The following is a 113069-nucleotide window of genomic DNA, read 5'->3' on the forward strand; positions in this document are numbered from 1 at the left end:
CTGTGCGCCGGCGCGTGGTGGCTGGACTGGCCGGCGCATCCTTCGGCGCTGATGTGGATCGTCGTGGGCGCCGCCTGGGTGCTCGCCGGCGCCGCGCTGGTGAAGCACGGGGTGGAGGGCTGGCCCGGGATCCCGCGCGGCGTGCGCGTGGTGAGCGGCACGCTGGCGCTGGTGCTCGCCTGGCTGGCGATGGCGCAGGCGCGGGAGATCGGCGTCAATTTCCTGCTCTCGATCTTCGTGCTGGTGTGGGTCGCGGACGTCACCGCGTACTTCGCGGGCCGCGCCTTCGGCGGCCGCTTCACGCAGCGCAAGCTGGCTCCCGTGATCAGTCCCAAGAAAAGCTGGGAAGGCGTCTGGGGCGGCATGGCCGGCGTGGTGGTGCTCGCGGTGGTGTGGACCTTCGCCGACCGCGCCACCGAGGCCGCGGTGCCCAGCCTTTATTCCCGGCTCGCCGCTATGAACTGGCTGGTGCTGGTGCTGGGCGCGCTCTTTCTCGCCGCCATGAGCGTGGTCGGCGACCTCACGGAATCGCTGGTCAAGCGCAGCGCCGGCATGAAGGATTCCAGCCAGCTGCTGCCCGGACACGGCGGCGTGCTCGATCGGGTCGATGCCCTGCTGCCCACCCTGCCGCTCGCGATGATGCTGGCCACGCTGGCCGCTTTGGCCTCACGATGAAACAACGCATCGCCGTCCTCGGCTCCACCGGATCCGTCGGCGCGAATACGCTCGATGTGATCGCCCGCCATCCGGACCGCTTCGAGGTGTTCGCGCTCAGCGCCGCCTCGCAGGTGGACCTGATGCTGCAGCAATGCCTGCAGTTCCGCCCCGCGTTCGCGGTCATGGCGCAGGAAGAGGCCGGCCGCGCGCTGGCCGCGCGCATGGAGTCCAGCGGCCTCGCCACGCGCGTGCTGTGGGGCACGGCCGCCCTCGACACGATCGCCAGCCACGAACAGGTGGACACCGTGATGGCCTCCATCGTGGGCGCCGCCGGACTGGCCTCGTGCATCGCGGCGGCGCGCGCGGGCAAGAAGCTGCTGCTGGCGAACAAGGAAGCGCTCGTCGTCGGCGGCGAGCTGTTCATGTCGGCGGTGCAGCAGGGCGGCGCGAAGCTGCTGCCGATCGACAGCGAGCACTCCGCCATCTTCCAGTCGCTGCCGGAAGACCACTCCACCTGGGACGCGCGCGTCGAGAAGATCATCCTCACCGCCTCGGGCGGCCCGTTCCGCACGCGCGAGCCGGCCAGCCTGCGCTCCGTCACGCCGGAGGAGGCCTGCGCGCACCCGAACTGGGTGATGGGCCGCAAGATCTCGGTCGACTCCGCGACGATGATGAACAAGGCGCTGGAGGTGATCGAGGCCCGCTACCTGTTCGGCCTGGCGCCCGGGCGGCTGCAGGTCGTGATCCATCCGCAAAGCGTGATCCACTCGATGGTGCAGTATCGCGACACCTCGGTGGTCGCGCAGCTGGGCACGCCCGACATGCGCGTTCCCATTGCCTACGGGCTGGCCTGGCCCGAACGCGTGAGCTCGGGAGCGCAGCCGCTCGACTTCGGCGCGCTGGCCGACATGAGCTTCGAGTCCCTGGACAGCCGCGGCCACCGCGAGCGCTTCCCGGGCCTGCAACTGGCGTGGGACGCGCTGGCCGCGGCGCCTGGCACTACGGCGGTATTGAACGCCGCCAACGAGATGGCGGTGGCGGCGTTCCTGGAGCGGCGCATCCGCTTCGACCAGATCCACACGGTAAATCTCGCAACTTTGGCGGCCCTCGCGCCGTCCAAGCCGCACACCCTGCAGGACCTGCTGGCGCTCGACGCCGAGGCCCGCCGCACCGCCGGGGTTGCGATTCGCAGCCTCGACGCCTGAGGAGCCGCAAGCATGCTGATGACCGTCGTCGCCTTTCTCGTCGCCCTGGGCGTGCTGATTGCCGTGCACGAGTACGGCCACTACCGCGTGGCCGTCGCCTGCAAGGTGAAGGTGCTGCGCTTTTCGATCGGCTTCGGCACCGCGCTCTATCGCTGGAAGCCGCGCAAGCAGCGCCCCGGCCAGGACACCGAGTTCGTCATCGGCGCATTCCCCCTGGGCGGCTACGTGAAGATGCTGGACGAGCGCGAGGGCGACGTAGCCCCCGCCGAGCGCCACCGCGCCTTCAACACGCAGCCCCTGCGCTCCCGCGCGCTGATCGTGGCGGCGGGTCCGGTCGCGAACCTGCTGCTCGCCATCCTGCTGTACGCCACGGTCAACTGGATGGGCGTGCAGGAGCCGCAGCCGGTGCTCGCAAGCCCGGTGCCCGGCTCCATCGCCGCGCAGGCCGGACTGCACGGCGGCGAGCGTGTGCAGTCCGCCGCGCTCGATGGCGACACGCTGCAGCCCGTGCGCTCGTTCGAGGACCTGCGCTGGCTGCTCACGCGCGGCGCGCTGGACGGCCACGATTTGCGCCTGGTGCTCGCGCGCGACGGCGGCCAGCCCGCCGGCGAAGTGCTGCTGCCGCTGTCTCGCCTGGATGCGCGCGAAGCCGATGCGCAGTTGATGCGCAAGGTGGGCCTGGTGGCGCCCTGGAGCCCGCCGGTCCTGGGCGACGTGATGGCCGGCGGCGCCGCCGAACGCGCGGGCCTGCGCAAGGGCGACTTCGTGCTGCGCCTCGGCAACCAGGCCGTCGGCGACGCACAGAACCTGCGCGACCTGATTCGCGCGCAGGTGCGCAACGGCCAGGGCGTCCCGTCCACCTGGGAGATCGAGCGCGGCGGCCGCCGCATTCAGGTGCTCGTGACGCCCGACGTCGTCACCGCCGACGGCCAGCCGGCGGTGGGCCGCATCTCCGCCTACGTGGGCGCGCCGCCGGCGATGCTCACGGTGCGCTACGGGCCGGTGGACGGACTGTGGAAGGGCGCGGAGCGTACCTGGGAGGTCTCGGCCCTGTCGCTGCGCATGATGGGGCGCATGGTGATCGGCGAAGCCTCGGTGAAGAACCTGAGCGGACCCCTCACGATCGCCGATTACGCGGGCAAGTCCGCGAGCCTCGGGCTCACGCAATACCTGCTGTTCCTCGCCTTGATCAGCGTCAGTCTCGGCGTGCTGAACCTGCTGCCGCTGCCCGTCTTGGACGGTGGGCACCTGATGTATTATCTTTGGGAGGCCGTGACGGGCAGGAGCATCTCCGAAGCCTGGATGGAGCGCCTGCAGCGCGGTGGCGTGGCGGTGCTGCTGGTCATGATGTCGATCGCCCTGTTCAACGACGTCGCCCGGCTCTTTGGATAGAAGAAAACCTTGCAGCTGCCGCCGCGGCGGGTTCGCCCAGTCCCCGCCGGCGCCTCTCCAGAATCAATGAAGAAACAATTCAAGCGCTTGCGCGTGCGTACCGTCTCGGCTGTCGCGGCCCTTGTCTTCGCCGCGAACACCTGGGCCGTGGAGCCCTTCACCGTGCGCGACATCCGCGTGGAAGGCCTGCAGCGCGTCGAGCCGGGCACCGTGTTCGCTTCGCTGCCCTTCCGGGTCGGCGACCAGTACAACGACGAAAAGGGCTCCGCCGCGATCCGCGCGCTGTTCGCACTGGGCCTGTTCAAGGACGTGCGCCTCGAGACGCAGGGCGACGTGCTGATCGTGGTCGTCGAGGAACGCCCCACGGTGGCCGACGTCGACTTCGTCGGCACGCGCGAGTTCGACAAGGACACCTTGAAGAAGGCGCTGCGCGACATCGGCCTCACGGAAGGCCGCCCGTACGACCAGGCGCTGGCCGACCGCGCCGAGCAGGAACTGAAGCGGCAGTACATCAACCGCAGCCTGTACGCCGCGGACGTGGTGACCACCGTGACGCCGATCGAGCGCAACCGCGTGAACCTCACCTTCACGGTGACCGAGGGCGACCCCACCAAGATCCGCGAACTGCACATCGTCGGCAACAAGAGCTTCAGCGAGTCGACGCTGCGCGGGCAGATGGAGCTGAACACCGGCAGCTGGCTTTCCTGGTACACCAAGTCCGACCGCTACTCGCGCACCAAGCTCAATGCGGACCTGGAGGCGCTGCGCTCCTACTACCTGCAGCGCGGCTTCCTCGAGTTCCGCATCGACTCCACCCAGGTGGCGATCTCGCCGGACAAGCAGGACATCAGCATCACGATCAACATCACCGAGGGTGAGCGTTACGTGGTGTCGGGCGTGCGGCTCGAAGGCGACTTCCTCGGCCGCGAGGAGGAGTTCAAGTCGCTGGTGAAGATCAAGCCGGGCGAGCCGTACAACGCCGACCAGGTGGCCGAGACCACCAAGGCCTTCACCGACTACTTCGGCAACTTCGGCTACGCGTTCGCGCAGGTCGAGGCGCGGCCGGAGATCGACCACGCCAACAACCGCGTGTCCTTCGTGCTGGCGGCGGAGCCGTCGCGCCGCGCCTACGTGCGCCGCATCAACATCTCGGGCAACAACCGCACGCGCGACGAAGTGATCCGCCGCGAGTTCCGCCAGTTCGAGTCGAGCTGGTACGACGCCGAGAAGATCAAGCTGTCGCGCGACCGCGTCGACCGCCTGGGCTTCTTCAAGGACGTGAACGTCGAGACCAGCGACGTGCCGGGCGCACCGGACCAGGTGGACCTGAACATCGCCGTCACCGAGCGCCCCACCGGCAGCCTGCAGATAGGCGCGGGCTTCTCCAGCGCGGAAAAGCTGGGCCTGTCCTTCGCGATCAAGCAGGAGAACGCGTTCGGCACCGGCAACTACCTGGCCGTCGAAGTCAACACGAGCAAGTACAACAAGACGATCGCGTTCAACTCGACCGATCCGTACTTCACGCCCGACGGCATCTCGCGCACCTTCGACATCTACTACCGGGCTTCGAAGCCGTACGAACAGCAGGGCGGCGACTACCGGCTCAACACCGCCGGCACCAGCCTGCGCTTCGGCGTGCCGTTCTCGGAAGTGGACACGGTGTTCTTCGGGGCGGGCCTGGAGCGCACCGAGATCGTGGCCGGCACGAACATCCCGGCCGCCTACCTGGCCTACGCGGAGCAGTTCGGCACCACCAGCAACACGCTGCCGCTGACCCTGGGGTGGTCGCGCGACGACCGCGACAGCTCGCTGGCGCCCACCACGGGCCGCTACCAGCGCCTCGGGGCGGAGTGGGGCGTCGCCGGCGACGCCCGCTACATCCGTGGCAACTACCAGTACCAGCAGTTCCTGCCGCTCAGCAAGGCCTACACCTTCGCCTTCAACGGCGAAGTGGGCTATGGCACGGGACTCAACGGGCAGCCGTACCCGGTGTTCAAGAACTTCTACTCCGGCGGCCTCGGCTCCGTGCGCGGCTTCCAGCAGGGCACGCTGGGTCCGCGGGACATCACCGGTTCGTCCATCGGCGGCCCCAAGAAGGTCACCTTCAACTTCGAGCTGGCCACGCCGTTCCCGGGCGCCGGCAACGACCGCACCCTGCGCCTGTTCGGCTTCGTGGACACCGGCAACGTCTTCGCCGAGGACCAGAAGGTCAGCTTTGCCGACTTCCGGGCCTCCGCCGGCCTGGGGGTGTCCTGGCTGTCGCCGGTCGGTCCGCTGCGCATCGCGTTTGCCCAGCCCATCCGCACGAAGCCTGGCGATAGAATCCAGAAAATCCAATTCCAGATCGGGACCTCGTTCTGATGAAGCTACTGACCCGTCCTTGGCTCGTGGTCCTGCTGGCCAGCCTGGCGTTCGGTGCGCAGGCGCAGGCGGACGACTTCCGCGTCGGCTTCGTCAACACCGACCGGATCTTCCGCGAGGCGAACACGGCCAAGGCGGCCCAGTCCAAGCTGGAGCAGGAGTTCTCCAGGCGCGAAAAGGACCTGAACGACCTCGGCGCGTCGCTCAAGACGGCCTCCGAGAAGTTCGAGCGCGAGGCGCCCACCCTGTCGGAGCAGCAGCGCGCCCAGCGCCAGAAGGCGCTGATCGACCAGGACCGCGAGTTCCAGCGCAAGCGCCGCGAGTTCCAGGAAGACCTGAACGCGCGCAAGAACGAGGAACTGCAGCAGGTGCTCGATCGCGCCAACCGCGTGGTCAAGCAGGTCGCCGAGCAGGAGAAGTTCGACCTGATCCTGCAGGAAGCGGTCTACATCAATCCCAAGTACGACATCACCGACAAGGTGATCAAGGCGCTCAACGCCTCCACGGCGAAGTGACGGGGCGCGCGTGAGCCCGTGGCCCTGACCCTCGGCGAGATCGTCGCCGCCATCCCGGGCGAACTGCACGGCGATCCCGCGGTGGCCATCGAAGGCCTCGCCCCGCTGGAGTCCGCCGGACCCGGCCAGCTCGCCTTCCTCAGCAACCCCAGGTACCGTCCCCAGCTCGCCGCTTCGCGCGCCGCCTGCGTGATCGTCGGGCCCGCCGTGCGCGACGCCGCCGTGGCTCGCGGCGCCTGCATCGTGGCCGAGGACCCCTACGCCTACTTCGCGCGTGTCACGCAGCTGTGGAAGCGCACGCAGGGCCGTCCCGCGCCCGGGGGGATCCACCCGAGCGCCGTCATCGATCCCGAGGCGGTGCTGGGCGAGGGCGTCGCCATCGGCCCGCACTGCGTCGTCGAACGCGGCGCGCGCATCGGCGCCGGCACGGTGCTGAAGGCGCGCGTGCACGTCGCGGAGGATTGCAGCATCGGCGCGCGCTGCATCCTGCACCCCGGCGTGGTGATCGGCGCCGACGGCTTCGGCTTCGCGCCCACCGCCGAGGGCATGGTGAAGATCGAGCAGCTGGGCGCGGTGCGCATCGGCGACGACGTGGAGATCGGCGCCAACTCCTGCATCGACCGCGGCGCGCTGGCCGACACGGTCATCGAGGACGGCGTGAAGATCGACAACCTCGTGCAGATCGGCCACAACTGCCGCGTGGGCAGGCACACCGTGATCTCCGGCTGCACGGGGGTGGCCGGCAGCGCCACCATCGGCGCGCACTGCATGATCGGCGGCGCCGCGATGATCCTCGGCCACATCACCATCGGCGACCGGGTGCACATCTCCGGCGGCACCTTCGTATCGAAGTCCATCAGCAAGCCGGGCCTGTACACCGCCATCTTTCCCATCGACGACAATGCGAGCTGGGAAAAGAACGCCGCGACGCTGCGCCAGCTGCACACGCTGCGCGAGCGCATCAAGGCGCTGGAAAAGAAACTCTGAACGCCTCCATGGACATCCACCAGATCCTCAAGAAACTGCCGCACCGCTACCCGTTCCTGCTGGTGGACCGGGTGCTGGGCGTCGAGCCGGGCAAGTCCATCCGGGCCTTGAAGAACGTCACGATCAACGAGCCCTTCTTCGTCGGCCACTTCCCCCATCGCCCGGTGATGCCGGGCGTGCTGATCCTCGAGGCGATGGCGCAGACCGCCGGGCTGCTGGCCTTCTCGGACGCCGCCAAGGCCGCCGACACCAACTCGGTCATCTACTTCGCGGGCATCGACGGCGCCCGCTTCAAGCGCCCCGTGGAACCCGGCGACCAGCTGGTCATGGACGTGGAGATCCTGCGGCACAAGGCCGGCATCTACAAGTTCAAGGGCACGGCGCGCGTGGGCGAGGAGATCGCCTGCGAGGCCGAGCTGATGTGCACCATGCGCACGGTCGCCTGAGCCACCGGCGGACATGGCGAACATCCATCCCACCGCGCTCGTCGATCCCCAGGCGCAGCTGGACGCGACCGTCCAGGTCGGTCCCTACACCGTCATCGGCCCGCACGTGAAGATCGGCGCCGGCACCACGGTCGCCGCGCACGTCGTGATCGAAGGGCACACCACCATCGGGCGCGACAACCGCATCTTCCAGTTCGGCTCGATCGGCGCGGCGAACCAGGACAAGAAGTACCAGGGCGAGCCCACCGAGCTGGTGATCGGCGACCGCAACACCATGCGCGAGTTCGTGACGCTGCACGTCGGCACGGTGCAGGACAAGGCGGTCACGCGCATCGGCAACGACAACTGGATCATGGCGTACAGCCACATCGCGCACGACTGCGTGGTGGGCAACGGCACGACCCTCGCCAACAACAGCACGCTGGGCGGCCACGTGGAGCTGGGCGACTGCGTGACCATCGGCGGGCTGGCGGGCATCCACCAGTTCGTGAAGATCGGCGCGCATGCGATGGTGGGCTTCCAGAGCGCCGTGTCGCAGGACGTCCCGCCCTTCATGCTGGTGGACGGCAATCCGCTGGCGGTGCGCGGCGTCAACGTGGTCGGCCTGCGCCGGCGCGACTTCAGCGCAGCGCGCATCGCCGCGGTGAAGCAGATGCACAAGCTGCTGTACCGCGAAGGCCGCACGCTGGAAGACGCGCGCAGCGCCATCGCTGCGCTGGCGCAATCCACGCCCGAGGCCGCCGAGGACGTCGCGCTGATGGAGCGCTTCCTCGCCGCCTCCACCCGCGGCATCGCGCGCTGACGGCATGACCGGCACGCCGCGCGCCGCGCTGGTCGCGGGCGAAGCTTCGGGCGACCTGCTGGGCGGGCTGTTCCTGGAAGGCATGCGCCAGCGCTGGCCGCAGCTGCAGTCCTTCGGCATCGGTGGCGAGCAGATGATGCGCCACGGGTTCGAACCCTGGTGGCCTTACGAGAAGCTCGCTGTGCGCGGCTACGCCGAGGTGCTGCGGCACTACCGCGAGATCGTGGGGATCCGCAACCGCCTGCGCGAGCGCCTGCAGCAGGAGCGGCCGGACGTCTTCATCGGCGTGGATGCGCCGGACTTCAACCTCGGGCTGGAGGAAGACCTGCGCCGCGGCGGCATCAAGACCGTGCATTTCGTGTGTCCCTCGATCTGGGCCTGGCGGATGAACCGCGTGCACAAGCTGCAGCGCGCCTGCGACCACGTGCTGTGCATCTTCCCCTTCGAGCCCGAGTTGCTGGCCAAGCACGGCGTGGCGGCCACCTATGTCGGTCACCCGCTCGCCAACGTGATCCCGATGGACGCCGACCGGGCGGCCGCGCGCCGCCTGCTGGGCGTGCCGATGGAGGGCGAGGTGATCGCGCTGCTGCCCGGAAGCCGAGCCTCCGAGATCGAGGCGATGACGCCGCGCTTCCTGGCCGCCGCGGCCCTGCTGCAGAAGTCGCGCCCGAACGCCTGGTTCGTGTTGCCCGCCATGCCGGCGCTGCAGTCGCGCATCAGCCAGCTCGCCCGCTCGGGCCCGTCGCCGCGCCACCTGAACATCGTCACGGCCCAGTCGCACGCGGCGCTCGCGGCCTGCGACGTGACCCTGGTGGCCAGCGGCACGGCCACGCTGGAAGCGGCGCTGTTCAAGCGCCCCATGGTCATCTCCTATCACACGCACTGGGTGACTTACGCGCTGATGAAGCCGCGCCACCTGCAGCCCTGGGTGGGCCTGCCGAACATCCTGTGCGGTGAATTCATCGTGCCCGAGTTGCTGCAGGCCAACGCAAAACCCGACTTGCTCTGCGGGGCGCTCACGGAATGGCTGGACAGCCCTGACAGAATGCTCTCCGTGCAGCAGCGATTCCGCGACCTGCACCAGCTCCTGAAGCGCGACACTGCCCGACTCGCCACCGATGCCATCCAACAAGTCCTCGCCAGCTGAGCCGCAGCAGCGCATCCGGACCACCACGATCCGGACCAGGGCGGCCAAGCCGCGGCAGGTCCCGCTGGTCTTTCCCGAGCCCATGGGCCTGTGGGCCGGGGTGGACGAAGCCGGCCGCGGCCCGCTCGCGGGGCCCGTGGTCGCGGCAGCGGTGATCCTCGACGACCAGAAGCGCATCCTCGGCCTGGCGGACTCCAAGGTGCTCACGCCCCTGCAGCGCGACAAGCTGTACGACAAGATCCGCGAGAAGGCCTTGTGCTGCTCGGTCGGCATGGCCAGCGTGGCGGAGATCGACGAACTGAACATCTTCCACGCGACGATGCTGGCGATGAAGCGCGCGGTCGAAGGCCTGCGCCTCAAGCCGGTGAAGGTGCTCGTGGACGGCAACCGCCTGCCCAAGCTGGACGTCCTGTCCGAAGCGATCGTCGATGGCGACGCCAAGGTGAAGTCCATCTCGGCCGCGTCCATCATCGCCAAGGTCACGCGCGACCGCATGCTGGTCGAACTGCACGAGGTGTTCCCGCAGTACGGCTTTGCCGCGCACAAGGGCTACAGCACGCCGGAGCACCTGGAGGCGTTGCGCGTGCACGGGCCCTGCGTCCACCACCGCAAGCACTTCGCCCCGGTGGCGGCGCAGTTCGCGGCCGAACAGCGCATCGCGGTTTCCGTGCAGGTCCAGTGACGGACGCGGCCAGTTACGTCACGTCGCGCGACAACGCGCTGCTGAAGGACCTGCGCAAGCTGGCGCAGGACAGCCACGCCTACCGCCGGCAGGGCCGGATCTGGCTGGAGGGCGACCATCTGTGCCGCGCCGCGCTGCAGCGCGGCCAACGGCCCAGCCATGCGGTGTTCCAGTCGTCCTGGTTCGACCGCGTGGGCCACCAGTGGCTGGACACCGGCGGCAAGGTGGTGGTGATCGACGATGCGCTTTTCGACAGCATCAGCGCGCTGGAGTCGCCCGGCCGCATGGGCTTCGTGCTGCCGCTGCCTGCCGCGCCGCAACTGCAGGCGGATGCGCCCACCGTGATCCTCGACGGCCTGCAGGATGCGGGCAACGTCGGCACCATCCTGCGCAGCGCGGGCGCCTTCGGGTTCCGCCAGGTGCTCGCGATGAAGGGGACGGCTGCCCTCTGGAGCCCCAAGGTGCTGCGCGCCGGCATGGGCGCGCATTTCGGCCTGCACCTGCTCGAGTCGCTGGAAGCGGCGCAGCTCGACGCGCTCAAGGTTCCGCTGCTGGCCACCAGTTCGCACCAGGGCGAGTTCCTGCACCGCGCCATGCTGCCCTGGCCCTGCGCCTGGGTCCTGGGCCACGAAGGGCAGGGGGTCAGCGCCGCGCTCGTGGATCGCGCGGCGCAGTTCGTGCGCATCGTGCAGCCCGGAGGCGAAGAGTCCCTGAACGTCGGCGCGGCGGCGGCGATCTGCCTGCACGCGAGCGCAGCGGCGCAGGCGCGCTGAAGCCTCACGGCCCTGAGGGAAAACCCCTCCTCGGGCTATAATGAGCGGCTTTCCCCCAACCAGTACGCCCGAAGCGCAAGCAGCCACTCCCCCGACAAAAGCAACATCGAGAGTCCGCTCTTGGTCGCGTTTCTGGGCGTACCGTCCTATCCGGAGAACCCAGTGCTTTCGTCGCTTCAGGGATCCTTCCCGCCCGCCATCCTGGCGCTCGCAGACGGCACGGTCTTTATCGGCAACTCGATCGGTGCCAGCGGCACCACCACCGGCGAAGTCGTGTTCAACACGGCGCTCACCGGCTACCAGGAAATCCTGACCGATCCGAGCTACGCCCACCAGATCGTCACGCTCACCTATCCGCACATCGGCAACTACGGCGTCAACGCCGAAGACGTCGAAGCCACCAGGGTGTTCGCCGCCGGGCTGATCATCCGCGACCTGCCGCTGATCGCCTCCAGCTTCCGCGCCGACATGAGCCTGCAGCAATACCTGCAGCGCGAGAACACCGTCGCCATCGCGAACATCGACACGCGCAAGCTCACCCGCATGCTGCGCACCAAGGGCGCGCAGAACGGCTGCATCCTCGGCCTCAAGCAGGGCGAGGACGTCACGCCCGCGCTGGTGGAGCAGGCGGTCGCGAAGGCGCGCGCCGAGAGGTCGATGGCCGGCCTCGACCTCGCGAAGGAAGTGACTGTCACCAAGCCCTACGACTGGGGAGAGACCGAGTGGCAACTCGGCTCCGGCTACGGCCACCTGGAGAACGCGAAGTACCACGTGGTCGCCTTCGACTACGGCGTGAAGCAGAACATCCTGCGCATGCTCGCCGAGCGCGGTTGCAAGGTCACTGTCGTGCCGGCGAAGACGCCGGCGGCCGAAGTGAAGAAGCTCCAGCCCGACGGCGTGTTCCTCTCCAACGGCCCCGGCGACCCGGAGCCCTGCGAGTACGCGATCGAAGCCACGCGCGAGCTGATCGAAGAGGGCTACCCCACCTTCGGCATCTGCCTGGGCCACCAGATCATGGCGCTCGCCTCGGGCGCGAAGACCTTCAAGATGAAGTTCGGCCACCACGGCGCGAACCACCCGGTGAAGGACCTCGACTCCGGCCGCGTGAGCATCACCAGCCAGAACCACGGCTTCGCGGTGGACGAGAGGACGCTGCCGAAGAACCTGCGCGCCACGCATGTGTCGCTGTTCGACGGGACGCTGCAAGGCCTCGCCCGCACCGATAAGCCCGCGTTCTGCTTCCAGGGCCACCCCGAGGCCTCGCCGGGTCCGCACGACATCGGCTATCTCTTCGACCGGTTCACCGGGCTGATGGACCAGAACAAGAAGTAAAGACATGCCGAAGCGTCAAGACATCAAGAGCATCCTCATCATCGGCGCCGGCCCGATCATCATCGGCCAGGCCTGCGAGTTCGACTACTCCGGCGTGCAGGCCTGCAAGGCGCTGCGCGAGGAGGGCTACAAGGTCATCCTGATCAACTCCAACCCGGCGACGATCATGACGGACCCGGCCACGGCCGACGTCACCTACATCGAGCCGATCACCTGGCAGACGGTGGAGAAGATCATCGCCAAGGAGCGGCCCGACGCCATCCTGCCCACCATGGGCGGGCAGACCGCGCTGAACTGCGCGCTGGACCTCTGGCGCAACGGCGTGCTGCACAAGTACAAGTGCGAGCTGATCGGCGCCACGCCCGAGGCGATCGACAAGGCCGAGGACCGGCTGAAGTTCAAGGATGCGATGACGCGCATCGGCCTGGGCTCCGCGCGCTCGGGCATCGCGCACTCGATGGACGAGGCCTGGGACGTGCAGAAGAGCGTGGGCTTCCCGACGGTGATCCGCCCGAGCTTCACGCTGGGCGGGACCGGTGGGGGCATCGCGTACAACCCGGAAGAATTCGAGACCATCTGCAAGCGGGGCCTGGAAGCTTCTCCGACCAACGAGCTGCTGATCGAGGAGTCGCTGCTCGGGTGGAAGGAGTACGAGATGGAAGTGGTCCGCGACAAGAAGGACAACTGCATCATCGTCTGCTCCATCGAGAACCTCGACCCGATGGGCGTGCACACCGGCGACTCGATCACCGTCGCGCCGGCGCAGACGCTGACGGACAAGGAATACCAGATCATGCGCGACGCGTCGCTCGCGGTGCTGCGCGAGATCGGCGTGGACACGGGTGGCTCGAACGTGCAGTTCTCGATCAACCCGAAGGACGGTCGCATGATCGTCATCGAGATGAACCCGCGCGTGTCGCGCTCCTCGGCGCTCGCCTCCAAGGCCACCGGCTTCCCGATCGCCAAGGTCGCGGCCAAGCTCGCCGTGGGCTACACGCTGGACGAACTGCGCAACGAGATCACGGGCGGCGCGACGCCGGCATCGTTCGAGCCGTCGATCGACTACGTCGTCACGAAGATCCCGCGCTTCGCCTTCGAGAAATTCAAGGACGCGAACGACCGACTCACCACGCAGATGAAGTCCGTGGGTGAGGTGATGGCCATGGGCCGCACCTTCCAGGAGTCCTTCCAGAAGGCGCTGCGCGGCCTGGAGGTCGGTGTCGACGGGCTCAACCAGAAGACCACCGACCGCGAGGTGCTGGAAAAGGAACTGGGCGAGCCCGGTCCCGAGCGCATCTGGTACGTCGGCGATGCCTTCGGCATGGGCCTGAGCGTGCAGGAGGTCCACGACCTCACCAAGATCGATCCGTGGTTCCTGGTGCAGATCGAGGAGATCGTGAAGATCGAGCTCGACCTGGACAAGCTGGTGGAAGGCAAGGGGGCCGCGGCGCTGGAAGCGATCGACGCGCCCACGCTGCGCGCGCTCAAGCGCAAGGGCTTCTCCGACCGGCGCCTGGCCAAGCTGCTCAAGACCACGGAGAAGGCCGTGCGCGAGCGCCGCAAGGCACTGAACGTGCGCCCCGTGTACAAGCGCGTGGACACCTGCGCCGCCGAATTCGCGACCAACACGGCCTACATGTACTCGACCTACGAGGACGAGTGCGAAGCCGAGCCGACCGACAGGAAGAAGATCATCGTGCTGGGCGGCGGTCCCAACCGCATCGGCCAGGGCATCGAGTTCGACTACTGCTGCGTGCACGCGGCGCTGGCGCTGCGCGAGGACGGCTACGAGACCATCATGGTCAACTGCAATCCCGAGACGGTCTCGACCGACTACGACACCTCCGACCGCCTGTACTTCGAGCCGCTGACGCTGGAAGACGTGCTCGAGATCGTCGACAAGGAAAAGCCCACCGGCGTGATCGTGCAGTACGGCGGCCAGACGCCGCTGAAGCTGGCGCTGGGCCTGGAGAAGGAAGGCGTGCCCATCATCGGCACCTCGCCGGACATGATCGACGCCGCGGAAGACCGCGAGCGCTTCCAGCAACTGCTGGTGCAGTTGAAGCTGCGCCAGCCGCCCAACGCCACCGCGCGCACCGAACCCGAGGCGCTGGAGAAGGCGCAGGCACTGGGCTATCCGCTGGTGGTGCGTCCTTCCTACGTGCTGGGCGGCCGGGCCATGGAGATCGTGCACGAGCAGCGCGACCTGGAGCGCTACATGCGCGAGGCCGTGAAGGTGTCCAACGATTCGCCCGTGCTGCTGGACCGATTCCTCAACGACGCCATCGAGTGCGACGTCGACTGCATCGCCGACGGCACCGGTGCCGTGTTCATCGGCGGCGTGATGGAGCACATCGAGCAGGCCGGCGTCCACTCGGGCGACTCCGCCTGCTCGCTGCCGCCGTACTCGCTGTCGCAGGCCACCGTCGACGAGCTGAAGCGGCAGACCGCCGCGATGGCCAAGGCGCTGAACGTGGTCGGACTGATGAACGTGCAGTTCGCCATCCAGGAGAAGGACGGCCAGGACGTCATCTTCGTGCTGGAGGTGAACCCGCGTGCCTCGCGCACCGTGCCGTACGTGTCCAAGGCGACCGGCATCCAGCTGGCCAAGGTGGCGGCACGCTGCATGGTGGGCCAGACGCTGCAGCAGCAGGGCGTCGTGCACGAAGTGACGCCGCCTTACTTCAGCGTGAAGGAAGCCGTGTTCCCCTTCGTCAAGTTCCCCGGCGTGGACACCATCCTCGGTCCCGAGATGAAGTCCACGGGCGAGGTGATGGGCGTGGGCAAGACCTTCGGCGAGGCGTTCGTGAAGAGCCAGATGGGCGCGGGCACCCGGCTGCCGCGGCCGACCGACGCGGACGGCAAGCCCACGGGCAAGGTCTTCCTCACCGTGAAGAACAGCGACAAGCCGCGCGCCGTGGAAGTGGCGCGCCAGCTGCATGCGATGGGCTTCCCCATCATCGCGACCAAGGGCACGTCCGCGGCCATCAACGCCGCGGGCATTCCCTGCGAGACGGTGAACAAGGTGACCGAGGGCCGCCCGCACGTGGTCGACATGATCAAGAACAACGAGATCGTGATGGTGGTGAACACGGTGGAGGAGCGCCGCAACGCCATCGCCGATTCGCGCGCCATCCGCACCTCCTCGCTGCTCGCGCGCGTGACGACCTTCACCACCATCGCCGGCGCCGAAGCCGCGGTGGAGGGCCTGAAGTACATGGACGACCTGGACGTGATCTCCGTGCAGGAAATGCACGCGCAGCTCGCCGCCGCTTAAGGCCACCATGGACAACCCGATCCGCACGATGGAGCTCGCGGACTGGTCTGCGGCGGTCGACCGGCCGGAATGGGCGGCCGCGCTGGAAGCGGGGGAGGTGCTGTACTTCCCGCGGCTGGCGTTCTCGCTGTCGGGCGAGGAACAGGCCCTGCTGCAGCCGAGCCTGCTGGCCGAAGGCGTGCGCAACATCAGCCTGGATGCGCAGGGGCGGCTCAAGGGCGTCGCCGGCGGACCGGAGGTGCAGGCCCAGGTCTCCGCGCTGATCGCGCGCTTCGGCGTGCAGGCGCGGGCTCTTTGCCGCGGCCTCTTTCCTGCCTACGACGCGCACCTGCGCGCCGCGCCCACCAGCCTGCGGCCGACAGAGGTGTCCACGCGCAAGCAGTCGGTTCGTGCCGACGACCGGCGCCTGCACGTCGACGCGTTTCCCACGCGCCCCAACTACGGCGAGCGCATCCTGCGGGTGTTCACCAACGTGAACCCGCACGGCGAGCCGCGGGTGTGGCGGGTGGGCGAGCCCTTCGAGGCGGTGGCCCGGCGCTACCTGCCGCAGGCGCGGCCCTATGTGCAGTGGCAGGCGAAGCTGCTGCAGGCATTGAAGATCACGAAGAGTTTCCGCAGCGAGTACGACCACCTCATGCTGCAGCTGCACGACCGGATGAAGGCCGACGAGGCCTACCAGCGCGATTGCGAGCAGGTGACGATGCCGTTCCCCACGGGCAGCACCTGGGTCTGCTTCTCCGACCAGACCGTGCACGCGGCGATGTCGGGCCAGTACATGCTCGAGCAGACCTTCCACCTGCCGGTCGCGCGCCAGTACGACGTGCAGGCGAGTCCGCTCGCGATCCTGACGCGGCTGGCGGGCCATCCGCTGGCCGGCGCGCCGCTGCCTCGCTGACCCTCTGGCGCCCGGCCTGCGGCGGGCCTATGCTGCACGCGGGCACGCGTCCGGTCGTGCCCTCCACCCGAGGAGACCCCATGGCCAAGGACACCTATGTTCTCGTGCACGGCGCGTGGCACACGGGCGAATTGCTCGAGCCCGTCGCCACCCACCTGCGCCAGCGCGGCCACGTCGTGCACTGCCCGACGCTTGCCGGCAACCGTCCCGGCGACGACCGCAGCAAGACAGGACTCGCGGACGCGGCACGCTCGCTCACCGAATTCATCACCGCGCATGGTCTCACCGACGTGCGCCTCATGGGCCACAGCTACGGCGGCATGGTCATCAGCCAGGCCGCGGAGGCGCTCGGTGGGCGCTTGCGGCGCCTGGTCTACTGGAACGCGTTCGTGCCCCTGAACGGGCAGTGCCTCAACGACATGGTGCCTCCGGTCTACGTCGGGCTGTTCGACCAGATCGCCGCGGCGAACGACGGGGCCGTCACCCTGCCGTACCCGATCTGGCGCGAAGCCTTCATCAACGACGCGGACGCGGAACTGGCCGAGCGCGCCTTCGCCCAGCTGAACCCGCATCCGTACCGGACCTTCACGGACCGCGTGCAGCTGGCGACGGAGCTGGCCGCGCTGCAGGTGGGCAAGAGCTACATCAACTGCCGCCAGGACACCGCGCTGCCGCACAGCATGCCGTGGCATCCGCGCCTGTCGGAGCGGCTCGGGTTGTTCCGGCTGGTCGAGTGCGAAGGCAGCCATGAGCTGTGCTTCACGAATCCGGCCCTGCTGGCGCAGAAGATCGAGGAAGCCGGGCGCGACTAGGATTCCCCGCTAAAATACGGCCATTCCACCGCCGAGCGGCAACGCCCGGCGGTTTTCATTTGTTTCGGAGAAAACCGAATGGCCACCATCCCCATCACCACCCGCGGCGCGGAAAAACTGAAGGCCGAATTGCATCGGCTGAAGACGGTCGATCGCCCTGGCGTGATCCAGGCCATTGCCGAAGCGCGCGCGCAGGGCGACCTGTCGGAGAACGCGGAGTACGACGCCGCCAAGGACCGCCAGGGCTTCATCGAAGGACGCATCCGCGAACTGGAAGGCAAGCTGGCGGCGGCGCAGGTCATCGACCCGTCCTCGCTGGACGCCGGCGGCCGCGTGGTGTTCGGCTGCACCGTGGAGCTGGAAGAGGAAGACAGCGGCGAGAAGGTGCGCTACCAGATCGTCGGCGAGGACGAGGCCGACCTGAAGCAGGGGCTGATCAACGTGTCCAGCCCGATCGGCCGCGCGCTGATCGGCAAGGAAGAGGGCGACACCGCCGTGGTGCAGGCGCCCGGCGGCACCAAGCGCTACGAGATCGTGGCGGTCCACTACATCTAGGGGCCGGTGCGGGCATGAGCTGGAAGGCGCGGCTGGCCCTGCTGGCGGCTGCCCTGTGGTGGGGCAGCCTGGGCGCGATCGGCTTTCTCGCGGTGCCGCTGCTGTTCGCGAACGCCTCGTCGCCTGCCGTCGCCGGCAATCTCGCCGGTCACCTGTTCAGCGGACAGGCATGGCTGAGCCTGGGCTGCGGCGTCGTGCTGTTGCTGTCGGCACGCGATGCCGAGGGCCGCGCGACCCTCGCGTGGGGCCGTGGCGCCACCGGGTTCGTGCTCGCGGGCCTGCTCGCCGCGCTGCTGCAGGAGTTCGCGATCGCCCCGCGCATCCTCGCGCGGGAGAACCTGGCGTTCTGGCATGCGGCCGGCACGGCTGCTTATGGGCTGCAGTGGGTTTGCGCGCTGGTCGTGCTGTGGAAGCTCGCCGCGTGGAGGGAACAGACGTAGGCTGGCGGCGAGCGAAGGCGAACGTAGGCTGGCGGTGAGCGAGGGCGAACGTAGGCTGGCGGTGAGCGAAGGCGAACCCCAGCGGATGGGGCGAGCGCAGCCAGCTGGGGTTCGCCTGCGGCTCACCGCCAGCCTACCAACCGGCAGGCTTCAATCCGCCCGCGTCTTCTTCACCGACTTCTGCTTGGGCTTGGCCTTCTTCACCATCCCGCCCGTCGTCAGCCGCTGGTTGCCCAGCACCCGCACCCGCTTCACCTCCGGCCTCTGGCCGCCGCGGCTGGAGTTCTTGATGACCTTGAATTCGCGCGGGCCCGGCTTGCGGTCCTCGTCTTCGGCCTTGGCCTTCTTCGGCTTGGGCCGCCACAGGACCAGCAGCTTGCCGATGTGCTGGATGGGCGCGGCGCCGAGGGTGTCGCACAGCTCCTGGTACATGGCTTCCCGCTGCTCGCGGTCGTCGCCAAGCACGCGGACCTTGATCAGGCCGTGCGCGTTGAGGGCGGCGTCGGTTTCCTTCTTGACGGCGGGCGTGAGGCCGTCGTTGCCGATCATCACCACCGGGTCCAGGTGGTGGGCTTCGGCGCGGTGCGCCTTGCGCTCGGCGACGCTCAGTTGAATTGCAGGCATCCGTCTATTATCGACTTCAGATGAAAGTCCGCACCCAAAGCAAGAAGGTCAGCAAGTCCTGGCTGAACGACCACGTCAACGACCCGTACGTGAAGCTCGCCCAGAAGGAGGGCTATCGCGCCCGCGCGGCGTACAAGCTCAAGGAGATCGACGAGACCCTGCACCTGATCAAGCCGGGGCAGCTGGTGGTGGACCTGGGTTCGGCGCCGGGCGCCTGGAGCCAGTACGTGCGCCGCAGGCTCGCCCCCGAGGGTGCCGCCGTCGGCATGCTGGACGGGCAGATTCTGGCGCTGGACATCCTGCCGATGGAGCCGATCGAGGGCGTCACCTTCCTGCAGGGCGACTTCCGCGAGCCCGAAGGCGCGCAGCAGCTCGAGGCCGCCCTGGCCGGCCGCAAGGCCGACGTGGTGGTCTCGGACATGGCGCCCAACCTGTCCGGGGTCGCGTCCTCGGACTCGGCCCGCATCGCGCACCTGGTGGAGCTGGCGGTGGAATTCGCCCGCCTCCACATGAAGCCGGAAGGGGCGCTGGTCTGCAAGGTCTTCCACGGCAGCGGCTACAGCCAACTCGCGAAGATGTTCAAGGAACAATTCCGCATCGTGAAGCCTCTCAAACCCAAGGCCTCTCGCGACAAGTCGGCGGAAACCTTCCTCGTCGGCATCGGCCTCAAGCCGCCCCGATAAGTGGGGTCTTGTCCTGCACGAACGGCGCGTGCGCTCCTATGGAGCGCGTAGCAAAAATAGATCGTTCGCCAGCTTGAAACCCCTAGAATGGGCAGCAATTGGCTCAGGTGATGGGCCATATGGGCGAAACTGTCCCGGAGATTCCTTTTGAATAATCAGTGGTTTTCCAAGATCGCCGTCTGGCTGGTGATCGCACTGGTGCTTTTCACCGTGTTCAAGCAGTTCGACACGCGTGGCGCCGCCGGCGCATCGATGGTCGGCTACTCGGACTTCCTGGAGCAGGTGCGCAATCACCAGATCAAGAGCGCGGTGATCCAGGAAGGCCAGGGCGGCACCGAGATCGTGGCCGTCACCAACGACGACCGCAAGGTGCGCACCACTGCCACCTACCTCGATCGCGGGCTGGTGGGCGACCTGATCAACAACGGCGTGAAGTTCGACGTCAAGCCGCGCGAAGAGGGCTCCCTTCTCATGACGCTGCTGGTGAGTTGGGGGCCGATGCTCCTGCTCATCGGGGTCTGGATCTACTTCATGCGGCAGATGCAGGGAGGCGGCAAGGGCGGCGCCTTCAGCTTCGGCAAGAGCAAGGCGCGCATGCTGGACGAGAGCAGCAACCAGATCACCTTCGCCGACGTCGCCGGGTGCGACGAAGCCAAGGAAGAAGTCAAGGAAGTCGTCGACTTCCTGAAAGACCCGCAGAAATTCCAGAAGCTGGGCGGCCGCATCCCGCGCGGCCTGCTGCTGGTCGGCCCCCCGGGCACCGGCAAGACGCTGCTGGCCAAGGGCATTGCCGGCGAGGCGAAGGTGCCGTTCTTCTCCATCTCCGGTTCCGACTTCGTCGAGATGTTCGTCGGCGTGGGCGCGGCCCGCGTTCGCGACATGTTCGAGAACGCCAAGAAGAACGCGCCCTGCATCATCTTCATCGATGAAATCGACGCGGTCGGCCGCCAGCGCGGCGCGGGCCTCGGCGGCGGCAACGACGAACGCGAGCAGACCTTGAACCAGATGCTGGTCGAGATGGACGGCTTCGAAACCAACCTGGGCGTCATCGTGGTCGCCGCGACCAACCGTCCGGACATCCTGGATGCCGCGCTGCTGCGCCCGGGCCGCTTCGACCGCCAGGTCTACGTGACGCTGCCCGACATCCGCGGCCGCGAGCAGATCCTGAACGTCCACATGCGCAAAATCCCGATCGGCCAGGACGTGAAGGCCGAGATCATCGCGCGCGGCACCCCGGGCATGTCCGGCGCCGACCTCGCGAACCTGTGCAACGAGGCCGCCCTGATGGCCGCCCGGCGCAATGCGCGCGTGGTGGAGATGCAGGACTTCGAGAAGGCCAAGGACAAGATCATCATGGGCCCGGAACGCAAGTCCATGGTGATGCCGGAGGAGGAGCGCCGGAACACGGCGTACCACGAGTCCGGCCACGCCATCATCGGCAAGCTGCTGCCCAAGTGCGACCCCGTGCACAAGGTGACGATCATCCCGCGCGGCCGCGCGCTGGGCGTGACCATGTCGCTGCCGGAGAAGGACCGCTACAGCTACGACCGCGAGTACATGCTCAACCAGATCAGCATGCTGTTCGGCGGCCGCATCGCGGAAGAAGTGTTCATGAACCAGATGACGACGGGCGCCTCGAACGACTTCGAGCGCGCGACGCACCTGGCGCGCGACATGGTCATGCGCTACGGCATGTCCGACGCGCTGGGCCCGATGGTCTACGCCGAGAACGAGGGCGAGGTCTTCCTCGGCCGTTCCGTCACGAAGACGACCAACATCTCCGAGCAGACCATGCAGAAGGTCGACCTCGAGGTGCGCCGCATCATCGACGAACAGTACTCGCTGGCGCGCAAGCTCATCGAGGACAACAGCGACAAGATGCACGTGATGGCGCGGTCGCTGCTCGAGTGGGAAACCATCGACGCCGAGCAGATCGACGACATCATGGCCGGCCGCGAGCCGCGCCCGCCCAAGGACTTCACGCCGCGCTCGCCCAGCTCGGGCGGCACCGGCGGCCCCACGGTGGGCGCCGATCCGGCACCGAACGCCGCGTAAAAGTCCGGCGGATCGCATGGAAGGGGCCTCGCGGCCCCTTTTTCACGCCTGCGCTGAGGGAGAATCCCGCCATGCACATGCATTGGCAGACGACCCGGTTCGCGATCGCGCTCGAGCGGCCGCGCGTCATGGGCATCGTCAACGTCACGCCCGACTCGTTTTCGGACGGCGGCCGCTTCGTCAGCACGCGCACGGCCCTGGCGCATTGCGAGCAGCTGATCGCTGAAGGCGCGGACATCCTGGACCTGGGCGGCGAATCCAGCCGCCCCGGCATCCCTCCCGTGGGCGTGGACGAGGAGCGGGCCCGGGTGATGCCGGTGCTGCGGGAGGCCGTCAAGTTCGGCGTGCCGATCTCGGTGGACACGTACAAGCCCGAGATCATGCGCGAGGCGCTGGACCTGGGCGCCGACATCGTCAACGACATCTGGGCGCTGCGCCAGCCCGGCGCGCTGGACGTCGTGGCCGCGCATGCGGCGTGCGGCGTCTGCCTGATGCACATGCACGGGGAGCCCATGACCATGCAGCGCTCGCCCATGCAGGGGGACGCCGTGCCGCAGGTGCGGGAGTTCCTGCGCGAACGCAGCGACGCGCTGCGCGCACGGGGCGTGTCGGTCGCGCGGATCGCCTGGGACCCGGGCATCGGCTTCGGCAAGACGGTCGAACAGAATTTCGCTCTGCTGGCGCGCCAGCGCGAGCTGCTGCCGGAGGGCTACCCGCTACTGGCGGGCTGGTCGCGCAAGTCCTCGCTGGGGCACGTCACCGGCGCGCCGGTGCAGCAGCGCATGGTGCCCAGCGTCGCGGCAGCGCTGCTGGCGGTGGACAAGGGAGCGGCGATCGTGCGCGTGCACGACGTCCGCGAAACGGTGGCGGCGCTCCAGGTCTGGAGCGCCACCCAGGCGGCCCTGGGTGGCCAGGCAGGAAGCATCACATGAGCAGGACTTATTTCGGCACCGACGGCATCCGCGGCACGGTGGGGCAGCCCCCCATCACCCCCGACTTCGTGCTGCGCCTCGCGCACGCCGTCGGGCGCGTGCTCAGGCGCACCGAGGACCGGCCGACGGTGCTGATCGGCAAGGACACGCGCATCTCCGGCTACATGCTTGAAAGCGCGCTGGAGTCCGGCTTCAACTCCGCGGGCGTCGACGTCGTGCTGCTGGGGCCGCTGCCCACCCCGGGCGTCGCCTACCTCACGAGGGCGCAGCGCGCGAGCCTGGGGGTGGTGATCAGCGCGAGCCACAACCCGTTCCAGGACAACGGCATCAAGTTCTTCAGCGCGCAGGGCACGAAGCTGCCGGACCAATGGGAGATCGACGTCGAGGCGGCGCTGCAGCAGCTGCCGCAGTGGGCCGACTCCGCCACCCTGGGCAAGGCGCGTCGGCTGGACGACGCTGCCGGGCGCTACATCGAGTTCTGCAAGAGCACCTTCGCGCAGGACCTGACGCTCAAGGGCATGAAGATCGCCGTGGACGCGGCGCACGGCGCGGCCTACCACATCGCCCCCAAGGTGTTCCACGAGCTGGGCGCCGAAGTGTTCTGCATGGGCTGCTCGCCCGATGGCCTGAACATCAACGACCACGTCGGCGCCATGCATCCCGAAGCGCTCGTGAACTCGGTGCGTGCGAACCAGGCGGACTTCGGCATCGCGCTCGATGGCGATGCCGACCGGCTGCAGGTGGTGGACGCGGACGGCCGCCTGTTCAACGGCGACGAACTGCTGTACGTGATGGTGATGGACCGCATGGCGCAGGGCCAGCGCGTGCCGGGCGCCGTGGGCACGCTCATGACCAACATGGCCGTGGAGCTCGCGCTGAAGGCCAGGGACGTCGAGTTCGTGCGCGCGAAGGTCGGCGACCGCTACGTGCTGGAAGAACTGGAGCAGCGCGGCTGGCTGCTCGGAGGCGAGGGATCGGGCCACCTGCTGTGCCTGGACAAGCACACGACCGGCGACGGCCTGATCAGCGCCTTGCAGGTGCTGAACGCCTGCGTTCGCAGCGGCAAGTCGCTCGCGCAGCTGCTCGATGGCGTGCGCCTGTTCCCGCAGACCCTGATCAACGTGCGGCTCGCGCCGGGGCAGGACTGGAAGAAGAACGCGAAGCTTTCGTCCGAATGCGAACGCCTGCAGGCGCAGCTCGATGGCACCGGCCGGCTCCTGATTCGCGCGAGCGGCACCGAGCCCGTGCTGCGCGTGATGGTCGAAGCCAGCGACGCGCAGGTCGCGCGCGAAGGCGCGGAGCGCCTGGCGCAAGCCGCCCGCGCGGGCTGAACGCACGCGCTCGCGCGGCGCACCCGCCGGACGGCGATGCCGGCGCTCCGGCCGGCCAACGCCTGCCCATTCCGCGCCCTGCGCGGCGATCTGCATGGATGGACGGCGGCGCGTTGTCGCCTTGCGCAGACAACGCCCCGGGACGGTGCGCAGACGTGGGCGCACGCTCGTCGCCCCGCCGCGACACGGGAATTTCTTCTATGTGCAGGACGCGTGCGCAAGGTCTACATTGATCTCATGCGTCGCCTGTCCTGCTTTTCCTGCATCGCCCTTGGCCTGTCCGCGGGCCTGCTGCTGGCCGTGCTGGCGGCGCCCGCGCAAGCGCAGCTGGTGATCCCCGAGTACCAGCTCACGGCGCCGGCGTGGCTGCAGCCCGCGCCCGCATGGACGGACCCGGAGCTCTCGCCGAGACTGGAACTGCTTTCGATCGGGCCAATGCGCCTCGCGGCGGCCAGCTCCAGTTCCGGCAACGGGCTGTCGCTCGAGGCCGGCGAGAAGTGGTTCGCGCTGGCGCGCATCGGCCGCAGCCTGGAGTCCGACATGATGAGCGTCGGGGCCGGCTACCGCTTCGCCGGCGGGGATGCCTTGTCGATGCAGGTCACGCGCCAGCTCGGACAGGAGCGCCTGGGCCTGGCGCTGCGCTACGACCTGCGCAGGTCCTACCTGCGGCTTGGCTACGAGCAGCAACCGCATTCGCCCGGCCCGGCGGATCGCGTGCGCTTCTCGGCCGGCCTGCGCTTCTGATCAGGTCCAGAAGGGCTGGACGTCCCCGGACGTCTTGCGGCAGGCGCGTTCGCAGTCTGCAGCGAGCTCTTCCTCGCGCGCGGTGAGCCAGCCCGCGGCGAACCAGGCTCGCCCGTCCTCGGTGGCGTGTTGCGCGAACATCTGCCGCCCGGCAGCGGCGTCCTGGTAGGCGCCGAGCGCATCCTGCAACTGCTTGAGCGAAGCGACATAGCGGTCGACCGCCTTGCCGTCGAACAGCGGCCGCACGAGTTCGCTCAGGTAGCGCAGCCGCTTCAGGCGCTTGCGCACCTGGTGGCGCTGCGGCGCGGCGAGCGCGCGGAATTTGCGGCCGTCGCGCAGGGTCTTGCGGTGCAGCTTGTGCAGCCGCGCACGCGCGTCCTTGCGCGCGCCCTTGAGCCCGCCGCTCGCGCCGGCGTGCAGTTCCTGCACCAGCGCCACCAGCCGCAGCAGCGGCAGCTGGAAGTCGGTGGAACGAACGACGGCGGCGACGTCCGGCAGTGGCGCGTCCCATCCGGCCAGCGGCGCGCCGACGGCCTCGAGTTCCGCGCGCAGCTTCGGCAGCAGCGTCGATCGATCGCGATGCTCGCCCAGCACACCGAACACCTCGTGCAGCGCGTCGCCCAGGTCCTGCGCGATGGCCCCGGGCGGCGCCCACGCGCCCAGCTCGCGCAAGGCCGTGCGCACGCGCCGCAGCCCGACGCGCAATTGATGCACGTGCTCGTCGCCGCCGTTGCCCGCCGCGAGCTCGCGTGCGTTGCCGAGCACCTGCGCGAGACCTGCATCCAGGATCGCGGCGAGCAGGGCCTGCGCGCTGTCCTGCGGCTGCACGGCCTCCGCCTGCACGGCGGGCGCTTGCTGCACGCCGTCGGCGAGGCGCCACGCGGCGGCGGACTTGCTCAGGGGATCCAGCCAGAGACCGTGCTGCTCGCACCAGCGCTGCGCGAGTTCCACCAGGGTCGCGGGATTGCCTTCCTTCAGCTCGAATTCCAGCTCCAGCACCGGCAGGCTGGCGTCGCCGGCCCGGATGCGGCCCTGGTCCAGCGCGATCTCCACCGAGGTGCCCGCCGCCTTCAGCACGCGCGAATGCCGCACGATGTCCGTCTCGAACACCGGCTGCAGCGGCGACGAGGCCTCGTCCAGTGCGCGGCGCAGGAGCTTGCCCACCGGGTGGTCGGCATGCAGCGAGATGTCGGGCGTATCGGCATGCTGCGCCAACGGCATTTCGTGTTCCAGCCGGTCGAAGCCGCGGCCGCCCGGCCCCTTGGCTGCCTGAACCAGGTGGCGTCCTTCCTGGCGCAGGCGCAGCACGAGGCAGTGCCGCGCGAGCGCAGCGTCAGCGGTGTCGAAGTAGCGCGCCCGCAGGCGCGTACGCTCGACCGCGCCGCGCTGCAAGGCGGCTTCGACCGAGGCCGCGCGTTCGCGCGGCACCTGGAACTTGAGCTCGAATTCGGTCACGGCGCGAGCGTCAGTACCGCTGCGGGACGAACATGTGGGGCGGCACGGGGTGGCGCTCGTAATCCTCCTGGCGCTGGCGCTGCGGCAGCACCACCGTCGGGTGCGGCACCTCGGTATAAGGAACTTGCGACAAGAGGTGCGCGATGCAGTTCAGGCGCGCCTTCTTCTTGTCGTCGGCGTGCACCAGCCACCAGGGCGCCTCGGAGATGTGGGTGCGCTCCAGCATCACTTCCTTCGCCCGCGTGTAGCTCTCCCACAGGCGGCGCGACTCCAGGTCCATGGGGCTCAGCTTCCACTGCTTGAGCGGGTCGTGGATGCGGCTGAGGAAGCGCACGTGCTGCTCCTCGTCCGAGATGGAGAACCAGTACTTCAGCAGGTGGATCCCGGAGCGGGTGAGCATTTTCTCGAACTCCGGGACGCTGCGGAAGAACTCCTCGTACTGTTCGTCCGTGCAGAAGCCCATCACCCGCTCGACGCCCGCGCGGTTGTACCAGCTGCGGTCGAACAGCACGATCTCGCCGGCCGCCGGCAGGTGCGCGACGTAGCGCTGGAAGTACCACTGGGTCCGCTCGCGGTCGTTCGGCGCGGGCAGGGCGGCCACGCGGCATACGCGCGGATTGAGGCGCTGCGTGATGCGCTTGATGACGCCGCCCTTGCCGGCCGCGTCGCGGCCCTCGAACAGGATGACGAGATTGTGCCCCGTCGCCACCACCCAGTCCTGCAGCTTGACGAGCTCACCCTGCAAGCGGAGCAGCTCGCGGAAGTACAGCCGCCTCTGCTCCTTCTCCTCGCTGGTGAGGGGAATGGCCACGCCTTCGGCCGAAAAGGGGCGGTCGTCCAGCTCGAGCTCCAGCTCCTCGTCGTAACCGTCGGCCACGTCGGCCTGCAGCCGGCGCACGAATTCGTCGCTATCCATGGGTTCCTCTGGCCGGACCGCCCGGCGGCGCGCGCGAGGCACTGCCCTCGGCTGCGTGCGCTGGCCGTCTCCGGCTGACCCAGCCATCCTAGCAGCGGCCCCTGCGGCGCGGGGCCGGGAAAAGGGCAGCGTGGCGCGCAGGACAGCCCCGATGCCGGATGCGCGGGAACACGGCATGCTGCTGGCAGCGGCCGGCCGGGCCTATGAGCCCGGCCGTTGTCATCCCGCGGTCATCCAAAGGGCCCACACTGTCATCTTTCCGTCATCCAGCGAGCCCCATGAGCGACGCCGCCCCGTCGGTGCTTCCCTTCCTCGACCGCGACCACAGCATCCTCGCCTTCAACGAGCGTGTGCTGGACTGGGCGCAGAGGCCGGGCGTCCCGCTGCTGGAGCGGCTGCGCTTCCTCACCATCGTGTCGTCCAACCTGGACGAATGGTTCGAGGTGCGGGCGGCGGACCACCTGTCGGCCGCGCAGGCGGGCGAGTCCAAGGGCCCGTACACGCTGCGCAGCTACGAGCGTCTCTCGGCGTACGCACACAAGCTCGTCGAGCGCCAGTACAGCCTCTACAACGACGAGCTCACGCCGGCCTTCTCGCGCGAGGGCATCGCCATCGTCTCGCACGGCGACCGCAACTCGGCGCAGCGTGCCTGGGTGCGCGAGTACTTCGAGGAGGAGGTGCGGCCGCTGCTGATCCCGGTCGGCCTCGACCCGGCGCATCCGTTCCCGCAGGTGGCGAACAAGTCGCTCAATTTCATCGTCCGCCTCTCGGGCAAGGACGCGTTCGGGCGCGAGAACGAGATCGCGATCGTGAAGGTGCCGCGCGTGTTGCCGCGCGTGATCCGCATGCCGGCCAAGGTCTCGGGCAAGCGTCAACTGCTGGTCTCGTTGTCCAGCGTGATCCGCGCGCACCTCGACCTGCTGTTTGCGGGCCGCGAGGTGGGCCAGTTCTCGCAGTTCCGGCTCACGCGTCATTCGGAACTCGCCGTGGGCGAGGAAGAAGTGCGCAACCTGCGCACCGCGCTGCGCCTGGGCCTGCAGCAGCGCCACTACGGCCAGGCCGTGCGGCTCGAGGTGGCGGCCGGTTGCTCCGAGTTCCTCTCCGACGTCCTGCTCAAGCAGTTCGGCTTGCCGGCGGCGGCGCTCTACCGGGTGCACGGACCGGTGAACCTGGTGCGCCTGCAGCAGGTCATCGACCTCGTGGATGCGCCCAAGCTCCTGTTCCGGCCCTACGTGCCCAGCTGGCCGCGCGGACTGGAGCCCGGCCGGCCGATCTTCGACCAGCTGAAGAAGCGCGACGTGCTGATCCACCAGCCGTACGAAAGCTTCGATGGCGTGCTGGCCTTCCTGCGCGAGGCCGTCCACGACCCGCAGGTGCTCGCGATCAAGCAGACCATCTACCGCACCGGCAACGACCTGCAGATGATGGAACTGCTGCGGGAAGCTGTGCGCGTGGGCAAGGAAGTGACAGCGGTGGTGGAGCTGATGGCGCGCTTCGACGAAGAAGCCAACATCAACTGGGCGGAAGCGCTGGAAGCCGTCGGCGCCCAGGTGGTCTATGGCGTCGTGGGCCTCAAGACGCACGCGAAGATGCTGTTGATCACGCGCCGGGAGGGCAAGGCGCTGGTGCGCTACGCCCATCTCTCCACGGGCAACTACAACCCGCGCACCGCGCGGATCTATACGGACCTGAGCCACCTCACGGCGGACCCGCAGCTCACCTCGGACGTCGAGCAGGTGTTCGTGCACCTCGCCAGCCAGAGCCGGCTGCCCCGGCTGCACCATGTCTGGATCGCACCCTTCCAGCTGCAGCGCAAGCTGATCGAACAGATCGACCTGGTGGGCATGGCGGCCGCGAACCGCCTGGACAGCCGGATCGTGCTGAAGATGAACGCGCTCACCGACGAACCGCTGATGGAGGCACTGGTGAAGGCCGGCCGGCGCGGCACCCGCATCGACCTGATCGTGCGCGGCGCCTGCATGCTGCCCGCGGGCGTTCCCGGCCTGAGCGAGAACATCCGCGTGCGCTCGGTGATCGGCCGCTTCCTGGAGCACTCGCGCGTGTTCTATTTCCGCGCCGGGCAGGAGGAGCACCTCTATCTCTCCAGTGCCGACCTGATGAACCGCAACATGCTGCGGCGGGTCGAACTCGCCTGGCCGGTGCTGGACCCGCAGCTGCGGCAACGCGTGATCGACGAGTGCCTACAGGCCTGCCTGCACGACCAACGCGACGCCTGGGACCTGCAGCCCGATGGCAGCTACAAGCGCGTCAAGGGCGCCGAGGACCCCAGGGCGCACGGTGCGCAGGCGGCCCTGATGCAACGTTATGCCGCCCTTCCGGGCGAGGAGGAGGTGCGGACATGGACCTGATCATCTGGCGCCACGCCGAAGCCGTCGACCCAGGCGAACAGCTGGCGGACATCGACCGTCCGCTCACACCGAAAGGGGAAAAGCAGGCCGCGCGGGTGGGCGCCTGGCTGGACCGGCACCTGCCCGAGGGCACCCGGGTGTTGTGCAGCCCGGCGTTGCGCTGCCAGCAGACCGCGCTGGCGCTGGGCCGCAAGTTCAAGGTGCGCGACGAGCTTGCGCCGGGCGCGAGCGCGCAGGACCTGCTGGCCGCGGCGCAGTGGCCGCATGCACGCCACCCCGTGCTGATCGTGGGCCACCAGCCCGTGCTGGGCGAGGTGCTCGCGCAGCTGCTGCGCATCGCGGGCGGCCAGTGCGGGGTGCGCAAGGGCGCGGTGTGGTGGCTGCGCGGCCGCGAACGCGACGGCGACGAGCAGGCCGGGGTCTGGGCCGTCCAGTCGCCCGAGACGGTCTAGCCGCTGCGCTCGCGGGTCAGGCCGCGTCCTTGGCGGGCCGCCCGGTCTTGATCGCGGGCACGCCGGTGACACTGGCGAGGAAGGCCGCGTCGCCCATGGCCGCAAGCGCCATCACTCCCGCGCGCAGCACCTCGCTCTTCTTCGCCGGCCTTCCCAGGTTGGCCGCGCGCAGCTTGAGCGCTTCGAGCACGGTGTATTCGGACTTGGGGATGGTGAAGCTGTCGCGCACGAGCTTGGGCTTGCGCGCCTTGTCGGCCTTGTCGCCCTTGTCTGCCTTGGTCGTGGCCGGCAGCGCGGCCTTCGCCGGCGCGGCTTTCGCCGCCGGCTTGCGGCTGGCGGATTGGCGGGCCGCGGGTTTCTTCGCGGCGGTCTTGCGGGCGGTCTTCCTGGCTGTGGCCATGGGGCGAGTCCTTTGCTGCGATCAGGAAAAAACAGTATATACAGTAATACTGTTTCGCTCCCGCGCCGCTGGCGGCGCTCACCACCCCGCGGTGCGGCGCGCTCAGGCCAGCACGAAGGTCCAGGGCGTCTTCTGCCAGGCGGCGGTTTCCTCGCGCAGCAGGTGGGCCGATTGCGGCCAGGCCGCTGCCCAGGCGGCGGGGACTTCCAGGCGGAAGCTGGCGCCGCCGGTGGTCAGGCGCAGCCCGCGCAGGTCGGGGTCGCGGCGCGCATGGCACAGGAGCACGGCCAGCCGCAGGCACACCAGTTGCTGCACGAACATCGCGTCGGTGAAGTCGGCTTCCAGCTTGCGCAGCTTGCCGCGGTGTCCCAGCACCAGCAGGCCCAGGCGGTGCAGTTCATGTTGCGAGAAGCCGGACGCATCGGTGTTGTCCAGGATGTAGGCACCGTGCTTGTGATAGTCGCTGTGCGAGACCAGGCTGCCGATCTCGTGCAGGCGGGCGGCCCACTCCAGCTTGCGGAGATCGTGCTCCAGCTCCGCACGCGGCAGCTCGGGATGCAGCTGGGCGAGGAAATGGCACGCCACCTTGCGCACGCGCTCCGCCTGCGCCGGGTCGACCGCGAACTGGGCCGCCAGCCGCTGCACGGTGCGCGTGCGGATATCGGTCGCGGCATCGGCCCGGTCCAGCATGTCGTAGAGCACGCCGTGGCGCAACGCGCCCTGCGCGGCCTGCATGCGATCGATCTGCAGCAGCGAGAAGACCGCGCGCAGCACGCTGACGCCGCCGCCGATCACGGGCCGGCGGTCTTCCTTGAGCGCGGGCAGGCGCACGCGCTCCGAGTTGCGGGCCTGCAGCAGCTGCTGCACCAGCCAGTCGAGACCTTCGCGGCTGACCTCGCCCGCGGGAGCGCCCGAGGCCGCCAGCACGTCCGCCACCGCACCGATGGTGCCGGACGAGCCGTAGGCCATGTCCCAGCTGCCGCGGGGATAGCTGCTCAGCGCTTCGTCGAGAACGGCCTGCGCGGCGATCTCCGCCCGCTCGAACGCCGCGGCCGTGAAGTTCCCCTCGGGGAAGTAGCGCATGGACCAGGCGACGCTGCCGACGCGGTAGCTCTCCATCACCTCGGGCTGCGTGTGCCGGCCCAGGATCAGCTCGGTGGAGCGGCCGCCGATGTCCACCACCAGCCGGCGCTCGTCTGAGTCCGGCAGCAGGTGCGCGACGCCCTGGTAGATCAGGCGCGCTTCCTCGCGGCCGGACACCACGTCGATGGGAAAGCCCAGGATCTCGTGGGCGCGCGCGAGGAACACGTCGCGGTTGCGCGCTTCGCGCAGCGTCTGCGTGGCGACGGCGCGCACCTGGCGCTGCTGGAAGCCCGCCAGCCGCTCGGCGAAACGGGCGAGGCAGGCCCAGCCGCGCTCCATCGCGTCGCGCGTGAGGTTGCGCGCATCGTCCAGGCCATTGCCCTGGCGCACGGTTTCCTTGAGGTACTCGACGCGCTGGATCTGGCCGTGGTCGAGACGGCCGATCTCCAGGCGATAGCTGTTGGAGCCGAGGTCGACGGCGGCGAGCAGGGATCCGGTGGGCATGCGAGGGCGAGGCGAGGCGGGGGCCAGCATAGCACCCGCGCCGCGCACGCGTGGCCCGGGAGGGCAAGGTGACGCAAGCGTGACGCTTCCATGTCGGTTGCATGACGGGATGCCCGCGTTGCCTCGGCAGCGCAAGGACTTCCCCCTGTCATGGGGGTGTCACAAACGGCGCCTAAAGTCCGCAGCGTCGATTGACCAACCCCGAGAGGTGAAGAATGAACATCCGCATCCACGTGGCTTCCATGGCCCTCGCAGGCGTCGCATTTGCCGGCGCGGCGGCCGCGCAGGACGTGACGGGAGCCGGCTCCAGCTTCGTGGCGCCCGTGCTCGCCAAGTGGGCCGCCGACTACAACAAGCAGACCGGCGTCAAGATCAACTACCAGTCCGTGGGCTCCGGCGCCGGCATCAAGCAGATCGATGCGAAGACGGTGGACTTCGGCGCGTCCGACATGCCGTTGAAGGACGAGGAGCTGGCCCAGAAGGGCCTCATCCAGTTCCCGGTCGTGATCGGCGGCGTGATCCCGGTGGTGAACATCAAGGGCGTGGCGCCCGGCCAGCTGCACCTGAACGGCCCGGTGCTGGCGGAGATCTACCTCGGCAAGATCACCAAGTGGAGCGACCCCGCCATCAAGGCGCTGAATCCCGGCGTGACCCTGCCCGATGCGCCGATCGCCAGCGTGCATCGCGCCGACGGCTCCGGCACCAGCTTCATCTTCACGAACTACCTGTCCAAGGTCAGCCCCGACTGGAAGGCCAAGGTCGGTGAAGGCACCAGCGTGAACTGGCCCTCCGGCACGGGCGGCAAGGGCAACGAGGGCGTCGCCGCCTTCGTGAGCCGGCTGCCGAACTCCATCGGCTATGTCGAGTACGCGTACGTGAAGCAGAACAAGATGACGTACGCGCTGATGCAGAACGCCGCGGGCAAGATGGTGACGCCCGACGACACTGCGTTCAAGGCGGCTGCCACGAACGCCGACTGGAAGAAGAGCTTCTACCAGATCCTGACCAACCAGCCAGGCGACAAGTCGTGGCCGATCACCGGCACCACCTACGTGCTGATGCACAAGGCACAGGACAAGCCGGCGGTGGCCGCTGCCGCCCTCAAGTTCTTCGAGTGGGGCTTCAAGCAGGGCGACAAGATCGCCGAAGAGCTCGACTACGTGCCCATGCCCGACACGGTGAAGGCGCAGATCGAGAAGCTGTGGGCCACCGAGATCAAGGACGCCTCGGGCAAGAACGTCGCGTTCAAGTAGCGCGCGGGACGGTGATGGCTGCCGGGGCGCTCCGATGGGCGCTCCGGCCTTTTCCATGCAGCGAGAGACTTTCCTTGTCCTCTACACTCCCGGCCCATGAGGCTTCCCTCGACTACCGTGCGCGGCCCGCGCGGCGCGCGGAAATGAGTTCGCCCCCTTCGACGGGCCGGGTCCGCACCGGCGCCGTCGTGGACCGTGTCTTCGCCTGGGCCGCGCGTGGCGCGGCGCTGCTGACGTTGTCGCTGTTGCTCGGGATCCTGGTGTCGCTCGCGATCGGCGCCTGGCCCGCGATCCAGAAGTACGGACTGGGCTTCTTCACGTCCACCGTGTGGGATCCGCCGAGCCTGGAGTTCGGCGGCCTCGTGATGATCTACGGGACGCTCGCGACGTCCTTCATCGCGCTCGTCATCGCGGTTCCGGTGAGCTTCGGCATCGCGTTGTTCCTCACCGAACTGTCGCCGGCGTGGCTCAAGCGGCCGCTCGGCACCGCCATCGAGCTGCTCGCCGCCGTCCCCTCCATCGTCTACGGCATGTGGGGCCTGCTGGTGTTCAGCCCGCTGCTGGCGACCTACGTGCAGCAGCCGCTGCAGGCGTGGTTCGGCACGGTGCCGGTGCTCGGCGCGCTGTTCTCCGGTCCGCCGGTGGGCATGGGCATCCTCGCCGCGGGGATCATCCTCGCGATCATGATCATTCCCTTCATCGCCGCCGTGATGCGCGACGTGTTCGACGTCACGCCGCCGATGCTGAAGGAGTCTGCGTACGCGCTGGGCTCGACCACCTGGGAAGTCATGTTCCGGGTGGTGCTGCCCTACACCAAGGGCGGCGTGATCGGCGGGATCATGCTGGGCCTCGGGCGCGCGCTCGGCGAGACGATGGCCGTCACCTTCGTGATCGGCAACTTCAACCAGCTCGACTCGATCAGCCTGTTCGCCCCCGCCAACAGCATCACCTCCGCCCTGGCCAACGAGTTCGCGGAGGCCGCGAGCGGCATGCACCAGGCGGCGCTCATGTACCTCGGCCTGGTGCTGTTCTTCATCACCTTCGTCGTGCTGACCCTGTCCAAGCTGCTGCTGGCGCGCCTGCGCCGCAACGAAGGTGCGCGCGCATGAACTCGCCCTCCACGTCCACCGCCGACAAGCTGATCCGGGCCGCCGATTCGGCGCAGCAGCGCGAGCGCAAGTACCTGGCGCGCAAGCGCGTCAACCGCACCGCGCTGGCGCTGTCGCTGCTGGCCATGGCCTTCGGGGTGTTCTGGCTGGTCTGGATCCTCTGGTCGACGGTGCTCCTGGGCGTCGGCGGCCTGAACTGGGCCGCCCTGAGCCAGAGCACGCCGGCCCCGAATGACGCGGGCGGACTGCTCAACGCGCTATGGGGCTCCTTCCTCATGGTGGTGCTGGCCACCTTCGTCGGCACGCCGATCGGCATCCTGGCCGGCATCTACCTCGCGGAGTACGACCCCAACGGCTGGCTGGGCAGCGTCACGCGCTTCGTCAACGACATCCTGCTGTCCGCGCCTTCGATCGTGATCGGCCTGTTCGTGTACGCGCTGGTGGTGGCGCACTACAAGCAGTTCTCCGGCTGGGCCGGCAGCGTGGCGCTGGCGCTGATCGTCATCCCGGTGGTGATCCGCACGACCGAGAACATGCTGCTGCTGGTGCCGCCCGCGCTGCGCGAGGCGGCCTATGCGCTGGGCGCGCCGAAGTGGAAGGTGATCGTCAAGATCACGCTGCGCGCGGCCCGGGCCGGCGTGGTCACGGGCGTGCTGCTGGCCGTGGCGCGCATCTCCGGTGAAACGGCCCCGCTGCTGTTCACGGCGCTGAACAACCAGTTCTTCAGTTCGGACCTTTCGCAGCCGATGGCGAGCCTGCCCGTCACGATCTTCAAGTTCGCCATGAGCCCGTACGAGAACTGGCAGCAACTCGCCTGGGCCGGCGTCTTCATCATCACCCTGGCCGTTCTCGGCCTGAACATCCTGGCGCGCGTGCTCACGCGCAACCGGACCTGAATCCATGGACGCCACCCTCGCCCCCGAGCGCGTGCAGGCCAAGCTGGCCGTGCGCAACCTGAACTTCTTCTACGGCAAGTACCACGCGCTGAAGAACATCAACCTGGACATCGCCGAGAAGAAGGTCACCGCCTTCATCGGCCCGTCCGGCTGCGGCAAGTCCACGCTGCTGCGCACCTTCAACCGGATGTACGAGCTCTATCCCGACCAGCGCGCGGAAGGCGAGATCGTGCTGGACGGCGAGAACCTGCTGAAGTCGAAGAAGGACGTGGCGCTGCTGCGCGCCAAGGTCGGCATGGTCTTCCAGAAGCCGACGCCGTTCCCGATGTCCATCTATGACAACATCGCCTTCGGCGTGCGCCTGTTCGAGAACCTCGGCGAGACCGACATGGACGAGCGGGTCGAATGGGCGCTGCGCAAGGCGGCGCTGTGGACCGAGGTGAAGGACAAGCTGAACCAGAGCGGCTCCGGCCTCTCCGGCGGCCAGCAGCAGCGCCTGTGCATCGCCCGCGGCATCGCAATCAAGCCGGACGTGCTGCTGCTGGACGAACCGTGTTCGGCGCTGGACCCGATCTCCACCGGCAAGATCGAGGAGCTGATCGTGGAACTGAAGCACGACTACACCGTCGTCATCGTGACGCACAACATGCAGCAGGCCGCGCGCGTGTCGGACTACACGGCCTACATGTACCTGGGCGACCTGGTGGAGGTGGGCGAGACCGAGCAGATCTTCTTCAAGCCCAAGCGCCAGGAGACCGAGGACTACATCACCGGCCGCTTCGGATAAGGAGAGAACATGAGCCCCCACGTTCACATTCGTTCACTGCCCCCCGAGGGGGCGCAGGCCTCCCTTGGGGCGGCCCGGCGGGAGGCCTGACATGGCAGACAAGCACCTCTCCACCCAGTTCGACAGCGAACTCAACACGCTGTCCTCGCACGTCATGGAGCTCGGCGGCCTGGTCGAGTCGCAGATCCGGCAGGCGATCTACGCGCTCGGCAACTTCAACGAGGAGGCCGCGCGCCAGGTGATCGACACCGAGACGCGCGTCAACCAGATGGAAGTGGAGATCGACCGCGACCTGTCGTCGGTGATCGCCCGGCGCCAGCCGACGGCGCGCGACCTGCGCCTGCTGATGGCGATCTCCAAGACCACGGCCAACCTCGAGCGCGTGGGCGACGAGGCCGAGCGCATCGCGCGCATGGTGCAGTCGATCATGGCCAAGAGCAGCGGCGCGATGCGCACGCTGCCGGCGGGCGAACTGCGCATCGCGGCCGACCTGGCGTCGTCGCAGTTGCGCAAGGCGCTGGATGCCTTCGCGCGGCTGGACTGTGCCGCAGCCGTCGCGATCATGAAGGGCGACGACGTGCTGGACCAGGAGTTCAACGGCTTCGTGCGCAAGCTGATCACCTACATGATGGAAGACCCTCGCACGATCTCCAGCAGCCTGGACCTGCTGTTCGTGGCCAAGGCGATCGAGCGCATCGGCGACCACGCGAAGAACATCGCCGAGTTCATCATCTACGTGGTCAAGGGCGCCGACGTGCGCCACAGCTCGATCGAGCACATCGAATCCACCGTGAAGTAGGCACGCGGATGAAGCACCAGCCCCGGATCCTGATCGTCGAGGACGAACCCTCCATCGCGGAGCTGATCGCCGTGAACCTGCGGCACAACGGGCTGTCGCCGGTGTGGGCCGAGGACGGCGAGTCGGCGCAGCGGGAGATCGACGCCGTGCTGCCCGATGCGATCCTGCTGGACTGGATGCTGCCGGGCCAGAGCGGCGTCGCGCTGGCACGGCGCTGGCGCGCCGACGCTCGGACCAAGGCCGTCCCCATCCTCATGCTCACCGCGCGCGGCGACGAGGCCGACAAGGTGTCCGGGCTCGATGCGGGCGCCGACGACTACATCACCAAGCCTTTTTCCACCCAGGAGCTGCTCGCGCGCATCCGCGCCGTGCTGCGCCGGCGCGCGCCGGAGAAGGGCGACGAGACGGTGACCCTGGGCGGCATCGCGCTCGACGCCGCGGCGCACCGGGTCAGCTGGAACGGCCGGCCGGTGAAGGTCGGCCCCACCGAATTCAAGCTGCTGCATTTCCTCATGCAGCATCCCGAGCGCGTGCACAGCCGGCAGACGCTGCTGGACCGCGTGTGGGGCGACCACGTGTTCATCGAGGAGCGGACCGTGGACGTGCACGTGAAGCGCCTGCGCGAAGCGCTCGGCGCCGGCGGCGCGCTGGTGGAAACGGTGCGCGGCGCCGGCTACCGCATCACCGGCCAGCCGGTGCCCGGGTCGCGCGAGCCCGCCTGAGCCACCGATGCTGAACCGGCTGCTGTTGTTCGTGCTGTGCCTCGCGGCCGGCGGGGCACTCGGCCTCGCTCTCGCCGGCGAACGCGGCGCGGAGCTGGGCGTGGCGGCGGGCGCCATCGCGTGCTTCCTGCTCGAGACGCTGCGCGCTGCGCGCGTGCTGCGCTGGCTGCGCAATCCCGAGCCCCAGGAGGTGCCGCGCACGGGCGGACTGTGGGGCGAGGCACTGGAGCGCACCCGGCGCGCGCTGCGTGCGCGCGAGCAGCGCACGCTGGAGGCCGAGCAGCGCCTGGACGACTTCCTCGACGCGATCCGCGCCTCCCCCAACGGTGTGGTGCTGCTCGATCCGCGCGGCCGCATCGAATGGATCAACGAGACGGCGGCGCAGCACTTCGGGATGGATCCCGAGCGCGATCTGCACCAGCAGATCACCAACCTGCTGCGCGATCCGGCCTTCCATGCCTTCTACCAGGGCCGCAACTACCAGCACGACGTGGTCATCGCCGCGCCCGGCAGTTCGGCGAGCCGCCCGGTCAAGCTGTCGCTGCGGCTGCATCCCTATGGCGAAGGCCGGCTGCTGATCCTGTCGCGCGACGTGACCTCGGTGGAGCAGGCCGAGACGATGCGGCGCGACTTCGTCGCCAACGTGTCGCACGAGATCCGCACGCCGCTGACCGTGCTGGCCGGTTTCGTCGAGACGCTGCAGAACCTGGACCTCCCGCGCGAGGAGCGCAACCGCTACCTGGGCATGATGGGCGTGCAGGCCCAGCGCATGCAGACGCTGGTGAGCGACCTGCTGACCCTGTCGCGCCTGGAGGGCAGTCCCCTGCCGGACGCGACGGAGTGGACTCCGGCGGCGGCCTTCCTCACCCAGTGCCAGCAGGAGTCCGCCGCGCTCGTGCAGGCCCTGGGCAAGAAGATGGAGCTGCGCTTCGGCGAGGCGCCCGCCCTCGCACTCGGCGGGGCCGCCAGCGAGCTGCAGAGCGCGTTCTCCAACCTGGTGAGCAACGCGGTGCGCTACACGCCTTCCGGCGGCGTGGTGGACGTGCAGGCCCGTGAGGCGGCGGGCGGTCGCTTCGAGCTGGCGGTGCGCGACACGGGCCCCGGCATCGCCGCGGAACATCTGCCGCGCGTGACGGAGCGCTTCTACCGCGTGGACCGCAGCCGCTCGCGTGAAACCGGTGGCACCGGGCTGGGGCTGGCCATCGTCAAGCACGTGGTGCAGCGCCACGGCGGCGAGCTGAAGATAGCAAGCACCCTGGGTAAGGGGTCCACCTTCACCATCCTGCTGCCGGCCACGCGCGTGCGGCCGCTCCCGCTCAAGCCGTCCGAAAGCGCCGCACAGCCCGCCACAGAATCAACGGCAGGATGAGCGCGAGCAGGCCCAGCGCGAAGCTGCTGGCCGTCCAGAAGGCTGCCGGCGTGTGCTGCGCAGCGATCGGCCCCAGGCCGCGATAGGCGAGCCGGTAGCCGCCCACCACGCCGACGCCCCACAGCAGCACGCAGTACGCCACCAGCGGCGCCACCGTCACGCGGTAGGACCGCAGCACGAACACGCACAGTGCCTGCGTCGCGTCACCGAGGTGGAAGGCGGCCACGAGCGCCAGCAGGCCCGCGGCCACGGCGGCGACGCGCGGGTCCGCCGAGTACAGCGAGGCGATGACATGGCGGGACGCGAGCACGGTCGCCGCCAGCACGATGGCCAGCGACCAGCCGATGCGAAAGCCGGTGCGGACGATCGCGCGCGCCTTCTTCGCGTCGCCCGCGCCCAGCCAGTAACTCACGCGCGCACTGGTGGCGATGGCGACCGACAGCGGCACCATGTACAGCACGGCCGCCATGTTGGACGCGATCTGGTGCGCGGCCGCCGACAGTGTTCCCTGGCGCGCGATGAACAGCGACATCAGCGTGAACGAGGTGACCTCCACCATGATGGCCAGGCCGGCCGGCACGCCGAGGCGCGCGAACTGGCGGATGGTGCGCCAGTCGGGCGCCTCCAGCGGCCGCCAGATCGCGTAGGGCCGGTACAGGTCGTCGGTGCGCACGAGCCAGATCGCCAGCCCGAGGAAGACGTAGTTCGCCACGACGGTGGCCCAGGCGCAGCCCACGGCGCCCATCGCGGGCAGCCCGGCGCCCCCGAACGCGAACCAGATGGTCAGCGGGATCTTCAGCAGTAGCGAGGCGAGTTGCAGCCAGGTCACGAGCTGCGGCTTGCCCAGGCTCTGGTTCAGCGTGCTGTACATGCGGAACAGCAGGGCCGCGGGCAGGGCCAGCGCCAGCACGCCGAGGTAGTGGCGCACGTCCTGCTGCAGCACAGGCGGCACCTCGGTGCCCTGCAGCAGCGCGTTCGGGAACAGCAGCCAGAACACGCCGATCACGGAGGCCAGCGCGGCGAGGTACAAGGCCTGGCGCACCGAGCGGCCGAGGTCCTGCTTGCGGTCCGCCCCATGCAGCTCCGCCCAGATCGGCAGCAGCGACTGCTGCACCCCCATGAGAGCGACGAACACGGTGATGTACACGGCGGAGCCGACGGACAGCGCCGCCAGCGCCTGCTGCGCATAGCGGCCGGCCACCACGGTGTCGGTGATGCCGAAGGCCATGGTGGCCAGCTGGCCGGCGAGCACGGTGCCCGCATGACGCGCGATGATCCCCCGTTCCCGCACGCCGCTACTTTTTCTTGTACAGGAGGATCGTTTCGCGGGCGTCGGTGGGCCTCGGGATGCGCGCGACCAGCGTCCAGTGGTGCTTGCCGAACGCCGTCGGGACGGACGCCTCCAGGTCGCCGGCGGCGACCAGCCACGGACACGGGCTGTCGGTGCTGGCTGCACGCAGGTCCATGTGGCCGTGGTACATCAGCGCGGCGATCTGCGGGCGCGTGAGGCCGAAGGCCTGCACGCAGCCGGGGCCGTCCACGTGCGCCGCCAGGCGCAGCACCGGCGCCGAGTAGCTGCGCGCGTAGTTCAGGACCGGCAGCCACAAGGTCATGACCAGCAGCCAGGCGAGCGCCGTGCCGCCCGCGGGCAGCACCAGGCTCTTCCACATCGCCTGCGGGTTGCGCTTGGTGCGCCAGCGCACGAGCCCCAGCCACGCCCCGGTGGCGGCGACGGCGAGCAGGAAGGACAGCAGGCCGAAGGAGGGCTGGAAGCCGGGCGCGAGCCGCGCGACGTTCTGCGCGGGCTTGGCGGGCACGCCGGTCTGCAGCGAGATCCAGATCACCCAGATCACGAGCGCGCTCGTGCTGAAGAACAGCAGCGTGAACCAGTCGATCAGCGCGGAGACGCTGCGCTCGAAGGTGGGCAGCGCGAAGGCGGCCAGCGTCGCCAGCGCCGGCAGCGCGAGCAGCAGGGCGCGGTCGGGATTGGGCGACAGCACGGCCGAGAGCACGCCCACGAGCGCGAACCACAAGGGCAGCGCCACGTGGCGATGCCCCAGCTGGCGCCGCCAGCGCCACACGGTCCACACGGCCAGCGGCCACGCCGGCCACGTGAACCAGGCGAGCAGCTTCGCGAAGCCCGTCCACTGGTGCAGCGTGAACTGGCCGGGCGGCTGCAGCCGCCATTCCCACATGCCCAGGCTGGCCGCCGCGGCGGCGGCGGCGAGCGCGGCCAGCACGATCACGGCGGCCCCCTGCCACCGGTTCGCCCCATGCGCGTCCTGGTCCGGCGTCTCGGCGAAGTGCAGCAGCGTGCCGCCGGCGGCAAAGAGCGCCGCCATCGCCGGCGCGCCGCTCAGGCCCAGTCCGACCAGGCCGGTCGCCAGCGACAGCACGGGAACGGCGATGCGATAGGGCAGCGCCGCGAAGCCGTAGAAGGTGAGGGCGGTGAACCCGAGTTGTGCCAGCGCCGGCGTGGTCTCGTGCGACAGCTGCATCAACCCCAGGCACGCGATCAGCGCGAGCAGCCCGCCGTCGGCCATGGCGCGCGCGTAGTCGGTCGGCCGCGCTTCGCCGCCGAACGCGAACGGCACGGGCTGCGCCGCAGGCGTGCGTGCCAGGTAGTACACGCCGTACCACGTGGCCAGCAGGCTGAGCACCAGCAGGGCGATGAAGGGCAGGCGTGCGGCGACATCGGCCGACAGCCAGGACGGTGCGAGCTGGATCGCCCAGGCGCCGAGCCAGTACGGCAGCAGGGCCTCGAACTCCGGCGGCAGTCCCAGCAACTGCGGGTGCAGCCACGGCGCGTGGCCCCGGGCGAGCTCCAGCATGTAGCCGAAGGCCATGATGTCCGCGTTCTTCCAGGGGTCGCGGCCGATGAACCCGGACAGCACGTAGGCCGCGCAGAACAGCAGCAGTGCCAGCCGCGGCAGGCGGCGCACGGCGCTCTGGGCGACGATGGCGGGGGTCGGCTGGTTCACGCGCGGGAGTGTGTCACACGCTCCGGTCCAACAAAAAAGGCAGCCTGAAGCTGCCTTTCCTGGAGCGAGCGGTTCTTACTTGCCGGCGGTCTTGCCGAACTTCTTGAAGAACTTGTCGACGCGGCCGCCCATGTCGTTGACCGACTTCTGGGTGCCCGTGTAGAACGGGTGCGATTCGCTGGAGGTGTCCAGCTTGAACAGCGGCAGCTCGCGACCGTCGTCCATCTTCGTGGTCTCGCGCGTGGACACGCAGGAGCGCGTCACGAACTTGAAGCCATTGGACAGGTCCACGAAACAAACGTCGCGGTAATTGGGGTGGATGCCTTCTTTCATGGGGGTCCCTCGTCGAGTGTCGGGAGCCGCGCCGGACCATTCCGACGTACTTTCCGCAGTGAAGCCCGCAATTATAGCGTCCCGCGTGCGCCCTGCCTCAGCCGCCCTCGAGCTCCAGCGCAAGAGGCTGGTGGTCCGACGCCCGGGTGGCGCCGTCCACGTCCAGCCTGCGCACCCGGTCCTGCAGCCCGTCGGTGACATAGACGAAGTCGAAGGCGACCGGCTCGGGCAGGTACTTCTGCTCGTGGACGCAGAAGGTGGGCGGATGCGGCTGGTCCGGATGTGCCAGGGTCCAGGCATCCCAGAAGGTGCTGAGTTCGGATGTCTCGCTGAGCACCGCATGTTCCTCGGTGCCCGGATGCGAGTTGAAGTCGCCGCACAGGATCGCTTCCGCCGTGAGTTGCGTGGCACCCCGGGGCGGTGACTGGGCCTGCTCGAAATACTCGAGGTGCAGCGCCCGCACGGCGCGCGCCTGCGCCAGGCGCTGGATCTTCGAATAGAACTCCAGGTGGGTGGTCATGATGCGCACCGGTCCCAGTTGTGGGTCGCGCACCGTGACGACGGTGCACATGCGTGGCGTCGACCCGATGCCCGGATCGGCAGGAAACGGCAGCGGATGGTGCTGCACCTGCGCGACGGGCAGCCGGGTGGCGACGAGATTGCCGAAGCGCTTGCGCTGTCCGTCCTCGAAGAGGTCCTGCGCCGCGCCGAAGAAGACCTGGAAGCCGGGCAGCAGCTTGCCGATTTCCACGCTCTGGTACGCGTCGGGATCGTTGTCCGAGATCTCCTGCAGGCACAGCACGTCGAAGTCCGCCAGCGCACGGGCCGTCTCGACGATGCGGCTGCAGCTCACCTGTCCGGCCAGGCCTTTGCATTCCTGGGTGTTCCAGGTCACGAGCTTCATGCCCGCATGATGCTACTGGCGACTCCGACAAAAAAGCCCGGCATCGCCGGGCTTCTGTTCTGCTGTGCGCCGGAATACTCAGCCGCCGCGCCGCATCATGTCGAAGAACTCGACGTTGGTCTTGGTCGCCTTCATGGACTTCAGCACCATTTCCATCGCCTCGATCTCGTCCATGTTGTACATGAACTGGCGCAGGATGCGGGTCTTCTGCAGGATCTCGGGGGCCAGCAGCAGTTCCTCGCGGCGCGTGCCGGAGCGATTGAGCTGGATCGAGGGGAACACGCGCTTCTCGTAGAGGCGGCGGTCCAGGTGCAGTTCGCAGTTGCCCGTGCCCTTGAACTCTTCGAAGATGACTTCGTCCATGCGCGAGCCGGTGTCGATCAGCGCGGTGGCGATGATGGTCAGCGAGCCGCCTTCCTCCACGTTGCGCGCCGCGCCGAGGAAGCGCTTGGGGCGCTGCAGCGCGTTCGCATCCACGCCGCCGGTCAGCACCTTGCCGGACGAGGGCACGACGTTGTTGTAGGCGCGGGCGAGGCGGGTGATCGAGTCCAGCAGGATCACCACGTCCTTCTTCAGTTCGACCAGGCGCTTGGCGCGCTCGATCACCATCTCGGCGACGTGCACGTGGCGGGCGGCGGGCTCGTCGAAGGTGGACGCGATCACTTCGGCCTTGACCGAGCGCTGCATGTCCGTCACTTCTTCCGGGCGCTCGTCCACCAGCAGCACCATCATGTAGCTGTCGGGGTAGTTGGCGGCGATGGCGTGCGCCATGTGCTGCATCATCACCGTCTTGCCGCTCTTGGGCGGCGCGACGATCAGGGCGCGCTGGCCCTTGCCGATGGGGGCGATGATGTCGATCACGCGGCCCGTGATGTTCTCTTCGCTCTTCAGGCCGTCACGTTCGAGGCGCATCTGTTCCCGGGGGAACAGGGGCGTCAGGTTCTCGAACATGATCTTGTGCTTGTTGTCCTCCGGCAGCCCGCCGTTGACCTTGTCCAGCTTGGTCAGCGCGAAGTAGCGCTCGCCATCCTTCGGCGTCCGCACTTCCCCTTCGATCATGTCGCCGGTGTGCAGGTTGAAGCGGCGCACCTGCGAGGGCGAGATGTAGATGTCGTCGGTCGAAGCGGTGTAGCTCGTGTCCGGGCTGCGCAGGAAGCCGAAGCCGTCGGGCAGGATTTCGAGCACGCCATCGGCGAAGACCTGCTCGCCGGCGCGGGCGCGCTTCTTGATGATCGCGAACATCAGCTCCTGCTTGCGCATCCGGCCGGTGTTCTCGATCTCGAGCTCTTCGGCCTGCTTGAGGACTTCCGAGACGTGCAGCGCCTTGAGTTCGTTCAGGTGCATGGAGTGACCCCTTTGGGGGAATGTTCTTGAAGGTCGGGGGGAGGTTCTCTGCGGGGCGAGAGATGCCCTGCGAACCGTATCGGACTGCCCGCCTGCTTTGGCGGATCAGCGATGAGGCGGATTATGCAGGAAAAAAAGGGGCTGGGGGCGAGAGGCTGGAGGCTGGGGGATGCAGAAAAGACAAGGGGCCGGGGATTTTCCGTCCCTAGCCCCTGGCTACTGGCTCCTGGCCCCTGGATTCAAGCGAGCTGTTGATCCAGGAACGCCGTCAGTTGCGCCTTGCTCATGGCGCCGACCTTGGTGGCGGCGAGCTGGCCGCCCTTGAACAGCATCAGCGTGGGGATGCCACGGATGCCGAACTTCGCGGGCACTTCGCGGTTCTCGTCGACGTTCATCTTGGCCACCTGCAGCTTGTCCTTGTAGCTCTCGGAGACCTCGTCGAGGATGGGCGCGATCATCTTGCAGGGGCCGCACCATTCCGCCCAGTAATCGACCAGCACCGGCTTGTCGGCCTGCAGGACGTCGTTTTCGAAGGATGCGTCGGAGATGTGCTTGATCAGGTCGCTGGCCATGGATTCCTCTCGGGGTGCGGGGACCTCCCCCGCTACAGCTACAGTCAGGGCATTGTGACAGAAACCAAGACCTCTCGCCGGCGCGCGCCGGCCGGGCCTTTGCTATGGTTGGGATAGCAGAAAACCATCGTGCGGCGCGGCTGTGGCGCGACGTCATCGAGAGACTGCGGGACGCGATGGCGGCCCGCGCGGCGCATCCGGCACGCACCGTCGTGCTCGTGCCCTACGCGCAACTGATGTCCCTGGCGCGGCAGTTCTGGGCCGCGCAGGTGCCCGACGGCTTCGCGCCGCGCTTCGAGACGACCATGAACTGGGCGCGCCAGCGGCCCTGGTCGCCCGGCGCGACGGACCTCTCGTTCGAGATCGGCCGCGACCTGCTGGCCGCGCGCGGCTGGCTCGAGCAAGGCGGCTTGCGGGCGCAGGCGGATGCGCTCGCGAGCGTGCTGGTCGACGTGACATGGCAGGCTGCGGAAGCCGCGCGCGCCGTGCCGCCGGCGCAGCGCAGTGCCTGGGCTGCGCGCCTGCGCCCGCAACTGCTGCAAGGCATGGAGGCGCCGGCGCTCGCCGTCGAGGCGGCGATCGCGCGCATCGCGTTCGAGTGGGCCGCCGCGTCGGCTTATGCGACCGATGCCTTGCTCGATGGCACGCTCACGTCGGGCGTGGACCTGCTGGTGCTGCTGCAAGGCTTCCAGGCCGAAGCCGTCCCGCACGCGCTCGCGCAGCAACTGGGCGAACGCGCGCTCGTGTGGCCGGTGCCGGTCGATGCGCCAGCCGGCTCGATCGCGCTGCATGCGGCGGCCGACGCGACCGAGGAAGCCGAGCGTGCTGCGGCGTGCGTGCTGGATCACCTCGCGCAGGGCCGCGTACCCGTGGCGCTTGCCGCGAACGACCGCGTGCTCACGCGCCGCATCGGCGCGCTGCTGTTCACGCGCGGCGTGCCGGTGCACGACGAGACGGGCTGGAAGCTCTCCACCACGCGCGCCGCCGCCAACCTGATGGCCGCCCTGCGCGCGTGCGCCTGGGATGCGCCGGCCGATGCGGTGCTGGACTGGTTGAAGAACGTGCCGCAGCTCGGATCGGGACTCGTGCAGGCGCTGGAGCGCCGCGTGCGGCGCGCGGGACAGCGCGAATGGCGGGCGCTGCGCGCTTCCGACTGGGGCGACTCGGAAGCGGTGCAGGCCGTCGCGCAGCGCATCGCCGACTGGCGCGAGGGCCTGCAGGCCACGCGCAGCCTGCCCGAGTGGCTCGCGGCCACGCGCGCGCTGCTGCGCGACTGCGGGCAGTGGGAGCCGCTGCATGCGGATGCCGCCGGACTGAAGGCGCTGGAAGCCTTGCGCCTGCAGGAGGGCGCCGGCGACGAGGCGGCGGCCTGGCCGCAGGCGCAACGGCGCATCAACGCGCGCGAGTTCACGGCCTGGGCCAACGAGGTGCTGGAAAGCGTGAGCTTCGTGCCGCCGCATTCGGGCGAGGAGCAGGTCGTGGTGCTGCCCTTGAGCCAGTTGCTGGGGCATCCGTTTGCAGCCGTCGTCGTTCCCGGGTGCGACGAGCGAAGCCTGCCGGCATCGCCCGAACCGCCCACGGGTTGGTCGATGGCGCAGCGGCGCCTGCTGGGACTGGCCTCGCGCGAGGCGCTGGAAGGCGTGCAGCGCGCATCGTGGCGCCAGGCCTTGCAGGCGCCGCACTGCGACGTGCTCTGGCGCAAGTCCGACGACACCGGCGAACGCACGCTGGCCAGTCCGCTCGTGCAGGCCTTGCTGCTGCAGGGCGACGGCGCGCCCGCCGGCGATCCGCGCCGACTGCGCGAATGCAGCGCGCAGCCCGTTGGCGCGCCCTCGGCGCACGCGCCGCAACTGGTGCCGGCGCAGGTCTCGGCCAGCAGCTACGAGGATCTGCGGCGCTGCCCGTATCGCTTCTTCGCGTTGCGCATGCTGGGCCTGCGCGAGGCCGACGAGATCGAGGCCGAGGTCGACAAGCGCGACTTCGGCACCTGGCTGCACCGCGTGCTCGGTGTGTTCCACGAGCGGCTGCAGGAACGCGCAAGCCTGGCGCGCGCGGAACGCGCCGCCCTGCTGGATGCGATCGCGCACGAGGAGATGGCCGGCCAGCGCCTGGGCGAGGGCGAGTTCCTGCCGTTCGCGGCCGCCTGGCCGGCAGTGCGCGAGGGTTACCTGGACTGGCTGCAGCGGCACGAGGCGGACGGCACCGTGTTCGAAGCCGCGGAGACGAAGCACACCGAGCAGCTCGGCGAGTGGACGCTGGAAGGACGCATCGACCGCATCGACCGCCGCGCCAGTGGCACTGCGCTGGTGATGGACTACAAGACCGAGGGCCTGCAGGCCACGCGCGACCGCATGAAGACGCCGCTGGAGGACACGCAGCTCGCGTTCTACGCACTGCTGCTGCCCGATCGCGAGGTCGAAGCGGCCTATCTGAACGTGGGCGAGCGCGGCGAGATGAAGGCGGTGCCGCACGAGGCGCTCGCCGAAGCGACCCACCTGCTGCGCGAAGCGATCCCCGCGGAACTGCGCCGCATCGCGCAGGGCGCGCCGCTGCCTGCGCTGGGCGAGGGGCGCGCGTGCGAGTTCTGCTCGGCGCGCGGGCTGTGCCGGAGGGATTCCTGGAGTGAGTAGCGAGCGGGGGGCGCCGGCCGGGCCGGCGTACGAACACAACGGGCAGCCGGTCGGCCGCGAGCTGTTCTACGCGATCGCCTGCGATCCGCGGCGGCACGTGGCGGTGGAGGCCTGCGCGGGCGCCGGCAAGACCTGGATGCTGGTCTCCCGCATCCTGCGGGCGCTGCTCGCAGGCGCGGCGCCGCACGAGATCCTCGCCATCACCTTCACGCGCAAGGCCGCGGGCGAGATGCGGCAGCGCCTGGACGAGTGGCTCACCGCCTGGAGCACGGCCTCCGACGAGGAGCTCGCGAAGCAGTTGCGCATGCGTGGCCTGCTGCATGCCGATGCGCAACTGTGCGCGGACCTGCGCGGACTGCGCGCGCGCTTGCTGGAAGCGGGCCGGCCGGTGCAGATCCGCACCTTCCACAGCTGGTTCGCGGCGCTGCTGCGCGGCGCGCCGGTCTCCGTGCTGCAAGGGCTGGGGCTGCCGACCCGCTTCGAGCTGCTCGAGGACGACCAGGAAGCGGTCGCGCGCGTGTGGCGGCGCTTCCATGCCGCCGTGGAGCGCGATGCCGTCCTGCGCGCGGACTACGAAGCCTCGGTCGCGACCTACGGCCGCTTCAACACCGCGAAGGCGCTGGACTCCGCGCTTTCCAAGCGCGTGGAGTTCGCCATGGCCGATGCGGTGGGCGTGGTCGAGGATTCGGTGCGCCCGTTCGGCGAAGTGTTCCCCGAGTTCGAGGGCGCCGCTGCGCCGGCGGACGTGCTGCAATGGCCCGGCGTGCGCGAGCCGCTGTTCGCGGCCGCGCGCACGCTGGGCCGCGCCTCCGCGCCGACCTTCGCCGCGAAGGGCGGCGAGCTGGAACAGGCGCTCACGGCCGGTGACCTGCAGGGGGTGTTCGACGCCTTGCTGACGCAGGCGCAGGAGATCCGCAAGTTCAGCGAGAAGCTGCAGGGGCTGGACACCGTGCGGCACGCGCAGGCGCTCGCGCAACGGCTCTGTGCGGCGCGCCTGCAGCATGAAGCGTGGCAGCACCAGCAGCGGCTCGCACGCCTGACGCGGCTGCTGCTGGAATGCTATGCCGCGCTCAAGCGCGAGCAGGGCTGGGTGGACATGAGCGACGTCGAGCGCACGGCGCACGCGCTGCTGTCCGATCCGGTGCTGGCCGGCTGGGTGCAGGAGCGCCTCGACCAGCGCGTGAGCCACCTGCTGATCGACGAGTTCCAGGACACCAACGCCATGCAGTGGCAGGCGCTGCACGCCTGGCTTTCCAGCTATGCGGGCGCGGGCGGCGACGGGCCCAGCGTGTTCATCGTGGGCGATCCCAAGCAGAGCATCTACCGGTTCCGGCGCGCGGAGCCGCAGGTGTTCCGCGCCGCCCAGGTCTTCATCGGGCGCGAGCTGGGCGGCGACCGCCTCAGCTGCGACCACACGCACCGCAACGCGCCCGCCGTGCTGGCGGTCGTCAACGCGGTGATGGGGCAGGCGCAGGACGAGCAGCTGTACCTGGACTTCCGTCCGCACACGACGGAGTCCCTGGAGCCCGGCGCCGTGCTGGCGCTGCCGCCGGTGCCGCGTCCCGACAAGCCGGACCAGCCCGACGAGGGCTTCGCCTGGCGCGATAGCCTCACCGTGCGGCGCGAGCTGCCGGAAGAACGCCTGGTCACGCTGGAATGCCGGCAGGCGGCCGCGTGGATCGCGCAGCAATTGCAGGCCGGCCTGGCTGCGGGCGACGTGATGGTGCTGGCGCGCCGGCGCGAGCGGCTGTCGGCGCTGGAAGACGAACTGCGCGCGCTGCACATCGCGGCGCAGCAACCGGAGAAGACCGACCTGTGCGAGGCGCCCGAGGTGCAGGACCTCACGGCCTTGCTGGACCTGCTGGTCTCGCCGGGGCACGACCTGTCGCTGGCGCGTGCGCTCAAGTCGCCGCTGTTCGGCTGCGGCGACGAGGAGCTCGTGGCGCTCGGCGAGCGCGCGCGCGCCGCGTCCGCCGCGGGCGCGCCGCGGGGCTGGTTCGAGCTGCTCCTCGCTGGCGACGACGGGCCGCAGACGCTGCGCGAAGCGGCGGCGCAACTGCGACGCTGGCAGCGCTGGGTGCAGGCGCTGCCGCCGCACGACGCGCTGCAGGCGATCTACGACGACGGCGACGTGCTGGCGCGCTTCGCGCGGTGCGCGCCGGCGCCGCTGCGCGCGACGGTGCTGGCCAACCTGCAGGCGCTGCTCGGCGCCGCGTTGCAGGTCGGCGGCGGGCGCTACCTTACGCCCTATGCCTTCGTGCGCGCCCTCAAGGCGGGCGGCATCCGCGGGCCCGCGGTGGCGGCCGAAGGCGTGGTGCGCTTGCTGACCGTGCATGGCGCCAAGGGCCTGGAGGCGCCCGTGGTCCTGCTGCTGGACACCGACAACGCACCGGCGCGGCCGGAGACCATGGGCGTGCTGTGCGAGTGGCCCGGCGAGGCGCCCGCGCCCTGGCGCTTCGCCTTCCTCGCCAGCGAGACGCGGCCGCCCGCCTGCAGCGCCGAGGCGCTGGCCGTGGAGCAGGCCGCGCGGGCGCGCGAGGAACTCAATGCCTTGTACGTCGCGATGACGCGCGCGGGCCGGCAGCTGGTGATCTCCTCGGTGGTGCCCGCAACGACGCCCGCCGTCCCGACCTGGTGGCAGCGCTTGCTGCCGCACGCGGCGCTGCTGGCGCCACCGCAAACCGCGGAGCCGCTCAGCGCCGCTGCGCGCTCGTCCACCTTCGCGCTGCGCGAGGTGCCCGGTGTCAGCGCGCCGCTCACGATGGAGTGGCTGCGTCCGCAGGCGCCGCCCGGCAGTCCCGCGTCGCGGCTCGGTGAGGCCATGCACCGCCTGCTGGAAACCTGGGAGCCGCGAACCGGCATCGCAGCCGCGCAGCTTGCCGAAGTGCAGCGCCTGTTCGCGCTCGACGAGGCGGCGGCACGGGAGGCCGCGGCCATGGCCTTGCGCATCGTGCAGGGCGAGGGCGCGTGGGCCTGGGACCCGGCGCAGGTCGACTGGCAAGGCAACGAGATCGAACTGCATGCCGGTGGCGAGCTCCTGCGGCTCGACCGGCTGGTGCGGCGCCGGGACACGGGGGAGTGGTGGGTCCTCGACTACAAGTCGGCCGCCGCACCGGAGCGGCAGCCGGAGCTGCGCGCGCAGATGCAGCGCTACCGCGAAGCCGTGGCGGTGGCGCAGGGCGGTGCGGCCGTCCGCTGCGCCTTCCTCACCGCACAGGGAAGGCTGGTCGCAGCATGAGCCGCAGGGCCGCCCCAAGGCGAATCCCCCAGCGCGCAGCGCGGAGGGTGGTCCGGTGAGCGCGTACAAGCGCGTGTCACTCGGCGCGTGGCTCGCGACGGCGTTCTCCGCGCTCTCGATCCTGCTCACCGTGGTCATGGCGCTGGTGATCGAGCGCAAGGCGGGCGAGGACGTCGCCGCGGGCATCGGCAGCAACATGAAGGTGCTGGCGCATCAGATGACCAACCGGCTGGACCGCGGCATGTTCGAGCGCTATCGCGAGGTGCAGCTCATGGCGGCTCGCCTCGATCGCCTGCCCGCGGACCTGCCGGTGCAGCTGGAGCTGGACGCCGCCAAGAACAGTTATCGCTATTACCTGTGGCTGGGCGTTGCCGGCCCGGACGGCACCGTGCTCGCGGCGAGCAACGGTGCGCTCGTCGGCGACAACGTCAGCAACCAGCCGTGGTTTCGCGACGCACTGCAGGGCGTTCACCTGGGGCACGTGCAGGAATCGTCCGTGCTGCCGGCGTTGCTCACCGCCGGCGATGCGCCGCAGCGCTTCTACGACGTGGCCTTTCCCGTGCAAGGCCGGGGCGGCCAGCGCGTGCTCGGGGCCTACGTGTCGTGGGCCTGGGCGCGCGACGTGCGCGACGCGGTGTTCGGCTCCGATCCCAGCCGCGCCGAGCCGCTGATCGTGGCCGCGGACGGCCGGGTGCTGCTGGGGCCCGCGGACCTGGAAGGCCGGCAGCTGCGCGTGCCCAGCCTGGCGCTCGCCCGGGCGGGCAAGGAGGGCCACACGACCGAGCGCTGGCCGGATGGCCGCACCTACGTGGTCGGCTACGACGCGTCGGAAGGCTTCCAGTCCTCGCCCGGGGCGGGCTGGACCATCCTGGTGCGCCAGGACACCGACGCAGCGTACGCGCCGGTGCGGGCCTTGCAGCGGCGCGTAGCCCTGGGCGGGGGGGCCCTGGCGCTGCTGTTCTCGCTGATCGGCTGGCTGGCGGCGCGCAAGATCGCGCAGCCGGTGCTGGGACTCGCCGCCGCCGCGCGCCGCATGGAAGAGGCCCAAGTCGCGGAGGTGGAGACCTCCAGCGCCTACCGCGAAGTCGAGGTCCTGGGAACGGCGCTCAACTCGCTGCTGGGCAAGCTCGCGCAGAAGACCGGCGAGCTGCATGCGCTCAACGCGGAACTCGAGCAGCGCGTGGAACAGCGCACGGCCGAACTGCGCGACGCCTTCGACCGCGTGCGCGCGAACGAGCAGCGCATCCAGACCATCATCGAAGCGGCGCAGGACCCCTTCATCGCCTTCGACCTGCGGGGCCGGATCACCGACTGGAGCACGCAGGCCGAAGTGGTGTTCGGCTGGGGGCGCGAGGAGGTGCTGGGCCGGCGTGCGGGTGAACTGTTGCTGCCCAAGCGCTCGGCCGCGGACCTGGACCTGGCGCTCGCGACGTATGCGCGCACCGGCCGTTCGCAGTTCCTGCACCGCGCGGTCGAGCGCGTGCTGGTCACGCGCGACGGCCGCGAGATTCCCGTCGAAGTGAAGATCGGGCTGGTGTCCACGGGCCGCGAGCGCTTCTTCAGCGCCTTCCTGCACGACATCTCGCAGCGCAAGGAAGTGGAGCGGCTGAAGGACGAATTCATCTCCACGGTGTCGCACGAACTGCGCACGCCGCTCACCGCGATCTACGGTTCCCTGAACCTGATGCACTCCGGCCTGGCGGGCGAGCTGCCGCCCGACGCCAGGGAGCTGCTGTCCATCTCCCACGACTCGACCGAGCGCCTGATCCGGTTGATCAACGATCTGCTGGACCTGGAGAAGATCGCATCCGGCAAGATCGAATACCGCGTGCAGGTGCAGCCGCTCGCGCCGCTGGTGCAGCAGGCGCTGCGCGATACGCAGCCCTACTCCGACGGGGTGCGGGTGGAGCTGGCGCTGCAGGCGGATGCCGATCCGCTGGTGGGCGCCGACGCCGACCGCATCGTGCAGGTCTGCGTCAACCTGCTGTCCAACGCAGTCAAGTTCTCGCAGCCGGGAGCGCGGGTCGAAGTGCGGGTGACGCAGCGCGAGGGCTGGGCCCGGGTGAGCGTCACCGACCAGGGCAGCGGCGTGCCGGCCGAGTTCAGGGACCGCGTGTTCGAGCGCTTCGCGCAGGCGGACTCGTCGGCGCGGCGCGCCAAGGGAGGCACGGGGCTGGGACTGGCCATCTGCCGCAGCATCGTGGAGGCGCACGGCGGGCGCATCGGGTTCACGAGCGAACCGGGCGTGCGGACCGAGTTCTTCTTCGAGCTGCCCGTGGCCGTGGGCTGAACTTCAGAAGCTCGTGCGGTAGTACACCATCGGGCGGCCGTCCTTGCGCTTGACCGTGATGCGCGCGCCGCTTTCCATCTGGAAGCCGACGAAGCCGAGATCCATCGCGAGCCCGGAGCGCTGCCCGCCAGCGAGGTTCATCTCGACGCGGGCGCCGTACACGGGCTCGCGCATCAGGATCTGCGTGTAGGCGTCGTCGGCGGCGTTCATGCGGCGCCACGCTGTGATGTCGATGCGCTGGGCCTGCAGCAGCTGGCTCCAGCGCAGGCCGACGTCGACGCCCGTGCGCGGCTGCAGGCCGGGCCCGGCCGAGGGACTGGCCAACCCGAACACCGCACCGAGGCCGTTGCCGTGGCGGTCGAAGGGCGTGATGGACAGATCCACGCGTGGCGACTGGAAACCGGCGTCCTGGGCATCGAAGCGCGGCAGGCTGCTGGCCTGCACCTGCACCCGCAAGCCCTGGTCGCCGGCGGCGGAGCCGGGCAGGCTGGTCTTGTCCTGCGCCTGCGCATGCGTCGCGCAGCAAAGGGACACGAAGGCGATCGCAACGCCCTGCGCGAACTCCCGACGGAACCCGGCACCTGCGCCGGCAGCGGCCTTCTCCATGGCTCACCTCCCAGTGATGCGAAGAAGTCTAGGCTGGTCCGTTCGGACTGGTTTGTGAGAAATCAAATGCCGATGCTGTCGGACGCGCGAAGTCGCCGACAGTCGCGGCGCGGACGAGGCAGGTAGGACGCGTGGCTGTGCCGTGCAGGACGCCGCCTCACTCGCCCATGTGGTGCCAGCGTTCTTCCGGCAGCTTGCGCAAGGCCTGGTACACCTGGGGCAGCACGCCTTGGGCGGCGGCCCACTCGACGTGCTCGCGCAGGCGCGCGCGCTTCTCCAGCGACGGCACCTGCTCCCATTCGGCCGGGCTGGCCGGCACCTTCGCCAGGTGCGGGCCGGTGTTCGGCAGGTAGGCGTACAGGCGTTGCCAGATCGCGGGCAGCGGGCACACGCGGTTGTTGCGGCGGATTTCCACCAGGACATCGTCCACCGTGACATCCTCCTGCGCCTTGGCCTCGGCCACCGCGGCGAGCTTGGTGGGACGGGTCCGCACGAACCCGCGCTCCGATTGGCCCTGCAACGCCTGGAACATCGCCCAGGACGTGTCGCTGCTCTTCTCGACGACTTCGACTTCCGCCTGCGCGCCCGGCAATGCTGCCGGCGCGTGGCCTGCCTTTGCTTTGCTCACGGCGCCCCTTAACCTGTAATGGTTACAAAATGTAGAAGCTCGGCGGAGAGGTGGGAAGCCCCTGTGGAGGCGGCATTGCCAAATCCGCACGGATTCGCGCTGCGTGAGGCTGCGGCGGTGGGGCTGCGTGACGTATGCGCGACGTTCGCTGGAACGAGATGCGTGCGTGGGGCGAGTCGCGGCGCGGTCCGCGCGACGTCGTCGCGATGACGCGAGCCATGCGCAGCCAAGTGGTGCTCGATGCACCATCTCCGCGAAAAAAAAGTTGACGAGCCTTACCCCCGGCACTGGCTCCACAGTTAGGGCTGCTTGGTTCCCCACCTGACCCGGTTGGCCGCTTCACCATGCGGGGAGGCCCGTCACCTCGTATTGTAGGCGAGCGGCAAGGCCGGGTTGGGCGGGAGGGCCCCTTTAGAATCGAAAGAATGTCGTATCTCGTGCTCGCCCGGAAGTACCGGCCCAAGACCTTCCTCGAGATGGTGGGACAGGAGCACGTGGTGCAGGCCCTCACGAATGCGCTGGAGCAGCAGCGGCTGCACCACGCGTACCTGTTCACCGGCACGCGCGGCGTCGGCAAGACCACCGTGTCGCGCATCCTCGCCAAGTCGCTGAACTGCCAGGGACCGGACGGAACGGGCGGCATCACCGCCGCGCCTTGCGGCGTGTGCCAGGCCTGCGTGGACATCGACGCGGGCCGCTTCGTCGACTACACCGAGCTCGATGCGGCCTCCAATCGCGGCGTCGACGAGGTGCAATCCCTGCTGGAGCAGGCGGTCTACAAGCCGGTGCAGGGCCGCTTCAAGGTCTTCATGATCGACGAAGTGCACATGCTCACGGGGCACGCGTTCAACGCCATGCTCAAGACGCTGGAAGAGCCGCCCGAGTACCTCAAGTTCGTGCTGGCCACGACCGATCCGCAGAAGGTGCCGGTCACGGTGCTCTCGCGCTGCCTGCAGTTCAACCTGCGGCCGATGGCGCCCGAGACCGTGCAGGAGCACCTCGCGCGCGTGCTGGAGCAGGAAGCCGTTCCCGCCGACGCGCAGGCTCTTCGGCTGCTCTCGCGCGCCGCGCGCGGCTCGATGCGCGATGCGCTTTCGCTGACCGACCAGGCGATCGCCTTCGGTGCCGGCCAGTTGCGCGAAGCGCCAGTGCGCCAGATGCTGGGCAGCGTCGATCGCAGCCACGTGTTCCGGCTGATCGAGGCGCTCGCTGAAGGCGATGGCAAGTCGGTTGTCGAGATCTCCGAGGCCTTGCGCCTGCACGGCCTCTCCGCCGCCGCAGCGCTGGAAGAGATGAGCCTGGTGCTGCAACGCATGGCGGTGCTGCAGGCGGTGCCGCAGGCCGCGGATGCCACCGATGACGAATCGGCGGCGATCGCGCGGCTGGCTGCGCTGATGCCGGCCGACGAGACGCAGCTGCTGTACTCGATGTGCCTGCACGGGCGCGCGGAGCTGGGCCTCGCACCCGACGAATACGCGGCGCTCACGATGGTGCTGCTGCGGCTGCTGGCGTTCAAGCCCGGCGCGGCGGAAAAAAAAACTCTGAAGCGGCCGGCTGACGCCGGCATCGCTGGGGTTCCTGCGTCACCCCAGCCTGCGAAGAGTCCCGAACGCGCGCAGAGCCCGGGATCCGCAACAACAACGGAACCTGCCTCTGCCGGTAGGCTGGCGGTGAGCGCAGCGAACCCCAGCGTTCCTGCGTCGACCCAGCCCGCGAAATCCCCGGAAGCCGCATCCGCAGGCCGCGCCCCCGCCGCGCCCCCCGGCCACGTCCTCCCCGTCGTCGACCCGCGCCAGGCCCCGCCGCGCGCGACGCCGCCAGCGCGCCCGAACAACGATGTGCTCGGCGTGCCCGTGCGCGTGCAACCGGAGCCGCTGCGCGAAGCACCTGCGGGCGTGCCCACCGTCGTCCCCACGCCGGAAGGTGACTTCTGGCAGGCGACCGTGCAGGACCTCGTGCAGCGCGAGGCGATCGCCGCGCTCGTGAGAGAGCTCGCGCTGCAGGCTCAGCTGGTGGCGCGCGACGAGGGCCACTGGATGCTGCGCGTCGAGCGCGAATCGCTGAACCAGCCCGCGAGCCGCGAACGCCTGCGCACGGCCCTGCAGGGCGCCGGCCATGCCGTGGAGATCTCCGTGGAAGTCGGCCCCGTCACGGACAGCCCCGCGCGCCGCGCCGCAGTCGCCGCGGCCCAGCGGCAGCGTGCGGCGGAGCAGATCATCCTGAACGATCCCTTCGTGCAGCAGATGCAGCGGGACTTTGGGGCGAAAATCGTCCCTGGCAGCATCAAACCGATCGAGAAACACTAGAGAGACCCACCATGTTCAACAAGGGACAGCTGGCCGGCCTGATGAAGCAGGCGCAGCAGATGCAGGACAACCTGAAGAAGGCGCAGGACGAACTGGCCACCATCGAGGTGAGCGGCGAGTCGGGCGCGGGGCTGGTCAAGGTCGTCATGACCTGCAAGCACGACGTCAAGCGCGTCACCATCGACCCGAGCCTGCTCGGCGACGACAAGGACATGCTCGAGGACCTGGTGGCCGCCGCCTTCAACGCCGCCGTGCGCAAGGCCGAAGAGACCACGCAGGAGAAGATGGGCAAGCTCACCGCGGGCCTGCCGCCAGGCATGAAGCTGCCCTTCTAAACATTGGCAGAACCCTCCCTCCAGGCCCTGATCGAGGCGCTGCGGCGCCTGCCCGGCGTCGGCGTGAAGTCCGCATCGCGCATGGCCTTCCACCTGCTGCAGCACGACCGCGAGGGCGCGCACGTGCTCGCGCGGGCGCTGGAGCAGGCCACCACGCGCGTGCGCCACTGCAGCGAGTGCCACACCTTCACGGAGGACGAGGTCTGCGCCACCTGCCGCAGCCCGCAGCGGGACCGCAGCAAGCTGTGCGTGGTGGAGACGCCGGCCGACCAGGCGGCGCTGGAGCGCACGCAGGCCTACAACGGGCTGTACTTCGTTCTCATGGGCAAGCTCAGTCCCCTGGACGGCATCGGCCCGCGCGACATCGGCCTGGCCAAGCTGTTCGCGCGCGCCACCAACGGCGCGGTGCAGGAGGTGATCCTCGCCACCAATTTCACCGCGGAGGGCGAGGCGACGGCGCACGTCATCGCGGAAGCATTGAAGCAAAGAGGCCTGAAGGTCACGCGGCTCGCGCGCGGCGTGCCGGCGGGCAGCGAACTCGAATACGTGGACTTGGGGACCATCGCGCACGCGCTGGTGGACAGGAGGACCCGCTGACATGACGACGACGATCTACGCGCGCTTCACCGTCGCCTACTGGTGCGTGCTGCTCGCGGTGCTGCTGCCGTACGCCTGCTCGTACCTGGCGAAGTTCCGCGACTTCGGCAAGCCGCGCAGCCAGGGCGGCTACGACAACAACGATCCGCGTGCGTGGATGGCGCGCCTGGACGGATGGCGCGCCCGCGCCGTGTCCGCGGAGGCCAACAGCTTCGAGGCGCTGCCCTTCTTCATCGGCGCGGTGATCATCGCCCACCAGTTGGGTGCGCCGCAGACGCGCGTCGACATCCTCGCGCTGCTGTTCGTCACGCTGCGCATCATCTACATCGCGATGTACGTGGCCGGGCTGCCGACGACGCGCTCGGCGATCTGGGCCCTCGCGTTCTTCGCGAACGTCGCGATCTTCCTCTCCGGCTGGCACTGAGCAGGGGCGCGCGCGAACGTCTGCACTGAGGCGGTTTGCGTTACGTGAAAACCCGCACGGGATCGACCCGATGCGGCATCGCAGCATGGCTCTTAAGCTCGCGTGATCCCAAAGAACAATGACGAGAGGCTCCGCATGCGACCCACGATCACCCGCCGCAACTTCACGCTGATGGCGGCCGCCGCCGTCGCGGCTCCCACGCTGCGCGCGCAGGGCAAGCTGGAGAAGTCCAAGCTGGCCATCGCCGTCGGCGGCAAGTCCGCTTTCTACTACCTGCCGCTGACCATCTCCGAGCAGCTGGGTTACTTCAAGTCCGAAGGGCTCGACGTCGAGATCTCCGACTTCGCGGGCGGCGCCAAGGCGCTGCAGGCGCTGATGGGCAATTCCGCCGACGTGGTGGCGGGCGCCTACGAGCACACCATCAACATGCAGGCGCGCAACCAGGCGATCCAGGAGTTCGTGCTGATGGGCCGCGCGCCGCAGATCGCGCTGGGCGTGTCGACCAAGACGCTGCCCCACTACAAGGGCCTGGCCGACCTGCGCGGCAAGAAGATCGGTGTGTCGGCGCCGGGCTCCTCCACCAACATGGTGGCCAACCTCGTGCTCTCGCGCGCCGGCATCAAGGCCAGCGACGTGAGCTACGTGGGGGTGGGCACCGGCGCCGGGGCGCTGACCGCGATCCGCTCCGGGCAGATCGACGCCATGTGCAACACCGACCCGGTGATGACGATGCTGGAGCAGAAGGGCGACGTGCGCATCATCAGCGACACGCGCACGCTCAAGGGCACGCAGGAGGTGTTCGGCGGCCCGATGCCTGCCGCCTGCTTCTACGCGCACACCGACTTCATCAAGAACAACCCCAACACCTGCCAGGCCCTGGCCAATGCCATCGTGCACGGCCTGAAATGGCTGCAGACCGCGGGACCGAGCGACATCATCAAGACCGTCCCCGAGAGCTACCTGCTCGGCGACCGCGCGCTGTACCTTGCCTCGTTCAACAAGGTGCGCGAGGCGATCGGGCTCGACGGCATGATGCCGGAAGACGGGCCGAAGACGGCGCTGAAGGCGCTGGCCAGCTTCGAACCGTCCGTGAAGCCCGACCGCATCGACCTCGCCAAGACCTACACCAACGAATTCGCGCGCCGGGCCAAGGAGAAGTTCAAGGCCTGATGACAGAATGACGCCGGCCGCGCGCCGGGCATGACAGGATGACCGCGCCCGCGCGGTCATTTTTCATGAACCCAAAGAGGTCTTCTTGTCCCTAGCCCTGGAACTGAACGAGATCACGGTCACCTTTCGCTCGGGGGACGAGCGCGAGTCCCGCTATACCGCCGTCGCGCAGACGACGTTGCGGATCGCCGCCGGCGAATTCGTCTCCGTGGTCGGCCCCACGGGATGCGGCAAATCCACGCTGCTGAACATCGCCGCCGGCCTGCTGGAGCCCTCCTCGGGCGACGTGCGCGTGTTCGGCGAGCCGCTGCAAGGCATCAACCGCCGTGCGGGCTACATGTTCCAGGCCGAAGCGCTGATGCCCTGGCGCAGCGCCCTCGACAACGTGATGGTGGGCCTGCAGTACCGCGGCGTCACCGAGGCGGAGGCGCGCACGCAGGCCGAGGCCTGGCTGGCGCGCGTGGGCCTGGCCGGCTTCGGCGATCGCTATCCCCACGAGCTCTCGGGCGGCATGCGCAAGCGCACGGCGCTTGCGCAGACGCTCGCACTGGACCCCGACATCATCCTCATGGACGAACCCTTCAGCGCCCTGGACATCCAGACACGCCAGCTGATGGAAAACGAGGTGCTGGACCTGTGGGCGGCCCGCAAGAAGGCCGTCCTCTTCATCACCCACGACCTCGATGAAGCGATCGCCATGAGCGACCGCGTCGTCGTGCTCTCTGCCGGTCCGGGGACGCACCCGATCGGCGAGTTCGCGATCGACCTGCCGCGTCCGCGCGACGTCGCCGAGGTCCGCGTCGACCCGCGCTTCGTCGAACTGCACACCAACATCTGGTCGGTGCTGCGCGACGAGGTGCTCAAGGGCTACGCGCAACAGCTGAAGAAGGCCGCATGAAGAACGCCGGCATGCCTTCCGTGCGCCAGCTGCGCACCTTCCAGCTGCTCGTGCTGGTGGCGGCGCTGCTCGCGTGGCACCTGCTGTCGCGCAACGAGCAGATGGCCTTCTTCTTCGGCGACCCGGTGGCCGTCGCGGGGCGCATCTGGAGCTGGTTCCTGCCCATCGGCCTGCCGCCCAACTCCGCCTTCCCGGACGGCGTGCCCGGCAACGCCGACATCTACGTGCACCTGGGGGTGACGCTCATCGAGACGGTGCTGGCCTTCGCCATCGGCACCGTGCTCGGACTCGTCATGGGCCTGTGGCTCGCGCTGGCGCCGGTGGCGAGCGCGGTGCTGGATCCCTACATCAAGGCGGCCAACTCCATGCCGCGCGTGATCCTGGCGCCCATCTTCGCGCTGTGGTTCGGCCTGGGCATCTGGAGCAAGGTGGCGCTCGCGGTCACGCTGGTGTTCTTCATCGTCTTCTTCAACGTGTACCAGGGCGTGCGCGAAGTCAGTCCCGTCATCCTCGCCAACGCGCGCATGCTGGGCGCCAACCGCAAGCAGCTGCTGCGCACGGTGTACCTGCCCAGCGCCACGAGCTGGGTGTTCTCCAGCCTGCACACCTCCGTCGGACTCGCGTTCGTGGGTGCCGTGGTGGGCGAGTACCTCGGCTCGGCGCGTGGCGTCGGCTACCTGATCCTGCAGGCCGAGGGCACGTTCGACGTGAACACCGTGTTCGCGGGCATCGTGGTGCTGACCGCCTTCGCGCTGCTGCTCGATGGCATCGTCGGGCGCATCGAGCGCGGGCTGATGAAGTGGCAGCCCAAGCAGGGCGACACCGAGAAGCTGTGAAGCGGGCCCCGGGCGGGAGTCGTCCGGCACGGAGTGGCGCCGGCGCCCGCCGACGCCGTTCGCCGGCCCGGCCGGCCGCGCTCAGCGCTTGTGCTGGACCGGGGTCTTGTGCGGCGCGGCGTGGGCCGCCGGACGCGCCGCCGGCTTGGCGGTGGGTCGCGCTGCGACCTGTTTCACGTTGCGCGTGTTCACGCGCACCTGCGTGTGCGCCACGGTGCGGATCGGCAGGTGCAGCACCACCTGCTGCCCCGGACGGAAGGTCGCGCTCGCGGCCACGTGGTTCCACTCGGCGACCTGCGCGGCGCTGACCCGGTAGCGCGTCGCGACCGTGCTCACGGACTCGCGCTTGCCGGCCCGCACGACGGTGCGGCGCGTGATCACCTCGGGCGCGAGGTCCAGCTGCGCGTTGTCGGCCACGTGGCTCGCGACGTCCGGCTGCGAGTCGTTGCGGCGCGGCACGATCAGCACCGAGCCGGCCTTGATCAGCATGCGCGGCGGGATGCTGTTGACCGTGCGCAGTTCGTTTTCGTCCATGCCCACCCGGCGCGCAGCCTCGGTCACGCTCATGGTCGCGGGAGTGCTCCAGGCCGTCCAGGTGGCGAACTTGCCTTCGGTGTAGGCCTCGTAGTTCCGCTTGAAGACGGTGGCGTTGTCCCAGGGCAGCAGGATCTGCGGCGTGCCCGCCGCCAGGATCACGGGGCGCTTGAGCTGCGGGTTGAGTGCCTTGAAGTCGTCGATCTCGACGTCCGCCAGGCGTGCCGCCACCGCGACGTCCATGTCGCGGTCCAGGCTCACGCTCTGGAAGTAGGGGTGGTTCTCGATCGTCGGCAGTTCGGCGTGGAACTGCTCGGGGCTGGCGATGATGTTCTTCACCGCCTGCAGCTTCGGGACGTAGTTGCGCGTCTCGTTCGGCAGGTTCAGGTCGGTGTAGCCGGTGCCCAGGCCCGCCTTCTGGTTGCGCGCGATGGCGCGCGCCACGTTGCCTTCGCCCCAGTTGTAGGCGGCCAGGGCGAGATGCCAGTCGCCGAACTGCGCATACAGGCGCTGTAGGTAGTCGAGCGCGGCGCGCGTGGACTCCAGCACCGAGCGGCGGTCGTCGCGGAAGACGTTCTGCTTCAGGTCGAAGGTCTTGCCGGTGGCCGGCATGAACTGCCACATGCCCGCCGCGCGCGCGCTGGACACGGCCTGCGGGTTGAACGCGCTTTCGACGAAGGGCAGCAGCGCCAGCTCGGTCGGCATGTTGCGCCGCTCCAGTTCCTCGACGATGTGGAACAGGTACTTGCGCGAGCGGTCCGTCATGCGCTGCATGTAGTCGGGGCGCGCCGCGTACCACTGCTCCTGCTGGTGCACGAGGTCGTTGTCGAGCGGCGGCATGGCGAAGCCGCGGCGGATGCGGCTCCACAGGTCTGGCGGCGGCTCCAGCGAGGCCACGGACTGCGAACTGAGCTCGGACGGCTTGATGGCGGACAGCGGCCCCTGGGGGATCACGGACGCCGGCTTCGCCTGCGCTGACTGCCCCTCATGGACGCCGGCCCCGTCGGGGCCCTGCGTGGTGGCGCAACCGGCCAGGGCCAGTGCGGCGATGAGGGCGAGCAGCTTGTACTTCTTCATCTGAACTCGTTCTTCCATTGGCGCAGCGCCGCGAACACCGCGACCGGGTCTGCCGGGTTGGCCTGCGGATCGTGTCCGTGGGCCGCCTGCGCCACGGCGGCGACGCGCGTGCGCAGGAAAGGATTGATCTCGTTCTCCACGGCGATGGTGGAAGGCAACGTGGGCTCGCCGTGCGAGCGCCTCTGCTCGCATTGTTGCCGGTAATGGATCAGCTGTGTATTGCCCGGCTCGACGGCTGTGGCAAATTTCAGGTTTGACAGCGTGTATTCATGCGTGCAGCACACCCGGGTGCGGCCCGGGAGCGCCGCGAGCTTGGCGAGCGACGCGAACATCTGCGCCGGGGTGCCCTCGAACAGCCGCCCGCAGCCGCCCGAAAACAGCGTGTCGCCGCAGAACAGCAGCGGGGCGCCATCGGCGAGGGCCGGGCTGGCGGAGTAGTACGCAATGTGGCCGGCGGTGTGGCCGGGGACGTCCAGCACGTCGAAGCGCAGGCCCAGGACCTCGATGGCGTCGCCCTCGGAGAGCCGCTCCAGCGGTTCGGGAATGCGCTCGTGCGCGGGGCCGTAGACCCGCGCGCCGGTCGCGTCGCGCAAGGCATCGACGCCGCCCACGTGGTCCGGGTGGTGGTGGGTGACTAGAATCGCCTCCAGCCGCAGGCCGTGGGCAGCAAGGTACGACTGCACCGGGGCGGCATCGCCGGGATCGACGACCAGCGCCCGCTGTCCGTCGTGCAGCAGCCACAGGTAGTTGTCCTGGAAGGCGGGCAGCGGGGTCAAGTTCATGAGCGAGCGGATTATAGGAATGCAGCAGTGGTTCGAGACGCCGCCTGGCAGGTATCTGCTCGCCTGGGAACAGGCCGAGTTCGACCAGGCGGTCGCCGACATTTTCGGTTACCACGCGCTGCAAATGGGCTTGCCCGGCCTGGACGCCTTGCGCACCAACCGCATGCCGCACAAGTGGCTCGCGCTCAGTGAAGCCGCGTCGGTCGAGAGCGAGGCCGAGCGCAAGCCGGACCTGGTCACCGATTTCGCCGCCTTGCCCTTCGAGGAAAACAGCCTCGACCTGGTGGTGCTGCCGCATTCGCTGGAACTGAACCTGGATCCGCACACGACGCTGCGCGAGGTCGAGCGCGTGCTGGTGCCCGAAGGCAAGCTGGTGATCTGCTGCCTCAATCCGGCCAGCCTCTGGGGCCTGCGCCAGCGGCGCGCGCACGTGTACCGGCGCCTTGGCTTCGGCGAGCTTTACCTGCCGGATGCCGGCGACTTCATCGGTTACTGGCGCTTGCGCGACTGGCTGCGGCTGCTGAGTTTCGAGGTGGAGACCAGCAGCTTCGGCTGCTACCGGCCGGCGTTCGCCAGCGACAAGTGGCTGGAGCGCTTCGCCTGGATGGACGCCGTCGGCGAGCACTCGTGGCCGATCTTCGGCGCCGCCTATTTCATCGTCGCGGTCAAGCGCGTGCGCGGCATCAAGCTGATCGGCCCGGCCTGGAAGAAGGCCAAGCGCATCGCCACCGCGCCCGTGCCGATCGCCAACCGAAACACCCGGCGCGAGGCGCGGGAACCCACCGTCATCGACTGAATGAACGAAGTAGAGATCTATACGGACGGGGCCTGCAAGGGCAATCCCGGTCCGGGGGGCTGGGGCGTGCTCCTGCGCTCCGGCACGACGCGCAAGGAACTGTACGGCGGCGAGCCCAGCACCACCAACAACCGCATGGAGCTGATGGCGGTGATCCAGGCGCTCGAGGCGCTGAAGCGTCCCTGCGCCGTCACCCTGTACCTCGACAGCCAGTACGTGCTGAAGGGCATCACCGAGTGGCTGCCCGGCTGGAAGGCCAAGGGCTGGAAGACGGCGAGCAAGCAACCCGTGAAGAACGCGGAACTGTGGCGTCACCTCGATGATCTGCTCCAGCGGGGCGGCCATGTCGTCGACTGGCGCTGGGTGCGAGGCCACACGGGCGACCCCGGCAACGAGCGGGCGGACGCACTGGCCAACATCGGCTGCGAGATGGCGAAGGGACAACGCTGAAGGGCGCCGCCCCAGCGTAAACGGGGTGTAAAGCGCGCCCCGATGCTACATTGCCCCTTGCAATGGGTTACACGTCGCCGCACCCGTCGGCGCGAAACGGACACGGTTTCATGGCTTCACCGAAAGCAATCTACGGCGGCGCGGCCGCGGCGGCGCTGCTGTGCGCAGCCGGCGCGTGGTGGTTCCTCGGTTCGCACCGCACCGAGGCGGCCCCCACCGATGCGGGCGCACCCCGCACCGCCGCGAGCGGCCCGGCGCCGGCCACGCTGGTGACCGTGGCGGTGGCGCGCAAGCAGGACGTCCCGGTCAACGTGAGCGTCAACGGCAGCGTCGTCTCCCTGAACAGCGTGGACGTGCGGCCGCAGGTGAGCAACATGGTGCAGAAGGTGCACGTGAAGGAAGGCGATTTCGTGCGCGCCGGCCAGCCCTTGTTCACGCTCGACGCGCGCGCCGATGTCGCGAACCTGGAGAAGGCCAAGGCGCAGCAGCTGAAGGACCAGGCCACGCTCGCCGACCTGGAGCGCCAGTACCAGCGCAGCCAGGAGTTGCTGGCGCAGAACTTCATCGCCAAGAGCGCCACCGATACCGTGCTGTCGCAGCTGCAGGCGCAGCGCGCCGCCGTCGAGGCGGACAAGGCCGCGGTGCAGTCCGCGCAGGTGCAACTGAGTTACGACGAGATCCGCGCGCCGATCTCCGGGCGCACCGGCGGGATCAACGCCTTCGTCGGCACGCTGGCGCAACCCGGCACGCCGCTGGTGACCGTGACGCAGCTCGATCCGATCGCGGTGCAGTTCCCCGTGCCCGAGGGCCGGCTGCAGGACCTGTTGGCCGCGGCCAGCGAGCGCTCGGAGGTGCTGGCGATGGTGCCGGGGCGCGCCGCGCCGCTCAAGGGCGTGCTGACCTTCGTGGACAACACCGTGGACCCGCAGGTCGGCACGGTGCGCGCCAAGGCCAGCTTCGCCAATGCCGACCACGCGCTGTGGCCGGGACAGTACGTCAACACCAGCGTGACCGTGCGCACCTTGAAGGACGCGGTGGTCGTTCCGGTGGCCGCGGTCATCACCGGCCCGAACGGCCGCATCGTGTACGTGGTGAAGGACGACCAGGCGCAGTTGCGCAAGGTGGAACTCGACCACTCGTTCGGCGACCAGGCCGTCGTGCGCGGCGTGCAGCCGGGCGAGCGCGTGGTGGTGGAGGGCAAGCAGAACCTGCGGCCCGGCTCGCGCGTGCGGCTGGAACGGCCGCAGCCCTCGGTGACCGGCACGGGACCGGCGCCCGCCCGGAGGGACCCGACGTGAACATCTCCGAGCTGTGCATCCGCCGGCCGGTGATGACGGTGCTGCTGTCGGCGGCCCTGGTGGTCGCCGGCGTGCTGGCCTATCTGAAGATCCCGATCGCCGCGCTGCCCAGCTACAACACGCCGGTGATCTCCGTGAACGCGCAGCTCGCGGGCGCGGCGCCGGACACGATGGCGTCGTCGGTGGCCTTGCCGCTGGAAAAGCAGTTCTCGACCATCGCGGGGCTGAAGCTGATCAGCTCGGTCAACACGCTGGGCAACTCGCAGATCACGCTGGAGTTCGACCCGACCCGCGACATCGACGCGGCCGCCGTCGACGTGCAGGCGGCGCTGCTGCGCGCGCAGCGGCAACTGCCCGCCGAACTGACGCAGCTGCCGTCCTACCGCAAGGTGAACCCCGCCGATGCACCGGTGCTGTTCATCGCGCTCAACTCGCCCTCCATGGGCCTGTCCGAGCTGAACGACTATGCCGAGAACCTGATCGCGCCGACGCTGTCCACCATCGACGGCGTGGCGCAGGTGAACGTGAACGGGCAGAAGCGCTTCGCGGTGCGCGTGCGGGCGAACTCGGACCTGCTCAATGCCCGCGGCATCACGCTGGAGGAACTGGCGGCGGCGATCAAGTCGGCCAACTCGAACACGCCCATCGGCGTGCTGGACGGCCCGAGCCAGACGCTGACCATCCAGGCGAACGAGCAGATGAAGAGCGCGAAGGAGTTCGCGAACATCATCATCTCCTCGCGCAACGGCGCGCCCGTTCGCCTGTCCGAGGTGGCGACGGTGGAGGACAGCTACGAGTCGGTCCGCACCTCGGCGAGCTACAACGGCGAGCGCTCCATCCTGCTGTCGGTGCAGCGCCAGCCGAACGCCAATACCGTGCAGGTGGTGGATTCGGTGCGCAAGCTGGTGCCGCTGTTCCGCGCGCAACTGCCGCAGTCGATCAACATCAACGTCGTCAACGACCGCTCCCGCTCGATCCGCGAGGCGATCCACGACGTGAACCTCACGCTGGGCCTCACGGTGCTGCTGGTGGTGCTGGTGATCTACCTGTTCCTGCACCGCGTGATGGCGACGCTGATCCCGGCGGTGACCATGCCGATCTCGCTGATCGGCGCCATCTCGCTGCTTTACTGGTTCGGCTACAGCCTGGACAACGTGTCGCTGCTGGGGATCACGCTGGCCGTGGGCCTGGTGGTGGACGATGCGATCGTGGTGCTGGAGAACATCGTGCGCCACATCGAGGAGGGCATGCAGCCCATGCAGGCGGCGCTGAAGGGCTCGCGCGAGATGGGCTTCACCATCGTGTCGATCTCGATCTCGCTGGTGGCGGTGTTCATCCCGATCTTCTTCATGCCCGGCGTGATCGGCCTGCTGTTCCACGAGTTCGCGGTCGTGGTGTCGCTCGCTGTGCTGGTGTCGGCCGCGGTGTCGCTGACGCTGGTGCCCATGATGGCCAGCCGCTTCCTCAAGCACGAGGAAAGCGACGGCGCCAGCCACCTGTCTTCCGACGCCATCGAACACACGCCCGGCGGCTGGCTGGGCCGCAGCTTCGAGCGCCTGTTCCGCGCGGTCCATGGCTTCTACATGAAGACACTGGACTGGACGCTGCGCCGCCGCCCGCTCATGCTGGCGGTCGCGCTGGGCACTTTCGTCGTCACCGGCTACCTCGCGACGACCATGCCCAAGGGCTTCTTCCCCGAGGAGGACATCGGCCAGATCCAGGTGACCACCGAGGCGTCGGAGGACATCTCCTTCGCCGCCATGCTGGCCTTGCAGGACCGCGTGGCAGCGGTGATCCGCAAGGACCCGAACGTGCAGGACGTGAGCTCGTTCATCGGCGCCGGCGGCCCGATCGGCACGATGAACACCGGCCGCATGTTCGTGTCGCTCAAGCCGCGCGGCGAACGCATGAAGATGCCGCAGGTGATGGAGTCGCTGCGCCGCGCGACGCGCCAGGTGCCCGGCGTCGCCGTGTACCTGCGGCCGATCCAGAACCTGCAGCTGGGAGGCCGGCAGAGCAAGAGCCGCTACCAGTACGCCATGCAGAGCGTGAGCGCCGCTGCCTTGTCCGACTGGTCCAACCGGATGATGGAGCGCATGCGCGCCGACCCGGCCTTCCGCGACGTCACCAGCGACTCGCAGAACAAGGGCCTGCAGGCCTCGCTGCGCATCGACCGCGACAAGGCCAACCTGCTGGGCGTGCAGATCGGCGACGTGCGCAACGCGCTCTACGACGCCTTCGGCGAGCGCCAGGTCTCCACGATCTACAGCTCGGCCAACAGCTACCTGGTCATCCTCGAGGCAGCCAACGAGGACCGGCGCTTCGAGGAGAGCCTCTCCAAGATCAACCTGCGCGGGCGCAACGGCGCGTTGGTGCCGCTGTCCGCACTGGCGCAAGTGGAGCGCACGGTGGGCCCGACCGCGGTGAACCACCAGGGCCAGCTGCAGGCGATCACGATCTCCTTCAACCTGGCTCCGGACACGCCGCTGGGCGTGGCGACCGACAAGATCGACCGCTTCGCCCACGAGCTGAAGCTGCCGCCTTCGATCATCACCACCTATGGCGGCGACGCCGCGGTGTTCCAGGACTCGCAGGGCAGCCAGGTGCTGCTGCTGGTGTCGGCGCTGCTGGTGATCTACGTGCTGCTCGGCGTGCTGTACGAGAGCTACATCCACCCGCTCACCATCCTGGCCGGCCTGCCGTCGGCGGCCGTGGGCGCTTTGTTGACGCTCAAGCTCTTCGGCTTCGACCTGACCCTGATCGCCACCATCGGCATCCTGATGCTGATCGGCATCGTCAAGAAGAACGCGATCATGATGATCGACTTCGCGCTGCACGCGCAGCGCGAGCTCGGCATGACGCCGCAGGAGGCGATCCGCGAAGCCTGCCGCCTGCGCTTCCGCCCGATCCTGATGACCACGCTGGCGGCGCTGATGGGCGCGCTGCCCATTGCGCTGGGCCTCGGCGCGGGCGCCGAACTGCGCCAGCCGCTGGGCCTGGCGGTGTCGGGCGGCCTGGTGTTCTCGCAGGTGGTGACGCTCTACATCACGCCTGCGATCTACCTGGCGCTCAATCGTTTCAGCGGCCGCGGTCCCGTGCAGGACCTCGACGCACTCGGGCGCAGGATGTTCCCGCCTGCCAGCACACACGGCGACATCATCGCCAAATAGGCGGGGCCGCGGCGGCGGGATTGACCTGGGTGCGTGGGAGGTGTGCAATGCCGCTCCATGCCCACCGTGAGCTTCGCCCCGGCGCTCACCCGCCACGTGCCCTGCGCGCCGCAGCAGGTGGCGGCAGGCACGCTCGCCTCGGTGCTGGAGGACGCGTTCCGCGCCGCGCCCGCGCTGCGCGCGTATGTGCTCGATGAACAGGGCGCCGTGCGCAAGCACGTCGCCGTGTTCGTCAATGGCGAGATGATTCCCCAGCGCGAGGACCTCACGCGGGCGCTCGCGCCGCCAGACCGCGTGCACGTCATCCAGGCACTGACCGGAGGTTGAAATGCAGGACCTGCTCGTCGCCACCCGCAAGGGCTTGTTCATCCTGCCGCCGGCGCGGCACGGCTGGCAGCTGCTGCGGCCGCACTTCCCGGGCGAGCCCGTCACGCAGGTGTTGCGCGATGCGGCCGACGGGACGCTCTATGCCGCGCTGCGCCTCGGCCACTTCGGCGTGAAGCTCAAGCGCAGCACCGACGGCGGCGCGAGCTGGCAGGAGGTCGCGAGTCCCGCCTTTCCGCCCAAGCCCACCGAGGGCCCGTGGAAGGACGATCCCACGCCCTGGACCGTGGACATGGTGTGGAGCCTCGAAGCGGGCGGTGGCCGGCTGTGGGCGGGCGCGCTGCCGGCCGGCCTGTTCGTGTCCACCGACCGTGGCGAAAGCTGGCAGCTGGTCGAGAGCCTGTGGAACCGGCCCGAGCGCAAGGAGTGGTTCGGCGGCGGCTACGATCTCGCGGGCATTCATTCCATCCTGGTGGATCCGCGCGATCCCGACCACGTGACGATCGCGATCTCCTGTGCCGGGGTCTGGCAGACGCGCGACGCCGGCCGCAGCTGGCGCAACACCTCCGAAGGCTTCGACGCCGGGGCGTACATGCCGCCGGAGCGCCGCTTCGACGGCAACATCCAGGACGTGCACCGGCTCGCGGCCTGCGCGGCGCAGCCCGACACCATCTGGGCGCAGCATCATTGCGGGCTCTACCGCAGCCTCGATGGCGGCGAGCACTGGCAGGCGATCGCGGCACCGGCGCCGAGCGGTTTCGGCTTCGCCGTCGCGGCGCATCCGGCCGATCCGGAGCGCGCCTGGTTCGTGCCGGCGCACTCGGATGCGCAGCGCGTGCCCGTGGACGGCCAGATGGTGGTCACCGAGACGCGCGATGGCGGCCGCACGTTCGCGAGCCTGGCCTATGGCCTGCCGCCGCGCGATGCCTACCACCTCGTGTACCGGCATGGGCTCGCCTGCAGCGCGGACGGGCGCATGCTGGCGATGGGCTCGACCACCGGCGGGCTCTGGTTCAGCGAGGACGAGGGAGGCTTGTGGCACTGCCTCTCGCGCGACCTGCCGCCGATCGCTCAGGTGCGAATCGCGTGACGCGCACGCCCACGGGCCGCGCTTAAAGAGCGCCCTCGAACATCAGCACGTCGACTTCGTCGCCGGGCGCCACGCTACCTTGCGCGTGGTGCAGCACGATGAGGCCGTTGGCCTGCACCATGGAGCTGAGCACGCCGGAGCCCTGGTTGCCGGTGGTGCGGACCTCGAGCGATCCGTCGGGCCGTCGCGTGACGGTGCCGCGCTGGTATTCGGTGCGACCCGGTTTCTTGCGCATCGCCTCGCTGCTGCGCGCCTTCAGGTACAGCGGCGGCTCGACCCGCGCGCCCATCATGCGCAGCAGGGCAGGGCGCACGAAGGCGAGGAAGGTCACCATCACCGCCACCGGGTTGCCGGGCAGTCCGAACAGCACGGCGTTGCCGATGCGGCCCACCGCCATGGGCCGGCCGGGACGCATCGCGATCTTCCAGAACGCCACGTCGCCCAGCTGCTTCATCATGGCCTTGGTGAAGTCCGCCTCGCCCACGCTGACGCCGCCGCTCGTGATGATCGCGTCGGCGCGCGCGGCCGCATGGCGGAAGGCCTCTTCCAGCAGCGCGGGCTCGTCGCGCACCACGCCGAGGTCGATGACCTCGCAGCCGAGCCGCGCGAGCAGCCCGTGCACCGTGTAGCGGTTGCTGTCGAACACGGCCCCTTCGCGCGGCGGCTCGCCCAGGCTCAGGATCTCGTCGCCGGTGGAGAAGTACGCGACCTTCAGGCGCCGGAACACCTCGATGCGCGGGATGCCGAGGCTCGCGACCAGGCCGCTCGCTGCCGGGGCTATGCGCTCGCCCGCGAGCAGCGCCGGGCGGCCTTCCATCAGGTCTTCGCCCTTGCAGCGGCGGTTGTCCCCGGGCTGCAGCAAGCCGGCCGGGATCTCGATGCGGCCGTCCGCGCCGGTCTTCGTGAACTCCTGCGGCACGACGGTGTCCAGCCCCGCGGGCAGGATCGCGCCGGTCATGATCTTCAGGCACTCCCCGCTGCGCACCTCTCCTTGCCAGGCCTTACCCGCCAGCGCCGTGCCGACAACCTGCAGCCGCAGCGGCGCGGCACCGAGCTGCGCGCCGGCGAAGGCGTAGCCATCCATCGCGGAGTTGTCGTGCGGCGGCACGCTGATGGGCGAGACCAGATCGCGCGCCAGCACGCGGCCCAGTGCGTCCAGCACGCCGACCGTTTCCGTCTCGCGCACCGGCGCGACGAGCTGCGCCAGGAATTCGCCGACGGCGTCGGCACTGAGCGCCTGCGGGTCATAGCCTTGCAGGCGCGCGGCGATCTCGGCGACGGTGCTCACGATTGCTCCAGCCGGTGCAGCTCGGCGAGCGTGTTCGCGTTGGCAAAGGCCGCCGGGTCATCGCCTGCGCGGTCGAAGGGCACCAGCACCGTGCGGTGCTGCGCCGTCCACGCGTCGATCTTGCGGCCGCCGCCCTGCGTGAAGCGCACCAGGCTGTCCATCAGGTTGCGGCCCATCAGCGAGAACACGGGCTGCGCGCGCAGCTGGCCGTCTTCTTCGCGCGCCTGCGCCATGGCAATCTCGGCGCCGTCGCGCTCGAGCGCCTCCGCCAGCCGGGCGACCAGGTCCTGCGGGAACAGCGGCGTGTCGCACGGCACGGTCACCATGTAGTCGGTCTCGCAGTGTTCCAGCCCCGTGAGGAAGCCGGCGAGCGGACCCGCATAGTCGGCCAGTCCGTCCGGCCAGACCGGCACGCCGAAGGACTCGTAGGCCGCAAGATTGCGGTTGGCGTTGATCAGCAGCGGCGAGACCTGCGGCGCCAGCCGCAGCAGCGTGAACATCGCCATCGGCATGCCCCGGAAGTTCTGCAAGCCCTTGTCGGCCCCGCCCATGCGCGAGCCGCGGCCGCCGGCGAGGATCACGCCGGTGACGTCGTCCTTGGAAATCATCCCGGAACTGTAAACGCTCCGGCCCGAGACGCGGTGCTGGACACGGTATTCCCGCAGGGGCACGTAGCCCGCGCGGAACCGCATGCAGCGCGTTTTACCCGCCGATGTAGCTCATCTCGACGCGGCGGCCGCGCGTGCCGGTGTCGGCGGCGAGCGTGCCGCGCAGCTCCGAGTAGCGGTCGGCCCGGCCCTGCCAGATGTGGCCGATCGCCGAGGCGAGCTCGGCGTCGCTGGCGCCGTCGCGCAGTAGCGCCCGCAGGTCGTAGCCGTTGGCCGCGAACAGGCACAGGTACAGCTTGCCTTCGGTGGAGAGGCGGGCGCGGTTGCAGTCGCCGCAGAAGGCGTGCGTCACGCTGCTGATGAAGCCCACCTCGCCGGCGCCGTCGGCGTAGCCCCAGCGCTGCGCGGTCTCGCCTGCCACGGTCGCTTCGAGGGGAACGAGCGGGAATTCGGCCGCGATGCGGGCGCGGACCTCGTCCGAGGACAGCACTTCGTCCATGCGCCAGCCGTTGGTGGCGCCGACGTCCATGTACTCGATGAAGCGCAGCACGGTGCCCGTGCCGCGGAAGTGGCGCGCCATCGGCAGGATCTCGTGCTCGTTGGTGCCGCGCTTGACGACCATGTTGACCTTGATGGGGCCGAGGCCGGCCTCGCGCGCGGCGGCGATGCCTTCGAGCACTTCGGCGACCGGGAAGTCCACGTCGTTCATGCTGCGGAACACCGCATCGTCGAGGCCGTCCAGGCTCACGGTGACGCGCTGCAGCCCGGCTTCCCTGAGCACGCGGGCCTTGCGCGCGAGCAGCGAGCCGTTGGTGGTCAGCGTGAGTTCGGGCGGGGTGCCGTCGACGGTGCGCAGCTGCGCGAGCTGCTCCACCAGGATCTCGAGGTTCTTGCGCAGCAGCGGCTCGCCGCCGGTGAGGCGGATCTTGCGCACGCCATGCGCGAGGAACTGGCGCGCGAGACGCGTGATCTCCTCGAAGCTCAGCAGCGACGCATGCGGCAGGTACTGGTAGTCCTTGTCGAACACTTCCTTGGGCATGCAGTAGCTGCAGCGGAAGTTGCAGCGATCCGTCACGCTGATGCGCAGGTCGCGCAGCGGCCGCCCCAGGCGATCGACCACCCGCCCGCTCGCCGCAACGGGGTCGGCGGGCAGGTCCGCCTGCAGCGCCACCAGGCGCTGGTCCACGAGCGGAATCACGCGTTCGGCCATGGGGGGATTGTGGGGCTGGTGGCTATTCCTGCAAAGCCGGTGGGTTCAAGGGCAGCCGAAAAGCCAACAACCGGACGCAGAGGTCGCAAAGGTACCGCAAAGAACGCAAAAAATACCTTTTAGGGGGTTTCCGGTCCCTTTTGCGTCTTCTGCGAAACTTCTGCGCCCTCTGCGTCCGGATGTTGGGTGTCTGACTTCAAGCGCAACGAGCGCCGTCGACCTCAATGCACACGCCCGAGATGAAGGAAGCCTCGTCGCTCGCCAGGTAGAGCGCGGCGTTGGCGACGTCCAGGGCGGTGGAGAAGCGGCCCAGCGGGATCGTGGCCAGGAACTTGGCGCGGCGGGCCTCGTCGACGGGGCCGCCCGCGAATTCGGCGGACAGGCCGGTGTCGGGGTTGAACACCGGGTTGATGCAATTCACCCGGATGTTGTCCGGCCCCAGCTCCGCGGCCAGCGACTTGCTCGTGATGATCACCGCACCCTTGGAGCCGTTGTACCAGGTCAGGCCCGGCCGGGGCCGTACGCCGGCGGTGGAGGCGATGTTGATGAACACGCCGCCCTTGTTGGCGCGGAAGGCCGGCACCGCATGGACGGTGGCGAGATAGATGCTCTTCACGTTGATCGCGTAGACGCGGTCGAACTCCTGCTCGCTCACCTCCAGCGCCGGCCGGTTGCGGTGCGTCCAGCCGGCGTTGTTCACCATGACGTCGAGCTTGCCGTGGCGCTGCACGGCGGCGTCGACCAGCGCCTTCATGTCGGCCGACTGCGTGACGTCGGCGCGGAAGAAGCTCGCCCGGCCGCCCTTGGCGCGGATGGCTGCCACCACGGCCTCGCCCTTGGCCGCATCGATGTCGTTCACCAGCACCTGCGCGCCTTCCTCGGCGAGCCGGTGGGCGATGCCCTCGCCGATGCCGCCGCCCGCGCCGGTGACGATGATGGATTTGTCCTGGACCCGCATGACTGCTCCTTCTGGTTCGCGCCGTGCGACCGCGTGAAAATTCTGCACGGCTGCAAAGATTTGAAAACGCTGCCCTCGACCCTATGGACCGCGGCTTGCCTCTGCATGAGAGTTCGATTGTTGCTGATTTTGCGCCGCGGGCTGACCCGGGCTCCCGCGCATTCCTGGAGAGGCAGTCCATCATGTCCCGGTTCCCCGTCTTGCAGGCCAGCCGCATCGCGCTGGCCGCACTCCTGCTGGCGACGGCGTCCGCGCATGCCGCCGACGACGCCGTCAAGCACCTCGCGCCCGGCTTCACCGCCCGCCCCGCCAACTCCCGCCTGCTGGTGCTGCCGGCCGACATGGAGCTGTACTCGATGAGCGCCGGCGGCGTCAACGAGCCGCGCGAGGACTGGACGCGCGCGGCGGAGCGCAACTTCGTCGCGGCGCTGGCCGAGGAGCGCAAGCGCCTGGGCCCGCAGGTCACCGTGATGGACGCGGCGCAGGCCGACGACTTCGCCGACGTCATTACCCTGCACCGTGCGGTCGCCGACGCCATCGCGCTGCACCACAACGGCGGCCTGATGGAACTCGCCACCAAGGGCGACCGCCTGGAGTGGTCGCTCGGCGAAGCAGTGAAGCCGCTGCGCGAGCGCACCGGCGCGGACTATGCGCTCTTCACCTGGGTGCGCGACAGCTACGCGAGCAACGAACGCAAGGCGGCGATGGTGGCCCTGGCCCTGCTCGGCGCGATCAGCTTCGGCGGCGAGCAGCAAGGCTATGCCTCGCTCGTGGACTTGCGCACCGGGCAGGTGGTCTGGTTCAACCAGCTGGACCGCATGTGGGGCGACCTGCGCGAGCCGGCGCCCGCGGCGGAAACCTTGCAGGCGCTGCTCAAGGACTTCCCCGGCTTGCAGCAAGGAGGAACGCCATGAACACGGAACACGGGAGCGCGCGGCGCGCCTTCCTGCGCTCGGCCTGCCGGCACTGCCTGGGCATGGGCGCCCTGGCGGGCCTGCCCGCCATCGCCCAGGACCTGTCCTCCATCAAGGTGCCGCCGCGGTTCACCCGGCCGGCGGCCGACACCGACGAAGGCGGCCTCTGGGGCATCATGGACCGCGAGGAGTCCAGGCTCAAGCGCAGCCCGCTGACCATCCACGACAAGAAGCTGGAGGCCTATCTCACCGGCCTGGTCTGCCGGCTCGGCGAGGACCACTGCCCGGACATCCGCGTGCATCCGGTGCGCACGCCGCACTTCAACGCCATGATGGCGCCCAACGGCATGATGGTCGTGTGGAGCGGGTTGCTGCTGCGCGTGGAGAACGAGGCGCAGCTCGCGGCCATCCTGGGCCACGAGATGGGCCACTACCTGGAGCGCCACACGGTGGAACAGATGCGCGCGCAGGAACAGACGGCCGTGCTCTCGACCATGGTGGGCATGGTTGGTGGCGTCGGTACCTTCCTCGGGCAGATCGGCCTGGCGGCGAACCTGTTCGCCTACTCTCGCGAACACGAGAGCCGCGCGGACCGCATGGGGATGCGCCTCATGCGCCTGGCCGGCTACGACGGCCGGCAGGCGGCGGTGGTCTGGGACAACCTGCTGGCCGAAATGAAGGTCACCGAAGGCAAGGACGCGGGCAAGACCGGGGACATCTTCGACACGCACCCGGTCACCGCCGGACGCCGGGACGCACTGAAGGCGCTGGCGGGCGACGCCGGCGGCTTCGTCGGGGAGCAGCGCTACCGCGATGCGATCGCGCCGCTGCGCTTCGGCTGGATCCTCGACGAAGTGAAGCGCGGCCAGTACGAGGAAAGCCTGGTGCTGTTCGACCGCATGTTGCGCAAGGACCCCGAGGACGCGCAGGTGCTGTTCGCGCGCGGCGAGGTCTACCGCCTGCGCGGCGAAGGCGCCGACGGTGACAAGGCACTGGTGGACCTGGACGACGCGAGCCGGATGGCCCAGGCGCCGGCCGAGACCTTCCGTTCGCTCGGCATGCTGCAGCGCCAGCGCGGGAACGCCCCGGCCGCCGCGCAGGCCTTCCAGACGTATCTGGCTCAGGCTCCGCAGGCGCCGGATGCCGCGCTGGTGCGCAGCTACCTCGCGGATCTCCAGCCATGAAGCGCTTCTTCGCCGTGGCGCTCGTCCTGCTGCTCGCGGCGTGCGCCAACGTGCAGCGCATGCACGGCGAGCAGGTCATCAATGACCGCCTGGTGGTGCAGGTCGGCGACGCCTGGAACAAGGTGAGCGATCCGTGGGATGCCGACCCGTACGACACCTGGACCCAGGAGGGCGTGCCGCTGGACCACCTGCGCTTCTGGGGCGGCGTCCGTCCGGGCCAGCCGCTCATGACCAAGGTCGCCCTGTTCTCCCGCGCGCCTGACGCGAAGGACCCGCGCGTACCGACTTTCCGCCCCGGCCTGGGGCCCGAGCGGCTGGTGAGCCTGTTCGAGGAGCTCTATGCGACCGCGGGCACCGTCGCCATCACGCGCATCGAGCCGACGGTCTTCGCCGGCCAGAAGGGCGTGCGCTTCGAGTTCACGCTGGAGCGGCGGCGCGACGATCTCAGCATGCGCGGGGTCGGCTGGGTCGCGGTGCGCACGGACCCGACCTGGGGCGAGGAGCTCTACGCGGCGACCTTCGTGGCGCCCAGGCTGGCCTTCTACGACCGCCTGCTGCCGGTGGCGGAAGCGGTGGTGAAGACGGCACGCGTGCGCGCCGGCGTGCGGCCGTCCTGAGCCGGACCTGCCGCAACGCAAAGGGGCGCCGTGGCGCCCCTTCTTCGTCACGGCGCGTGCGTTCAGCCGTGCTTGATCGCCACCGTCTTCAGCGTGGTGAATCCGTACAGCGCCTCGAAGCCCTTTTCACGACCGTAGCCTGAGGACTTGACGCCGCCGAAGGGCAACTCCACGCCGCCGCCGGCGCCGTAGTTGTTGACGAACACCTGCCCGCTGCGCACGCGCTTGGCCATGCGCAGCATGCGGCTGCCGTCGCGCGTCCAGATCCCGGCGACCAGGCCGAAATGCGTGCCGTTGGCCAGCTCCACCGCATGGTCCTCGTCACGGAAGCTCATGGCCGCCAGCACCGGGCCGAACACTTCCTCCTGCGCGAGCCGGTGCGACAGCGGGACGTCCCGCAACAGCGTCGGCGCCTGGTAGTAGCCGGACTCGGGCGCTTCGTCGACGACGCTGCCCTGGGCCACCACCGGGATGCCCGCATGCTGCGCATCGGAGAGGAAGTCCCACACGCGCTGCTGCTGCGTCTGGCGGATCAGCGGGCCCACGTCGAGGTCCATGGCGGCGGGGCCGACCCGCAGCTTCGTGAAGGCTTCGCCCAGTCGCTCCAGCAGCGGTTCGTACAGGCTTTGCTCCACCAGCAGGCGCGAGCCGGCCGAACAGGTCTGGCCGGCGTTCTGCACGATGGCGTTGATCACGACCGGGATCACCTGCTCGAGGTCCGCGTCCGCGAACACGATCTGCGGGCTCTTGCCCCCGAGCTCCAGGGTCACGGGACAGTGGCGCTCCGCCGCGACCTGCTGGATCAGCGTGCCCACGCGCGGGCTGCCGGTGAAGCTGATGTGGTCGATGCCGGGATGGCGCGCGAGCGCGTCGCCGACTTCATGCCCCAGGCCGGTGACGATGTTGATCGCACCGGCCGGGAAGCCCACTTCCGCCGCGAGCTGCGCCACGCGGATCAGGGACAGGCAGGCGTCCTCGGACGGCTTCACCACGCAGCAGTTGCCGGCGGCCAGTGCGCCCCCGACGCTGCGGCCGAAGATCTGCATCGGGTAGTTCCACGGGATCACGTGGCCGGTCACGCCGTGCGGCTCGCGCCAGGTGAGCACCGTGTAGCCTTCCTGGTAGGGCAGGGTCTCGCCGTGCAGCTTGTCGCAGGCCCCGGCGTAGAACTCGAGGTAGCGCGCGAGTGCCAGCGCATCGGCACGCGCCTGCTTGGTCGGCTTGCCGCAGTCGCGCTGCTCGATCGCGGCGAGTTCGTCGACCCGCTCGGAAACCTTGAGCGACAGGCGCATCAGCAGGCGTCCGCGTTCGGCCGCGCTCAGGCGGCTCCAGGGACCTTCGAAGCACTGGCGCGCGGCCTGCACGGCGAGAGCTATGTCTTCCGGCGTTCCGCGCTGGATCGTGTCGTAGGGCTGGCCGTCCGACGGGTCGATGACGGGCAGGGTGCGCTCGGACGACGAGCGCACGGAGGCATTGCCGATGTAATGGAGCTGCATGCCGCCATTGTGCCGAACGGCGGCGGCGGCGCCAGCGTGGGGTCTCAGGCGGCGACGGCCTGGCCCACCGGCACGAACTGGTCGCCGTGCTCGCGCAGCCAGCGCACGGACGCGCTCGCGTCCTGCTGGCTCGGATGGAAGTCGCGGCGGAAGTACTCGCGCCACGGGCCATAGGTCAGCCGCACGAGGCCGCGCTGGCCGAACAGGTAGCTGAAGCCGCTCTTCCACGTGCTCCACCGCCACAGCGTGCCGTCGCGTCGCAGGTTGTTGAAGGTCTGGCGCAAGGCGTCGGTGAGGAAGAAGAACGTGACGCGGCGCATCCACTTGAGCCGCCATTCATGGCTGCCGCCCAGGGCCTGGTACAGGTCGAACGCCGTGCACTTGTGCTCCGACTCCTCCGAGGCGTGCCAGAGCCACAACGTGGCCAGGCGCTCGTCCTTGTCGCCCAGCAGGTCGGGGTGGTGCAGCAGGAAGTCGGCGAGGATGGCCGTGAAGTGTTCGTACGCAGCGGTGATGGCCAGCCAGTGCCGCACGTGCTGACCCTCCAGGAGCTTCATGCGCTCGAGCGCACGCGGCCCCCAGGCGTTCACGTAGCCCAGCTTGTCCAGGTGCTCGTTGTACAGGCCATGCAGCCGGCGGTGCGTCGCTTCCTGCCCCACGAAGCCCTGCACCTCGGGCCGGAACTTCTCCTGCAGGTCGGCGGGGAGTTCCTTGAAGCCATTGCGCACGGAGTCGATGAAGAACTGCTCGCCCACGGGAAAGCTCATGGAGAGCGCATCGAACAAGGCCGTGCGGAAAGCATCGCCCGCGCACCAATGGCGGGGCATGGGAGCCTGCATGTCGACGAGCAGGCGACGGACGACGAGATCGGTCATGATGGTCAGGGCTGCACTGGAGTGGTACGCGTTGGTACCATGGTGTCAGCCCCCTCGGGTACTGTCAAGTACCATACCTCTGGCATGCCCACCGACAGCGTCACCCTCGAGTCCGAACCCGGCGTCCACGAACACCGCGGCCGCCTGCTGGAGGGCATGGCGATCGCCGTCGCGCAGAAGGGCTATGCGGACACGACCATCGCCGACATCGTGCGCGAGGCCAGCGTGTCGCGCCGCACCTTCTACGAGTACTTCGCCACCAAGGCCGACTGCCTGGTCGCGTTGTACGAGGCGGCGAGCCACAACGCGCTGAAGGTGCTGCGCGCCGCAATCGCCCAGCCGCACGCGTGGGAGCAGCGGGTCGAAGACGCCCTGCGCGCCTACCTCGAATGCATGGCGAGTAATCCGGTGCTGATGCGCACGCTCTTCGTCGAGATCCTCCACCTGGGCGCCGAAGGCCTGGCCGCGCGCCGGCGCGTGAACCAGGAGATCGCCGAGTACATGCTGGAGGTGGTGGGGCGGGACAAGGTGACGCCGCAGTTGGCGATGGCGGTCGTGGGTGGGATCCACGAACTCGTGCTGCAGGCGATCGAGGAGGGCCGGGTCGAGCGGCTGGCGGAGCTCACGCCGACGGCAGCTGCGCTCGTGAAGGCCGTGGTGCATCGCTGAAGGAAGCGAGGCGCGCTGGTGCCGACCAGTGTGTCCTGTCCCCGACACCGCACCAACGAAAAAGCGGCCCGCGGGCCGCTTCGTTGAACCGGTCCCCCGCTCGCCGGGGACCGCCGATCACGAGTGGAACTTCACCACCAGCGGCACGATCAGCAGCGCCACGATGTTGATGATCTTGATCAGCGGGTTGACCGCGGGGCCGGCCGTGTCCTTGTAGGGGTCGCCCACGGTGTCACCGGTGACCGCCGCCTTGTGCGCCTCGGAGCCCTTGCCGCCGTGGTGGCCGTCTTCGATGTACTTCTTGGCGTTGTCCCAGGCGCCGCCGCCCGTGCACATGGAGATCGCGACGAACAGGCCCGTGACGATGGTGCCCATCAGCAGGCCGCCGAGCGCCTTGGGGCCGAGCACGAGACCGACGACGATGGGCACGACCACCGGCAGCAGCGACGGAATGACCATTTCCTTGATCGCCGCGGCGGTCAGCATGTCGACGGCCTTGCCGTACTCGGGCTTGGCCGTGCCTTCCATGATCCCGCGGATCTCGCGGAACTGCCGGCGCACTTCCACCACCACCGCGCCGGCCGCGCGGCCCACCGCTTCCATGGCCATGGCGCCGAACAGGTAGGGAATCATGCCGCCGATGAACAGGCCGATGATCACCATCGGGTCGGACAGGTCGAAGCTGATCGTGCGGCCGAAGCCTTCGAGCTTGTGCGTGTAGTCGGCGAACAGCACCAGGGACGCGAGGCCGGCGGAGCCGATCGCATAGCCCTTGGTCACGGCCTTGGTGGTGTTGCCCACGGCGTCGAGCGGGTCGGTGATGTCGCGCACGGACGCGGGCATCTCCGCCATCTCGGCGATGCCGCCGGCGTTGTCCGTGATCGGACCATAGGCGTCGAGCGCCACGACGATGCCGGCCATGGACAGCATCGAGGTCGCGGCGATGGCCACGCCGTAGAGGCCGGCGAGGCGGTAGGCGACGAAGATCGCGACGCAGACGAACAGCACCGGCCAGGCGGTGGAGCGCATGGAGACGCCCAGGCCCGCGATGATGTTGGTGCCGTGGCCCGTGGTCGATGCCTGGGCGATGTGCTTCACCGGCGGGTACTGCGTGCCGGTGTAGTACTCGGTGATCCACACCAGTGCGCCGGTGAGGGCCAGGCCGACGATGCAGGCGCCGAACAGCTTCATCTGGCTGCCGGACTCGGTGATCGCGTTGTCGGGGATCAGCCACCTCGTCACGAAGAAGAAGGCGATCAGCGACAGCACGCCGGCGACGATCAGGCCCTTGTACAGCGCGGGCATGACGTTCTTCATGCCGGGCGAGGCCTTCACGAAGAAGCAGCCGACGATGGAGGCGATGATCGACACGGCGCCCAGCGCCAGCGGGTACAGCACCGCGTTCACCGGCGCCGCGGCGACCAGCAGCGAACCGAGCACCATGGTCGCGATCAGCGTCACGGCATAGGTCTCGAACAGGTCCGCGGCCATGCCGGCGCAGTCACCGACGTTGTCGCCCACGTTGTCGGCGATCACGGCGGGGTTGCGCGGATCGTCCTCGGGGATGCCCGCTTCCACCTTGCCCACCAGGTCCGCACCGACGTCGGCGCCCTTGGTGAAGATGCCGCCGCCCAGGCGCGCGAAGATGGAGATCAGCGACGCGCCGAAGGCCAGCCCGATCAGCGGCGTGAGCAGCTCACCGAGCTTGACGTCGGGCGTCAGCTGGCCGTTGCCCATGAGGAACCAGGTGAAGCCGGTGACACCGAGCAGGCCCAGGCCCACGACCAGCATGCCGGTGATGGCGCCGCCGCGGAACGCGACGTCGAGCGCGGGGCCGATGCCGCGCGTGGCGGCTTGCGCGGTCCGCACGTTGGCACGCACCGATACGTTCATGCCGATGAAGCCGCACGCGCCCGAGAGCACGGCGCCGACGATGAAGCCGACGGCGGTGGTGACGCTGAGGAACACACCGATCAGGATCGCGAGGACCACGCCCACGATCGCGATGGTGCGGTATTGCCGCGCGAGGTAGGCCGCGGCGCCCGCCTGGACGGCGGCTGCGATCTCCTGCATTCGGGCGTTGCCCGCGTCGTTGCTGAGGATCCAGCTGCGGGCCCAGAAACCATAGACCACGGCCGCGAGGCCGCAGACGAGCGCCAGGATCAGCGCCGAGTTGCCAGTCATCGAAGTTTCTCCAGTCGTTGCTTGAAGTCTTTGCGGGGCGCAACGCAGGCGGCGCCACCGCTGCGTTGCTTCCTCGTGACTCCCGCGAGTGGAGACCGATTGGCCAACGGGGGCACTCTAGCAGCAAGCCGTTTACAAACATATGACCGGCGCGGGAAAGCAGGGCCCGACCCACTAAAATCAGGGTTTCTCCCGATCGTTCCATTCCTACCCGTACAACGAAACATGTCCCTGGATCTCGTCACCCCCGGCAAGAACGTTCCCGATGCCTTCAACGTGATCATCGAGATCCCGATGAACGCGGACCCCGTGAAGTACGAGGTGGACAAGGAGACCGGTGCGATCTTCGTGGACCGCTTCATGAGCACGTCCATGCACTACCCGACGAACTACGGGTACGTGCCCCGGACCATCAGCGGCGACGGCGACCCGGTCGACGTGCTGGTGATCACGCCCGTTCCGCTGATTCCGGGCGTGGTGGTGCCGTGCCGGCCCATCGGCATCCTGAAGATGCAGGACGAGGCCGGCGACGACGCCAAGGTGCTCGCCGTGCCCACGGACAAGATCCTGGCCATCTACACGCAGTGGCAGAAGCCGGAAGACCTGAATCCGCTGCGCCTGAAGACCATCTCGCACTTCTTCGAGCACTACAAGGACCTGGAGCCCGGCAAGTGGGTGAAGGTGCTGGGCTGGGAAGGCCCCGAGTCCGCGAGGAAGGAAGTGCTGGACGGGATCGAGGCGTACAAGAAGGCGCATCCGGACAGGTGATGTTCCGTCGCCGGCGGACGGGGGACGGGGCCACCTGCGCTTGGCACGCGTCCCCGTAGGCTGGGGTGACGCAGGAACCCCAGCTCGCTGCGCTACGCTGGATCGCTGGGGTTCGCTGTCGCTCACCGCCAGCCTACAGGAGCCGCGTTCGCGGAAAGCTGCCGGTTACGAGGAACCGCCTCCGCCGCCGTCACCGTGCCGGAATGGCGAGCGCTCCTCGAGATGCTCCATGTAGTTCTCGATGCCGCGTCCTTCGCGCTGCAGGAACTTCTCGACCGCATCCGCGAACGCGGGATGGGCCAGCCAGTGCGCGCTGGTGGTCTTCACGGGCATGAGGGCGCGCGCCATCTTGTGCTCGCCCTGCGCGCCGCCTTCGAAGCGCTGGAAGCCGTGGTCTATGCACCACTGCAGCGGCTGGTAGTAGCAGGCCTCGAAGTGCAGGCAGTCCACGCGCTGCAGCGCACCCCAGTAGCGGCCATAGGCGACGCCGTCCTCGATGCCGATCAGGCTGCTCGCGATGGGTTGGCCGCCGCGCTCCGCGATGAACAGCAGCCAGTTCTCCGGCATGCTGGCCGCCATCCGGCGGAAGAAGTCGCGGGTGAGGTAGGGCGGATTGCCGTGCTCGAGGTAGGTGCGCTCGTAGCAGCGGTAGAAGAAGTCCCAGTCGCCGGGCGTGATCGCCGCGCCCCGGGCATGACGGAAGCGCACGCCGGCCTCGGCCACCTTGCGCCGCTCCTGCCGGATCTTCTTGCGCTTCTCCTGCGTGAGGCTCGCCAGGAAGGCATCGAAGTCGGCGTAGCGTGCGTCCGCCCCGCCGCCGGGGCCCTCGTTGATCCAGTGGAACTGCACCGTGTGGCGCAGCATCAGCCCGGCCTGCTCGCAGGCGGCGACGTCCTCGTCGTCCGCGAACAGCGCATGCCACGATGACACTTTTTTCTGCTTGCACCACGCGAGCACGGAACGCACCAGCGCCACGCGCGCCGCCGCATCGCGCGCGAGCAGGCGCGGCCCCGGCACCGGCGTGAACGGCACGGCCGTCAGCGCCTTGGGGTAATAGCGCAACCCGTGCTGCTCGTACGCGTTGGCCCAGGCCCAGTCGAACACGTACTCGCCGTAGGAGTGGCTCTTCAGGTAGAGCGGGCACGCCGCTTGCAATTCGCCATCGCGCCACAGCGTCAGGAACTGCGGCGACCAGCCCGTGTCGCGCACGGCGCTGCCGCTGTCGTGCAGGGCCGCGAGGTACTCCTGCCGCATGAAGGGCGAGCCGCCCGCCAGCGCCAGCAGCGCGTTCCATTGCGCTGCGTCGACGTCCGACGGCGTCGCGAGGACCCGGGTGACATAATCGTTCGAGAGGTCTGGCACGTCTGAAATGGCACTCACAATCTGTACCGCGCAGCTCAACGTCATCGTCGGCGACATGGGCGGCAATGCGCAAAAAATCATCGCCGCTTCGCGCAAGGCCTACGAGCAGGGCGCGCGCCTGGTCGTCACTCCGGAGCTGTCGATCTGCGGCTACCCGGCGGAGGACCTGCTGCTGCGTCCGGCCTTCATCGCTGCCTGCGATGATGCCGTGAAAACGGTGGCCCGCGAGCTCGCGGGGTTGAAGGGCCTGCACGTCGTGGTGGGCCATCCGCACGGCGGGGCGATCCGCGGCAAGTCGGTGCAGGTGCAGCAACGCTACAACGCCGCGAGCGTGCTGTGCGAGGGCAAGGTGCTGGAGACCTATGCCAAGCGCGAACTGCCGAACTACCAGGTGTTCGACGAGTACCGCTACTTCACGCGCGGGCAGGGTACCTGCGTGTTCCAGGTCGAAGGCATCAACGTCGGCCTGATGATCTGCGAGGACGCGTGGTTCGCCGAGCCGGCACAGCTCTCCCGGGACTCCGGCGCGCAGATGCTGGTCGTGCCCAATGCGTCGCCCTTCCACGCCGGCAAGAGCGGCGAGCGCGTCGCGCGCATGGTCGACCGCGCCCAGGACGTGGGGCTGCCCCTGGTGTATTCGCACCTGGTCGGCGGACAGGACGAAGTGATCTTCGACGGCGCGTCCTTCGCGGTGAACGCCGACGGACAGCTCGCCGCGATCGCCCCCGCCTTCTGCGAAGACCTGTTCTACGTGCGCGCGGAACTGGACGGGGAAGCGGTCACGCTCTCCGGCTCCCGGGCCGCGCAGCCTGACGGCGATGCGGAACTGTGGCACGCGCTCGTGCTGGGCGTGCGCGACTACATCGGCAAGAACGGTTTCCCCGGCGTGCTGCTGGGGCTGTCGGGCGGCATCGACTCCGCGCTGGTGCTGGCCATCGCCGTCGATGCGCTGGGCGCTGACAAGGTGCGCGCCGTGATGATGCCGTCGCCGTACACACAGGACATCTCCTGGATCGATGCGGCGGAGATGTCGAAGCGGCTCGGCGTGCGCTACGACGAGATCTCGATCAAGCCGATGTTCGAGTCGTTCAAGCAGGCGCTGGCCAAGGAATTCGCCGGGCTGCCTGAGGACACGACCGAGGAGAACATCCAGGCCCGCATCCGCGGCGTCCTGCTGATGGCGCTTTCCAACAAGTTCGGCAGCATCGTGCTCACCACGGGCAACAAGAGCGAGATGGCCACGGGCTACTGCACGCTGTACGGCGACATGGCGGGCGGCTTCGCGGTGATCAAGGACGTGCTCAAGACGGTGGTGTTCCGGCTGGCGCGGTGGCGCAACGCCAACGACCCGTTCGGCACCGGCGCCAACCCGATTCCCGAGCGCATCATCACCCGGCCGCCCAGCGCCGAACTGCGGCCTGACCAGGTCGACCAGGACAGCCTGCCGCCCTACGAGATCCTGGATGCCATCCTGGCGCGCTACATGGAGAACGACGAGGGCGTGGAGCAGGTCATCGCCGCGGGCTACGACCGGGCCACGGTGGAACGCGTGGCGAAGCTGGTGCGCGTCACCGAGTACAAGCGGCGGCAGGCGCCGATCGGGATCCGCGTGACGCACCGGGGCTTCGGCAAGGATTGGCGCTATCCTATTACCGACAAGTTCCGGGCGTAGACCCGATCCGACAACGACAATCCCTGGAGAACCCATGAAGCAGATCACCGCCATCGTCAAACCGTTCAAGCTGGAGGAGGTGCGCGAAGCGCTCGCGGAGTGCGGCGTCACGGGCCTGACGGTGACGGAGGTGAAGGGCTTCGGCCGCCAGAAGGGCCATACCGAGCTCTATCGCGGGGCGGAGTACGTGGTGGACTTCCTGCCCAAGGTGAAGGTGGAAGTGGTGGTCAAGGACGACGACGTGGACCGCTGCGTCGACGCGATCATCAAGGCGGCGCGCACGGGGAAGATCGGCGACGGCAAGATCTTCGTCACGACCGTCGAACGCGTCGTGCGCATCCGCACGGGCGAGATGGACGAATCGGCGGTCTGAGGAGATCCGCTGGGGTTCGCTGCGCTCACCACCAGCCTACGGAAGGCAGCGGAACGTGTAGGCTGGCGGTGAGCACAGCGAACCCCAGCCTGGAGCGCTAGATCTGCGACACGTCCACCGGTCGCGGGTCGACGCCGGAATCGCGCACCAGGCGCGCCAGCAGCCGTGCCGGCTCGCTGTCCACGGTCAGCAACTCCATCTGCCGCTCGTTCATGAAGCCGTGGCCCACGGACTCCTGCAGGAACTGGACCAGCCTGCCGTAGTAGCCGCCGCTATCCAGCAGGCCCACGGGCTTGCGGTGGAACTCCAGCATGCGCCAGCTCCACACTTCGAACAGTTCCTCGAACGTGCCGATGCCGCCCGGCAGCGCCAGGAACGCGTCGGCGCGCTCCGCCATCATCGACTTGCGCTGGTGCATGTTGTCGACCACGTGCAGCTCGGTGCAATCGCGCTTGGCCCACTCGCGCTCCACCATGGAGTGCGGGATCACGCCGACCACGCGCGCGCCGGCTTCGAGGGCGGCGGTGGCGAGCACGCCCATCAAGCCGTTGTTGCCGCCGCCGTAGACGAGCTGGCCGCCATGGGCGCCGATCCAGCGGCCGGTCTCGGCCGCCACTTCGGCGAAACGCGGGTCGGCTCCGGGACGCGAGCCGCAGTAGACGCAGAGGGAAAAACGAGGAGTCATCGGAAGAAGGAGAACCGGACGCACGACCGGCCGGGGCCGGTGCGGTGCTGCTGCGGAAAAACGCGGTCGGCGGGCGACCCGCGCGGGCTGGACATGCCCCGATTGTCTACGAGCTGCGCGGCTGCGCTTGCGCATCCACCAGCCGCGTGCCCGCCCAGATGTCGTGCCAGAACTGGCCCTGCGGCTGCAGCCGACTCAGCACGGCCCAGAACGCCACCCAGCCGAAGAAGATCGCACCGAGCTCCCACAGCGTGAAGCGCCGCGACGCGAGCGCAGCAAGCGGCGGCAGCACCCAGATGCTGCAGTAGACATACCGCAGCACGGCGCGGCCCTGCGTGAGCGGGCGGCCGTGGCGGTCGCGTACCGCGATGCGCCACGTCTTCATCGGCAGCGTCTGGCCGCGCGGCCAGAAGACCGCGAAGTAGATGCCGAAGACCACCGCGAGGAATGCCTGCAGGAGCCAGCGGCGCGGGTCGATGCCGCTGCGCATGTTCACCGCCACGGAAAACACCAGCGTGGCGAGCAGGCCGATGGCGAACAGGAGGAGTGCCTCGTACAGCCAGCAGGCCATGCGCCGCCGCAGGTTCGGCGCGACGAGGAGGGGACTCGCGCTCAAGGATGCAGCGGCGCCAGCGGCTGCGGCAGCAAGGTGTTGTTGTCCACCTGGCCGGGAATGACCGCGATCTTGGCGCCGCCCTCGGCCTTCTTCGATTTCGGCACCTTGGCCAGTTGTTGCTGCGGCACCGGTCGCACGGCGATGGCCGTGCTGGGCGGGGTGGGCTTCGCCGCGGCCGTACCCGCGAGGCGGCGCTTTTCTTCCGGCGGCAGCGCCTGGTAGGCCTCCCACTTCGCCCGCTTCTCGCTCGGCGCCACCTTGCGCGCCTCGGCGTAGTTCAGGCGGGCTGCGTTGCGTTGCTGCGGCGACAGCGCCGCCCACTCCGTCATGCGGCTATGCAGGCGGTCCTGCTCGGGCGGCGGCATCGTGCTGAAGTTTTCCGACAAGGCGAGCCACTTGCGCTTGTGCGCTTCGCCCAGCGTGCGCCAGGTGGCTGCGAGCGGCGCGAGCGCCTGTTGCTGCGGCGGCGTGAGTTCCACCCAGGTGGGCTTGGCCTCGGCGCGCGCCGGCGGGGCGGAGCGCACGGGTGCCGCATGGATGGGCGCCTTGGTGGAAACCGATGGCTTGGAGGACTGTGCCGGCTGCGGCGCGACCACTGGCGCACCTGCCGGCGCGCCGGCAGTCTGTGCCATGGCCCATGTGGCGCCCACTGCCAGCCCGAGAGCCAGCAGGCCCGGCTTCAGGAAGGCGAGGCGCATTGCGGTCATGGCCAGCGGCGACGCCTACTCGGCGCCGCCGGACTTCAGGAACTGGACGAAGCCGGGGTCGGCGTAGGCCGAGGGCGGCAGGTCGTCGGTCAGGAGCGCGGCGTCGACTTCGGCGAGCTCGCTGGCCCGCCTATCGGTCTGGGCGGAGTGGATCAGCACCAGGCCGGCGGCCAGCACGACGAGCGGCAGCACCGAGGCGATGCGGTTGAACCACGAGCGCTCGCCAAAGGCGAGCAGCGCGCTGCCGCCGCGCCCCACGACGACGGGGGCGTGCTCGGGGATCTTGCGCATGGTGACGGCGCGCACCCGCGCGGCACGCAGGCGCTCCGCCGCTTCGTAGGGCATCTCTTCGGTGCCGGCGGCCAGGCGCCGGGCGACCGCCCGGCCGAACTGGTCGGCCTGGGCCTGTGCACGCAGTGGGTCCGTAGAGGTCATAGTTGAATTCCTTTTGCCCTCAGCGCCTTGCTGAGGGCTGCCACCGCCCGGGAACAGTGGGTCTTGACACTGCCTTCCGAACAGCCCATGGCCGCTGCCGTCTCGGCAACGTCCATCTCCTCCCAGTAACGCATCAGAAACGCTTCGCGTTGACGAGCGGGCAGTTCCAGGATCTCCGCCTCGATCTCCCGCAGGATCTGCGCCCGTCGCGTGGAATCCTCCGCGCTTTCCACCTGCTGTGACTGATCCGACGAGGAATAAGTTTCCAGCAGGTCGAAATCGCCGTCGTCGGAGGCCGATTCAAAGTCGCTCAGGTTCGAAAAGAGGGCGTTGCGCGTCTTCTGGCGCCGGAACCAGTCCAGGGTGCAGTTGGACAGGATGCGCTGGAACAGCATCGGGAGCTCGCCGGGAGGCTTGTCGCCATAGTGCTCGGCGAGCTTCATCATGCTGTCCTGCACGATGTCGAGCGCAGCCTCCTGGTCGCGGACGTGGTAGACCGTGCGCTTGAAGGCGCGCTTCTCCACGCCTTGCAGGAAGTCAGAGAGTTCGCGGTCTGTGGCCAAGTGTCCGGGCGGCGGTGATACGGGTCGTTCGGGCGCAGTGCGCGCGGGCGCCTGGGCAGCCGGAAATTATGGCACCTGCGCGGCCGGGCTAGGCGAGGCCGTTGTGCAGTGCGATAATGCCGGCTGCAAGTCACAGGCAAACGAGTCCTGGTCCGGCGGTGCGAAGCGCCCGCCCATGGCCTGGTGCTCTAAGTCCCGACGCGGCCCCACAAGGGCTGGCAAGGGGCACCCCAAGGTTCGAAGTCGAAACCCGAAAGGTTCATCATGGAAATCTCCCGCACGGAGCTGAGCTCCGCTGCCGCAGCCGGCTCAGGCCAGGCGCAAGACCTCCGCGGCGCTGAAATCCTGGTCAAGGCCCTCCAGGCCGAAGGCGTGAAGTACGTCTGGGGCTACCCCGGCGGGGCGGTGCTCCACATCTACGACGCCTTCTACAAGCAGGACACCATCCAGCATGTGCTGGTGCGCCACGAGCAGGCCGCAGTGCACGCGGCGGACGGCTATGCCCGCGCGACGGGCGATGTGGGCGTGGCCCTGGTGACCTCCGGGCCCGGCGTGACGAATGCGGTGACCGGCATCGCCACGGCCTACATGGACTCGATCCCGATGGTGATCGTGACCGGGCAGGTGCCGACGGCCGCGATCGGCCTGGACGCCTTCCAGGAGTGCGACACCGTCGGCATCACGCGGCCCATCGTCAAGCACAACTTCCTGGTGAAGGACGTGCGCGACCTCGAGATGGTGATGAAGAAGGCCTTCCACATCGCCCGCAGCGGCCGTCCCGGCCCGGTGGTGGTGGACATCCCCAAGGATGTGTCCTTCAACAAGACCGCGTGGCAGGGCTATGCCGAGAAGCTGGAGATGCGCTCGTACAACCCGGTGCGCAAGGGCCACAGCGGCCAGATCCGCAAGGCGCTGCAGCTGCTGCTCACCGCCAAGCGTCCCTACATCTACTCCGGCGGCGGCGTGGTCCTGGGCAATGCCAGCGAGGAGCTGCGCACGCTGGCGAACATCCTCGGCGTTCCCTGCACGAACACGCTGATGGGGCTGGGCGCCATCTCCGGCACCGACCCGAAGTTCCTGGGCATGCTGGGCATGCACGGCACCATCGAGGCGAACAACGCGATGCAGAACTGCGACGTGCTGCTCGCCGTCGGCGCCCGCTTCGACGATCGCGTGATCGGCAACCCGAAGCACTTCGCCCAGAGCGAGCGCAAGATCATCCACATTGACGTGGACCCGTCCAGCATCTCCAAGCGCGTGAAGGTCGACATCCCGATCGTGGGCGACGTCAAGGAGGTGCTGGCGGAACTGATCGTGCAGCTGAAGGAATCGGGGCAGAAGCCCGATGCCTCCGCGCTCGCCGGCTGGTGGCAGGCGATCGAGGAATGGCGCGGCAAGGACTGCCTGCGCTACGACCGCAACAACCGCGACGTGATCAAGCCGCAGTTCGTGATCGACACGCTGTGGAACATGACGAAGGACGTCGAGACCTACATCACGTCCGACGTGGGCCAGCACCAGATGTGGGCCGCGCAGTTCTACAAGTTCCAGCAGCCGCGCCGCTGGATCAACTCGGGCGGCCTCGGCACGATGGGCGTGGGGATTCCCTACGCGATGGGCATCAAGCTGGCCAAGCCGGAGGCGGAGGTGTTCTGCATCACCGGCGAAGGCTCGGTGCAGATGTGCATCCAGGAGCTCTCGACCTGCCTGCAGTACAAGACGCCGATCAAGATCGTCTCGCTGAACAACCGCTACCTGGGCATGGTGCGCCAGTGGCAGCAGCTCGATTACGAGGGCCGCTACAGCCACAGCTACATGGACGCGCTGCCCGACTTCGTGAAGCTCGCCGAGGCCTACGGCCACGTCGGCATGCTGATCGAGCGCCCGGCGGACGTGGAACCCGCGCTGCGCGAGGCCCGCAAGCTGAAGGACCGCACGGTGTTCATGGACTTCCGCACCGACCCGACCGAAAACGTCTGGCCGATGGTGAAGGCCGGCCAGGGCATCACGCAGATGCTGCTGGGGTCCGAGGACCTCTGAACTTAGTGCGCGAACGAGCAGGTGAACGCAGAGTGCGCAGAGGTATCGCAGAGGACGCAGAGGAAAAACCATTTGAAGTTTGTCTTCTCTGCGTCCTCTGCGAAACCTTTGCGTCCTCTGCGTTCACTTGCTCGATCATCAACCAACCCTAGACGAATCTATTGACCGCCGAGCCTGCTGCTTACCGGCAGCGGGGGAGGGCGGCGAAAAGAGGAATCACATGAAGCACATCATTGCCGTGCTGCTCGAGAACGAGCCCGGCGCCCTGTCCCGCGTGGTAGGACTGTTCTCCGCCCGCGGCTACAACATCGAGTCGCTCACCGTCGCGCCGACGGAAGACGCGTCGCTGTCGCGCATGACCATCCAGACCACCGGCTCGGACGACGTGATCGAGCAGATCACCAAGCACCTGAACCGGCTCATCGAGGTGGTGAAGGTGGTCGACCTCACCGAAGGCAGCTACACCGAGCGCGAGCTCATGATGGTGAAGGTGCGCGCGGTGGGCAAGGAGCGCGAAGAAATGAAGCGCATGGCCGACATCTTCCGCGGCCGTGTCATCGACGTCACGGACAAGAGCTACACCATCGAGCTCACCGGCGACCAGGCCAAGAACGACGCCTTCCTGCAGGCGATCGATCGCAGCGCCATCCTCGAGACCGTCCGCACCGGTGCCAGCGGCATCGGCCGCGGCGAGCGCATCCTGCGCGTCTGAACGACACCCCCTTTCTTTCCCCCGGACTTAGAGACGGATTCACCCAGGAGCAACCATGAAGGTTTATTACGACAAGGACTGTGACCTCAGCCTGATCAAGGGCAAGACGGTCGCGATCATCGGCTACGGTTCGCAAGGCCACGCGCACGCGCAGAACCTGAACGACAGCGGCGTCAAGGTCATCGTCGGCCTGCGCAAGGGCGGCGCGAGCTGGCCGAAGGTCGAGAAGGCCGGCCTCAAGGTGGCCGAAGTGGGCGAGGCCGTCAAGGCCGCCGACGTCGTGATGATCCTGCTGCCCGACGAGCAGATCGCCGAGGTGTACAAGCGCGACGTCGAGCCGAACATCCGGCAGGGCGCGTCGCTGGCGTTTGCCCACGGCTTCAACGTGCACTACGGCCAGGTCGTGCCGCGTGCCGACCTCGACGTGTGGATGGTCGCCCCGAAGGCGCCCGGCCATACCGTGCGCAGCACCTACACCCAGGGTGGCGGCGTGCCCCACCTGGTCGCCGTGCATGCGGACAAGTCCGGCCGTGCCCGTGACCTCGCCCTGTCGTACGCCATGGCCAACGGCGGCGGCAAGGCTGGCATCATCGAGACCAACTTCCGCGAAGAGACCGAGACCGACCTGTTCGGCGAACAGGCCGTGCTGTGCGGCGGTACCGTGGAACTGATCAAGGCCGGCTACGAGACGCTGGTGGAAGCCGGCTACGCCCCCGAGATGGCCTACTTCGAGTGCCTGCACGAGCTGAAGCTGATCGTGGACCTGATCTACGAAGGCGGCATCGCCAACATGAACTACTCGATCTCCAACAACGCGGAGTACGGTGAGTACGTGACGGGCCCGCGCATCATCACCGAGGAGACCAAGAAGGTGATGAAGCAGGTGCTCAAGGACATCCAGACCGGCGAGTACGCCAAGAGCTTCATCCTGGAAAACCGCGCCGGCGCCCCGACGCTGCAGTCGCGCCGCCGCATCAACGCCGAGAGCTCCATCGAAGTGGTGGGCGAGCAGCTGCGCGGCATGATGCCCTGGATCAAGAAGAACAAGCTGGTCGACCAGACGCGGAACTGACCCGGCGCGCGCCGAGCGCCCGCTTCGCCCCGGTTGCCGGGGATCCGTACAGAAGCCGCCTCCGGGCGGCTTCTGTCTTCTTGGCGCATCAGGCGGCCTATACACTTGCGCCATGCACGACGGACACGAAGACGAACCGCCCGAGGAAGGCATCGTGGTGCGCAAGCGCCGCAAGGGCATCTACATCCTGCCCAACCTCTTCACGCTGGCTGCGTTGTTCGGCGGTTTCTACGCCGTGGTGATGGCCATGAACGAACGCTTCGACATGGCGGCGGTCGGCGTCTTCAGCGCGATGGTCCTGGACAGCCTCGATGGCCGCGTCGCGCGCATGACGAACACGCAGAGCGCCTTCGGCGAGCAGATGGACTCGCTGTCGGACATGGTGTCCTTCGGCGCCGCGCCGGCGCTGATCGCCTACGAATGGGCCTTGAAGGGCCTGGGCCGCTGGGGCTGGATCGCGGCTTTCGTCTACTGCTCCTGCGCCGCGCTGCGGCTGGCCCGCTTCAACGTGAACACGGGCGTGGTCGACAAGCGCTACTTCCAGGGCCTGCCTTCGCCGGCGGCGGCGGCGCTGGTGGTCGGCTTCATCTGGGTGATGACGGAGTACCTGGTCAAGCCCTATGAGGTGCCGTGGGTGATGTTCGCGATCGCGCTGTACGCGGGCCTCACGATGGTGACCAACGTGCCGTTCTACAGCTTCAAGGACATCCAGATGAAGAAGAGCGTGCCGTTCGCGGTGATCGTGCTGATCGCGCTGGGCATTGCCATCATCAACATCTATCCGCCGGTGGTGCTGTTCTCGCTGTTCTGCGCTTACGGCCTCTCCGGTTACGCGATCTACTTCTGGCGCAAGGCGAAGGGGCAGCGTGCGAGCGTGATCAGCACCTCCACCGACGAGCCGGAAGAAAGCGGCCTGCATCGCTGATGCAGGCACCCGGAAAACCCGGTGCGGAGCGCCCGGCGTCCTGTGCTACAGTTGGTCGCATGAACCGCATTGCGCTGGCCCTACTAATCATCCCCCACGGGCGGAGACGGTAGAGCGCGCGCGCGAGCTTCCCTTTCACGGCCCGTTTGCACCAGCAGCGGGCCGTTTGCTTTGGGGCTGCTGGTTTTTGGACCCACCCCTGCGAGACCACACCATGCCGATGTCGAAGAACCCCGCCAGCAAGTACCGCGCCTTCCCGCCGGTGCGCCTCACCGACCGCACCTGGCCGGACGCCGTGCTGGCCAGGCCGCCCGTGTGGTGCAGCGTGGACCTGCGCGATGGCAACCAGGCGCTCATCGAGCCGATGGACATCCCGCGCAAGCTGCGCATGTTCGAGACGCTGGTGAAGATCGGCTTCAAGGAGATCGAGGTGGGCTTCCCCTCGGCTTCGCAGGTGGAATTCGACTTCGTGCGCAAGCTGATCGAGGAACAGCGCATTCCGCCGGACGTCACGATCCAGGTGCTCACGCAGGCGCGCGAGCCCCTGATCCGCCGCACGTTCGAGGCGCTGCAGGGCGCGCCCCAGGCGATCGTGCACTTGTACAACGCCACTGCGCCCGTGATGCGCAAGGTGGTGCTCGGACTGGACGAGGACGGCATCGTCGAACTGGCCACCAGCCACGCAAGACTCTTCGCGGAACTGGCTGCACGACAGCCGCAGACGCGTTGGACCTTCCAGTACTCGCCGGAAATGTTCTCGGGCACCGAGCTTGCGTTCGCCAAGCGCGTCGTCGATGCGGTGACGCAGGTCTGGCAACCGACGCCGCAGCACAAGTGCATCGTCAACCTGCCGTCGACGGTGGAGCACTCCACGCCGAACATCTTCGCGGACATGATCGAGTGGATGCATCGCCATCTCGAGCGCCGCGACAGCATCGTGCTGTCCGTACATCCGCACAACGACCGCGGCACCGGCACGGCCGCCGGTGAATTCGCGGTGATGGCGGGCGCCGACCGGCTGGAGGGCTGCCTGTTCGGCAACGGCGAGCGCACCGGCAACCTCGACCTCGTGAACGTGGCGCTCAACCTGTACAGCCAGGGCGTGGACCCCGGGCTGGATTTCTCCGACATCGACGAGATCCGCCGCACCGTGGAGCACTGCAACCAGTTGCCCGTGCACCCGCGGCATCCCTACGTGGGCGACCTCGTCTACACGTCGTTCTCCGGCTCGCACCAGGACGCGATCAGGAAGGCGTTCGCCGCGCGCAAGGAAGGTGAACTCTGGGACATGCCCTACCTCCCGCTCGACCCAAAGGACCTGGGCCGCAGCTACGAAGCCGTGATCCGCGTCAACAGCCAGTCGGGCAAGGGCGGCATTTCCTACCTGCTGGAGTCGGAGTACGGCCTCGAATTGCCCCGCCGCCTGCAGATCGAGTTCAGCCAGGCCGTGCAGGCCGTCATGGACGCCAGCGGCAAGGAGCTGTCGGCGCAGGACCTCTGGACGCTGTTCGAGCGCGAGTACGGCCTGCAGTCCACGGCCGTGCCGCAGCACCAGATCGTCGAGGAGCAGCGCACGGAGGATGGCGGCAGCGTCGTGTGCCTCGCCGCGCAGGTGCAGATCGGCGGCCGTGCGTTCGGCGTGCGGGGCACCGGCAACGGCCCGATCGATGCCTTCGTCGAGGGCCTGGCCCGCGCGACCGGCGAAAGCATCCGCGTGCTCGACTACCATGAGCATGCGATCGGCTCCGGCGCGGATGCCCGGGCCGTCGCCTACCTCGAACTGCGCATCGGCGAGCGCACGCTGTTCGGCGTCGGCATGGATTCGAACATCGTCGCCGCTTCGCTCAAGGCCATCGCCTCCGGGGTGAAGCGCGCAGCGGAGCACAAGAAGGAAACGACATGGCAGACCAACTGATCATCTTCGACACGACGTTGCGCGACGGCGAGCAATCGCCGGGCGCCTCGATGACCAAGGACGAGAAGCTGCGCATCGCGCGCCAGCTCGAGCGGCTGAAGGTGGACGTGATCGAGGCCGGCTTCGCAGCCAGCTCGAACGGCGACTTCGAGGCGGTGCAGGCGATCGCGCACGCCATCAAGGACTCCACGGTGTGCTCGCTGTCGCGTGCGAACGACCGCGACATCGCGCGGGCTGCCGAGGCGCTCAAGGGCGCGCAACGCGCCCGGATCCACACCTTCATCGCCACCTCGCCGCTGCACATGGAAAAAAAGCTGCGGATGACGCCGGAACAGGTGCTGGAGCAGGCGAAGCAGTCGGTGCGCTTCGCCCGCAATCTCTGCGGCGACATCGAGTTCTCGCCCGAGGACGGCTACCGCAGCGAGATGGATTTCCTGTGCCGCGTGCTGGAGACGGTCATCCGGGAAGGCGCGACCACCATCAACGTGCCCGACACGGTGGGTTATGCCGTCCCCGAGCTGTACGGCAATTTCATCCGCACCCTGCGCGAGCGCGTTCCCAATTCGGACCGGGCGATCTGGTCGGTCCATTGCCACAACGACCTGGGCATGGCCGTGGCGAACTCGCTGGCGGGCGTGAAGATCGGCGGCGCGCGGCAGGTGGAGTGCACCATCAACGGCCTGGGCGAGCGAGCGGGCAACTGTTCGCTGGAGGAAGTGGTGATGGCGGTGAAGACCCGCAGGGACTACTTCGGCCTGGACGTGAACATCGACACGACCCACATCGTTGCCGCCAGCCGCATGGTCAGCCAGACCACGGGCTTCGTCGTGCAGCCCAACAAGGCCGTGGTGGGAGCGAACGCCTTCGCGCATGCGAGCGGCATCCACCAGGACGGCGTGCTCAAGGCACGCGACACCTACGAGATCATGCGGGCCGAGGACGTGGGCTGGTCGGCCAACAAGATCGTGCTGGGCAAGCTGTCGGGGCGCAACGCCTTCAAGCAGCGCCTGCAGGAACTCGGCGTCCAACTCGACAGCGAAGCGGAGATCAATGCCGCGTTCGCCAAGTTCAAGGAGCTCGCCGACCGCAAGAGCGAGATCTTCGACGAGGACATCCTCGCCCTGGTCAGCGACGAAGCCCTCGCCCAGGAGCAGGAGAGCTACCGCCTTGTCTCTTTGCGACAACACAGCGAGACGGGCGAGCGGCCGCACGCGGAGGTCGTCTTCCTGGCCGAGGGCAAGGAGGTGAAGGGCGAATCCGACGGCAATGGGCCGGTCGACGCGTCGCTGAAAGCCATCGAGACGCAGGTCAGGAGCGGAGCGGAAATGGTGCTGTATTCCGTCAACGCCATCAGCGGCTCCACCGAGAGCCAGGGCGAGGTGACGGTGCGCCTGCAGAACTCGGGTCGGGTGGTCAACGGAGTGGGCGCCGATCCCGACATCGTGGTCGCTTCGGCCAAGGCCTACCTCAGCGCGCTGAACAAGTTGCACAGCAAGGTCGAGCGGGTGGCGGCACAGGGTGGCGGGAACATCTAGGGTTTTCACCTAGGCTCAAGCTCGGCCGTGAGCTTACGCTTCTAAGTCATTGATTTCTGTAAATATTGACGCGTTAAGTACACGGCCGAAGTACACTCGGCGTTAGGGATCTCAGCTGTCTCGTACATCCCCGACGTCGTTGCCAGGAGTTCCACATCTTGAATCGTCTCGTACACACCATCGCGCTGAGCGTCCTGGCCCTGGTGTTGTGCCCCGCGGGCGCACAGGCAACCACCTCGTCCAAGCAGGCCGCGAAGGAGCGTACGAGCGTCGTCAAGCGCGCACGCGTCGCCCGGACTTACACCGCCGGCCACTCGCAAGGCCTGATCCGCGCCCATTCGGTGGTGCGCATCGTTCCCGCCAAGCCCTCGTTCGGCCAGCTCGCCGGCCTGCATTCCACGCAGGATGAACTCGACCTCAAGTCGAGCGTGGCGCTGGTGATCGACCAGGACAAGAACGAAGTCCTCCTGAGCAAGAACGATTCCGCGGTGCTGCCGATCGCGTCCATCACCAAGCTGATGACGGGCCTGATCATCAGCGAGGCCAAGCTGCCGATGGACGAAGAGATCACCATCACGCAGGACGACGTGGACACCGAGAAGGGCAGCAGCTCGCGCCTGCGCGTGGGCACGACGCTGCCGCGCGGCGAACTGCTGCACCTGGCCTTGATGTCCAGCGAGAACCGCGCCGCGCACGCGCTGGGCCGCACCTATCCGGGTGGCCTGAGCGCCTTCGTCGATGCGATGAACCAGCGGGCGCAGCTCCTGGGCATGAAGGACACGCAGTACATCGAGCCCACGGGCCTGTCGCCGCGCAATCACTCGACTGCGCAGGATCTGGCTCGCTTGATCACGGTGGCTTCGCAGGACAAGCTGCTGAGCGAACTCACCACCTCGCCCAGCCACGCTGTCGCAGTGGGCCATCGCACGATGGAGTTCCACACGACAAACCGGCTGGTGAAGAACCCGTCCTGGGACATCATGCTGCAGAAGACCGGCTACATCTCGGAAGCGGGCCAGTGCCTGGTGATGTCGGCGAAGGTCGCCGGCCGCAAGCTGATCATGGTGTTCCTGGATTCCGCCGGGAAGCTGAGCCGCATCGGCGACGCCGAGCGCGTGCGCAAGTGGGTCGAGACGCGCGAGCCCACCGGGATTCCCTTGCCCGCAGCGGGCACGACGAGCACCCTGGTGCGCCAGGTGAGCGGCTGAGGCCGAACAACGCCCCACCAGCAGCAAGAAGGCCCCGCGAGGGGCCTTTTGCATGGGAGCGCTCAGGCGGCCATGCGCTCGGTCGGCGGCTTGTAGCCAAGCGCGGTGGAGATCTCGTCGGCGGTCGCCTGCAGCTTCTGCAACCAGTTCTCGTCCAGGCGGTCTGCAGGTGCGGAGATGGACAGGCCGGCGACCAGCCTCGATTGATCGTCATAGATGCCGGCGGCCATGCAGCGCACGCCGAGTTCCAGTTCCTCGTTGTCGCGCGCGATGCCGTACTGGCGCGCCTTGGCCAGCTCGCGCTCGAGCACCGGCAGTTGCGTGATGCTGTTCTTGGTGTGGCCGGCGAGCCCCGTGCGCGTGGCGTAGGCGCGAACGCGCTGAGGATCATCGGCCGCGAGGAACAGCTTGCCGGTCGAAGTGAGGTGCAGCGGTGCGCGCCCGCCGATCGCCCGCACCACCTGCATGCCGGAACGCTCGCTGTAGGCGCGCTCCACGTAGACGATCTCATCGCCTTGCCGCACGCTCAGGTTCACCGGCTGCTGGATCAGCTTGTGCAGTTCGCGCATCGGCGTGAGCGCAGCATCGCGGACGTTCAGGCGCGCCTTCACCATGTTTCCGAGCTCCAGCAGGCGCATGCCGAGGCGATAGCTGCCTGCCTCCGGCCGATCGACAAAGCGCCCCGTGGCCAGGTCGTTGAGGATGCGGTGGGTCGTGGACGGATGCAGACCCGTCTTCTCGCTGATCTCCTTCAGGGAGATCGCTTCCTCGCGCGACGCCAGCACATCGATGAGCGCGAACATGCGCTCGATCACCTGGATCGTGGGAGTGGCCGGGGCCTGGGAGTCTTTTTGTCGCATGGGCGTTGGTCCTCGCCCAGCATTTTACGAGATGAAATTGCTTTCGACTCAGCCCGCGCGCCATTCCCCGTCGAGGAGGACCTCGTGCGGCTCGAAGCGGGCCTTGTAGTTCATCTTCGGGCTCTCGTCGATCCAGTACCCGAGGTACACGTGCGGCAGCTTGAGCCGACGCGCCTGGTCGATCTGCCAGAGCACGCTGTAGGTGCCGTAGCTCGCGTCGGGGTCGGGATCGTAGAACGTGTACACGGCGGAGATGCCGTCGTTCAGCACGTCCAGGATGGACACCATGCGCAGGGTGCCCGGGCCGCCGTCTGGCAGCGTGTCGCGGAATTCGACCAGCCGCGAGTTCACCCGGCTTTGCAGCAGGAACTGGGTGTACTGGTCGATGCTGTCGTGGTCCATGCCGCCGCCCGCATGCCGGCCCGTCTGGTAGCGCAGGTACAGGTGGTAGTGCTCGGGGACGAAGCACAGCTTCAGGACGCGGGCCTGCAGGTTCGCATGCTGCTTCCAGGCGCGGCGCTGGCTGCGACTGGGCTTGAACAGCTCGGCGAGCACCCGCAAGGGGACGCACGCGCGGCAACCGTCGCAGTAGGGCCGGTAGGTGAACATGCCGCTGCGGCGGAACCCGCTCGTGACGAGGTCCGAGTAGGCGTCGTTGTGGATCAGGTGGCTGGGCGTCGCCACTTGCGACCGCGCCTGCTTGCCGGGCAGGTAGCTGCACGGATACGGCGCCGTCGCGTAGAACTGCAGCGTCTGGAGCGGAAGGTCCTTGAGGTGCGTCACGCCTGTGAAGTGTGCGGCAGGAGTGCGTTCCAGTATACGGGCTCGAAACGCCATGGGGCAGGCGGCAGTCGCGACTGCGTGGCCACGTGTTGCACAAATTCCGCTCTCGGGATCTCGCGTGCGCCGAGCGAGGCCAGGTGCCGCGTGTTCTGCTGGCAGTCGATCGCGACCACCCCGGCCTGGCGGCACCAGGCGACCAGCGCAGCCAGCGCGATCTTCGACGCGTCCGGCGCGCGCGTGAACATCGACTCGCCGAACACGGCCCGCCCGAGCACGACGCAGTAGAGCCCGCCGGCCAGGCGTCCATCGATCCAGGTCTCCACGCTGTGCGCGAACCCGGCCCGGTGGAAGGCTTCGTACGCGGACACCATGGCCGGCACGATCCAGGTGCCGGACTGGCCGGGACGCTCGCTGGTGGCGCATGCGTGGATCACTGCGTGGAAGTCGCCGTCGAAGCGGATCTCGTTGCGCGGATCGGAGGCGAAGCGCGCCACGGTCTTGCGCAACGAGCGGTGCAGCCGGAACTCTTCGGTGAACAGCACCATGCGCGGATCGGTGCTCCACCACAGGATGGGCTGGCCCTCGCTGAACCACGGAAAGATGCCGCGCGCATACGCACGCTGCAGGCTGTCGATGTCCAGCGCGCCGCCGGCAGCCAGCAGCCCGGGAGCCGGCTGCTGCTGGTCCCAGGCCTGGGACGGGTCGGGAAACGGGTCGCCGGGTTGGAGCCAGGGCAGGTGCATCGCCATGCATTGTGCCGCCGTGGTCGACGCGACGCGGGTGTACGCCGCCGCTGACGTCGCGCTCATGCTGCTGACCTACAAAACCTGCCATGGACTGCGTCTACCGTACAGCCAACGCGGTTGATAAGGAAGCCCATGGCTCGCAGCAAAGCAGGACGGGGGACGCTCGAGCAGCGCGCTTCCGTCCGGTTCGACACCCGGATGCCCGTGCAGCTCGCGGGTGGGACAGGAACCACCCACAACATCAGCGCACGGGGTGTCTACTTCGAGACCGACGTGCAACCGGTCCCGGGTGCTCTTGTCGACTTCACGATCGAATATCACCTGCGTGGGCGCATGCATCGCCTGCTCTGCGAGGGCAAGGTCGTGCGGGTCGAAGCGCAGGCCCGCAAGACCGGTGTCGCGGCGCGGCTGATCGGGCCGATCTTCGACAGCGAGGAGGACGTTGCTCCCGCACCGCCGCGCTAGTGCGCGCTGCGCAGCGCGGGACCGATCGGCAGGCGTTTCTCGCCGAGCGAGACCGTCGTGACCTCCGAGTGCGGCAGCAGCCGCGCGCCTATGGTGAAGCCGGTGGAATCGGGCACGCTGCGCACGACCTGGGCTTGGCATTGCAGCGGGTAGCGCTCGCCTTCGAGCAGGTATTCGATGACGACGTCCAGCAGCGCACCCGGGGCATAAGGGCGCTTCGCGTGGAAGGACAGGCCGCTGGCGCTCAGGTCGCGAGTGGTGCCTGGCTGACCGTCGACGCGGATCGGCATGGCCGCCTCGAACCGCTCGGCATAGCGGCGGTCTTCGCGGGTCTTCAGTCGGATGGGAATGCTGAAGATTGCGTTCGCCATGAGCTTCTCCTGATGACCCATGCACGGTATCGCTGAGGCAGCGATTGCATGTAGGCGGATTGCCCGCCGGCCTGTCGGACGCGGGCTCTCTCGGCGACGCGCAACGCGTGACTACGCGGCGTGAGGAATTCCTCCCACAAGCAGCCCGTCGCCTGCCTTCCTAGCATCCGGCCCATAGCCCTCAAAGGAGCCGCCATGGCAGACGACCGCCGCGAAGTCCGCAACGACCTCCACGCCCCCGTTTTCCTGGCCTGGGGCATGCCGGCGGAAACGCACACGGGCGAGTTCGACGACGCGGCGCTGTGGTTCACTGCCGGCGCATCGCTCCTGGTCTGGACGGCGGTGGCCCTGCTGCTCACTCTCGCTTGACCGCGTCCTGCAGCGCGACTGCGCAGGATTCACGCGTTTACTTCGCCTCGCAACATCGAGGTGGTGCGTCGCGCGTAGCTGTGCGACACTCGTCGTCCCCTTGCCATGATGCGCGCTTCCCGTCCCCACGAGCAACGTCCGCGGCTGATGCCCGAAGGCCGCCGCTGGGGCTTCGGCGCGCACAGCCTCGTGCCCTACCTCACGGCGGCCCTCAGCGCCCGCCCGGGCGACGACGCCTTGCTGGCCTCCATCCGGAACCCCGTGTTCACCGAAATGGACCGGGCCTTACGCGCACTCCCTCAGCGCGACTAAGCGGTTTTCTTCCGGCTGGCTGACACATCGCGGCTGGCCAGCGCGTGGCCGGGACTTTTGTCCTTGCCCGCCCACCTGTTCAAACGTAACTTTCGGTTACATCCAAACAGGAGGGTCTCATGAAGCGCGCAGCCTTGTTCCTTGCACTGGCCGGCACTGCCATGTCGCTGGCCGTCCGGGCCCAGCCGGCCCCGCCGATTCGCATTGGCATCATCTTCCCGCTGACGGGCGGCTCCGCCGACATGGGCAACAGCGCGCGGGTGGGCGCCCAGGTGGCGGTGGACGAGATCAACGAGGTGGGCGGCTATCTCGGGCGCAAGCTCGAACTGGTGGTTCGCGACGACAAGGCCGACAACGACACCGGCCTGAAGCTCGCGCAGGAACTCGTCAACAGTGAGAAGGTCGCCGCCACGATCGGTTTCTGCAACACCGGCGTCGCGATGAAGGCGCTGGATGTCTTCCAGTCCAACAAGAGCGTGCTGATCGTCCCTTGCGCGACGGGCACGGCGATCACGGCGAAGTATCCGCCGGCCGACAGCTACATCTTCCGCATGTCCGCCCGCGATCAATTGCAGACGCAGTTCCTCGTGGACGAGGTCGTTCGACGCGGCCTCACGCACGTCGCGCTGCTGGTGGACAACTCGGGCTACGGCGACGCCGGCCTGAAGGACCTCGAAGCGGCGCTGGCCCGCGCCGGTCTGAAGCCGGCAGCCGTCGTGCGCTTCAAGCTCGGAGTGCAGAACCTCGAGCCGGAGATGCAGCAGCTGAAAGCCTCGGGCGCCGATGCGCTGATCGGCTGGACCGTCGGACCCGAGCAGGGCGTGATCTCCGCGGCGCGCGCGGCGGTCGGCTGGAAGGTGCCGCAACTGGGACCGTGGGGCCTGTCGCACGCCTCCGCTTTCGCGACCTCCCAGGGGCGCGTGGAAGGGACGGCCATGGTGCAGACGGTCGTCCCGAACTTCTTCCTCGAGCGCAACAGCGCCTTCGTGCGCCACTACGCCAAGGTCAGCAACGAGACGCCCATCGGCTCGATGATGTCGGCGGCGCAGACCTATGACAGCGTGAACCTGCTCCTGCGCGCCATGTTCGACTCCAAGGGCGACCTGAGCGGGCCCGCGCTGAAGCATGCGCTGGAGAACCCCGGCAACATCTACCGCGGCGTGGTGAGCACCTATGACCGCGCCTTCTCCGCCAGCGACCACGACGCGATCTCCGGCAACATGCTGTGGCTCGGCACCTGGCGCAACGGCGAGCGCGGCTACTACTACAAGGACGACGAGCGCCGCGCGAGCATCATCCGGCGCAAGGAAACGACCGCCGTCGCGAAGCAGTCTGCACAGCCGGCGGCCCAATGAAGAACGCGCCGGCGAGCGTGTCGCCGGCGCACCGCTGCGCGCTCAGTTCGCGTGGATGTTGGCCGACTTGATGATCGGGACCCACTTCTCGGTCTCCGCCTTGTGCAAGGCGGCGAGTCCGCGCGGTGTCTGCTGTTCGGGCGGCGGGATCTCCTGCCCCAGCTCCGCGAAGCGCCTGCGCACCTCAGGGTCCGCGAGCGCCTCGCGCACCGCGGTGTCGAAGCGCGCGATGGCCTCCGGCGGCGTGCCCCTGGGCATCCAGATGCCGTGCCAGACCGACATGTAGAACCCGGGCAGGCCGGCCTCGTCGACCGTCGGGATCTCGGGCGCCGACGGCACGCGCGTGGGCGAAGTCACCGCGTAGGCGCGGACCTTGCCGGAGCGCGCGAAGTTCAGCCCGGTGGCCGCCTGGTCGAACGAGAGATCGACGTGGCCCGCGACGACGTCCTGCATCGCCGGTGCGGCGCCGCGGTAGTGCACGATGTTCAGCGGCGCGACCTTCTGGCTGAAGTCCTCGGCCATGATGTGCGACGGCGTCCCCGCGCCCCCACTCGCGTACGACACCTTGCCCGGATTCGCTTTCACCCAGGCCACGAGTTCCTGCAGGTTCTTCGCGGGCACGTCCAGCCGCGACACGATCACCTCCGGGTTGGTCGCGACCACCGCGACCGGTTCGAACTCCTTGAGGTAGTCGGTCTGCAGGCCCTGCACGGCCGGCGCGAGCACGTGGGTGCCGAGGTGGCCGATGATGGCCGTGTAGCCGTCGGGCGCGGCCTTGATCACCTTGGAGTTCGCGATGACGCCGCCCGCTCCCGTCACGTTCTCCACCACCACCGTCTGCCCCAGGCTGCGGGTCATGCGCTCGGCGAGGATGCGCCCCAGCGTGTCGGTCGGCCCCCCGGCGGCGAAAGGCACGACCAGGGCGATGGAGCGGCTGGGATAGTCGTCAGCCAGCGCGCTCGCGACCGGCAGCGCCAGCGCGGCGAATGCGGCGATCCACTTCGACACAGCAATGCGGAACATGGCGGTCCCCTGGGGCGGATGCGGGCAGCCAAGGTACGCCGGCGGGCGGCGGGTCCGCTTCAGGGCTTTCCCTTGCACGCCGGTCACGTGACCCTGCACGCAAAGGAAAAGGACCCAGCCCCGAGAGGCTAAGTCCTTTGGTTTTGGTGTCTCCCCGACCGGGCTCGAACCAGGGACCTACGGATCAGCCGTTTTGGACCTGCTATGATCTTAACGTCCTATTTATCATCCCTTTCGTGAACCACGCGTCCCTGAACGGCCCCCAGGCCAAGTACGTACAGATGTACCAGGTGCTGCGCTCGCGCCTGGAGATGGGGGTTTGGCGGCAAGGCCAGACGCTGCCGGCGATCCCGGTGCTCATGGACGAATTCGGCGCTTCGCGCGTGACCGTGCGCGAAGCCATGCAGCTGCTGGAGAAGGAAGGCCTGATCCGCCGCCAGCGTGGCATCGGCACGACCGTGCAGGCGCAGCCGCAGTCGCAGCGCTGGGTACGCATCGCGACCACGCTCGACGAACTCCTGGGCACGCTGGCCTCGGTGCAACCCAAGGTCCTGAACATCGACGACCACGCAGGCCTGCCCGACGTGCAACTGCCCGCGGACGGGATGCCCGCCAGGCAGTACGTGCGCATGCAGCGCCTGCACGTGCACGAAGGCGCGCCGTACTGCGTGATCGACCTGTCGATCGAGTCGGCCCTGTTCAAGCGGCACAGGAAGGCGTTCATGGAGCAGCCGGCCCTGCTGGTCATGCATGCCGACAGGAAGCTGCACATCGCCAGCGCGCGCCAGGACCTGAGCATTCGCTGCGCGGATCTGGTTGAGGCGAAGCACCTGTCCATCGCGCCGGGCTCGCCGGTGGCCGAAGTGCGCCGCGTACTCACCGACGACGCCGGCGTCGTCGTCTACGCCGCGGTGGTCGTGTATCCCTCGCACATGGTGCGCCTGAGCATGGACTTGCTCGCGGCGCCCGGGGAGACCGCCGCCCGGAAATGAAGGGGCGCCCCGCGCGCCCCGCTCGCTGCCTGGCCTGGTGTTCCGGGGCAGGGCAACGCTCAACCCTGAAGACTGGAGACAAGCAACCATGCTGAAAACCCGCCGCCGCCTGCACGCGCTGCTCGCAAGCCTGTGTCTGACGTGCCTGCTGCCGGCAACGCCGGCCAGCGCCGCCGATGCCTGGCCGAGCCGGCCGCTCACGCTCGTGGTGCCTTACCCCGCTGGCGGCGTCGCCGACCAGCTCGCCCGCGCCCTTGGCAACGCGCTTTCGCAGCGGCTCGGCCAGCCCGTGCTCGTGGACAACCGGGCGGGCGCCAACGGCAATCTTGGCGCCGCGTGGGTCGCGCGCCAGCAGCCCGCCGACGGGTACACGATGGTGCTCGGTTCGGTGAGCAACCTCGCGATCAACCCGCACCTGTACACCTCGATGGGCTACGACCCGCTGCAGGACCTGCAGCCGGTCACCCTCACGCACACGATGCCCAACGTGCTGGTGGCCGGGCCGCAGACGCCGTACAAGAACGTCGCCGACCTCGTGGCCGCCGCGAAGGCCAAGCCGGGCGCCATCGCCTTCGGCTCGGCCGGCAACGGCAACACGATGCACCTGACGGGCGTGCAGTTCGAGAATGCCGCGGACGTGCGCCTGCTGCACGTGCCGTACAAGGGTGGCCCGCCGGCGCTGCAGGACGTGATGGGCGGGCAGATCCCGCTGATGTTCCACAACCTGCCGGCGGTCGTGACCATGCACAAGGCCGGCAAGGTGCGCGTGCTGGCCGTCGCCGACACGAAGCGCTCGCTGCTGCTGCCGGACGTGCCGACGTTTGCCGAGCTCGGCTACCCCGGCGTGGTCACCAACGTCTGGAACGGCGTCCTGGTGCGCCACGGCACGCCGGCGCCGATCGTCGCGCGCCTGAACAAGGAGATGGTGGCGATCCTGCAGTCGCCCGGCTTCCGCAAGCCGCTGGAAGACCAGGGCTATGAGGTCCTGTCTTCCACGCCCCAGCAGTTCACCGACCTGCTGAAGAAGGACACCGCTGCGATGGCGGGCCTGGTCAGGCAGGCCGGCCTGACGATGCAGTAATCGGGAAGCCGCATGAACGCTCCCATCCGCAAGACGCTGGCCGAACTGCGCAGCCAGCGTTGGCTCGCCAGCGACGACATCCGCGGCTTCGCCCACCGGCAACGCCTGCAGCAGCAGGGACTCGCGCGCGAAGAGTTCATGGGCCGCCCCGTGATCGGCATCATCAACACCTGGAGCGAGCTGTCGCCCTGCCATGCGCACCTGCGCGAGCGCGCGCAGGCCGTCAAGCGCGGCGTGCTGCAGGCGGGTGGCTATCCGTTCGAGCTGCCGGCGCTAAGCCTCGGCGAGGTGATGGTCAAGCCGACCACCATGCTGTACCGCAACTTCCTCGCCATGGAGGCGGAGGAGCTCCTGCGCAGCCTGCCGCTCGACGGCGCCGTGCTGATGGGAGGCTGCGACAAGACGACGCCGGGCCTCGTGATGGGCGCGCTGTCCATGGACATCCCGGCGATCTTCTGTCCCGCCGGGCCGATGCTCAACGACCGCTACAAGGGCGCGACCGTCGGTGCCGGCACGCACACGAAGAAGTACTGGGAGCAGTACACGATCGGTGCCATCGACCAGCCGGAATGGATCGCGCTGGAAGGCCGCATGACCCGCGCGCCCGGTACCTGCAACACGATGGGCACCGCCAGCACGATGACGTCCATCGTCGAGGCCATGGGCTTTACGCTGCCCGGCGCGACCAGCATCCCCGCCATGGACGCGGGCCATTCCCGCATGGCCTGGGCCTGCGGCAAGCGCGCCGTGGAGATGGTCTGGGAGGACCTGAAGCCCTCCCGCTTCATCACGCGCGCGTCCTTCCTCAACGGCATCGCCGCCTGGATGGCGCTGGGCGGCTCGACCAATGCGGCCGTGCACCTGCCGGCGATGGCGGGCCGCGCCGGCATCGAACTGCGGCTGGAAGACTTCGATGCGATCGCCCGGCGCGTGCCGGTGATCGCGAACCTGTTCCCCTCGGGCAACCGCCTGATGGAGGACTACCACTACGCGGGCGGCCTGCCGGCGCTCCTGAACAGGATCGCCGGTGAACTGGACCTCACCGCCCAGACCATCACCGGGCGCAGCCTGGGCGAGAACATCGCGGGCCACACCTGCAGCGACGACGACGTGATCCGCGACCCCGCTTCGCCGCTGGTGGTCGCGCCGCCGGACTGCCCCGAGGCGTCCATGGCACTGGCGGTCGTGCACGGCAACCTCTGCCCGGACGGCGCGGTCATCAAGCCTTCGGCGGCGACCCCGAAGCTGCTGCGGCACACCGGCCGCGCGCTGGTGTTCGACTCCAACGCCGAGATGCTGGCGGCGGTCAACGATCCGAACCTCGACGCCGACGAGAACACCGTCCTCGTGCTGCGCAACGGCGGCCCGGTCGGTGGCCCCGGCATGCCGGAATGGGGCAATCTCCCCATCCCGAAGAAGCTGCTGAAGCAGGGCGTGCGCGACATGCTGCGCATCTCCGATGCGCGCATGAGCGGCACGCATTACGGCACCTGCGTGCTGCACGTCGCGCCGGAATCGGCCGTGGGCGGACCGCTCGCGCTGATCCGCACCGGCGACCTGATCACGCTGGACATCGGAGCGCGCCGGCTGGATGTGCAGCTGACCGAAGCCGAATGGGCCGAACGCCGCGCCGCCTGGAAGCCGCCGCAGCAGCCGTATGCCCGCGGCTTCACGCGCCTGTACCAGCAGCAGGTCACGCAGGCCAACGAGGGCTGTGACTTCGCGCTGCTTTCCGGCAACGCACCGACGCCCGAACCTCCCATCTACTGAACCCTTCGAGGAACAAATGCCCGCCCCCACCGACCTCCTGGTCAACCCTTTCCGTGAACGACTGAAGAAGCCCGGCGCGCCGCTGGGCACCTGGCTCATGTCGGGTGCCGCGAGCACCGCCGAGGCCATGGGCCGCGCCGGCTTCGACTGGCTCGTGCTGGACCTGGAGCACGTGCCGGTCGACGACCGCGACGCGATCGGCATCCTGCAGGCCATGGCCGGCACGAATGCGATGCCCGTCACGCGCCTGGCCGCGAACGACCCCGTGCTGTTCAAGCGCGCGCTCGACATGGGCGCGCAGACGGTGATGGTGCCGTTCGTGGATTCCGCCGAGGATGCGCGCCGCGCCGTCTCCTATGCCAAGTACCCGCCCGAGGGCGTCCGCGGCTTCGCGGCGGTGCACCGCGCCAGCGGCTACGGCACCGCGAAGGACTACGGCAAGCGCGCCAACGATTCCGTCTTCACCATGATCCAGCTCGAGACGCCCAAGGCGGTCGCGGCGCTGGAGGAGATCGCCGCCGTGCCCGGCGTCGACGCGCTGTTCCTCGGCCCCGGGGATCTCTCGGCCAACATGGGTTTCATCGGCAACGTCGCCGCCCCCGAGGTGCAGGCCGTGATCGCCGATGTCGCGGCGCGCTGCCGCAAGGTGGGCATCCCGTGCGGCATCGTCGGGCCGACGCCCGAGATGGTGTCCAGCTTCGTCGCCCAGGGCTATTCGTTCGTGGCCGTGGCCTCGGACATGGGAATGATGATGCGCCAGGCCACCGCCTTCATCCAGGCGCTGCAGCCCAGCCTGGCCAAGGGATTCGAAAGCAGCGTGTACTGATGGAGACCAAAAGCATGAACCTGCGCCGCCGCGCCTTCGCCACCTTTGCCACCTTCGCCGCCGGCGTGCTCGCCTGCACATTCGGGGCCGCCGCCCTGGCCGGGGATGCCTATCCGCAGCGGCCGATCACGATGATCGTGCCGTTCGGCCCGGGCGGCACCTCCGACATCATGGCGCGCCTGCTCCAGCAGCCCCTGGCCGACGCCTTGCACGGGACCGTGGTGGTGGACAACCGCGGCGGGGCCGGGGGCGCCATCGGCATGTCGCTGCTCAAGCGCGCGAAAGCGGACGGCCTCACCATCGGCCTGTCCGTCATCGGCCCGGAAGTGCTGCAGCCCGCGCTGCGCGACACCGGCTACTCGTACCAGGACTACGACCACATCTGCCGCACCTATTCCGTGCCGCTGATGATGCTGGTCCCGGCCGATTCGCCCTTCCACTCGGTGGCGGACGTGATCGGCTATGCGCGGTCCCACCCGGGCAAGCTGACCTACGGCTCCTCCGGCACCGGCACCATCCTGCACCTCGCGATGGCCATGCTCATGGACAAGGGCGGCGCGCAGGCGCTGCACGTGCCGTACAAGAGCACGGGGGAGATGGTGACCGCGCTGAAGGGCGGGCAGGTCATGCTGTTCAACGAGACGCCCACGATCGCGAAGCAATACGGCCTGCGTCCGCTGGCCGTGTTCGCCGACCACCGCGTGGCGAACTTCCCGGACGTGCCGACGATGGCCGAGGCCGGGTTCACGATGACGCCGGCCGGCGTGTGGGGCGGCTTGATCGCGCCGAAGGGGCTGCCGCCGCAGGTGCGAACCGCGCTGGAATCGGCCTGCCAGAAGGCCATCGGCACGCAAGCTTACGTCACGCCCGCCGAACGCGTCGACACCCCGCCGGCGTACCAATCGGGCGCCGCCTTCGCGGCCTTCGCGAAGAGCCAGTCCGAAGCGTACGGCGCCCTGATCGACAAGCTGGGCCTGGCGCAGAAGCAGTGAAGCAGCAGGCAATGACAAGCATCGCCGGGGACGCCGCCGGCCTCGCGTCGTTCCGCCTCGCCAAGGTGGAAGCCCTCGTGTTCCGCGTCCCGGTGGAGCAGCCCGTGCAGACCTCCTTCGGGATCATGCACGACCGTCCCGCCGTGCTCGTGCGCGTCGAGGACACTGAAGGGGCGGTGGGCTGGGGCGAGATCTGGTGCAACTTCCCGAGCGTGGGGGCGGAGCACCGCGCGCGCCTGCTCGAATCGGCGGTCGCGCCCATCTTGCTGGAGCGGGCGTGGGACACGCCGGAGCAGGCGTTCGACGCCGTGTCGAAGCGCCTGCACGTCCTCGGCATCCAGACCGGCGAACCCGGCACCATCGCCCAGACGATCGCGGGCGCCGACATCGCGCTGTGGGATCTTGTCGCGCGCCGCATCGGGCAGCCGCTGTGGCGCCTGTTCGGCGGCACCAACCGCATCGGCGTCTACGCCTCCGGCCTGAATCCCACGGAGCCGGAGCGCCTGGCCGCGGCCAAGCGCGACGAGGGCTTCCGTGCCTTCAAGCTGAAGGTGGGTTTCGGGGCAGAGCGCGACGCGTCCAACCTGCGCGGCCTGCGCGACCTGCTCGGGGACGACGCGACCCTGATGGTCGACGCCAATCAGGCCTGGGACGTGGACCAGGCCGCGGAGATGGCGCGGCGCCTCGCCGACTTCCGGCTCCAGTGGATGGAGGAGCCGATCCCCGCAGACCGGCCGTGGTCCGAATGGGTGCAGTTGGCCGGCCGGAGCCCCATCCCGCTTGCTGCCGGCGAGAACATGCGCGGGCACGCGCAGTTCGCGGAAGCGCTCTCCACCAGTGCCTTCGCGGTGGTCCAGCCGGACCTGGGCAAGTGGGGCGGCTTCAGCGGCTGCCTGCCGGTCGCTCGCGCCGTGCTGGGCGCGGGCCGCATGTTCTGCCCGCACTGGCTGGGCGGCGGCATCGGCCTCGTCGCCAGCATGCACCTCAAGGCGGCCGTGGGCGGCGCCGGCTACGTGGAAGTGGACGCCAATCCCAATCCGCTGCGCGAGCTGCTGGCACGCCCGTACCCGGCCGTCGTGGAAGGCGCCGTGACGCTCTGTGAAGAGCCGGGCCTGGGCGTCGCTCCCGACCTCGACGCCGTGCGCGGCTTGCGCGTGAAGCACGCGTATCGCTAGGGGAGGGCTGCGAGGCCCTAGGCACCGACGAGCTGTGCCTGCAGTCCGCGGCGGGGAGCAGGGGCGATCACCGGCCCGTAGCCGAGGCGGGTCCACATCTGCACGGTCTGCCCGGGTTTCGCGCCTGCGAGTGCGTGAATCCCTGCGTATGTGCTGGCCTGTTCGGGATACTCCTGCAGCGCCTGCGAGAGGGGCTGCATGGACAGGCCGTGCGCGGTGGCCGCCAGTTGCGCGCGCACGTAGGCACTGCCGGCACGCAGCTGCGTGATGCGGTCGTTCCCCTCGCTCACCAGCCAGAAGAACGCCGGCGTCGTCGCGATCTTGCGGTCGAAGTCCTCCAGCTGCTGCACCGTGGCGCGGTCGCCGGGCGCCGGGGCCTTGGTGCGGTCGAACAGACCGATTGCATCGACCAGGCGCAGCATGGGTGCGTTGATCGAGATGCCGTCGCGGTGCCGCTCGATCTCCGACGGGCCGATGCGCAGCCACTTGTACGACTCCAGGATGGTCCGCGGCGTCGTGAGCTCGATGCGCCACGCCTTCGAGGCGAGGCGCCGGTGCGCGGCAAGCTGCGCGGCATCGCCACTCGTGAATCCCACGCGCAAGCCGGGCGCTTGCGCTGCATCCGCGATCCCGCGCAGCCCCTCGGGCGAGGGGGCGCGCTCGGCATAGGCCTCACGGTTCGTGTGACGACGCAGCACCTGTGCGAACAGCGGATCGCGCCGCACGCCCGCATCCGGGATCAGCCGCACGCGCGCGAGCGGCCGCGTGTCCAGGCGTTCGGGCCCGAACACGCCTTCCGGAAAGGCTTCGATCTCCGCCCGGTGTCCGCGCTCGCGGGCCGCCAGCTCCAGCAACCCGAGGAAGGTGCCGTGGCTCATGACGATCTGGCGGCCGAAGGGATCGGTCTCGGGCAAGGTGCGAGCGAGATCGCACGACAGCAGGATCTCTCCCGGCCGCGACAGGTCCGCGCGCCAGGACTGCAGG

Annotated in this window: 105 protein-coding genes and 1 other RNA gene (2 of these 106 cut by a window edge); 71 read left to right on the forward strand and 35 right to left on the reverse strand. The window is 68.8% G+C overall.

Features of this window, described 5'->3' with window-relative positions:
- The 17 genes from JJB11_RS10275 to JJB11_RS10355 form a co-directional block, all read left to right on the forward strand.
- Window positions 1-675, forward strand: the 3' portion of a protein-coding gene (locus JJB11_RS10275; RefSeq protein WP_201169808.1) for a phosphatidate cytidylyltransferase. The gene continues 189 nt to the left of window position 1, outside the view; only the last 675 of its 864 coding nucleotides appear in the window; its start codon lies off the left edge, out of view; the stop codon is at window positions 673-675.
- Window positions 672-1862, forward strand: coding sequence for a 1-deoxy-D-xylulose-5-phosphate reductoisomerase (ispC, locus tag JJB11_RS10280; protein ID WP_201169811.1), 1191 nt, complete (start codon window positions 672-674; stop codon window positions 1860-1862). The genes JJB11_RS10275 and ispC overlap by 4 nt, the downstream gene beginning before the upstream one ends.
- A gap of 12 nt (window positions 1863-1874) precedes the next feature.
- Window positions 1875-3254, forward strand: coding sequence for an RIP metalloprotease RseP (rseP, locus tag JJB11_RS10285; RefSeq protein ID WP_201169814.1), 1380 nt, complete (start codon window positions 1875-1877; stop codon window positions 3252-3254).
- A gap of 66 nt (window positions 3255-3320) precedes the next feature.
- Window positions 3321-5615: an outer membrane protein assembly factor BamA gene (gene bamA / locus JJB11_RS10290; protein ID WP_201169817.1), complete on the forward strand. Its 2295-nt coding sequence runs from the start codon at window positions 3321-3323 to the stop codon at window positions 5613-5615.
- Window positions 5615-6130, forward strand: a complete 516-nt coding sequence (locus JJB11_RS10295) for an OmpH/Skp family outer membrane protein (RefSeq protein WP_201169820.1) — start codon at window positions 5615-5617, stop codon at window positions 6128-6130. Before bamA ends, JJB11_RS10295 begins: the two co-directional genes overlap by 1 nt.
- Window positions 6131-6148: 18 nt before the next feature.
- Window positions 6149-7117, forward strand: coding sequence for a UDP-3-O-(3-hydroxymyristoyl)glucosamine N-acyltransferase (lpxD, locus tag JJB11_RS10300; RefSeq protein WP_201169822.1), 969 nt, complete (start codon window positions 6149-6151; stop codon window positions 7115-7117).
- 8 nt (window positions 7118-7125) lie between these two features.
- A complete protein-coding gene (gene fabZ / locus JJB11_RS10305) occupies window positions 7126-7563 on the forward strand; it encodes a 3-hydroxyacyl-ACP dehydratase FabZ (RefSeq protein ID WP_201169833.1) in 438 nt (145 codons plus the stop codon).
- 13 nt (window positions 7564-7576) lie between these two features.
- Complete coding sequence (gene lpxA, locus JJB11_RS10310) at window positions 7577-8365, forward strand: acyl-ACP--UDP-N-acetylglucosamine O-acyltransferase (protein ID WP_201169848.1); 789 nt, start codon at window positions 7577-7579, stop codon at window positions 8363-8365.
- Between the two features lie 4 nt (window positions 8366-8369).
- Window positions 8370-9512, forward strand: coding sequence for a lipid-A-disaccharide synthase (gene lpxB, locus JJB11_RS10315; protein ID WP_201169853.1), 1143 nt, complete (start codon window positions 8370-8372; stop codon window positions 9510-9512).
- Between the two features lie 82 nt (window positions 9513-9594).
- Window positions 9595-10194, forward strand: coding sequence for a ribonuclease HII (gene rnhB, locus JJB11_RS10320; RefSeq protein ID WP_242528920.1), 600 nt, complete (start codon window positions 9595-9597; stop codon window positions 10192-10194).
- Complete coding sequence (locus tag JJB11_RS10325; protein WP_201169858.1) at window positions 10191-10967, forward strand: TrmH family RNA methyltransferase; 777 nt, start codon at window positions 10191-10193, stop codon at window positions 10965-10967. The genes rnhB and JJB11_RS10325 overlap by 4 nt, the downstream gene beginning before the upstream one ends.
- Before the next feature lie 162 nt (window positions 10968-11129).
- A complete protein-coding gene (gene carA, locus JJB11_RS10330; protein WP_201169873.1) occupies window positions 11130-12299 on the forward strand; it encodes a glutamine-hydrolyzing carbamoyl-phosphate synthase small subunit in 1170 nt (389 codons plus the stop codon).
- Between the two features lie 4 nt (window positions 12300-12303).
- Window positions 12304-15576 (forward strand): carbamoyl-phosphate synthase large subunit, encoded by a 3273-nt coding sequence (gene carB, locus JJB11_RS10335; protein WP_201169888.1) that lies wholly within the window; start codon window positions 12304-12306, stop codon window positions 15574-15576.
- A 7-nt stretch (window positions 15577-15583) separates the two neighbouring features.
- Complete coding sequence (gene kdoO, locus JJB11_RS10340) at window positions 15584-16471, forward strand: Kdo hydroxylase KdoO (protein WP_201169892.1); 888 nt, start codon at window positions 15584-15586, stop codon at window positions 16469-16471.
- Between the two features lie 80 nt (window positions 16472-16551).
- Window positions 16552-17283 carry an alpha/beta fold hydrolase gene (locus JJB11_RS10345; protein WP_201169895.1) on the forward strand — a complete coding sequence of 244 codons (732 nt, stop codon included), beginning with the start codon at window positions 16552-16554 and terminating at the stop codon, window positions 17281-17283.
- Window positions 17284-17361: 78 nt separating this feature from the next.
- Window positions 17362-17838 (forward strand): transcription elongation factor GreA, encoded by a 477-nt coding sequence (greA, locus tag JJB11_RS10350; protein ID WP_201169899.1) that lies wholly within the window; start codon window positions 17362-17364, stop codon window positions 17836-17838.
- A gap of 14 nt (window positions 17839-17852) precedes the next feature.
- On the forward strand, window positions 17853-18278 hold the full coding sequence (locus JJB11_RS10355) for a DUF4149 domain-containing protein (RefSeq protein ID WP_201169902.1): 426 nt from the start codon (window positions 17853-17855) through the stop codon (window positions 18276-18278).
- A gap of 150 nt (window positions 18279-18428) precedes the next feature.
- Here the strand turns inward: JJB11_RS10355 and JJB11_RS10360 are convergent, their stop codons facing one another.
- Window positions 18429-18902 carry a YhbY family RNA-binding protein gene (locus tag JJB11_RS10360; RefSeq protein ID WP_201169905.1) on the reverse strand — a complete coding sequence of 158 codons (474 nt, stop codon included), beginning with the start codon at window positions 18900-18902 and terminating at the stop codon, window positions 18429-18431.
- 20 nt (window positions 18903-18922) lie between these two features.
- On the opposite strand from JJB11_RS10360, the gene JJB11_RS10365 reads away from it, so the two are divergent.
- The 5 genes from JJB11_RS10365 (at window position 18923) to JJB11_RS10385 (ending at window position 24647) form a co-directional block, all read left to right on the forward strand.
- Window positions 18923-19585: an RlmE family RNA methyltransferase gene (locus JJB11_RS10365; RefSeq protein ID WP_201169908.1), complete on the forward strand. Its 663-nt coding sequence runs from the start codon at window positions 18923-18925 to the stop codon at window positions 19583-19585.
- 147 nt (window positions 19586-19732) lie between these two features.
- Window positions 19733-21640 carry an ATP-dependent zinc metalloprotease FtsH gene (gene ftsH / locus JJB11_RS10370; protein ID WP_201169920.1) on the forward strand — a complete coding sequence of 636 codons (1908 nt, stop codon included), beginning with the start codon at window positions 19733-19735 and terminating at the stop codon, window positions 21638-21640.
- 77 nt (window positions 21641-21717) lie between these two features.
- Window positions 21718-22572: a dihydropteroate synthase gene (gene folP / locus JJB11_RS10375; RefSeq protein WP_201170551.1), complete on the forward strand. Its 855-nt coding sequence runs from the start codon at window positions 21718-21720 to the stop codon at window positions 22570-22572.
- Window positions 22569-23903 (forward strand): phosphoglucosamine mutase, encoded by a 1335-nt coding sequence (gene glmM / locus JJB11_RS10380; protein WP_201169923.1) that lies wholly within the window; start codon window positions 22569-22571, stop codon window positions 23901-23903. The genes folP and glmM overlap by 4 nt, the downstream gene beginning before the upstream one ends.
- 237 nt (window positions 23904-24140) lie before the next feature.
- Window positions 24141-24647, forward strand: a complete 507-nt coding sequence (locus tag JJB11_RS10385) for a hypothetical protein (protein WP_201169926.1) — start codon at window positions 24141-24143, stop codon at window positions 24645-24647.
- Here JJB11_RS10385 and JJB11_RS26540 read toward each other — a convergent pair whose 3' ends face one another.
- Complete coding sequence (locus tag JJB11_RS26540; protein ID WP_201169929.1) at window positions 24648-26102, reverse strand: CHAD domain-containing protein; 1455 nt, start codon at window positions 26100-26102, stop codon at window positions 24648-24650.
- A gap of 10 nt (window positions 26103-26112) precedes the next feature.
- On the reverse strand, window positions 26113-27018 hold the full coding sequence (ppk2, locus tag JJB11_RS10395) for a polyphosphate kinase 2 (protein ID WP_201169933.1): 906 nt from the start codon (window positions 27016-27018) through the stop codon (window positions 26113-26115).
- A 278-nt stretch (window positions 27019-27296) separates the two neighbouring features.
- Here ppk2 and ppk1 point away from each other — a divergent pair, with 278 nt between their 5' ends.
- Together ppk1 and JJB11_RS10405 are read left to right on the forward strand one after the other, a co-directional pair.
- Window positions 27297-29387 carry a polyphosphate kinase 1 gene (gene ppk1 / locus JJB11_RS10400; RefSeq protein WP_201964749.1) on the forward strand — a complete coding sequence of 697 codons (2091 nt, stop codon included), beginning with the start codon at window positions 27297-27299 and terminating at the stop codon, window positions 29385-29387.
- Window positions 29378-29839: a SixA phosphatase family protein gene (locus JJB11_RS10405; RefSeq protein ID WP_201169954.1), complete on the forward strand. Its 462-nt coding sequence runs from the start codon at window positions 29378-29380 to the stop codon at window positions 29837-29839. Before ppk1 ends, JJB11_RS10405 begins: the two co-directional genes overlap by 10 nt.
- Before the next feature lie 16 nt (window positions 29840-29855).
- Here JJB11_RS10405 and JJB11_RS10410 read toward each other — a convergent pair whose 3' ends face one another.
- Entirely contained in the window at window positions 29856-30239 is a 384-nt protein-coding gene (locus JJB11_RS10410) for a hypothetical protein (protein WP_201169956.1), read from the reverse strand.
- A gap of 102 nt (window positions 30240-30341) precedes the next feature.
- The gene (ppx, locus tag JJB11_RS10415; RefSeq protein ID WP_201169958.1) at window positions 30342-31826 is read right to left on the reverse strand and encodes an exopolyphosphatase; all 1485 of its coding nucleotides are present in this window, start codon (window positions 31824-31826) and stop codon (window positions 30342-30344) included.
- 215 nt (window positions 31827-32041) lie between these two features.
- Between ppx and pstS the strand changes: the two genes are divergently transcribed.
- From pstS to phoR, 7 genes are all read left to right on the forward strand, one after another.
- Window positions 32042-33079 (forward strand): phosphate ABC transporter substrate-binding protein PstS, encoded by a 1038-nt coding sequence (pstS, locus tag JJB11_RS10420; protein WP_201169960.1) that lies wholly within the window; start codon window positions 32042-32044, stop codon window positions 33077-33079.
- Between the two features lie 143 nt (window positions 33080-33222).
- The gene (gene pstC, locus JJB11_RS10425; RefSeq protein WP_201964750.1) at window positions 33223-34188 is read left to right on the forward strand and encodes a phosphate ABC transporter permease PstC; all 966 of its coding nucleotides are present in this window, start codon (window positions 33223-33225) and stop codon (window positions 34186-34188) included.
- Entirely contained in the window at window positions 34185-35084 is a 900-nt protein-coding gene (gene pstA, locus JJB11_RS10430) for a phosphate ABC transporter permease PstA (protein WP_201169968.1), read from the forward strand. Before pstC ends, pstA begins: the two co-directional genes overlap by 4 nt.
- 4 nt (window positions 35085-35088) lie before the next feature.
- Window positions 35089-35871, forward strand: a complete 783-nt coding sequence (gene pstB, locus JJB11_RS10435; protein ID WP_201169981.1) for a phosphate ABC transporter ATP-binding protein PstB — start codon at window positions 35089-35091, stop codon at window positions 35869-35871.
- 91 nt (window positions 35872-35962) lie between these two features.
- Entirely contained in the window at window positions 35963-36670 is a 708-nt protein-coding gene (gene phoU / locus JJB11_RS10440) for a phosphate signaling complex protein PhoU (RefSeq protein WP_201169993.1), read from the forward strand.
- A gap of 8 nt (window positions 36671-36678) precedes the next feature.
- A complete protein-coding gene (phoB, locus tag JJB11_RS10445) occupies window positions 36679-37392 on the forward strand; it encodes a phosphate regulon transcriptional regulator PhoB (RefSeq protein ID WP_201170009.1) in 714 nt (237 codons plus the stop codon).
- A gap of 7 nt (window positions 37393-37399) precedes the next feature.
- Window positions 37400-38761, forward strand: coding sequence for a phosphate regulon sensor histidine kinase PhoR (phoR, locus tag JJB11_RS10450; RefSeq protein WP_201170012.1), 1362 nt, complete (start codon window positions 37400-37402; stop codon window positions 38759-38761).
- On the opposite strand, the gene JJB11_RS10455 is transcribed toward phoR, so the two are convergent.
- From JJB11_RS10455 to trxA, 6 genes are all read right to left on the reverse strand, one after another.
- Window positions 38709-40052 (reverse strand): MATE family efflux transporter, encoded by a 1344-nt coding sequence (locus JJB11_RS10455; RefSeq protein WP_201170015.1) that lies wholly within the window; start codon window positions 40050-40052, stop codon window positions 38709-38711. The genes phoR and JJB11_RS10455 overlap by 53 nt on opposite strands.
- Before the next feature lie 4 nt (window positions 40053-40056).
- Complete coding sequence (locus JJB11_RS10460) at window positions 40057-41742, reverse strand: hypothetical protein (protein WP_201170017.1); 1686 nt, start codon at window positions 41740-41742, stop codon at window positions 40057-40059.
- 75 nt (window positions 41743-41817) lie between these two features.
- Window positions 41818-42075, reverse strand: a complete 258-nt coding sequence (locus JJB11_RS10465; protein WP_201170031.1) for a type B 50S ribosomal protein L31 — start codon at window positions 42073-42075, stop codon at window positions 41818-41820.
- A gap of 97 nt (window positions 42076-42172) precedes the next feature.
- A complete protein-coding gene (locus tag JJB11_RS10470) occupies window positions 42173-42979 on the reverse strand; it encodes an endonuclease/exonuclease/phosphatase family protein (protein ID WP_201170046.1) in 807 nt (268 codons plus the stop codon).
- Between the two features lie 78 nt (window positions 42980-43057).
- Window positions 43058-44323, reverse strand: a complete 1266-nt coding sequence (gene rho / locus JJB11_RS10475; RefSeq protein ID WP_201170049.1) for a transcription termination factor Rho — start codon at window positions 44321-44323, stop codon at window positions 43058-43060.
- Window positions 44324-44562: 239 nt separating this feature from the next.
- The gene (gene trxA / locus JJB11_RS10480; RefSeq protein ID WP_201170052.1) at window positions 44563-44895 is read right to left on the reverse strand and encodes a thioredoxin TrxA; all 333 of its coding nucleotides are present in this window, start codon (window positions 44893-44895) and stop codon (window positions 44563-44565) included.
- A gap of 176 nt (window positions 44896-45071) precedes the next feature.
- Here trxA and JJB11_RS10485 point away from each other — a divergent pair, with 176 nt between their 5' ends.
- Genes JJB11_RS10485 through JJB11_RS26545 form a run of 3 tightly spaced genes read left to right on the forward strand, consistent with a single transcriptional unit; the run spans window position 45072 to window position 53053 of the window.
- The gene (locus JJB11_RS10485) at window positions 45072-47525 is read left to right on the forward strand and encodes a PD-(D/E)XK nuclease family protein (RefSeq protein WP_201964751.1); all 2454 of its coding nucleotides are present in this window, start codon (window positions 45072-45074) and stop codon (window positions 47523-47525) included.
- A complete protein-coding gene (locus JJB11_RS10490) occupies window positions 47518-50763 on the forward strand; it encodes a UvrD-helicase domain-containing protein (protein WP_201170058.1) in 3246 nt (1081 codons plus the stop codon). The genes JJB11_RS10485 and JJB11_RS10490 overlap by 8 nt, the downstream gene beginning before the upstream one ends.
- Before the next feature lie 55 nt (window positions 50764-50818).
- Complete coding sequence (locus tag JJB11_RS26545) at window positions 50819-53053, forward strand: ATP-binding protein (RefSeq protein WP_201170061.1); 2235 nt, start codon at window positions 50819-50821, stop codon at window positions 53051-53053.
- 3 nt (window positions 53054-53056) lie between these two features.
- Here JJB11_RS26545 and JJB11_RS10500 read toward each other — a convergent pair whose 3' ends face one another.
- From JJB11_RS10500 to ffs, 3 genes are all read right to left on the reverse strand, one after another.
- Window positions 53057-53659, reverse strand: a complete 603-nt coding sequence (locus JJB11_RS10500) for a hypothetical protein (RefSeq protein ID WP_201170062.1) — start codon at window positions 53657-53659, stop codon at window positions 53057-53059.
- A 157-nt stretch (window positions 53660-53816) separates the two neighbouring features.
- Window positions 53817-54287 carry a hypothetical protein gene (locus JJB11_RS10505; RefSeq protein WP_201170064.1) on the reverse strand — a complete coding sequence of 157 codons (471 nt, stop codon included), beginning with the start codon at window positions 54285-54287 and terminating at the stop codon, window positions 53817-53819.
- A gap of 264 nt (window positions 54288-54551) precedes the next feature.
- Window positions 54552-54648: signal recognition particle sRNA small type (ffs, locus tag JJB11_RS10510), an RNA gene on the reverse strand.
- A 64-nt stretch (window positions 54649-54712) separates the two neighbouring features.
- Here ffs and dnaX point away from each other — a divergent pair.
- From dnaX to JJB11_RS10545, 7 genes are all read left to right on the forward strand, one after another.
- Window positions 54713-56593 carry a DNA polymerase III subunit gamma/tau gene (gene dnaX / locus JJB11_RS10515; protein WP_201170066.1) on the forward strand — a complete coding sequence of 627 codons (1881 nt, stop codon included), beginning with the start codon at window positions 54713-54715 and terminating at the stop codon, window positions 56591-56593.
- Window positions 56594-56604: 11 nt separating this feature from the next.
- The gene (locus JJB11_RS10520) at window positions 56605-56928 is read left to right on the forward strand and encodes a YbaB/EbfC family nucleoid-associated protein (protein WP_201170071.1); all 324 of its coding nucleotides are present in this window, start codon (window positions 56605-56607) and stop codon (window positions 56926-56928) included.
- A 3-nt stretch (window positions 56929-56931) separates the two neighbouring features.
- Window positions 56932-57525, forward strand: a complete 594-nt coding sequence (gene recR, locus JJB11_RS10525) for a recombination mediator RecR (RefSeq protein WP_201170084.1) — start codon at window positions 56932-56934, stop codon at window positions 57523-57525.
- Window position 57526: 1 nt separating this feature from the next.
- Complete coding sequence (locus JJB11_RS10530) at window positions 57527-57949, forward strand: MAPEG family protein (protein ID WP_201170093.1); 423 nt, start codon at window positions 57527-57529, stop codon at window positions 57947-57949.
- A gap of 171 nt (window positions 57950-58120) precedes the next feature.
- Window positions 58121-59119, forward strand: coding sequence for an ABC transporter substrate-binding protein (locus JJB11_RS10535; protein ID WP_242528928.1), 999 nt, complete (start codon window positions 58121-58123; stop codon window positions 59117-59119).
- An 85-nt stretch (window positions 59120-59204) separates the two neighbouring features.
- Window positions 59205-60017, forward strand: a complete 813-nt coding sequence (locus tag JJB11_RS10540; protein WP_201170108.1) for an ABC transporter ATP-binding protein — start codon at window positions 59205-59207, stop codon at window positions 60015-60017.
- Window positions 60014-60853 carry an ABC transporter permease gene (locus JJB11_RS10545; RefSeq protein WP_201170110.1) on the forward strand — a complete coding sequence of 280 codons (840 nt, stop codon included), beginning with the start codon at window positions 60014-60016 and terminating at the stop codon, window positions 60851-60853. The genes JJB11_RS10540 and JJB11_RS10545 overlap by 4 nt, the downstream gene beginning before the upstream one ends.
- 81 nt (window positions 60854-60934) lie before the next feature.
- On the opposite strand, the gene JJB11_RS10550 is transcribed toward JJB11_RS10545, so the two are convergent.
- Both JJB11_RS10550 and gloB read right to left on the reverse strand, forming a co-directional pair.
- Window positions 60935-62464 carry a transglycosylase SLT domain-containing protein gene (locus JJB11_RS10550; RefSeq protein WP_201170112.1) on the reverse strand — a complete coding sequence of 510 codons (1530 nt, stop codon included), beginning with the start codon at window positions 62462-62464 and terminating at the stop codon, window positions 60935-60937.
- On the reverse strand, window positions 62461-63246 hold the full coding sequence (gene gloB / locus JJB11_RS10555; protein ID WP_201170121.1) for a hydroxyacylglutathione hydrolase: 786 nt from the start codon (window positions 63244-63246) through the stop codon (window positions 62461-62463). The genes JJB11_RS10550 and gloB overlap by 4 nt, the downstream gene beginning before the upstream one ends.
- A gap of 19 nt (window positions 63247-63265) precedes the next feature.
- Between gloB and JJB11_RS10560 the strand changes: the two genes are divergently transcribed.
- The 6 genes from JJB11_RS10560 (at window position 63266) to JJB11_RS10585 (ending at window position 70374) form a co-directional block, all read left to right on the forward strand.
- Complete coding sequence (locus JJB11_RS10560) at window positions 63266-64042, forward strand: class I SAM-dependent methyltransferase (protein WP_201170123.1); 777 nt, start codon at window positions 63266-63268, stop codon at window positions 64040-64042.
- On the forward strand, window positions 64043-64492 hold the full coding sequence (gene rnhA / locus JJB11_RS10565; RefSeq protein WP_201170133.1) for a ribonuclease HI: 450 nt from the start codon (window positions 64043-64045) through the stop codon (window positions 64490-64492).
- A 110-nt stretch (window positions 64493-64602) separates the two neighbouring features.
- Entirely contained in the window at window positions 64603-65790 is a 1188-nt protein-coding gene (locus JJB11_RS10570; RefSeq protein WP_201170135.1) for an efflux RND transporter periplasmic adaptor subunit, read from the forward strand.
- A complete protein-coding gene (locus tag JJB11_RS10575) occupies window positions 65787-68960 on the forward strand; it encodes an efflux RND transporter permease subunit (protein WP_201170138.1) in 3174 nt (1057 codons plus the stop codon). The genes JJB11_RS10570 and JJB11_RS10575 overlap by 4 nt, the downstream gene beginning before the upstream one ends.
- Before the next feature lie 57 nt (window positions 68961-69017).
- Window positions 69018-69287, forward strand: coding sequence for a MoaD/ThiS family protein (locus JJB11_RS10580; RefSeq protein WP_201170141.1), 270 nt, complete (start codon window positions 69018-69020; stop codon window positions 69285-69287).
- Window position 69288: 1 nt separating this feature from the next.
- Window positions 69289-70374, forward strand: a complete 1086-nt coding sequence (locus tag JJB11_RS10585; protein ID WP_201170144.1) for a WD40/YVTN/BNR-like repeat-containing protein — start codon at window positions 69289-69291, stop codon at window positions 70372-70374.
- Window positions 70375-70396: 22 nt separating this feature from the next.
- On the opposite strand, the gene moeA is transcribed toward JJB11_RS10585, so the two are convergent.
- The 4 genes from moeA to JJB11_RS10605 form a co-directional block, all read right to left on the reverse strand.
- Window positions 70397-71662 (reverse strand): molybdopterin molybdotransferase MoeA, encoded by a 1266-nt coding sequence (gene moeA, locus JJB11_RS10590; protein ID WP_201170147.1) that lies wholly within the window; start codon window positions 71660-71662, stop codon window positions 70397-70399.
- Window positions 71659-72270, reverse strand: a complete 612-nt coding sequence (gene mobA, locus JJB11_RS10595; protein WP_201170150.1) for a molybdenum cofactor guanylyltransferase MobA — start codon at window positions 72268-72270, stop codon at window positions 71659-71661. The genes moeA and mobA overlap by 4 nt, the downstream gene beginning before the upstream one ends.
- A gap of 94 nt (window positions 72271-72364) precedes the next feature.
- A complete protein-coding gene (gene moaA / locus JJB11_RS10600; protein ID WP_201170153.1) occupies window positions 72365-73480 on the reverse strand; it encodes a GTP 3',8-cyclase MoaA in 1116 nt (371 codons plus the stop codon).
- A 196-nt stretch (window positions 73481-73676) separates the two neighbouring features.
- Window positions 73677-74438 (reverse strand): SDR family oxidoreductase, encoded by a 762-nt coding sequence (locus tag JJB11_RS10605; RefSeq protein WP_201170156.1) that lies wholly within the window; start codon window positions 74436-74438, stop codon window positions 73677-73679.
- A gap of 182 nt (window positions 74439-74620) precedes the next feature.
- On the opposite strand from JJB11_RS10605, the gene JJB11_RS10610 reads away from it, so the two are divergent.
- The 3 genes from JJB11_RS10610 to JJB11_RS10620 are packed head-to-tail and all read left to right on the forward strand — an operon-like array spanning window position 74621 to window position 77153.
- Window positions 74621-75352: a hypothetical protein gene (locus tag JJB11_RS10610; protein ID WP_201170159.1), complete on the forward strand. Its 732-nt coding sequence runs from the start codon at window positions 74621-74623 to the stop codon at window positions 75350-75352.
- On the forward strand, window positions 75349-76536 hold the full coding sequence (locus JJB11_RS10615) for a M48 family metalloprotease (protein WP_201170173.1): 1188 nt from the start codon (window positions 75349-75351) through the stop codon (window positions 76534-76536). Before JJB11_RS10610 ends, JJB11_RS10615 begins: the two co-directional genes overlap by 4 nt.
- Window positions 76533-77153 carry a hypothetical protein gene (locus tag JJB11_RS10620; RefSeq protein WP_201170176.1) on the forward strand — a complete coding sequence of 207 codons (621 nt, stop codon included), beginning with the start codon at window positions 76533-76535 and terminating at the stop codon, window positions 77151-77153. The genes JJB11_RS10615 and JJB11_RS10620 overlap by 4 nt, the downstream gene beginning before the upstream one ends.
- A 62-nt stretch (window positions 77154-77215) precedes the next feature.
- On the opposite strand, the gene JJB11_RS10625 is transcribed toward JJB11_RS10620, so the two are convergent.
- A complete protein-coding gene (locus JJB11_RS10625) occupies window positions 77216-78649 on the reverse strand; it encodes an aldehyde dehydrogenase family protein (protein WP_201170179.1) in 1434 nt (477 codons plus the stop codon).
- 44 nt (window positions 78650-78693) lie between these two features.
- On the reverse strand, window positions 78694-79524 hold the full coding sequence (locus tag JJB11_RS10630) for a metal-dependent hydrolase (RefSeq protein ID WP_201170182.1): 831 nt from the start codon (window positions 79522-79524) through the stop codon (window positions 78694-78696).
- Between the two features lie 84 nt (window positions 79525-79608).
- Between JJB11_RS10630 and JJB11_RS10635 the strand changes: the two genes are divergently transcribed.
- Complete coding sequence (locus JJB11_RS10635; protein WP_201964754.1) at window positions 79609-80193, forward strand: TetR/AcrR family transcriptional regulator; 585 nt, start codon at window positions 79609-79611, stop codon at window positions 80191-80193.
- 117 nt (window positions 80194-80310) lie between these two features.
- On the opposite strand, the gene JJB11_RS10640 is transcribed toward JJB11_RS10635, so the two are convergent.
- The gene (locus tag JJB11_RS10640; protein ID WP_201170187.1) at window positions 80311-82377 is read right to left on the reverse strand and encodes a sodium-translocating pyrophosphatase; all 2067 of its coding nucleotides are present in this window, start codon (window positions 82375-82377) and stop codon (window positions 80311-80313) included.
- Between the two features lie 225 nt (window positions 82378-82602).
- Here JJB11_RS10640 and ppa point away from each other — a divergent pair, with 225 nt between their 5' ends.
- On the forward strand, window positions 82603-83145 hold the full coding sequence (ppa, locus tag JJB11_RS10645; RefSeq protein ID WP_201170188.1) for an inorganic diphosphatase: 543 nt from the start codon (window positions 82603-82605) through the stop codon (window positions 83143-83145).
- A 165-nt stretch (window positions 83146-83310) separates the two neighbouring features.
- Here the strand turns inward: ppa and JJB11_RS10650 are convergent, their stop codons facing one another.
- Window positions 83311-84552 (reverse strand): GNAT family N-acetyltransferase, encoded by a 1242-nt coding sequence (locus JJB11_RS10650; protein ID WP_201170553.1) that lies wholly within the window; start codon window positions 84550-84552, stop codon window positions 83311-83313.
- Here JJB11_RS10650 and JJB11_RS10655 point away from each other — a divergent pair.
- Together JJB11_RS10655 and JJB11_RS10660 are read left to right on the forward strand one after the other, a co-directional pair.
- Complete coding sequence (locus JJB11_RS10655) at window positions 84515-86179, forward strand: NAD+ synthase (protein ID WP_201170190.1); 1665 nt, start codon at window positions 84515-84517, stop codon at window positions 86177-86179. The two genes, JJB11_RS10650 and JJB11_RS10655, sit on opposite strands and share 38 nt — an antisense overlap.
- A 34-nt stretch (window positions 86180-86213) precedes the next feature.
- Complete coding sequence (locus tag JJB11_RS10660) at window positions 86214-86552, forward strand: P-II family nitrogen regulator (RefSeq protein ID WP_201170192.1); 339 nt, start codon at window positions 86214-86216, stop codon at window positions 86550-86552.
- A gap of 97 nt (window positions 86553-86649) precedes the next feature.
- On the opposite strand, the gene JJB11_RS10665 is transcribed toward JJB11_RS10660, so the two are convergent.
- The 5 genes from JJB11_RS10665 to JJB11_RS10685 form a co-directional block, all read right to left on the reverse strand.
- The gene (locus JJB11_RS10665; protein ID WP_201170194.1) at window positions 86650-87237 is read right to left on the reverse strand and encodes an LOG family protein; all 588 of its coding nucleotides are present in this window, start codon (window positions 87235-87237) and stop codon (window positions 86650-86652) included.
- A gap of 106 nt (window positions 87238-87343) precedes the next feature.
- The gene (locus JJB11_RS10670) at window positions 87344-87853 is read right to left on the reverse strand and encodes an RDD family protein (RefSeq protein WP_201964756.1); all 510 of its coding nucleotides are present in this window, start codon (window positions 87851-87853) and stop codon (window positions 87344-87346) included.
- Window positions 87850-88560, reverse strand: a complete 711-nt coding sequence (locus JJB11_RS10675) for a DUF3106 domain-containing protein (protein WP_201964757.1) — start codon at window positions 88558-88560, stop codon at window positions 87850-87852. Before JJB11_RS10675 ends, JJB11_RS10670 begins: the two co-directional genes overlap by 4 nt.
- Before the next feature lie 15 nt (window positions 88561-88575).
- Complete coding sequence (locus JJB11_RS10680; RefSeq protein ID WP_201170196.1) at window positions 88576-88995, reverse strand: DUF3619 family protein; 420 nt, start codon at window positions 88993-88995, stop codon at window positions 88576-88578.
- Window positions 88992-89558, reverse strand: a complete 567-nt coding sequence (locus JJB11_RS10685; RefSeq protein ID WP_201170198.1) for an RNA polymerase sigma factor — start codon at window positions 89556-89558, stop codon at window positions 88992-88994. Before JJB11_RS10685 ends, JJB11_RS10680 begins: the two co-directional genes overlap by 4 nt.
- Before the next feature lie 264 nt (window positions 89559-89822).
- On the opposite strand from JJB11_RS10685, the gene JJB11_RS10690 reads away from it, so the two are divergent.
- The 7 genes from JJB11_RS10690 (at window position 89823) to JJB11_RS10720 (ending at window position 98965) form a co-directional block, all read left to right on the forward strand.
- Window positions 89823-91598: an acetolactate synthase 3 catalytic subunit gene (locus JJB11_RS10690; protein ID WP_201170201.1), complete on the forward strand. Its 1776-nt coding sequence runs from the start codon at window positions 89823-89825 to the stop codon at window positions 91596-91598.
- Window positions 91599-91818: 220 nt separating this feature from the next.
- Window positions 91819-92310, forward strand: a complete 492-nt coding sequence (gene ilvN, locus JJB11_RS10695; protein WP_187076141.1) for an acetolactate synthase small subunit — start codon at window positions 91819-91821, stop codon at window positions 92308-92310.
- Between the two features lie 55 nt (window positions 92311-92365).
- The gene (gene ilvC, locus JJB11_RS10700; protein WP_201170204.1) at window positions 92366-93382 is read left to right on the forward strand and encodes a ketol-acid reductoisomerase; all 1017 of its coding nucleotides are present in this window, start codon (window positions 92366-92368) and stop codon (window positions 93380-93382) included.
- 112 nt (window positions 93383-93494) lie between these two features.
- Complete coding sequence (gene pssA, locus JJB11_RS10705; protein WP_201170207.1) at window positions 93495-94307, forward strand: CDP-diacylglycerol--serine O-phosphatidyltransferase; 813 nt, start codon at window positions 93495-93497, stop codon at window positions 94305-94307.
- A gap of 220 nt (window positions 94308-94527) precedes the next feature.
- The gene (leuA, locus tag JJB11_RS10710) at window positions 94528-96222 is read left to right on the forward strand and encodes a 2-isopropylmalate synthase (RefSeq protein ID WP_201170210.1); all 1695 of its coding nucleotides are present in this window, start codon (window positions 94528-94530) and stop codon (window positions 96220-96222) included.
- Window positions 96207-97757, forward strand: a complete 1551-nt coding sequence (locus tag JJB11_RS10715) for a 2-isopropylmalate synthase (RefSeq protein ID WP_201170213.1) — start codon at window positions 96207-96209, stop codon at window positions 97755-97757. Before leuA ends, JJB11_RS10715 begins: the two co-directional genes overlap by 16 nt.
- 155 nt (window positions 97758-97912) lie before the next feature.
- Window positions 97913-98965: a serine hydrolase gene (locus JJB11_RS10720; RefSeq protein ID WP_201170561.1), complete on the forward strand. Its 1053-nt coding sequence runs from the start codon at window positions 97913-97915 to the stop codon at window positions 98963-98965.
- A 62-nt stretch (window positions 98966-99027) separates the two neighbouring features.
- Here JJB11_RS10720 and JJB11_RS10725 read toward each other — a convergent pair whose 3' ends face one another.
- The 3 genes from JJB11_RS10725 to aat are packed head-to-tail and all read right to left on the reverse strand — an operon-like array spanning window position 99028 to window position 101357.
- The gene (locus tag JJB11_RS10725) at window positions 99028-99825 is read right to left on the reverse strand and encodes an IclR family transcriptional regulator (RefSeq protein WP_201170216.1); all 798 of its coding nucleotides are present in this window, start codon (window positions 99823-99825) and stop codon (window positions 99028-99030) included.
- 48 nt (window positions 99826-99873) lie between these two features.
- The gene (locus JJB11_RS10730; RefSeq protein ID WP_201170219.1) at window positions 99874-100608 is read right to left on the reverse strand and encodes an arginyltransferase; all 735 of its coding nucleotides are present in this window, start codon (window positions 100606-100608) and stop codon (window positions 99874-99876) included.
- Window positions 100605-101357 carry a leucyl/phenylalanyl-tRNA--protein transferase gene (gene aat / locus JJB11_RS10735; protein WP_201170564.1) on the reverse strand — a complete coding sequence of 251 codons (753 nt, stop codon included), beginning with the start codon at window positions 101355-101357 and terminating at the stop codon, window positions 100605-100607. Before aat ends, JJB11_RS10730 begins: the two co-directional genes overlap by 4 nt.
- Window positions 101358-101486: 129 nt before the next feature.
- Between aat and JJB11_RS10740 the strand changes: the two genes are divergently transcribed.
- The gene (locus JJB11_RS10740; RefSeq protein ID WP_201170222.1) at window positions 101487-101819 is read left to right on the forward strand and encodes a PilZ domain-containing protein; all 333 of its coding nucleotides are present in this window, start codon (window positions 101487-101489) and stop codon (window positions 101817-101819) included.
- On the opposite strand, the gene JJB11_RS10745 is transcribed toward JJB11_RS10740, so the two are convergent.
- Window positions 101816-102190, reverse strand: coding sequence for a PilZ domain-containing protein (locus tag JJB11_RS10745; protein WP_201170225.1), 375 nt, complete (start codon window positions 102188-102190; stop codon window positions 101816-101818). The genes JJB11_RS10740 and JJB11_RS10745 overlap by 4 nt on opposite strands.
- Before the next feature lie 195 nt (window positions 102191-102385).
- Here JJB11_RS10745 and JJB11_RS10750 point away from each other — a divergent pair, with 195 nt between their 5' ends.
- The 3 genes from JJB11_RS10750 to JJB11_RS10760 all read left to right on the forward strand — a co-directional run bounded on the left by JJB11_RS10750 (window position 102386) and on the right by JJB11_RS10760 (window position 104226).
- Window positions 102386-102559 carry a hypothetical protein gene (locus tag JJB11_RS10750; RefSeq protein ID WP_201170228.1) on the forward strand — a complete coding sequence of 58 codons (174 nt, stop codon included), beginning with the start codon at window positions 102386-102388 and terminating at the stop codon, window positions 102557-102559.
- Between the two features lie 105 nt (window positions 102560-102664).
- Window positions 102665-102871, forward strand: a complete 207-nt coding sequence (locus tag JJB11_RS10755) for a hypothetical protein (RefSeq protein ID WP_201170231.1) — start codon at window positions 102665-102667, stop codon at window positions 102869-102871.
- Window positions 102872-102990: 119 nt separating this feature from the next.
- Window positions 102991-104226, forward strand: a complete 1236-nt coding sequence (locus tag JJB11_RS10760; protein WP_201170235.1) for an ABC transporter substrate-binding protein — start codon at window positions 102991-102993, stop codon at window positions 104224-104226.
- Window positions 104227-104268: 42 nt separating this feature from the next.
- Here the strand turns inward: JJB11_RS10760 and JJB11_RS10765 are convergent, their stop codons facing one another.
- Entirely contained in the window at window positions 104269-105249 is a 981-nt protein-coding gene (locus JJB11_RS10765; protein WP_201170238.1) for a Bug family tripartite tricarboxylate transporter substrate binding protein, read from the reverse strand.
- 236 nt (window positions 105250-105485) lie between these two features.
- Here JJB11_RS10765 and JJB11_RS10770 point away from each other — a divergent pair, with 236 nt between their 5' ends.
- The 6 genes from JJB11_RS10770 (at window position 105486) to JJB11_RS10795 (ending at window position 112085) form a co-directional block, all read left to right on the forward strand.
- Entirely contained in the window at window positions 105486-106241 is a 756-nt protein-coding gene (locus JJB11_RS10770; RefSeq protein WP_201170241.1) for a GntR family transcriptional regulator, read from the forward strand.
- Window positions 106242-106329: 88 nt separating this feature from the next.
- The gene (locus tag JJB11_RS10775; RefSeq protein WP_201170244.1) at window positions 106330-107322 is read left to right on the forward strand and encodes a Bug family tripartite tricarboxylate transporter substrate binding protein; all 993 of its coding nucleotides are present in this window, start codon (window positions 106330-106332) and stop codon (window positions 107320-107322) included.
- 12 nt (window positions 107323-107334) lie between these two features.
- Window positions 107335-109092, forward strand: coding sequence for an L-arabinonate dehydratase (araD, locus tag JJB11_RS10780; protein WP_201170246.1), 1758 nt, complete (start codon window positions 107335-107337; stop codon window positions 109090-109092).
- A 16-nt stretch (window positions 109093-109108) separates the two neighbouring features.
- Window positions 109109-109918, forward strand: coding sequence for an HpcH/HpaI aldolase family protein (locus JJB11_RS10785; RefSeq protein WP_201170248.1), 810 nt, complete (start codon window positions 109109-109111; stop codon window positions 109916-109918).
- Between the two features lie 14 nt (window positions 109919-109932).
- Window positions 109933-110910, forward strand: a complete 978-nt coding sequence (locus JJB11_RS10790; protein WP_201170250.1) for a Bug family tripartite tricarboxylate transporter substrate binding protein — start codon at window positions 109933-109935, stop codon at window positions 110908-110910.
- Window positions 110911-110921: 11 nt separating this feature from the next.
- Window positions 110922-112085: a mandelate racemase/muconate lactonizing enzyme family protein gene (locus JJB11_RS10795; RefSeq protein WP_201170252.1), complete on the forward strand. Its 1164-nt coding sequence runs from the start codon at window positions 110922-110924 to the stop codon at window positions 112083-112085.
- Window positions 112086-112102: 17 nt separating this feature from the next.
- On the opposite strand, the gene JJB11_RS10800 is transcribed toward JJB11_RS10795, so the two are convergent.
- Window positions 112103-113069: the 3' portion of an Acg family FMN-binding oxidoreductase gene (locus JJB11_RS10800; protein WP_201170254.1), read on the reverse strand. The gene runs 179 nt beyond the window's last position; only the last 967 of its 1146 coding nucleotides appear in the window; its start codon lies beyond the right edge, outside the window — the gene reads right to left on this strand; its stop codon occupies window positions 112103-112105.

Origin of the sequence: Ramlibacter ginsenosidimutans, assembly GCF_016654015.1 — a bacterium.
Taxonomy (GTDB): Bacteria; Pseudomonadota; Gammaproteobacteria; order Burkholderiales; family Burkholderiaceae_C; genus Ramlibacter; species Ramlibacter ginsenosidimutans.

Excerpts from the sequence above, each read along its gene's own strand:
- JJB11_RS10535 (WP_242528928.1), top strand. The coding sequence starts at position 58,121 with ATGGCGGCCGCCGCCGTCGCGGCTCCCACGCTGCGCGCGCAGGGCAAG.
- lpxB (WP_201169853.1), top strand. The coding sequence starts at position 8,370 with ATGACCGGCACGCCGCGCGCCGCGCTGGTCGCGGGCGAAGCTTCGGGC.
- JJB11_RS10655 (WP_201170190.1), top strand. The coding sequence starts at position 84,515 with ATGGCACTCACAATCTGTACCGCGCAGCTCAACGTCATCGTCGGCGAC.
- pstS (WP_201169960.1), top strand. The coding sequence starts at position 32,042 with ATGAACATCCGCATCCACGTGGCTTCCATGGCCCTCGCAGGCGTCGCA.
- ppa (WP_201170188.1), top strand. The coding sequence starts at position 82,603 with ATGTCCCTGGATCTCGTCACCCCCGGCAAGAACGTTCCCGATGCCTTC.
- JJB11_RS10620 (WP_201170176.1), top strand. The coding sequence starts at position 76,533 with ATGAAGCGCTTCTTCGCCGTGGCGCTCGTCCTGCTGCTCGCGGCGTGC.
- phoR (WP_201170012.1), top strand. The coding sequence starts at position 37,400 with ATGCTGAACCGGCTGCTGTTGTTCGTGCTGTGCCTCGCGGCCGGCGGG.
- JJB11_RS10615 (WP_201170173.1), top strand. The coding sequence starts at position 75,349 with ATGAACACGGAACACGGGAGCGCGCGGCGCGCCTTCCTGCGCTCGGCC.
- JJB11_RS10605 (WP_201170156.1), bottom strand. The coding sequence starts at position 74,438 with ATGCGGGTCCAGGACAAATCCATCATCGTCACCGGCGCGGGCGGCGGC.
- JJB11_RS10360 (WP_201169905.1), bottom strand. The coding sequence starts at position 18,902 with ATGCCTGCAATTCAACTGAGCGTCGCCGAGCGCAAGGCGCACCGCGCC.
- JJB11_RS10465 (WP_201170031.1), bottom strand. The coding sequence starts at position 42,075 with ATGAAAGAAGGCATCCACCCCAATTACCGCGACGTTTGTTTCGTGGAC.
- JJB11_RS10530 (WP_201170093.1), top strand. The coding sequence starts at position 57,527 with ATGACGACGACGATCTACGCGCGCTTCACCGTCGCCTACTGGTGCGTG.
- JJB11_RS10635 (WP_201964754.1), top strand. The coding sequence starts at position 79,609 with ATGCCCACCGACAGCGTCACCCTCGAGTCCGAACCCGGCGTCCACGAA.
- phoB (WP_201170009.1), top strand. The coding sequence starts at position 36,679 with ATGAAGCACCAGCCCCGGATCCTGATCGTCGAGGACGAACCCTCCATC.
- JJB11_RS10675 (WP_201964757.1), bottom strand. The coding sequence starts at position 88,560 with ATGACCGCAATGCGCCTCGCCTTCCTGAAGCCGGGCCTGCTGGCTCTC.
- JJB11_RS10795 (WP_201170252.1), top strand. The coding sequence starts at position 110,922 with ATGACAAGCATCGCCGGGGACGCCGCCGGCCTCGCGTCGTTCCGCCTC.
- JJB11_RS10665 (WP_201170194.1), bottom strand. The coding sequence starts at position 87,237 with ATGACTCCTCGTTTTTCCCTCTGCGTCTACTGCGGCTCGCGTCCCGGA.
- JJB11_RS10755 (WP_201170231.1), top strand. The coding sequence starts at position 102,665 with ATGATGCGCGCTTCCCGTCCCCACGAGCAACGTCCGCGGCTGATGCCC.
- JJB11_RS10295 (WP_201169820.1), top strand. The coding sequence starts at position 5,615 with ATGAAGCTACTGACCCGTCCTTGGCTCGTGGTCCTGCTGGCCAGCCTG.
- JJB11_RS10630 (WP_201170182.1), bottom strand. The coding sequence starts at position 79,524 with ATGACCGATCTCGTCGTCCGTCGCCTGCTCGTCGACATGCAGGCTCCC.
- rnhB (WP_242528920.1), top strand. The coding sequence starts at position 9,595 with ATGGGCCTGTGGGCCGGGGTGGACGAAGCCGGCCGCGGCCCGCTCGCG.
- ppx (WP_201169958.1), bottom strand. The coding sequence starts at position 31,826 with ATGCCCACCGGATCCCTGCTCGCCGCCGTCGACCTCGGCTCCAACAGC.
- araD (WP_201170246.1), top strand. The coding sequence starts at position 107,335 with ATGAACGCTCCCATCCGCAAGACGCTGGCCGAACTGCGCAGCCAGCGT.
- ispC (WP_201169811.1), top strand. The coding sequence starts at position 672 with ATGAAACAACGCATCGCCGTCCTCGGCTCCACCGGATCCGTCGGCGCG.
- JJB11_RS10405 (WP_201169954.1), top strand. The coding sequence starts at position 29,378 with ATGGACCTGATCATCTGGCGCCACGCCGAAGCCGTCGACCCAGGCGAA.
- greA (WP_201169899.1), top strand. The coding sequence starts at position 17,362 with ATGGCCACCATCCCCATCACCACCCGCGGCGCGGAAAAACTGAAGGCC.
- JJB11_RS10500 (WP_201170062.1), bottom strand. The coding sequence starts at position 53,659 with ATGGAGAAGGCCGCTGCCGGCGCAGGTGCCGGGTTCCGTCGGGAGTTC.
- trxA (WP_201170052.1), bottom strand. The coding sequence starts at position 44,895 with ATGGCCAGCGACCTGATCAAGCACATCTCCGACGCATCCTTCGAAAAC.
- JJB11_RS10625 (WP_201170179.1), bottom strand. The coding sequence starts at position 78,649 with ATGCAGCTCCATTACATCGGCAATGCCTCCGTGCGCTCGTCGTCCGAG.
- JJB11_RS10560 (WP_201170123.1), top strand. The coding sequence starts at position 63,266 with ATGCAGCAGTGGTTCGAGACGCCGCCTGGCAGGTATCTGCTCGCCTGG.
- glmM (WP_201169923.1), top strand. The coding sequence starts at position 22,569 with ATGAGCAGGACTTATTTCGGCACCGACGGCATCCGCGGCACGGTGGGG.
- folP (WP_201170551.1), top strand. The coding sequence starts at position 21,718 with ATGCATTGGCAGACGACCCGGTTCGCGATCGCGCTCGAGCGGCCGCGC.
- JJB11_RS10345 (WP_201169895.1), top strand. The coding sequence starts at position 16,552 with ATGGCCAAGGACACCTATGTTCTCGTGCACGGCGCGTGGCACACGGGC.
- bamA (WP_201169817.1), top strand. The coding sequence starts at position 3,321 with ATGAAGAAACAATTCAAGCGCTTGCGCGTGCGTACCGTCTCGGCTGTC.
- JJB11_RS10660 (WP_201170192.1), top strand. The coding sequence starts at position 86,214 with ATGAAGCAGATCACCGCCATCGTCAAACCGTTCAAGCTGGAGGAGGTG.
- lpxA (WP_201169848.1), top strand. The coding sequence starts at position 7,577 with ATGGCGAACATCCATCCCACCGCGCTCGTCGATCCCCAGGCGCAGCTG.
- fabZ (WP_201169833.1), top strand. The coding sequence starts at position 7,126 with ATGGACATCCACCAGATCCTCAAGAAACTGCCGCACCGCTACCCGTTC.
- ppk1 (WP_201964749.1), top strand. The coding sequence starts at position 27,297 with ATGAGCGACGCCGCCCCGTCGGTGCTTCCCTTCCTCGACCGCGACCAC.
- JJB11_RS10520 (WP_201170071.1), top strand. The coding sequence starts at position 56,605 with ATGTTCAACAAGGGACAGCTGGCCGGCCTGATGAAGCAGGCGCAGCAG.
- JJB11_RS10760 (WP_201170235.1), top strand. The coding sequence starts at position 102,991 with ATGAAGCGCGCAGCCTTGTTCCTTGCACTGGCCGGCACTGCCATGTCG.
- JJB11_RS10790 (WP_201170250.1), top strand. The coding sequence starts at position 109,933 with ATGAACCTGCGCCGCCGCGCCTTCGCCACCTTTGCCACCTTCGCCGCC.
- JJB11_RS10680 (WP_201170196.1), bottom strand. The coding sequence starts at position 88,995 with ATGACCTCTACGGACCCACTGCGTGCACAGGCCCAGGCCGACCAGTTC.
- JJB11_RS10545 (WP_201170110.1), top strand. The coding sequence starts at position 60,014 with ATGAAGAACGCCGGCATGCCTTCCGTGCGCCAGCTGCGCACCTTCCAG.
- JJB11_RS10725 (WP_201170216.1), bottom strand. The coding sequence starts at position 99,825 with ATGCGACAAAAAGACTCCCAGGCCCCGGCCACTCCCACGATCCAGGTG.
- JJB11_RS10410 (WP_201169956.1), bottom strand. The coding sequence starts at position 30,239 with ATGGCCACAGCCAGGAAGACCGCCCGCAAGACCGCCGCGAAGAAACCC.
- JJB11_RS10740 (WP_201170222.1), top strand. The coding sequence starts at position 101,487 with ATGGCTCGCAGCAAAGCAGGACGGGGGACGCTCGAGCAGCGCGCTTCC.
- JJB11_RS10610 (WP_201170159.1), top strand. The coding sequence starts at position 74,621 with ATGTCCCGGTTCCCCGTCTTGCAGGCCAGCCGCATCGCGCTGGCCGCA.
- JJB11_RS10775 (WP_201170244.1), top strand. The coding sequence starts at position 106,330 with ATGCTGAAAACCCGCCGCCGCCTGCACGCGCTGCTCGCAAGCCTGTGT.
- JJB11_RS10745 (WP_201170225.1), bottom strand. The coding sequence starts at position 102,190 with ATGGCGAACGCAATCTTCAGCATTCCCATCCGACTGAAGACCCGCGAA.
- moaA (WP_201170153.1), bottom strand. The coding sequence starts at position 73,480 with ATGGCCGAACGCGTGATTCCGCTCGTGGACCAGCGCCTGGTGGCGCTG.
- pssA (WP_201170207.1), top strand. The coding sequence starts at position 93,495 with ATGCACGACGGACACGAAGACGAACCGCCCGAGGAAGGCATCGTGGTG.
- rnhA (WP_201170133.1), top strand. The coding sequence starts at position 64,043 with ATGAACGAAGTAGAGATCTATACGGACGGGGCCTGCAAGGGCAATCCC.
- JJB11_RS10580 (WP_201170141.1), top strand. The coding sequence starts at position 69,018 with ATGCCCACCGTGAGCTTCGCCCCGGCGCTCACCCGCCACGTGCCCTGC.
- JJB11_RS10365 (WP_201169908.1), top strand. The coding sequence starts at position 18,923 with ATGAAAGTCCGCACCCAAAGCAAGAAGGTCAGCAAGTCCTGGCTGAAC.
- JJB11_RS10715 (WP_201170213.1), top strand. The coding sequence starts at position 96,207 with ATGGCAGACCAACTGATCATCTTCGACACGACGTTGCGCGACGGCGAG.
- rho (WP_201170049.1), bottom strand. The coding sequence starts at position 44,323 with ATGCACCTGAACGAACTCAAGGCGCTGCACGTCTCGGAAGTCCTCAAG.
- JJB11_RS10470 (WP_201170046.1), bottom strand. The coding sequence starts at position 42,979 with ATGAAGCTCGTGACCTGGAACACCCAGGAATGCAAAGGCCTGGCCGGA.
- JJB11_RS10570 (WP_201170135.1), top strand. The coding sequence starts at position 64,603 with ATGGCTTCACCGAAAGCAATCTACGGCGGCGCGGCCGCGGCGGCGCTG.
- pstA (WP_201169968.1), top strand. The coding sequence starts at position 34,185 with ATGAACTCGCCCTCCACGTCCACCGCCGACAAGCTGATCCGGGCCGCC.
- pstB (WP_201169981.1), top strand. The coding sequence starts at position 35,089 with ATGGACGCCACCCTCGCCCCCGAGCGCGTGCAGGCCAAGCTGGCCGTG.
- leuA (WP_201170210.1), top strand. The coding sequence starts at position 94,528 with ATGTCGAAGAACCCCGCCAGCAAGTACCGCGCCTTCCCGCCGGTGCGC.
- JJB11_RS10785 (WP_201170248.1), top strand. The coding sequence starts at position 109,109 with ATGCCCGCCCCCACCGACCTCCTGGTCAACCCTTTCCGTGAACGACTG.
- gloB (WP_201170121.1), bottom strand. The coding sequence starts at position 63,246 with ATGAACTTGACCCCGCTGCCCGCCTTCCAGGACAACTACCTGTGGCTG.
- ilvN (WP_187076141.1), top strand. The coding sequence starts at position 91,819 with ATGAAGCACATCATTGCCGTGCTGCTCGAGAACGAGCCCGGCGCCCTG.
- JJB11_RS10690 (WP_201170201.1), top strand. The coding sequence starts at position 89,823 with ATGGAAATCTCCCGCACGGAGCTGAGCTCCGCTGCCGCAGCCGGCTCA.
- JJB11_RS10355 (WP_201169902.1), top strand. The coding sequence starts at position 17,853 with ATGAGCTGGAAGGCGCGGCTGGCCCTGCTGGCGGCTGCCCTGTGGTGG.
- JJB11_RS10385 (WP_201169926.1), top strand. The coding sequence starts at position 24,141 with ATGCGTCGCCTGTCCTGCTTTTCCTGCATCGCCCTTGGCCTGTCCGCG.
- mobA (WP_201170150.1), bottom strand. The coding sequence starts at position 72,270 with ATGATTTCCAAGGACGACGTCACCGGCGTGATCCTCGCCGGCGGCCGC.
- phoU (WP_201169993.1), top strand. The coding sequence starts at position 35,963 with ATGGCAGACAAGCACCTCTCCACCCAGTTCGACAGCGAACTCAACACG.
- ppk2 (WP_201169933.1), bottom strand. The coding sequence starts at position 27,018 with ATGGATAGCGACGAATTCGTGCGCCGGCTGCAGGCCGACGTGGCCGAC.
- ilvC (WP_201170204.1), top strand. The coding sequence starts at position 92,366 with ATGAAGGTTTATTACGACAAGGACTGTGACCTCAGCCTGATCAAGGGC.
- JJB11_RS10765 (WP_201170238.1), bottom strand. The coding sequence starts at position 105,249 with ATGTTCCGCATTGCTGTGTCGAAGTGGATCGCCGCATTCGCCGCGCTG.
- JJB11_RS10550 (WP_201170112.1), bottom strand. The coding sequence starts at position 62,464 with ATGAAGAAGTACAAGCTGCTCGCCCTCATCGCCGCACTGGCCCTGGCC.
- aat (WP_201170564.1), bottom strand. The coding sequence starts at position 101,357 with ATGGCGATGCACCTGCCCTGGCTCCAACCCGGCGACCCGTTTCCCGAC.
- JJB11_RS10485 (WP_201964751.1), top strand. The coding sequence starts at position 45,072 with ATGGCGGCCCGCGCGGCGCATCCGGCACGCACCGTCGTGCTCGTGCCC.
- JJB11_RS10650 (WP_201170553.1), bottom strand. The coding sequence starts at position 84,552 with ATGACGTTGAGCTGCGCGGTACAGATTGTGAGTGCCATTTCAGACGTG.
- rseP (WP_201169814.1), top strand. The coding sequence starts at position 1,875 with ATGCTGATGACCGTCGTCGCCTTTCTCGTCGCCCTGGGCGTGCTGATT.
- JJB11_RS10750 (WP_201170228.1), top strand. The coding sequence starts at position 102,386 with ATGGCAGACGACCGCCGCGAAGTCCGCAACGACCTCCACGCCCCCGTT.
- dnaX (WP_201170066.1), top strand. The coding sequence starts at position 54,713 with ATGTCGTATCTCGTGCTCGCCCGGAAGTACCGGCCCAAGACCTTCCTC.
- pstC (WP_201964750.1), top strand. The coding sequence starts at position 33,223 with ATGAGTTCGCCCCCTTCGACGGGCCGGGTCCGCACCGGCGCCGTCGTG.
- JJB11_RS10640 (WP_201170187.1), bottom strand. The coding sequence starts at position 82,377 with ATGACTGGCAACTCGGCGCTGATCCTGGCGCTCGTCTGCGGCCTCGCG.
- JJB11_RS10585 (WP_201170144.1), top strand. The coding sequence starts at position 69,289 with ATGCAGGACCTGCTCGTCGCCACCCGCAAGGGCTTGTTCATCCTGCCG.
- kdoO (WP_201169892.1), top strand. The coding sequence starts at position 15,584 with ATGGACAACCCGATCCGCACGATGGAGCTCGCGGACTGGTCTGCGGCG.
- carB (WP_201169888.1), top strand. The coding sequence starts at position 12,304 with ATGCCGAAGCGTCAAGACATCAAGAGCATCCTCATCATCGGCGCCGGC.